At 42.7% G+C, this 114,500-nt stretch carries 121 protein-coding genes, 1 tRNA gene, 1 pseudogene and 2 riboswitches; of the genes and pseudogenes, 29 read left to right on the top strand and 94 right to left on the bottom strand.

From position 1 onward, the window contains the following. Positions 1-158 precede the first annotated feature (158 nt). Positions 159-1,022 carry a helix-turn-helix domain-containing protein gene (locus C1G49_RS04075; protein ID WP_105124708.1) on the top strand — a complete coding sequence of 288 codons (864 nt, stop codon included), beginning with the start codon at positions 159-161 and terminating at the stop codon, positions 1,020-1,022. 180 nt (positions 1,023-1,202) lie between these two features. Here the strand turns inward: C1G49_RS04075 and C1G49_RS04070 are convergent, their stop codons facing one another. From C1G49_RS04070 to ybeY, 12 genes are all read right to left on the bottom strand, one after another. Continuing rightward, the gene (locus tag C1G49_RS04070) at positions 1,203-3,653 is read right to left on the bottom strand and encodes a heavy metal translocating P-type ATPase (RefSeq protein WP_105124707.1); all 2,451 of its coding nucleotides are present in this window, start codon (positions 3,651-3,653) and stop codon (positions 1,203-1,205) included. Positions 3,654-3,745: 92 nt separating this feature from the next. Next, positions 3,746-4,603, bottom strand: a complete 858-nt coding sequence (tehB, locus tag C1G49_RS04065; RefSeq protein ID WP_105124706.1) for an SAM-dependent methyltransferase TehB — start codon at positions 4,601-4,603, stop codon at positions 3,746-3,748. An 81-nt stretch (positions 4,604-4,684) separates the two neighbouring features. Further along, positions 4,685-5,152 carry an SsrA-binding protein SmpB gene (gene smpB, locus C1G49_RS04060; RefSeq protein ID WP_002935771.1) on the bottom strand — a complete coding sequence of 156 codons (468 nt, stop codon included), beginning with the start codon at positions 5,150-5,152 and terminating at the stop codon, positions 4,685-4,687. Positions 5,153-5,154: 2 nt separating this feature from the next. Continuing rightward, positions 5,155-7,524: a ribonuclease R gene (gene rnr, locus C1G49_RS04055; protein ID WP_105124705.1), complete on the bottom strand. Its 2,370-nt coding sequence runs from the start codon at positions 7,522-7,524 to the stop codon at positions 5,155-5,157. A gap of 269 nt (positions 7,525-7,793) precedes the next feature. Continuing rightward, entirely contained in the window at positions 7,794-8,027 is a 234-nt protein-coding gene (gene secG / locus C1G49_RS04050) for a preprotein translocase subunit SecG (protein ID WP_105114571.1), read from the bottom strand. Between the two features lie 46 nt (positions 8,028-8,073). Next, a complete protein-coding gene (rpmG, locus tag C1G49_RS04045; RefSeq protein WP_012775228.1) occupies positions 8,074-8,223 on the bottom strand; it encodes a 50S ribosomal protein L33 in 150 nt (49 codons plus the stop codon). Next, complete coding sequence (locus tag C1G49_RS04040; RefSeq protein WP_105124704.1) at positions 8,220-9,428, bottom strand: multidrug efflux MFS transporter; 1,209 nt, start codon at positions 9,426-9,428, stop codon at positions 8,220-8,222. The genes rpmG and C1G49_RS04040 overlap by 4 nt, the downstream gene beginning before the upstream one ends. After that, positions 9,415-10,017, bottom strand: a complete 603-nt coding sequence (coaE, locus tag C1G49_RS04035) for a dephospho-CoA kinase (RefSeq protein ID WP_105124703.1) — start codon at positions 10,015-10,017, stop codon at positions 9,415-9,417. The genes C1G49_RS04040 and coaE overlap by 14 nt, the downstream gene beginning before the upstream one ends. Beyond that, positions 10,010-10,837 carry a DNA-formamidopyrimidine glycosylase gene (mutM, locus tag C1G49_RS04030; protein WP_105124702.1) on the bottom strand — a complete coding sequence of 276 codons (828 nt, stop codon included), beginning with the start codon at positions 10,835-10,837 and terminating at the stop codon, positions 10,010-10,012. Before mutM ends, coaE begins: the two co-directional genes overlap by 8 nt. A gap of 56 nt (positions 10,838-10,893) precedes the next feature. Next, positions 10,894-11,793 (bottom strand): GTPase Era, encoded by a 900-nt coding sequence (gene era, locus C1G49_RS04025; protein ID WP_002935752.1) that lies wholly within the window; start codon positions 11,791-11,793, stop codon positions 10,894-10,896. 16 nt (positions 11,794-11,809) lie between these two features. Beyond that, positions 11,810-12,211 carry a diacylglycerol kinase family protein gene (locus C1G49_RS04020; RefSeq protein WP_105124701.1) on the bottom strand — a complete coding sequence of 134 codons (402 nt, stop codon included), beginning with the start codon at positions 12,209-12,211 and terminating at the stop codon, positions 11,810-11,812. Then, positions 12,192-12,689, bottom strand: coding sequence for an rRNA maturation RNase YbeY (gene ybeY / locus C1G49_RS04015; protein ID WP_105124700.1), 498 nt, complete (start codon positions 12,687-12,689; stop codon positions 12,192-12,194). The genes C1G49_RS04020 and ybeY overlap by 20 nt, the downstream gene beginning before the upstream one ends. A gap of 99 nt (positions 12,690-12,788) precedes the next feature. Here ybeY and C1G49_RS04010 point away from each other — a divergent pair, with 99 nt between their 5' ends. After that, positions 12,789-13,601 (top strand): MurR/RpiR family transcriptional regulator, encoded by an 813-nt coding sequence (locus C1G49_RS04010; protein WP_105118735.1) that lies wholly within the window; start codon positions 12,789-12,791, stop codon positions 13,599-13,601. A 39-nt stretch (positions 13,602-13,640) separates the two neighbouring features. On the opposite strand, the gene C1G49_RS04005 is transcribed toward C1G49_RS04010, so the two are convergent. The 22 genes from C1G49_RS04005 to C1G49_RS03905 all read right to left on the bottom strand — a co-directional run bounded on the left by C1G49_RS04005 (position 13,641) and on the right by C1G49_RS03905 (position 33,888). Further along, positions 13,641-14,609, bottom strand: coding sequence for an alpha/beta fold hydrolase (locus C1G49_RS04005; RefSeq protein WP_105124715.1), 969 nt, complete (start codon positions 14,607-14,609; stop codon positions 13,641-13,643). A gap of 196 nt (positions 14,610-14,805) precedes the next feature. After that, entirely contained in the window at positions 14,806-15,696 is an 891-nt protein-coding gene (locus tag C1G49_RS04000) for an ROK family protein (RefSeq protein WP_105124699.1), read from the bottom strand. 9 nt (positions 15,697-15,705) lie between these two features. Then, a complete protein-coding gene (locus C1G49_RS03995; protein ID WP_044774636.1) occupies positions 15,706-16,626 on the bottom strand; it encodes a dihydrodipicolinate synthase family protein in 921 nt (306 codons plus the stop codon). Beyond that, positions 16,623-17,282 carry a YesL family protein gene (locus C1G49_RS03990; RefSeq protein WP_105124698.1) on the bottom strand — a complete coding sequence of 220 codons (660 nt, stop codon included), beginning with the start codon at positions 17,280-17,282 and terminating at the stop codon, positions 16,623-16,625. Before C1G49_RS03990 ends, C1G49_RS03995 begins: the two co-directional genes overlap by 4 nt. 32 nt (positions 17,283-17,314) lie before the next feature. Beyond that, positions 17,315-17,770: a YhcH/YjgK/YiaL family protein gene (locus C1G49_RS03985; RefSeq protein ID WP_105124697.1), complete on the bottom strand. Its 456-nt coding sequence runs from the start codon at positions 17,768-17,770 to the stop codon at positions 17,315-17,317. Between the two features lie 29 nt (positions 17,771-17,799). Beyond that, complete coding sequence (locus C1G49_RS03980; protein ID WP_105114583.1) at positions 17,800-18,630, bottom strand: carbohydrate ABC transporter permease; 831 nt, start codon at positions 18,628-18,630, stop codon at positions 17,800-17,802. 13 nt (positions 18,631-18,643) lie between these two features. Beyond that, positions 18,644-19,531, bottom strand: a complete 888-nt coding sequence (locus C1G49_RS03975; protein WP_105114584.1) for a carbohydrate ABC transporter permease — start codon at positions 19,529-19,531, stop codon at positions 18,644-18,646. 155 nt (positions 19,532-19,686) lie between these two features. Next, positions 19,687-21,000: an ABC transporter substrate-binding protein gene (locus C1G49_RS03970; RefSeq protein WP_105124696.1), complete on the bottom strand. Its 1,314-nt coding sequence runs from the start codon at positions 20,998-21,000 to the stop codon at positions 19,687-19,689. Between the two features lie 54 nt (positions 21,001-21,054). Next, positions 21,055-21,756 (bottom strand): N-acetylmannosamine-6-phosphate 2-epimerase, encoded by a 702-nt coding sequence (locus C1G49_RS03965; protein WP_105124695.1) that lies wholly within the window; start codon positions 21,754-21,756, stop codon positions 21,055-21,057. A 224-nt stretch (positions 21,757-21,980) separates the two neighbouring features. Further along, positions 21,981-22,562 (bottom strand): carboxymuconolactone decarboxylase family protein, encoded by a 582-nt coding sequence (locus tag C1G49_RS03960; protein WP_161942078.1) that lies wholly within the window; start codon positions 22,560-22,562, stop codon positions 21,981-21,983. A 115-nt stretch (positions 22,563-22,677) separates the two neighbouring features. Next, a complete protein-coding gene (locus C1G49_RS03955; RefSeq protein WP_105124693.1) occupies positions 22,678-23,376 on the bottom strand; it encodes an HAD family hydrolase in 699 nt (232 codons plus the stop codon). A gap of 76 nt (positions 23,377-23,452) precedes the next feature. Then, on the bottom strand, positions 23,453-24,163 hold the full coding sequence (locus C1G49_RS03950; protein WP_193433991.1) for an ethanolamine utilization protein EutJ: 711 nt from the start codon (positions 24,161-24,163) through the stop codon (positions 23,453-23,455). Continuing rightward, complete coding sequence (locus tag C1G49_RS11145) at positions 24,108-24,542, bottom strand: hypothetical protein (RefSeq protein ID WP_193433992.1); 435 nt, start codon at positions 24,540-24,542, stop codon at positions 24,108-24,110. The genes C1G49_RS03950 and C1G49_RS11145 overlap by 56 nt, the downstream gene beginning before the upstream one ends. A 137-nt stretch (positions 24,543-24,679) precedes the next feature. Beyond that, a complete protein-coding gene (locus C1G49_RS03945; protein WP_105118727.1) occupies positions 24,680-26,419 on the bottom strand; it encodes an ABC transporter ATP-binding protein in 1,740 nt (579 codons plus the stop codon). Continuing rightward, complete coding sequence (locus C1G49_RS03940; RefSeq protein ID WP_105118726.1) at positions 26,419-28,146, bottom strand: ABC transporter ATP-binding protein; 1,728 nt, start codon at positions 28,144-28,146, stop codon at positions 26,419-26,421. The genes C1G49_RS03945 and C1G49_RS03940 overlap by 1 nt, the downstream gene beginning before the upstream one ends. A 412-nt stretch (positions 28,147-28,558) precedes the next feature. Beyond that, a tRNA-Thr gene (locus C1G49_RS03935) sits at positions 28,559-28,631 on the bottom strand. A gap of 249 nt (positions 28,632-28,880) precedes the next feature. Then, positions 28,881-29,810, bottom strand: a complete 930-nt coding sequence (gene ftsX, locus C1G49_RS03930) for a permease-like cell division protein FtsX (RefSeq protein ID WP_161942077.1) — start codon at positions 29,808-29,810, stop codon at positions 28,881-28,883. Further along, positions 29,803-30,495: a cell division ATP-binding protein FtsE gene (gene ftsE, locus C1G49_RS03925; protein ID WP_105114296.1), complete on the bottom strand. Its 693-nt coding sequence runs from the start codon at positions 30,493-30,495 to the stop codon at positions 29,803-29,805. The genes ftsX and ftsE overlap by 8 nt, the downstream gene beginning before the upstream one ends. A 36-nt stretch (positions 30,496-30,531) precedes the next feature. After that, positions 30,532-31,627, bottom strand: a protein-coding gene (gene prfB / locus C1G49_RS03920) for a peptide chain release factor 2 (protein WP_105107351.1) whose coding sequence is annotated in 2 segments (ribosomal slippage) — positions 30,532-31,554 and positions 31,556-31,627 — 1,095 coding nt in all. Because the reading frame shifts where the segments join, the coding sequence is not laid out codon by codon here. A 34-nt stretch (positions 31,628-31,661) separates the two neighbouring features. Next, positions 31,662-32,789, bottom strand: coding sequence for a tRNA epoxyqueuosine(34) reductase QueG (gene queG / locus C1G49_RS03915; RefSeq protein ID WP_105124691.1), 1,128 nt, complete (start codon positions 32,787-32,789; stop codon positions 31,662-31,664). Positions 32,790-32,829: 40 nt separating this feature from the next. After that, positions 32,830-33,318, bottom strand: a complete 489-nt coding sequence (locus tag C1G49_RS03910) for a VanZ family protein (protein WP_105124690.1) — start codon at positions 33,316-33,318, stop codon at positions 32,830-32,832. Positions 33,319-33,468: 150 nt separating this feature from the next. Then, positions 33,469-33,888, bottom strand: a complete 420-nt coding sequence (locus C1G49_RS03905) for a TM2 domain-containing protein (protein ID WP_105124689.1) — start codon at positions 33,886-33,888, stop codon at positions 33,469-33,471. Positions 33,889-34,021: 133 nt separating this feature from the next. On the opposite strand from C1G49_RS03905, the gene C1G49_RS03900 reads away from it, so the two are divergent. Continuing rightward, positions 34,022-34,411 carry a hypothetical protein gene (locus C1G49_RS03900; RefSeq protein ID WP_105124688.1) on the top strand — a complete coding sequence of 130 codons (390 nt, stop codon included), beginning with the start codon at positions 34,022-34,024 and terminating at the stop codon, positions 34,409-34,411. Between the two features lie 125 nt (positions 34,412-34,536). On the opposite strand, the gene C1G49_RS03895 is transcribed toward C1G49_RS03900, so the two are convergent. The 3 genes from C1G49_RS03895 to C1G49_RS03885 form a co-directional block, all read right to left on the bottom strand. Continuing rightward, a complete protein-coding gene (locus tag C1G49_RS03895) occupies positions 34,537-37,224 on the bottom strand; it encodes a cation-translocating P-type ATPase (protein WP_105124687.1) in 2,688 nt (895 codons plus the stop codon). A gap of 213 nt (positions 37,225-37,437) precedes the next feature. Then, positions 37,438-37,824: a DUF1934 domain-containing protein gene (locus tag C1G49_RS03890; RefSeq protein WP_105124686.1), complete on the bottom strand. Its 387-nt coding sequence runs from the start codon at positions 37,822-37,824 to the stop codon at positions 37,438-37,440. Between the two features lie 8 nt (positions 37,825-37,832). Further along, positions 37,833-38,723, bottom strand: a complete 891-nt coding sequence (locus C1G49_RS03885) for a sulfite exporter TauE/SafE family protein (protein ID WP_105124685.1) — start codon at positions 38,721-38,723, stop codon at positions 37,833-37,835. Between the two features lie 100 nt (positions 38,724-38,823). Here C1G49_RS03885 and C1G49_RS03880 point away from each other — a divergent pair, with 100 nt between their 5' ends. Next, a complete protein-coding gene (locus C1G49_RS03880) occupies positions 38,824-40,137 on the top strand; it encodes an HD domain-containing protein (protein ID WP_105124684.1) in 1,314 nt (437 codons plus the stop codon). Then, on the top strand, positions 40,127-40,936 hold the full coding sequence (gene yidA / locus C1G49_RS03875; protein ID WP_105124683.1) for a sugar-phosphatase: 810 nt from the start codon (positions 40,127-40,129) through the stop codon (positions 40,934-40,936). The genes C1G49_RS03880 and yidA overlap by 11 nt, the downstream gene beginning before the upstream one ends. Before the next feature lie 61 nt (positions 40,937-40,997). Here yidA and tpiA read toward each other — a convergent pair whose 3' ends face one another. From tpiA to C1G49_RS03830, 9 genes are all read right to left on the bottom strand, one after another. Further along, entirely contained in the window at positions 40,998-41,750 is a 753-nt protein-coding gene (tpiA, locus tag C1G49_RS03870) for a triose-phosphate isomerase (protein ID WP_105124682.1), read from the bottom strand. A gap of 174 nt (positions 41,751-41,924) precedes the next feature. Further along, complete coding sequence (gene tuf / locus C1G49_RS03865) at positions 41,925-43,121, bottom strand: elongation factor Tu (protein WP_024531546.1); 1,197 nt, start codon at positions 43,119-43,121, stop codon at positions 41,925-41,927. A gap of 221 nt (positions 43,122-43,342) precedes the next feature. Continuing rightward, positions 43,343-45,679 (bottom strand): SH3 domain-containing protein, encoded by a 2,337-nt coding sequence (locus tag C1G49_RS03860; RefSeq protein ID WP_105124681.1) that lies wholly within the window; start codon positions 45,677-45,679, stop codon positions 43,343-43,345. Positions 45,680-45,929: 250 nt separating this feature from the next. Continuing rightward, positions 45,930-46,916: an anti sigma factor C-terminal domain-containing protein gene (locus C1G49_RS03855; protein ID WP_238595843.1), complete on the bottom strand. Its 987-nt coding sequence runs from the start codon at positions 46,914-46,916 to the stop codon at positions 45,930-45,932. Continuing rightward, on the bottom strand, positions 46,897-47,400 hold the full coding sequence (locus C1G49_RS03850; RefSeq protein ID WP_105124680.1) for an RNA polymerase sigma factor: 504 nt from the start codon (positions 47,398-47,400) through the stop codon (positions 46,897-46,899). Before C1G49_RS03850 ends, C1G49_RS03855 begins: the two co-directional genes overlap by 20 nt. A gap of 112 nt (positions 47,401-47,512) precedes the next feature. Then, a complete protein-coding gene (gene ppc, locus C1G49_RS03845; RefSeq protein ID WP_105124679.1) occupies positions 47,513-50,209 on the bottom strand; it encodes a phosphoenolpyruvate carboxylase in 2,697 nt (898 codons plus the stop codon). A 20-nt stretch (positions 50,210-50,229) separates the two neighbouring features. Then, entirely contained in the window at positions 50,230-51,444 is a 1,215-nt protein-coding gene (gene ftsW / locus C1G49_RS03840) for a cell division peptidoglycan polymerase FtsW (RefSeq protein ID WP_105124678.1), read from the bottom strand. Positions 51,445-51,583: 139 nt separating this feature from the next. After that, on the bottom strand, positions 51,584-51,949 hold the full coding sequence (locus C1G49_RS03835; protein WP_105124677.1) for a DUF4430 domain-containing protein: 366 nt from the start codon (positions 51,947-51,949) through the stop codon (positions 51,584-51,586). Then, entirely contained in the window at positions 51,946-52,449 is a 504-nt protein-coding gene (locus C1G49_RS03830) for a hypothetical protein (protein ID WP_105124676.1), read from the bottom strand. Before C1G49_RS03830 ends, C1G49_RS03835 begins: the two co-directional genes overlap by 4 nt. Positions 52,450-52,560: 111 nt before the next feature. Here C1G49_RS03830 and C1G49_RS03825 point away from each other — a divergent pair, with 111 nt between their 5' ends. The 6 genes from C1G49_RS03825 (at position 52,561) to lysS (ending at position 57,763) form a co-directional block, all read left to right on the top strand. Further along, complete coding sequence (locus tag C1G49_RS03825) at positions 52,561-53,406, top strand: glycoside hydrolase family 25 protein (protein WP_105124675.1); 846 nt, start codon at positions 52,561-52,563, stop codon at positions 53,404-53,406. Between the two features lie 26 nt (positions 53,407-53,432). Continuing rightward, a riboswitch (TPP riboswitch) is annotated at positions 53,433-53,528 on the top strand. Positions 53,529-53,583: 55 nt separating this feature from the next. Beyond that, positions 53,584-54,132, top strand: coding sequence for an energy-coupled thiamine transporter ThiT (thiT, locus tag C1G49_RS03820; RefSeq protein WP_105124674.1), 549 nt, complete (start codon positions 53,584-53,586; stop codon positions 54,130-54,132). A gap of 101 nt (positions 54,133-54,233) precedes the next feature. Next, positions 54,234-55,076, top strand: coding sequence for a DUF368 domain-containing protein (locus tag C1G49_RS03815; protein ID WP_105124673.1), 843 nt, complete (start codon positions 54,234-54,236; stop codon positions 55,074-55,076). Beyond that, positions 55,076-55,558 carry a YbaK/EbsC family protein gene (locus C1G49_RS03810; RefSeq protein ID WP_105124672.1) on the top strand — a complete coding sequence of 161 codons (483 nt, stop codon included), beginning with the start codon at positions 55,076-55,078 and terminating at the stop codon, positions 55,556-55,558. The genes C1G49_RS03815 and C1G49_RS03810 overlap by 1 nt, the downstream gene beginning before the upstream one ends. Before the next feature lie 2 nt (positions 55,559-55,560). Then, complete coding sequence (locus C1G49_RS03805; RefSeq protein ID WP_105124671.1) at positions 55,561-56,184, top strand: histidine phosphatase family protein; 624 nt, start codon at positions 55,561-55,563, stop codon at positions 56,182-56,184. 88 nt (positions 56,185-56,272) lie between these two features. Continuing rightward, positions 56,273-57,763, top strand: a complete 1,491-nt coding sequence (gene lysS / locus C1G49_RS03800; RefSeq protein ID WP_029186324.1) for a lysine--tRNA ligase — start codon at positions 56,273-56,275, stop codon at positions 57,761-57,763. A 482-nt stretch (positions 57,764-58,245) separates the two neighbouring features. Here the strand turns inward: lysS and C1G49_RS11060 are convergent, their stop codons facing one another. From C1G49_RS11060 to C1G49_RS03770, 7 genes are all read right to left on the bottom strand, one after another. Then, the gene (locus tag C1G49_RS11060; protein ID WP_161942076.1) at positions 58,246-58,410 is read right to left on the bottom strand and encodes a hypothetical protein; all 165 of its coding nucleotides are present in this window, start codon (positions 58,408-58,410) and stop codon (positions 58,246-58,248) included. Between the two features lie 23 nt (positions 58,411-58,433). Next, entirely contained in the window at positions 58,434-59,099 is a 666-nt protein-coding gene (locus tag C1G49_RS03795) for a hypothetical protein (protein ID WP_105124670.1), read from the bottom strand. Positions 59,100-59,185: 86 nt separating this feature from the next. Continuing rightward, entirely contained in the window at positions 59,186-60,772 is a 1,587-nt protein-coding gene (locus C1G49_RS03790) for a hypothetical protein (RefSeq protein ID WP_105124669.1), read from the bottom strand. 373 nt (positions 60,773-61,145) lie between these two features. Next, complete coding sequence (locus tag C1G49_RS03785; RefSeq protein WP_105124668.1) at positions 61,146-62,210, bottom strand: LLM class flavin-dependent oxidoreductase; 1,065 nt, start codon at positions 62,208-62,210, stop codon at positions 61,146-61,148. A 127-nt stretch (positions 62,211-62,337) separates the two neighbouring features. Next, positions 62,338-63,588 (bottom strand): ABC transporter permease, encoded by a 1,251-nt coding sequence (locus tag C1G49_RS03780; RefSeq protein ID WP_105124667.1) that lies wholly within the window; start codon positions 63,586-63,588, stop codon positions 62,338-62,340. Continuing rightward, positions 63,589-64,284 carry an ABC transporter ATP-binding protein gene (locus C1G49_RS03775; RefSeq protein WP_105124666.1) on the bottom strand — a complete coding sequence of 232 codons (696 nt, stop codon included), beginning with the start codon at positions 64,282-64,284 and terminating at the stop codon, positions 63,589-63,591. It lies immediately after the preceding gene. Beyond that, entirely contained in the window at positions 64,265-65,431 is a 1,167-nt protein-coding gene (locus tag C1G49_RS03770; protein WP_105124665.1) for an efflux RND transporter periplasmic adaptor subunit, read from the bottom strand. The genes C1G49_RS03775 and C1G49_RS03770 overlap by 20 nt, the downstream gene beginning before the upstream one ends. A gap of 213 nt (positions 65,432-65,644) precedes the next feature. Between C1G49_RS03770 and gorA the strand changes: the two genes are divergently transcribed. After that, positions 65,645-66,994: a glutathione-disulfide reductase gene (gene gorA, locus C1G49_RS03765; RefSeq protein ID WP_105124664.1), complete on the top strand. Its 1,350-nt coding sequence runs from the start codon at positions 65,645-65,647 to the stop codon at positions 66,992-66,994. 152 nt (positions 66,995-67,146) lie between these two features. Here gorA and C1G49_RS03755 read toward each other — a convergent pair whose 3' ends face one another. Beyond that, positions 67,147-67,884: a cyclase family protein gene (locus C1G49_RS03755; protein ID WP_105124663.1), complete on the bottom strand. Its 738-nt coding sequence runs from the start codon at positions 67,882-67,884 to the stop codon at positions 67,147-67,149. A 184-nt stretch (positions 67,885-68,068) separates the two neighbouring features. On the opposite strand from C1G49_RS03755, the gene C1G49_RS03750 reads away from it, so the two are divergent. Next, positions 68,069-68,608, top strand: a complete 540-nt coding sequence (locus tag C1G49_RS03750) for a biotin transporter BioY (protein ID WP_105124662.1) — start codon at positions 68,069-68,071, stop codon at positions 68,606-68,608. A 7-nt stretch (positions 68,609-68,615) separates the two neighbouring features. Here C1G49_RS03750 and C1G49_RS03745 read toward each other — a convergent pair whose 3' ends face one another. Next, entirely contained in the window at positions 68,616-68,831 is a 216-nt protein-coding gene (locus C1G49_RS03745; RefSeq protein ID WP_004194749.1) for a YdbC family protein, read from the bottom strand. A 92-nt stretch (positions 68,832-68,923) separates the two neighbouring features. On the opposite strand from C1G49_RS03745, the gene C1G49_RS03740 reads away from it, so the two are divergent. Continuing rightward, positions 68,924-69,247 (top strand): hypothetical protein, encoded by a 324-nt coding sequence (locus C1G49_RS03740; RefSeq protein WP_105108835.1) that lies wholly within the window; start codon positions 68,924-68,926, stop codon positions 69,245-69,247. Between the two features lie 16 nt (positions 69,248-69,263). Here the strand turns inward: C1G49_RS03740 and C1G49_RS03735 are convergent, their stop codons facing one another. After that, on the bottom strand, positions 69,264-70,550 hold the full coding sequence (locus C1G49_RS03735) for a peptidase U32 family protein (RefSeq protein WP_044667518.1): 1,287 nt from the start codon (positions 70,548-70,550) through the stop codon (positions 69,264-69,266). Between the two features lie 151 nt (positions 70,551-70,701). Continuing rightward, the gene (locus tag C1G49_RS03730; protein ID WP_105113555.1) at positions 70,702-71,631 is read right to left on the bottom strand and encodes a peptidase U32 family protein; all 930 of its coding nucleotides are present in this window, start codon (positions 71,629-71,631) and stop codon (positions 70,702-70,704) included. 158 nt (positions 71,632-71,789) lie between these two features. On the opposite strand from C1G49_RS03730, the gene C1G49_RS03725 reads away from it, so the two are divergent. Further along, positions 71,790-72,092: a DUF3270 domain-containing protein gene (locus tag C1G49_RS03725; protein ID WP_105124661.1), complete on the top strand. Its 303-nt coding sequence runs from the start codon at positions 71,790-71,792 to the stop codon at positions 72,090-72,092. Between the two features lie 256 nt (positions 72,093-72,348). Here the strand turns inward: C1G49_RS03725 and C1G49_RS03715 are convergent, their stop codons facing one another. Further along, on the bottom strand, positions 72,349-73,284 hold the full coding sequence (locus C1G49_RS03715) for a manganese-dependent inorganic pyrophosphatase (RefSeq protein WP_105124660.1): 936 nt from the start codon (positions 73,282-73,284) through the stop codon (positions 72,349-72,351). Between the two features lie 137 nt (positions 73,285-73,421). Here C1G49_RS03715 and C1G49_RS03710 point away from each other — a divergent pair, with 137 nt between their 5' ends. Further along, the gene (locus C1G49_RS03710; protein ID WP_105124659.1) at positions 73,422-75,119 is read left to right on the top strand and encodes a M3 family oligoendopeptidase; all 1,698 of its coding nucleotides are present in this window, start codon (positions 73,422-73,424) and stop codon (positions 75,117-75,119) included. 28 nt (positions 75,120-75,147) lie between these two features. On the opposite strand, the gene C1G49_RS03705 is transcribed toward C1G49_RS03710, so the two are convergent. Continuing rightward, on the bottom strand, positions 75,148-75,495 hold the full coding sequence (locus C1G49_RS03705; protein ID WP_105124658.1) for a winged helix-turn-helix transcriptional regulator: 348 nt from the start codon (positions 75,493-75,495) through the stop codon (positions 75,148-75,150). A gap of 247 nt (positions 75,496-75,742) precedes the next feature. Here C1G49_RS03705 and C1G49_RS03700 point away from each other — a divergent pair, with 247 nt between their 5' ends. From C1G49_RS03700 to C1G49_RS03680, 5 genes and pseudogenes are all read left to right on the top strand, one after another. Next, positions 75,743-76,282: an NADPH-dependent FMN reductase gene (locus C1G49_RS03700; RefSeq protein ID WP_105124713.1), complete on the top strand. Its 540-nt coding sequence runs from the start codon at positions 75,743-75,745 to the stop codon at positions 76,280-76,282. Between the two features lie 166 nt (positions 76,283-76,448). Then, positions 76,449-77,069: a thioredoxin gene (locus tag C1G49_RS03695; RefSeq protein ID WP_105124657.1), complete on the top strand. Its 621-nt coding sequence runs from the start codon at positions 76,449-76,451 to the stop codon at positions 77,067-77,069. Between the two features lie 15 nt (positions 77,070-77,084). Beyond that, a complete protein-coding gene (locus tag C1G49_RS03690) occupies positions 77,085-77,903 on the top strand; it encodes a cytoplasmic protein (protein WP_105124656.1) in 819 nt (272 codons plus the stop codon). Positions 77,904-77,906: 3 nt separating this feature from the next. Beyond that, complete coding sequence (locus C1G49_RS03685) at positions 77,907-78,308, top strand: nuclear transport factor 2 family protein (RefSeq protein ID WP_024380343.1); 402 nt, start codon at positions 77,907-77,909, stop codon at positions 78,306-78,308. A gap of 101 nt (positions 78,309-78,409) precedes the next feature. Beyond that, positions 78,410-79,109: pseudogene (locus C1G49_RS03680) on the top strand (VOC family protein). Between the two features lie 188 nt (positions 79,110-79,297). Here C1G49_RS03680 and C1G49_RS03675 read toward each other — a convergent pair. The 3 genes from C1G49_RS03675 to C1G49_RS03665 form a co-directional block, all read right to left on the bottom strand. Further along, positions 79,298-80,317, bottom strand: coding sequence for a glycoside hydrolase family 3 protein (locus C1G49_RS03675; RefSeq protein ID WP_238595844.1), 1,020 nt, complete (start codon positions 80,315-80,317; stop codon positions 79,298-79,300). A gap of 143 nt (positions 80,318-80,460) precedes the next feature. Beyond that, positions 80,461-81,252, bottom strand: coding sequence for a pyruvate formate-lyase-activating protein (pflA, locus tag C1G49_RS03670; protein WP_024380338.1), 792 nt, complete (start codon positions 81,250-81,252; stop codon positions 80,461-80,463). Between the two features lie 133 nt (positions 81,253-81,385). Next, entirely contained in the window at positions 81,386-82,720 is a 1,335-nt protein-coding gene (locus tag C1G49_RS03665; protein WP_105118685.1) for a hemolysin family protein, read from the bottom strand. 143 nt (positions 82,721-82,863) lie between these two features. Here C1G49_RS03665 and C1G49_RS03660 point away from each other — a divergent pair, with 143 nt between their 5' ends. Continuing rightward, positions 82,864-83,643, top strand: coding sequence for an ABC transporter ATP-binding protein (locus C1G49_RS03660; RefSeq protein WP_105124655.1), 780 nt, complete (start codon positions 82,864-82,866; stop codon positions 83,641-83,643). A 15-nt stretch (positions 83,644-83,658) separates the two neighbouring features. On the opposite strand, the gene C1G49_RS03655 is transcribed toward C1G49_RS03660, so the two are convergent. After that, on the bottom strand, positions 83,659-84,213 hold the full coding sequence (locus C1G49_RS03655; protein WP_105118683.1) for a tRNA (mnm(5)s(2)U34)-methyltransferase: 555 nt from the start codon (positions 84,211-84,213) through the stop codon (positions 83,659-83,661). A 9-nt stretch (positions 84,214-84,222) separates the two neighbouring features. Further along, positions 84,223-84,741: a TetR/AcrR family transcriptional regulator gene (locus C1G49_RS03650; RefSeq protein ID WP_024419426.1), complete on the bottom strand. Its 519-nt coding sequence runs from the start codon at positions 84,739-84,741 to the stop codon at positions 84,223-84,225. Positions 84,742-84,862: 121 nt separating this feature from the next. On the opposite strand from C1G49_RS03650, the gene C1G49_RS03645 reads away from it, so the two are divergent. From C1G49_RS03645 to nadE, 4 genes are read left to right on the top strand one after another with little or no spacing between them, the layout of a single operon-like run. Further along, positions 84,863-85,681, top strand: a complete 819-nt coding sequence (locus tag C1G49_RS03645; RefSeq protein WP_105124654.1) for a cation diffusion facilitator family transporter — start codon at positions 84,863-84,865, stop codon at positions 85,679-85,681. 52 nt (positions 85,682-85,733) lie between these two features. Then, positions 85,734-86,378 carry a prepilin peptidase gene (locus C1G49_RS03640; RefSeq protein ID WP_105124653.1) on the top strand — a complete coding sequence of 215 codons (645 nt, stop codon included), beginning with the start codon at positions 85,734-85,736 and terminating at the stop codon, positions 86,376-86,378. A gap of 53 nt (positions 86,379-86,431) precedes the next feature. Continuing rightward, the gene (locus C1G49_RS03635) at positions 86,432-87,892 is read left to right on the top strand and encodes a nicotinate phosphoribosyltransferase (RefSeq protein ID WP_105124652.1); all 1,461 of its coding nucleotides are present in this window, start codon (positions 86,432-86,434) and stop codon (positions 87,890-87,892) included. Positions 87,893-87,904: 12 nt separating this feature from the next. Then, positions 87,905-88,729: an ammonia-dependent NAD(+) synthetase gene (gene nadE, locus C1G49_RS03630; protein ID WP_105124651.1), complete on the top strand. Its 825-nt coding sequence runs from the start codon at positions 87,905-87,907 to the stop codon at positions 88,727-88,729. A gap of 412 nt (positions 88,730-89,141) precedes the next feature. On the opposite strand, the gene C1G49_RS03625 is transcribed toward nadE, so the two are convergent. From C1G49_RS03625 to C1G49_RS03555, 15 genes are all read right to left on the bottom strand, one after another. Continuing rightward, positions 89,142-89,660 carry a VanZ family protein gene (locus C1G49_RS03625; RefSeq protein WP_105124650.1) on the bottom strand — a complete coding sequence of 173 codons (519 nt, stop codon included), beginning with the start codon at positions 89,658-89,660 and terminating at the stop codon, positions 89,142-89,144. After that, positions 89,657-90,769, bottom strand: coding sequence for a 23S rRNA (adenine(2503)-C(2))-methyltransferase RlmN (gene rlmN / locus C1G49_RS03620; protein WP_105118431.1), 1,113 nt, complete (start codon positions 90,767-90,769; stop codon positions 89,657-89,659). Before rlmN ends, C1G49_RS03625 begins: the two co-directional genes overlap by 4 nt. A gap of 8 nt (positions 90,770-90,777) precedes the next feature. Beyond that, the gene (locus tag C1G49_RS03615; RefSeq protein WP_105118432.1) at positions 90,778-91,419 is read right to left on the bottom strand and encodes a YutD family protein; all 642 of its coding nucleotides are present in this window, start codon (positions 91,417-91,419) and stop codon (positions 90,778-90,780) included. 142 nt (positions 91,420-91,561) lie between these two features. Next, positions 91,562-92,611, bottom strand: a complete 1,050-nt coding sequence (locus tag C1G49_RS03610) for a SepM family pheromone-processing serine protease (RefSeq protein ID WP_105124649.1) — start codon at positions 92,609-92,611, stop codon at positions 91,562-91,564. Next, positions 92,598-93,086, bottom strand: a complete 489-nt coding sequence (coaD, locus tag C1G49_RS03605; protein ID WP_105124648.1) for a pantetheine-phosphate adenylyltransferase — start codon at positions 93,084-93,086, stop codon at positions 92,598-92,600. Before coaD ends, C1G49_RS03610 begins: the two co-directional genes overlap by 14 nt. Then, complete coding sequence (gene rsmD, locus C1G49_RS03600) at positions 93,076-93,615, bottom strand: 16S rRNA (guanine(966)-N(2))-methyltransferase RsmD (protein WP_105124711.1); 540 nt, start codon at positions 93,613-93,615, stop codon at positions 93,076-93,078. Before rsmD ends, coaD begins: the two co-directional genes overlap by 11 nt. 72 nt (positions 93,616-93,687) lie before the next feature. Continuing rightward, complete coding sequence (locus tag C1G49_RS03595) at positions 93,688-94,449, bottom strand: serine protease (protein WP_105124647.1); 762 nt, start codon at positions 94,447-94,449, stop codon at positions 93,688-93,690. Between the two features lie 72 nt (positions 94,450-94,521). Continuing rightward, positions 94,522-94,908: a rhodanese-like domain-containing protein gene (locus C1G49_RS03590; RefSeq protein WP_105124646.1), complete on the bottom strand. Its 387-nt coding sequence runs from the start codon at positions 94,906-94,908 to the stop codon at positions 94,522-94,524. Further along, positions 94,908-95,126 carry a YqgQ family protein gene (locus tag C1G49_RS03585; protein ID WP_105124645.1) on the bottom strand — a complete coding sequence of 73 codons (219 nt, stop codon included), beginning with the start codon at positions 95,124-95,126 and terminating at the stop codon, positions 94,908-94,910. The genes C1G49_RS03590 and C1G49_RS03585 overlap by 1 nt, the downstream gene beginning before the upstream one ends. 108 nt (positions 95,127-95,234) lie before the next feature. Further along, entirely contained in the window at positions 95,235-95,834 is a 600-nt protein-coding gene (locus C1G49_RS03580; RefSeq protein WP_105124644.1) for a response regulator transcription factor, read from the bottom strand. After that, positions 95,831-96,925, bottom strand: coding sequence for a sensor histidine kinase (locus tag C1G49_RS03575; RefSeq protein ID WP_161942075.1), 1,095 nt, complete (start codon positions 96,923-96,925; stop codon positions 95,831-95,833). The genes C1G49_RS03580 and C1G49_RS03575 overlap by 4 nt, the downstream gene beginning before the upstream one ends. An 8-nt stretch (positions 96,926-96,933) precedes the next feature. Beyond that, complete coding sequence (locus C1G49_RS03570) at positions 96,934-97,665, bottom strand: ABC transporter permease (protein WP_105124643.1); 732 nt, start codon at positions 97,663-97,665, stop codon at positions 96,934-96,936. Then, positions 97,662-98,540: an ABC transporter ATP-binding protein gene (locus tag C1G49_RS03565; RefSeq protein ID WP_105124642.1), complete on the bottom strand. Its 879-nt coding sequence runs from the start codon at positions 98,538-98,540 to the stop codon at positions 97,662-97,664. Before C1G49_RS03565 ends, C1G49_RS03570 begins: the two co-directional genes overlap by 4 nt. Next, positions 98,537-98,719 carry a hypothetical protein gene (locus C1G49_RS03560; protein WP_105124641.1) on the bottom strand — a complete coding sequence of 61 codons (183 nt, stop codon included), beginning with the start codon at positions 98,717-98,719 and terminating at the stop codon, positions 98,537-98,539. The genes C1G49_RS03565 and C1G49_RS03560 overlap by 4 nt, the downstream gene beginning before the upstream one ends. Positions 98,720-99,017: 298 nt before the next feature. Beyond that, positions 99,018-99,533, bottom strand: coding sequence for a Dps family protein (locus tag C1G49_RS03555; protein WP_105124640.1), 516 nt, complete (start codon positions 99,531-99,533; stop codon positions 99,018-99,020). A 156-nt stretch (positions 99,534-99,689) separates the two neighbouring features. Between C1G49_RS03555 and C1G49_RS03550 the strand changes: the two genes are divergently transcribed. The 3 genes from C1G49_RS03550 to C1G49_RS03540 all read left to right on the top strand — a co-directional run bounded on the left by C1G49_RS03550 (position 99,690) and on the right by C1G49_RS03540 (position 102,452). Beyond that, positions 99,690-100,106: a low molecular weight protein-tyrosine-phosphatase gene (locus C1G49_RS03550; protein ID WP_105124639.1), complete on the top strand. Its 417-nt coding sequence runs from the start codon at positions 99,690-99,692 to the stop codon at positions 100,104-100,106. A 134-nt stretch (positions 100,107-100,240) separates the two neighbouring features. Continuing rightward, a complete protein-coding gene (locus C1G49_RS03545) occupies positions 100,241-100,663 on the top strand; it encodes a hypothetical protein (protein ID WP_105124638.1) in 423 nt (140 codons plus the stop codon). Then, complete coding sequence (locus C1G49_RS03540; protein WP_105124637.1) at positions 100,653-102,452, top strand: acyltransferase family protein; 1,800 nt, start codon at positions 100,653-100,655, stop codon at positions 102,450-102,452. Before C1G49_RS03545 ends, C1G49_RS03540 begins: the two co-directional genes overlap by 11 nt. 195 nt (positions 102,453-102,647) lie before the next feature. Here the strand turns inward: C1G49_RS03540 and C1G49_RS03535 are convergent, their stop codons facing one another. The 15 genes from C1G49_RS03535 to C1G49_RS03465 form a co-directional block, all read right to left on the bottom strand. Further along, entirely contained in the window at positions 102,648-103,301 is a 654-nt protein-coding gene (locus C1G49_RS03535) for a phosphatase PAP2 family protein (protein ID WP_105124636.1), read from the bottom strand. Positions 103,302-103,324: 23 nt separating this feature from the next. Continuing rightward, positions 103,325-103,882: an ECF transporter S component gene (locus C1G49_RS03530; RefSeq protein WP_105124635.1), complete on the bottom strand. Its 558-nt coding sequence runs from the start codon at positions 103,880-103,882 to the stop codon at positions 103,325-103,327. A 56-nt stretch (positions 103,883-103,938) separates the two neighbouring features. Further along, positions 103,939-104,154: riboswitch (FMN riboswitch) on the bottom strand. Between the two features lie 53 nt (positions 104,155-104,207). Beyond that, positions 104,208-104,750: a tRNA (cytidine(34)-2'-O)-methyltransferase gene (locus tag C1G49_RS03525; RefSeq protein WP_105124634.1), complete on the bottom strand. Its 543-nt coding sequence runs from the start codon at positions 104,748-104,750 to the stop codon at positions 104,208-104,210. 235 nt (positions 104,751-104,985) lie between these two features. Further along, entirely contained in the window at positions 104,986-106,761 is a 1,776-nt protein-coding gene (locus C1G49_RS03520) for an oligopeptide ABC transporter substrate-binding protein (RefSeq protein WP_105124633.1), read from the bottom strand. Between the two features lie 177 nt (positions 106,762-106,938). Next, positions 106,939-107,178 (bottom strand): membrane protein insertion efficiency factor YidD, encoded by a 240-nt coding sequence (gene yidD, locus C1G49_RS03515; protein WP_105124632.1) that lies wholly within the window; start codon positions 107,176-107,178, stop codon positions 106,939-106,941. Continuing rightward, entirely contained in the window at positions 107,175-107,909 is a 735-nt protein-coding gene (locus C1G49_RS03510) for a pseudouridine synthase (protein ID WP_105124631.1), read from the bottom strand. Before C1G49_RS03510 ends, yidD begins: the two co-directional genes overlap by 4 nt. After that, a complete protein-coding gene (scpB, locus tag C1G49_RS03505) occupies positions 107,899-108,468 on the bottom strand; it encodes an SMC-Scp complex subunit ScpB (protein ID WP_105124630.1) in 570 nt (189 codons plus the stop codon). Before scpB ends, C1G49_RS03510 begins: the two co-directional genes overlap by 11 nt. Beyond that, a complete protein-coding gene (locus C1G49_RS03500) occupies positions 108,452-109,171 on the bottom strand; it encodes a segregation/condensation protein A (RefSeq protein ID WP_105124629.1) in 720 nt (239 codons plus the stop codon). The genes scpB and C1G49_RS03500 overlap by 17 nt, the downstream gene beginning before the upstream one ends. Further along, entirely contained in the window at positions 109,171-109,902 is a 732-nt protein-coding gene (xerD, locus tag C1G49_RS03495) for a site-specific tyrosine recombinase XerD (protein WP_105124628.1), read from the bottom strand. Before xerD ends, C1G49_RS03500 begins: the two co-directional genes overlap by 1 nt. Further along, on the bottom strand, positions 109,899-110,357 hold the full coding sequence (gene cbpB / locus C1G49_RS03490; RefSeq protein ID WP_029173902.1) for a cyclic-di-AMP-binding protein CbpB: 459 nt from the start codon (positions 110,355-110,357) through the stop codon (positions 109,899-109,901). Before cbpB ends, xerD begins: the two co-directional genes overlap by 4 nt. Further along, positions 110,354-110,881, bottom strand: coding sequence for a metallophosphoesterase (locus C1G49_RS03485; RefSeq protein WP_105124627.1), 528 nt, complete (start codon positions 110,879-110,881; stop codon positions 110,354-110,356). Before C1G49_RS03485 ends, cbpB begins: the two co-directional genes overlap by 4 nt. After that, a complete protein-coding gene (locus C1G49_RS03480; protein WP_105124626.1) occupies positions 110,854-111,864 on the bottom strand; it encodes a nucleoside-triphosphate diphosphatase in 1,011 nt (336 codons plus the stop codon). The genes C1G49_RS03485 and C1G49_RS03480 overlap by 28 nt, the downstream gene beginning before the upstream one ends. Further along, positions 111,861-112,655 (bottom strand): glutamate racemase, encoded by a 795-nt coding sequence (gene racE, locus C1G49_RS03475; RefSeq protein ID WP_105124709.1) that lies wholly within the window; start codon positions 112,653-112,655, stop codon positions 111,861-111,863. The genes C1G49_RS03480 and racE overlap by 4 nt, the downstream gene beginning before the upstream one ends. Before the next feature lie 87 nt (positions 112,656-112,742). Continuing rightward, entirely contained in the window at positions 112,743-112,985 is a 243-nt protein-coding gene (locus C1G49_RS03470) for a YneF family protein (RefSeq protein ID WP_105114558.1), read from the bottom strand. A gap of 99 nt (positions 112,986-113,084) precedes the next feature. After that, complete coding sequence (locus C1G49_RS03465; RefSeq protein ID WP_105124625.1) at positions 113,085-114,332, bottom strand: diaminopimelate decarboxylase; 1,248 nt, start codon at positions 114,330-114,332, stop codon at positions 113,085-113,087. Positions 114,333-114,500: the final 168 nt, after the last annotated feature.

Below are 114,500 nucleotides of genomic sequence, written 5' to 3'. Positions count from 1 at the left end.
AAACTAAAATATATATTTTATTTAGTCAAGTATTTTTATTGTTTTTTGAACTTTTTTTTTTTTTTTCACAATATGTAATTTTTTATTCTTGTAACTTGCCATTTTGAACTAAAAGAAATATAATTAAGTTGAATAAATAGAAAGGACTGTTATCTTTTATGAATATACTCTCCGAGAAATTCAGATTAAAAAGAAAAGAACTAGGACTATCCCAGCAAACTCTTGCTGAAGGAATTTGTGAACAAAGTCAGATTAGTAAAATTGAAAGGGGGCATTTCATCCCTTCCGCAGACCTTTTGTTCAAACTCTCTCAACGACTTGAAGTCCCACTAGATTACTTTTTCAATGAACAAATTGAAGTTAAATCTAACCTGTCCAACTTCAAGCACCTATCTTCTCGTCTACTAGACGATAGAAATTATGACGATTTAGAATATCTTTATAAAATAGAGGTTGACCGAAGTACTTTTCTAACACTAGAAGATCGAACTTACCTTGAATGGATTAAAGCTATTATTGACTTCTATCAATATAACCTTCAGTTTGAGGCTATCTCCTACTTGGAAAATATATTATCAAAAGTATCCTCAACTACTTTAATTTACTTAAAGGTATTGAATACACTATCTAATTTCTACTCCCTTGTTGGCCGTGAACAAGAATATGAAGCAAACTACTCTCATTTAATGGAGTTGTATCAGACAAAAAATCTAGATCATCAAGAGTTTTTATTTGGTTACATCAGAGTCCGCCACAACTACGCTCACTATTTAGTATCAAAGAAAAAATATAACGAAGCCATCCAAGAAGCTCTTGAAACAATTGAACTCTGTAAAGAAAAACAAACAAGCTACCAACTGGCTCCCCTTCTTATTCTCGTCGGAAATGCTGGGGCACAATTTCTAGACAAGGAACAGGTTAAAAATTATTACATAGAAGCGAAAGAACTATGCAAGATTTATAACAATCCTTTGATGTTAATGAAGATAGAAAATTATTTGAAGGAATTGGATAATACTTGATTTGTACTCAAAAATTAAAACTGTCAGACCAAAGAAAAAGTCCATAGAATTAGGTTTCTAAGGACTTTTATTTTTAGTATTATAATATTAAGGAAATATTCTATGAGGATTGTCCCATGTTACACAAATAACTAACAGACTATCCATTTTTTTGTCAGATATTTCTCTTAAATCTTTTTTCTACATTTTCACCCTTTTCAATCGCAGAGCGTTCAAGACGACGGACACTGAGCTGAGGGCCATGGCTGCACCTGCAAACATAGGATTGAGCAGAGGTCCACCAAATACATGTAAGAGACCCATGGCGATTGGAATGCCAATCACATTATAAGCAAAGGCCCAGAAGAGATTTTGTTTGATGGTTCGCATGGTTGCCTGGCTGAGTTTGACAGCCTTGACCACATCCAAAATGTCACTATGCATGAGAACAATATCGGCAGACTCAATGGCAATATCAGTCCCAGAACCAATAGCCAGCCCCACATGGGCTTGAGCTAGGGCTGGGGCATCGTTGATGCCATCCCCCACCATAGCGACTGTTTTGCCCTGTTCTTGTAAGAGCTTGACTTGGTTGGCCTTGTCATCTGGCAGGACCTGACTGACCACCTTCTCAATGCCGACTTCCTTGGCAATGGCCTGGGCAGTTTTTTCATTGTCCCCTGTCAGCATGACCACTTCTAATCCCATAGCTTGCAGAGCCTGGACAGCCTGACGGCTGGTCTCTTTTACTTTATCAGCAATGGCAATAACTGCTAGTAATTCTTGCTGGGTTGCTAGGAAAACAGGCGTCTTGGCTTGCTGGGCAAATGCCTCCGCAACTGCAGGTCCTTGGGAAACATCAATTCCCTGTTCCCGCATCAACCGTTCATTTCCCAGATAGATGGTCTGCTCTGCTATTGTCACCGAAAGACCACGACCTGAAAGAGCCTGAAAATCGGTGGCGGGCAAGAGATCAATCTTGTCTGTCTGAGCAGCTTGCAGGAGAGCCTGAGCCAAGGGATGCTCGGAAAATTGCTCACTACTTGCTGCCAGCTGGAGGACCTGCTCACGATTTTTAGTAGACAAGAGATGAATGTCTGTCACCTGAGGTTTGCCCTCTGTAATGGTCCCTGTCTTGTCGAAGACAAGGGTGTTCACACCTTGCAGGGTTTCAATAGCTTGACCAGACTTGAACAAAAGTCCGTTTTCTGCCCCTTTTCCAGTCCCAACCATGATAGCCGTCGGAGTTGCTAGACCCAGAGCACAAGGGCAGGCGATGACCAAGACGGCGATGATAATACTTAGTGAAAAAATCCATGATTCTTGCCCCAAGAAGTACCAGGCCAGCCCAGACAAGAATGCCAAGCCCATGACAACTGGCACAAAGACGGCAGATACTTGGTCAGCCAATTTGGCGATAGGTGCCTTAGACCCTTGGGCCTCTTCTACCAAGCGAATAATCTGTGCCAGAGTCGTATCACGGCCAACCTTGGTAGCCTGCATGGTAATGGCGCCTTGCTGGTTAAGGGTACCGCCAAAAACAGTATCGCCTAGAGCCTTCTTCACTGGCAGGCTCTCACCTGTCAACATGGATTCATCGACACGTGTCTGACCTTCTAGTACTTGACCGTCAACAGGAATCTGCTGACCTGGGCGAACAATGACCTGGTCACCGACTACCACTTCTTCAATCGGCACTTGCATTTCCTGCCCATTTCGTAGGACCTGGGCTGTCTTGGGAGCCAGATTCATCAACTTCTTAATGGCCTCAGAAGTCTGACCTTTGGACCTTGCTTCAAAATATTTTCCTAGGGTAATCAAGGTCAAGATAACGGCGGCTGATTCAAAATACAGTTCTGGATGGTGACCGTGCATGGCTACTTCTTTCCCTATCAGAAGAAAAGCAATCATCAAAAGACCTTGAACCAAGGCTGCCCCAGTCCCAACGGCAATCAAGGAATCCATATTGGGATGGCCTTGCACGAGAGTTTTAAAGCCTTTTTGGAAAAAACTGCGTCCCAAATAAAGGACAGGGATGAGCAAGATGACTTGGCTGACCGGATAAACTAGCGGTTGATGGAGCAAGGCTGGTAATGGAAGCCCACCCCAGGGCAACATAGGCCCCATAGCAATATAGAGCAAAGGAAGAGTAAAGACTGCTGACCAGACAAATCGTTCCCAAAGAATGTCTTCCTTGCTTGGTCCCTTGTCCACCGTCTCTTCTACATCTTCTGGTCTGATTAGCTGATAGCCTGCCTGCTCAACTGCCTTTTCAAGACTAGCTGGATTTTGCCTATCACGGCTATAACGGATGGTTGCCTTTTCTGTTGCCAGATTAACACTGACTTCTTCTACGCCCTCTAGTTTGCCCAGAGCCTTTTCAACCGTCATGGCACAGGAGGCACAGGTCATGCCTGAAATGTCATAAGACTCGGTCACCAAGTTATCGACTAACTGATAACCCGCCTTTTCAACTGCCTGACGAATATCCTCTAGTCCCAACAGCTTTTCATCGTAGTTAACACTCAATTTTTCAGTTGCTAGGTTGACACTGACTTCTTCTACTCCTGCTAATTTACCAACAGCCTTTTCAACTGTCCTGGCACAAGAGGCACAGGTCATGCCTGAAATGGGATAGGTTGCATGTTTCATATCCTTCTCCTTTGACTACATTTGTAATCACATTATACACAAAACGACTACATTTGTAAACGAATTTGTTTCAAAAAAAGAGAGGTTGCCCTCTACTTCTTCCTAGCCAACATGGTCGCAAATCGCATTTTGAGGAAATTACCATCTTCATCACGCTTATGGAGCTGACCAAAATCTTCATTGTACTTGACCAATTCCCAGTCACGGTAGTATTCCTTCAACTCTCCCGCTCCGAAGGTAAAGGAGAAATTCATCGGACAGGGTGCATCCTCCGTATCCATGGCCGCCACGATCAAGTTATAGCCACCCGGCCGTGTCTGCTCCTGCATATTGCGGATAATGGCGGGTACACGGTCACGCTCCAAAAACATGAAAACCACAGTTGAGATTATCCAGTCGTAGTCCTGCTCCAAACTAGCTGAGTTAATATCATAAGTCCCCGCCTGTAAGTCCAAGTCCTCCACTTCCTTGACCTGCAAAAGTGTCTGAATGCTCGGCACATGCTTATCAACTGCCGTCACCTCAAAACCCTGCTGAGCCAAGTAAAGACTGTTACGACCATGACCGCAACCCAAGTCCAAGACCTTACAAGGTTTGATAGTATTCAAGGCCTCCAAGACCTCCGAATGCGTCCGCGTGTAGCCGTACTTTTTAGCAAAATAATCCTCTGGCTGACAGAAAAATTCCAAGAAAAACTCTGTATCCTCTGTCAACAAGGTCACCCGATGCCAAGCCTGTGGCTCGACAAAAGGAACATCATCTGTCGGACCATAGACATATTCTCCCAAGATCTCATTATCATCTGAAATCGGCTCAAATTTGAGCTGCCCCTTCAAAACCTTGATTTTAGCCCAGGTACCCACTTTAGTATTGTGCTTGGTCAAAAAATGCTGGGGAACCGTATCCTGATTCCAAATGGGCATGCGTTTGTAAGGAACTAAAACTGTCATTATCTCTCCTTTTCCATGCTAATATTGTAGAAAAACTTCATGAAGTTTGCAAGCAACAAAAGACCAGGATTTTTCCCAGTCTTAGCGACTATTGATAGCCTTCATGGTTCGCTTGATATCACGGTCTTGCTCACGGCGTTTGATGGACTCCCGCTTGTCATAATCGTGTTTCCCTTTAGCAAGCCCTATCAGGACCTTGGCAAAGCCGTCCTTGATATAGACCTTGAGGGGAACCAGGGTCATCCCTGTTCCCTTGACCTCATTGCCCAAGGACTCAATCTGCTTCTTCCGCAAGAGCAACTTGCGGGTCCGCGTTGGCTCCTGGTTCCAGATATTGCCCTCATCATAGGGAGCGATATGAACATTAACCAACCAAGCCTCGCCCTGCTTAATCTGGGCAAAGCCGTCCTTGAGGTTAATCCGCCCCGCACGAATAGACTTAATCTCCGTCCCCGTCAGAACCATCCCCGCCTCCACTGTATCGACAATGGTATAGTCGTGGCGGGCTTTTTTATTCTGTGCAATCACATTGCCCTCACCCTTGGCCATGCCTATCTCCTTTTCTTCTTGTTCTTTTTAGCCACTTCTTTGTAAAATGGTTTCTTTTTCTTGTCTTTTTTCCCACTTTTTGACCTGTGGTCTTTCCCAGACTTGTGACGTTTGCTGTCGCGACCAGCGGCTTCTTGTTTGTGGTGCTTGCCCCGTCCTCGCCCTGACCGATCATCACGGTCACGGTTGGAGTGACTGGCCGTTCTCCGTTTGGCTTTCAGAGCTTTTTCCACAATATCCAGCTCGGACGGCACGTGGGCAAAATCAATTTCCCCTGTCATCTTGTCTGCCCGCGTTAATTTGATACGGATTGGCTGACCGACACGGAAGACCCGACCTGATTTCTCACCCTGCAAGGTCAGAGTCCGCTCGTGGAACTGGTAGTATTCGTTGAGGTTGGTGATATGAATCAGACCTTCAACCGTGTTTGGTAACTCGACAAAAAGACCAAACTTGACTACGCTAGACACGACACCATCAAACTCTTGCCCAACAAATTCTTGCATGAACTCTGCCTTCTTCATGGCTTCGACTTCCCGCTCTGCCTCAATGGCACGGCGTTCTAAACTGGACGAAGACTTGGCAAGCTCAGGGATGACCTGCTCAAAATGCTCTGCTTTTTCCGCAGGATTGTGACCATATTCCCGTACCATACGGTGAACCAGCAGGTCGGGATAACGGCGGATAGGACTGGTGAAGTGGGTGTAGAACTCCGCACCCAGTCCGTAGTGACCGTGGTTGTGCTCCGAGTAGCGTGCCTGCTGCATAGAACGCAGCAGCATCATGTTGAGGACATCAGCGTAAGGCTGGTCCTTGACCCGCTCCATGAGGTCCTGAAGGGCGTCCTGGCTGATAGAGCTAGCCGTTCCATAGACGGTCAGACCAAAGCTAGTCGCATAGTCGATGAACTTCTGCAATTTGTCTGACTTAGGCTCCTCGTGGATCCGATAGATGAAAGGCAGGTCCAGCTTGGCAAAATGCTCGGCAACGCACTCATTGGCCGCCAACATGAAGGACTCAATCATCCGCTCGGCAATGCCCCGCTGACGCAGTTGAATATCGACTGGCAGACCGTCCTTGTTGACGATGATTTTAGCTTCAGCTGTATCAAAGTTGAGAGCCCCACGCTTGTACCGCATTGTTTCCAGGGTTTCATGGAGTTTGACCATGAGGTCTACACTCGGTACGATTGCCTTGTATTTGTCCAACTTTTCCTGATTGCCCGCAATCATATCATTGACATCGGAATAGGTCATACGGAAGGTGGTTTTGATGACCGTCTGGCCAATCCAGTGCTTGACTACCTTGCCCTTACGGTCAATTTCCATAATAGCCGACTGGGTCAGACGATCCACATTTGGATTAAGGGAACAGATGCCATTTGACAGGCGTTCTGGCAGCATCGGCACCACACGGTCGGTCACATAGACAGAAGTCCCACGCTTGACAGCTTCCTGGTCCAAGGCAGAGCCTTCGGTCACATAGTAGCTGACATCAGCGATATGGACACCTAGCTCCAGATTACCGTTCTTGAGCTGCTTGATATGGACCGCATCGTCCAAGTCTTTGGCATCCGCACCGTCGATGGTGAAGATGATTTCATCTCGCAGGTCCAAGCGTCCTTCAAAATCCTTCTCAGACGGACTTTCTGGTACTCGATTGGCCTCCGCCAAGACTTCATCAGGGAATTCCGACACGATGTCCATGGATTCCAAAACTTCCAAGACATCGATTCCCACATCGTCCTTGTGGCCCACCACGTCCCGAATGGTCGCAACAAAGTGGTCCCGCTTCTTATTTGGATAGGCTTCAATATCGACTTTGAGGATTTCCGTTCCGGTCAATACCAGAGGTGACTTCTTGATGTAAATCTTCTGAGCGATTTTCTGGTTTTTAGACTTGATGTAACCTGCATATTCAGGCTTGTCTTCGTCAAAAACAATCAAGCCCACCGCAGTTTTCAGACTATGTTCTAAAATATCAATGACTTCCGCTTCCGCAGCCGTCCCCTTGAGCCTGTCCGCCACTTTCTTGATCGCCACTTCCACTCGGTCGCCCTCAATAGCGAAGTTGACATCGTCACGACTGACAAAGAGATCATCTTCCTCCTCATCAATGGTCACAAAGCCAAACCCTGACTTATGGGCACGGAAAATACCCTGCAAGGTCACCTTGTTTTTGGAGATTTTTGGAGCAGGAAGAGCGATTCGCCCTGCTTGGTCAAAGACAAGTTGACGGCTTCCTTCCATGCTGGAAACCAGCTTGACCAAGTCTGTGAAGCTCTTAGCAGAACTGGCTCCAAACTGATCTGCCAGCTGGTCCATGGTCACAGGACCAACTTCTTTAATATAGTTAATAATTTCGTTTTTCATGTTGTAATTACCAGAGTGCAGGATAAAAACCTAGCACTATTTCTCTTAGTGTGCGTTATATCCAGACGCAGTGGTTGATTGCTCCAACAATCAAATGATTGTTGGAGGTGGGAGATAGGATTTGCAAAGCAAATCTCAATAGTTCGCGTAACGCTCCGAACCATACCTATTCAACTTATGCGGGGGTGGGCAGACGAACTCTTTATACTTGTCGAGTTCTGGCCCACTCCCAAAAAAATAGACCAAGAACAAGTCCCAGTCTGATTTATCTATTTACTTGAAATGATAACAAGTGCGAGTGCATCCAACATCCATAAGAAAATAAGGATAGCTGTAATACGTTGCATAACCGCTTCAAAACCACGCGCCTTTGTACGCTCAAACAAGGCACCGCTCGTTGAGTCAAAAACGTTGCTAGATTGGTTCTTGGCTGGTTGGATAAAAATCACTGCAATCAAAATAACAGATAAAATCAACAGAACAGTTAACAATAGTTGATACATATTTTTTTCACTTTCTACAATAACTTTTATCATTGTACCATAAAACCTACTTGGTTTCAAGATGAAGGGTCACTTTTCTCTCTTTTGGACAGTATTTTAGGACCTCTATCTTATCTGGATGGGTCTTGGCATTCTTACTCGTCAGATAATTCTTACTGCCACATTCTGAACATTGCAAATTGATTTTTACTCTCACGAAACATCCCTTACTTTCAAGTAATTTCTAAAATTGGTCAAGGACCACAATAAATTGAACAATACTAAGCCACTGGACAAGTAAAAGACCCAGTCATAGCCCAGTTGAGCTGCTACACTTGACCCCAACATGGGCCCGATAACAGACCCCATATTGTTGAAAATCTGGTTATAGGAAAATATCCTTGAAATCCCTTCTTTAGGCGTCAGCTTTGTCAAAAGAGAATTGACCGAAGGCAATAGGGCACCTGTTCCAAATCCATAAAGGAACCGCAAAAGACCAAGTTGGAAAGGATTTTGAGCAAAGACGCAGAGAACATTGATCAACAGACTATAAAACAAGGCCAGCAACAACAGTCGATGATTACCAATCTTATCACCTAATTTTCCAAGATAACCCGATGTTACCAATGAAGCCATGCCAGGCAGGGAGATGATAAAACCAGCCACAAAGAGCAGGTTATCCGACTGACCCAAATGGCGCACATAGAGGGTCAGAATTGGCACCACAGCCTGAGCCGCTGCGATGATGACCATAGAAGTCACAAAAAGCCCCACCAACATCTGCCTATCTTTGACCTGGGCAAAGACCTCTGAAATGGTCAGTTGGTCTTCTTTCTTCAAAGGTTTAAAGTCCTCTCGAATTTGGAAAATGGTCAGCACTACAACCAAGGCATAGAGAAGTCCAACAAGGAGAAAAACAGCATGAACCCCAACCAACTCGGCTAGAAAGCCACCAAGGGTTGGTCCAATCAAGTTTCCAGCAACAGCTCCCGTTGACAAGGTCCCCAGAGCATAACCTGTCTTGTCCTTGGGTACCTGACTGGCAATCAAGGCCGTGGCATTAGGAATATAGCCTGTAAACATCCCGTTCAAGACCCGTAGGACAATCAGCCAAAAAACATTAGGCACAAAGGCCATACCACCCATAGTAAAAATCATCGCAAAAGCAGCCCGCACCATCATGGGCTTGCGACCGTAACGGTCCGCCAAACTCCCCCATATTGGTGCCATGACCGCTGCTGCAAAGGCATTTGCCGACACCGCCAGCCCTGCATAGTATTCCACCTGCCCCGCTCCCACTCCCAACTCCTCTACGAAGACCGAGATAAAGGGCATGACCAAGGTAAAGCTGACACCCGTTAAGAAGTTGCCCAACCAAGCTACCTTCAAATTTCGCTGCCAATAATGACTAGCCTCGTCCATCTTTCATTTCCTCCAAAAGTTGCGCAACCTGTGCTAAGGTCGCCTCAACCGCTCCCCTATTGTCAATCACCACCTGGGCTTGCAACCGTTTTTCCTCTAAAGAAAGCTGAGCTGCCAGCCGATTTTCCGCATCTTGAACAGCTAAGCCATTGCGTTTCATAAGCCGTTCCAACTGCTGCGCTCTATCGACATAGACCAGCCAGACTTCATCTACCTCCCCGCTATAATCCGCCTCGTAGAGCAGGGGAATATCCATGAAAATCACTGGTTCGGTCTGCTTGAGGGCATCCCTTCTAGCCAACAGCTCCTGCCTGATAATCTGGTCCTGCAAGACAGATAAACGAGCCCGCAATTTGCTATCCGCAAAAACAGCCTGACCCAGCTTAGCCCTATCTAGACTGCCATCAGCTGACAGGATTGCTTCCCCAAACTCAGCCAGTAAGACCTGATAGAGTTTGCCGCCCTTGACCTGTAATTCGTGAACAACCGCATCCGCATCGATGACTGGATAACCTTGTTCTCTCAGAAAAGCTGTAACGGTTGATTTTCCAGAGGCGATACCGCCTGTTAGACCGATAACTTTAGCCATCTTTCACCTGACACTGAGGACAGAAATGTGTCCCACGACCGCCCAACTGGATTTTGACAATCTCTGTCTGGCAACGGGGACAGACCCGCCCTGTCTTTCCATAAACTTGTAAATAATCCTGCATGGTCCCGTCCATGCCCAAGGCATTCTTATAGGTCCGAATGGTTGAGCCACCTTTTTCGATACCTAATTGCAGAACTTCTATGGTGGCTTGACGGAGGTCCGCCACCTGCTCTGCCGACAACAGATTACTCGTCTGTGCAGGATGAACTTGGGCCTTAAACAAGACCTCATCGACATAGATATTGCCCAAACCAGCCACCAAAGACTGGTCCAAAAGATACGACTTAATGGGCTTTCTCGACTTAGCTAACTTGAGTGCAAATTCTTCTAAGTCAAAATCTTCCTCCGTCGGCTCAGGACCAATTTTTCGACTGATAAAATAGGTATCCACATCTGCCTTGCCCAGCAGTTCCATGGTCCCAAACTTGCGGACATCCTGATAAACCAAGGTTGAACCGTCTGTGAAGGTAAAAAAGGCATGGAAGTGCTTGTTGGCAGGCACCTGGTCAGGAAAGAAATTGTACTTGCCCTCCATTCGCAAGTGGGAAATGAGGACATGGTCCGTCAGGTAAATCAAGAGATACTTGCCACGACGGTCCACATCTAAAATCTCCTGACCAAGCAATTCCTGACAGAAGACATCCACACCAGTCTTAATCATAGGGGCATAGGTCACCTCCACCTTGGCGATGACCTTTCCCCTGACAAGCCTATTCAAACCACGACGAACCGTCTCAACCTCGGGTAATTCGGGCATACTTATCCTCCTCACAGAAATTGCTGAGCTCAGCTCAGCAATCTACTTTAACCTTCTTAATATTCCTTCTCATTATAACCAAAATCGGCGAGGTCTAGTTTTTTGTCACGCCAGTTTTTCTTGACCTTGACCCAGGTTTCGAGGAAGACTTTGTCGCCTAACATGAGTTCGATATCGCGGCGGGCCATGGAACCAATTTTCTTGAGCATGGCTCCTTGCTTGCCGATGATGATGCCTTTCTGGCTATCACGCTCTACCATAATGGTCGCACGAATGTGAACCTTGTCGGTAAATTCATCACGTTTCATGGACTCGATGACAACGGCGACAGAGTGCGGAATTTCCTCACGGGTCAGGTGCAAAACCTTCTCCCGAATCATCTCAGACACCAAGAAACGTTCTGGGTGGTCAGTGATTTGGTCCGCAGGAAAATATTGGAAACCTTCGTCCAGGTTTTCCTTGAGAATTTCCATCAAGCGATTGACATTGTTCCCTTGGGTAGCAGAAATGGGCACAATTTCCTTGAAGTCCATCTGTTGACGGAAATCATCAATCTGCTCAAGTAACTGGTCTGGATGAACCTTATCAATCTTGTTAACAACGAGGATAACTGGAACTTTTGCCTGCTTGAGCCGCTCCATAATCATGTCGTCACCCTTGCCTCTTTTTTCATCAGCTGGCACCATAAAGAGGACCGTGTCCACTTCACGCAGGGTGCTGTAGGCAGATTCCACCATAAAATCTCCTAAAGCCGTCTTGGGTTTGTGAATTCCTGGTGTGTCAATGAAGACAATCTGCTCTTCCTCTGTCGTATAAATGCCCATAATCTTATTACGGGTTGTTTGAGCCTTATCGCTCATGATAGCAATTTTTTGCCCCATTACATAGTTGAGAAAGGTTGATTTCCCAACGTTTGGACGACCTAAAATCGCCACAAAACCTGACTTAAATGTCATGAATTCTCCTTAACTTCTAAAAAATAAAGTCCCAAATTTTCGGCACAAAGATAATAAGACCGGTCACCAGGGCAAAGCCTGACACAAACAAGACTGCCCCTGCTGCCATGTCTTTTGCATTCTTAGCTAATAGGTGGAAATGATAGTCAGAAGCCAAATCCACTACACTCTCGATAGCTGAGTTCATGATTTCAAAAGCAATGACCAAACTGATACTAAGCAAGAGGAAAAGCCATTCTGTAACAGATACCTGAAAAATCAATCCCGCAAGCACAACTAGGACAGCTGAAGCTAGATGCTTCTTCATGTTGCGCTCTTCCTTGAAAGCCGTCAAAAGACCTGACATAGCAAAGTCCAAACTGGCCATCAACTCCCTATTTTTCCAACGATTTTTTGAATTATTTTCTTGTAAGTCCATAAGCTGTCAAAATTTCTTCTTGTAAACCAAACATTTCTGCCTCATCTTCTGGTCTATAATGATCATAGCCATTGATATGCAGAAAACCGTGTACAGCTAAAAAGCCCATTTCGCGCTCGTAGCTATGACCATAATCTTCAGCTTGCTCACGCGCCTTATCGATAGAAATATACAACTCACCAATATAGGCATCAAAATCTTCCATCATTTCAGCCAATTCAGGATTGTCCTGCAAGTCTTCCTCGTCGAAGAAAATCTCGTTTTCTGGCTTATACTCTAGGCTGACTACATCTGTAGGACGGTCAATCCCACGGTACTCCAAGTTCACTTCATGGACACGCTTATTATCCACAAAGGTCACAGCCATTTCCTTATTCTGCTTGCCAATTTTTTCGGCAGCAAACTGGAGCAAATCCGTAATCTGCTCCTGCATCTGAGCAGAAACCTGCCCTGTTTCATCAATCATTTCAATATACATAACACTACGTTCCCTTTACAGTTCCATTATAACACAAAACCTATCAATGAGGAGTTTTTAGTGGTATAATATCCTCAGAAGCTATCAAAGGAATGGAAAATGTTACAAACACCGAAACATATTACTGCAATTATCGAAGCTCATTTGGACCAAATGACAAGGCTTGAAAAGCAAATAGCCAGCTACTTTACCCAGTTGGACCCTGCCAGTGCTGATCTCAGCCTTGAAAACACCACCCAAACCCTGCATATTTCCCCATCTGCTCTGACCAGGTTTGCTAAAAAATGTGGATTTTCTGGCTACAGGGAATTTGTTTTCGCATTTCAAAATAACCAGCAGTATTTGGATAAGCATTTTGAGAAATTGCAGCGCAGCCTGACGAAAAAAGTCTTGATCGACTACGAAGAAATCTTGACTGCCACCAACAATTTAGTGGATGAAGAAAAATTGGAAGAAATTGCCAAGCTCATTGACAGTAGTAAACGTGTCTACTTCTATGGTATAGGTAGTTCTGGCTTAGTGGCCATGGAAATCAAATCCCGTTTTATGCGACTGGGGGTCGTTTGTGATGCCATTACAGATAAAAACAACCTCATTTGGACAACCAATATCCTAGATCAGACCTGCTTGGTCATTGGACTCTCCTTGTCCGGTCAGACAGAAGAAGTCATCGAACACTTACACTTGGCTGCTCAGAAAGGGAGCACAACTGCCCTTCTAACCACCAAGACACCTTCTCAGTCCCCCTTTGACCAAGTCATTCCAGTCGCCTCTGTCCGCCATCTCAACTATGGCAACCGTATTTCCCCTCAAATTCCCCTCCTCATCATGCTTGATGTTATCTACGCCTATTTTTTATCCATCGACAAGGACAGAAAAGAAAGTATTTTCAAACAAACCATCAAGGAATAAGCACAAAAGGCACTACTGTATTTCAAGTAGTGCCTTTAATTAGTTAGCCGAAAAACGTGTCCCGATTAAATAATCATAGACATAGTCATTAACCTTTACATGCATGGCATCGTGGGCATATTCTGGTAAGATTTTCATTTCTTTTTCAACTTCCAGTCGATTGTAGATAGCAAATTGGGTTGATGGAGGACAAACTCCATCTTCTAAGCCCGTCACCATAGCTACTGGGCATGAAATCAAGTGAGCCAGATTTTTTACATCAATATAGGATAGGGTTCGAAGAACTTCCTCTTCCCTTTCATAAAACGGATCTGAAAATTTGAAATATCGAAACAATTCGTCGTAGGCTTCACTATTATTGCCAAGTTCCAAGACCCGTTTAAAGTCAGATAAGAAAGGATAGATGGCTACCGTTTTACTGATGTGGGGACTGAGAGCAGCAGCCACCAAGGCCAAGGCCCCTCCCTGTGAGGCACCGTAAGACACCAGGCGCTTCTGGTCAACAAAGTCCAAGCTGGCAATAATCTCAATCAGCTGATAGACATCCAGATAGACATCCTTATAAAACAAGTGGTCTGGTCCTTGAAGCATCCCTCGAATAACCTGCCCCTTAACAGTGAGACCATCAAATTGCCCCAAGTCTTGAGAACGACCAGCCTGCCCACGGACGTCCATAGCTACTACCCCATAACCAGCTGCTAAAAATTTCAAGTTCTCAGACCAGTCGGGTCCTTGACCCTGGTAACCATGGAAATAAAAGAGAACGGGAACAGCTTGCTCACTCTTTGGAAAGAGGCACTTGGCAAAAACCTTGGAACCATTTGTACCCGTAAAGGTCAGTTCGTAGCAAGCTACATGAGGCAAGCCACATTCTTTTTCAAGTAATACATGGTCTGCTAGACCTGTCAACTGATTTTTTTCATTTTGCCAGAAAGCATCGAAATCTGCAGGTATTTCCTGCCGACCACGATAGGTCAGCATATCCTGCAAGGTCATATTATCAATCATCATTCAACCTCTCTACAACTAGAAAAAAGACGGAAAGCTTCCAAATCTAAAGGAGAAGAGAAAGGGAAGGAAGCTCTCCATCTTATTGTATGTAGTCTTTTAGTTTGCTTTTAGTACTAGGCAACGAGCTGCAGGCTGTACTGAAGTACGGCAAAGCGAGTTAACGAAGTAATAAAAGATAAACTAAAATACTATATTATAGTAGCCCCTGCTTTTGTTGGAAATGATAAAACGCACCCAGCATACCAGCTGCATTCTCATGCTCTGCAAAGGCTAGCTTGGTCTTGTCTGCTAGACTTGAAACCAGGTTTGCCTTAAGAGCTGCTTGGATTTTCTCATAAAGATACTCTTTTTGCGCCATAATACCACCGCCAAGAATGACCACTTCTGGATTGGCTACATAGCAGATATTGGCAATACCTTGACCAAGATAGTTGACCATTCGGTCAATGGCAGCAATACAGTGAGCATCTCCTGCCTTGGCTTCCTGGAAAATCTTATAGCCGTTCCAGTCTGCTGGATCCTGATCATGTAAACGAGCCACTTCTTGGACAAGAGCCGTCGTTGAAGCCAGGTCTTGGAAAGCCCCATCTGAAAGGTGGAGATAGCCGACCTCACAGGCTGAATTACTAAAGCCATGGAAGATTTGACCGTCCACTAGCAAGCAACCTCCAATGCCCGTTCCAATGGTCAAGCAAATGGAAATCCGACTACCTTGACCAGCACCTGAAATACCTTCTGCTAGTCCTGCACAGTTGACATCATTTTCAATCTCACAAGGAAGTCCGAAACTTGTTTCAATTTCAGACTTAAACTGGGTACCAGCATAGTTTGGAATTTGTGGCCCTGAATAGAAAATCTCTCCCTTGTCAGGGTCAACCATCCCAGCTGATGAAATAGCTACACCTGAAAGGGCATCTTGGGCATGAAAATCTTCCACAAGTTTTTTGACTGTCGCTAGGATATGGGGGCCGCCCTTGTGGGCTTCCGTGTCTATCTTATAACTTTCTAGGACCTGACCCGCTTCATCCAGACGACCATATTTAATCTGAGTTCCGCCAATATCAATAGCAAGATAGGTTTTCATAGACACCTCCTAGGCACCAAATCTTTCCTTAGCATCGCGAATGACCTGAGCTGCTTCTTGGGCAATGATCAAGTCTTCTTCCGTCAAGGCTGTCAGAGGTTCACGAACAGAACCAATATCCAAGCCATCATTGATACGGATGACTTCCTTGATGACAGCGTACATATGACCATGACCGGAAACCAGTTTACCAATAATAGTATTGATAGTCGCCTGCAATTGACGGGCTGTTTCCAAGTCCTTGTCCGCAATCAATTGGTTCAAACGCAGGAAGAGTTCTGGCATAGCACCATAGGTGCCCCCAATTCCACCCTTAGCGCCCATGAGGCGACCACCTAAGAATTGCTCATCTGGACCATTGAATACCACATAGTCTTCGCCACCAAGGGTTACAAAGGTATCAATATCCTGCACCGGCATAGAGGAATTTTTCACACCGACCACGCGTGGATTTTTCAGCATTTCCTTATAAAGACTTGGTGTCAAGGACACACCTGCCAGTTGCGGAATATTGTAGATGATGAAATCTGTATTTGGTGCGGCTGCACTAATACCGTTCCAGTAAGCAGCAATGCTGTACTCTGGCAAACGGAAGTAAATCGGTGGGATGGCTGCAATAGCATCAACACCCAATTCTTCCGAATGACGAGCTAGCTCCACACTGTCCTTCAAATTGTTACAAGCCACATGGTTGATGATGGTCAATTTACCCTTGGCAACTTCCATGACCGCTTCAAGAATTTGCTTGCGGTCTGCCACACTTTGGTAAATGCATTCGCCAGACGAACCGTTGACATAAAGCCCTTGAACACCCTTGTCAATGAAATACTGAACCAGAGCTTTTACACGTTCTGAACTAATCTCACCAGCCTCGTCATAACAGGCATAGAAGGCTGGGATAATTCCATGATATTTCGATAAATCTTTCATTCTAATTCCTTTTTAACTGTTTTTATTCTTGACCCAAATTCTCTAATGAATAGAAAGGATAGGCCCGCATAGGCAAAAAATAGTAGACAAACCAGACCGATTAAAAATGTCAGGTCTGAATAAAAGAGGATAGTAGCTACAAGTAGAAAGACCAGACCAACCATAGCGGTCAAGGACAGCATATTCCCCAGGCATAAAATTCCTTTTAGGAATAAGTCTTTCAACTGCAAATCAAATCGACTGGCTAACGGGTAGAGATAGACCCAAAGTAGCTGACTAAAGAGTAGGATGGCAATACAGCTTGCACGAAAACTGTCAAATACCAGACCAGCCTGACCCCAAATCAGATATAGATCCAAGAGGCAAAATGTCGTTAGCCCAATTTCTACCAGTGACAAGACCAAGCCCTGTTTCCACTGGCGACCAAAATGACCCCAGTAGGTCGACCAGACCTTGATTTTCCCTTCTTCATTCATGTCCCATAAACTCGCTTGGAGAGCTAGTTTGGCAATTCCCAAGGTAAAAAGAGGAAGACTTGCCAAAACAGTTAAGCCATTTAAGAGCATGAGATCAAAGAGTTTTTCTACCAGTTGCCATGCTGGATGATTAACATCAAACAAGGACTGAACCAGTGTTCTACCACCCTTTCCTTTCATTTACATCTTCCCCTTTCTATTGTAGTTGAGAACTAATCGTCTAGTAAGACTTTAATGACAAACTTGCGGACAGTCTTTTGTCCACCTGCCCATTGGTTTGGCTGATGAACCTCACCAGGTAGGAAAATGGCAAAGTAATTCCCATCAAGTAGGCAATCCACCCATTTTTCACTCGGAACAAAACCGATATCACTTGCTGGATCAAAACCAGTATCTTCTCTAACCAGACGACAACCGTAAGAAATTTGTTCCTGTCCGCTGATAACAAAATGGATATCCGCGTAGGAACGATGGTATTCAAATTCCTCCTTGAACTCTTCTGAAAGAGTATTTTCCTGGAGGAAATAATAGACGGCCTGACCAGCGATTTCATACCTGCCTAGATCCTGCTCGCGAAAATCACCCTTTTCCAAAACAGCCAAGGCAAGATCCAAATTGGGATGTAGTCCCTTATATTGTGAACAATTGTCAATATGATCATAAATCATGTATCTTTCTCCACCAACTATCCGAATTCTTAGCCTTTAACCGCTCCCATGGTGATACCTTGAGTAAAGGATTTTTGGAAGACAAGGAAGACAGTAACGATTGGCACTGCAGCCATAGCAGCTCCCGCCATAATAACACCATAGTTGGTTGCCATTTCAGCCTGCATGGTTGCAACACCTAGCGAAATAGTCAAATTCTGACGAGAAGTCAACATAACCAACTGCATGAAGTAGTCATTCCAAGAGTTGATAAAGGTAAAGATAGCCAAGGCCGCAAAACCTGGTTTGACAATTGGAAAGGCAACATTCCAGAAGGTAGACACTTCTCCACAACCATCAATCTTAGCAGATTCCAAGAGTTCTGTCGGAATATTTTCTGAGAATTGCTTCATCAAGAAAACACCGAATGGCCAGCCAACTAAGGGTAGAATAACTGCCGCTAAGGTATCATGAATACCCATAAAGTTGATAATCCGTACCAGAGGCACAAGTACAACCTGTTTAGGAAGAGCCATGGCAGCGATGAAGATTGAGAACAAAATCCGCTGTCCGTAGAAACGTTTCTTAGCCAAGACATAACCTGCTAGGGAGGAAGTCATACAAACCAAAATCATGGTCGCCAAGGAAATGAAGACAGAGTTCCATAGCCATTGTAAGGCTGGGTTCTGTACTGTCAACTTGGTAAAGTTTTCCAAGGTTGGCTGGGTTGGCCACCACTGAGGTGGAATGACAATGGTATGAGGCTGTGACTTAAAGGCCCCTGTCATAATCCAGTAGAAAGGAAAGATGAAAAGGATAGTCAACAAGAGCAAAATAATGGTTGAAATGACACCAAAAGGCGTAATGTTTTTCTTTTTCATGGTCTCCTCCTTTCTAGTACTCCACATCATTACCCAAAATCTTAAATTGGGCAAAGGAAATCAAGGCAATCATGACTGCTAGGAAAACACCCATGGTATTTGCATAACCATATTCAGACAACTTAAAGGCCTTTTCGTACAAGTAGTACATGAGGGTCGAAGTCGAATAGTTTGGACCACCCGAAGTTAAGAGCTGAATAAGGGCAAAACATTGGAAGGAGTTAATGGTTGTAATAACTGCAATATAAAGAGTTGTTGGCAAGAGGCTTGGCCATTTGATTTGCCAGAAAACCTGATGCTCATTGGCACCATCCACACGCGCAGCCTCTACCAAGGAATTATCAATATTTCCCAGAGCTGCAATGTAGAGGATAATAGGCTGACCAACTGAAGTTGTCAAAAGGATAATGATAATGGCTAACAAGGCCCATTGCTTATCTCCCAGCCAACTGATGTTTTGCTCGATGATTCCACCAGATTTCAAGACAAAGTTCAAAATACCTGATAGTGGATCGTAAATCCATTTCCAAACAACCGTTACAGCAACGGAACCCGTTACAACAGGCAGGAAGAAAACTGCACGGTAGAAGGAACGAGCGATGACATTCTTTTCATAGGTCTGCGAAGCGACAAAGACTGAAAAGAAGACAACTACTGGCACTGAACCAACCACGATAATCAACGTGTTAATCAGAGATTTGATAAAGATCGGATCATTAAACATCCGTACATAGTTATCCAGTCCAACAAAGGTGAAATCTGTCATGGTATAGTTAAAGAAACTGGTGACAAATCCCATGATCATTGGAGCTAGTACAAAAATGGTGAAGAAAATGAGAATAGGAGCCAAGAAGGTATAGGATACAATGGTTTCCCGCATTCTAATCTTATTTATCTGCACTTAGAACACCTCAATTCTATTCGTAATCATTCTTTATGAAAATCAAAATACCTACTGAAAAAATAATTCTTGATTTTCACAAAGCATGAAAGGAATGGCTCCTTTTCCATATCTATTGAATAGCTAACAGAGAAAAGGAGCCTCATTCAATTCATTTATTTAATGGTTGCGTTTGCTTGCTCAGTGAATTCTTTCAAAGCAGCCTCTGCTTCTTTTTCGCCATTTGATACAGCTTGAAGCATTGGGAACCAAAGAGTTCTCATTTCAGCAAATCCATCAATTGTGTTGTAGTATGGTGAGTAGTAACCAGTCCACTTGTCAATAGTAGCCATGCGTTCGTCATCATAGAGAGCACCAAATGATGTACGAACTGGGAAGGCACCTGTACGAACAACGTTCTTAGGACCCCATTCTTTGTCATCTGCGATGAACTGGATGAATTTCTTAGACGCTGCTACACGAGCTTCGTCGCCATTGTTGAAGACTGCAAAGCCGTTTACAAGGTATTCGAGAGCTGCTTTACCATCTTCAGATGGGAATGGTACTTCAAGAACTTCTACTTTAGATGCTTCTAACAATTGTCCTTGGATACCATTTTGAGCAGGACCCCAAAGGATAGTGTAAGAAGTTTGACCGTTTGCAAAGTTTTGGATGTCATCGCCACCTGCGTATTGAGAGCCGTTCATCATGTAGCCGTCTTTAATCCAGCCAGCTGCCTTATCCAAGGCTTTGATCATTTGCTCTGAATCAGTAGTATACTTAGTTACGCCTTCGTCTGTGATGCTACCACTGTAAAGGTTTGCCAAGAAGGCACGAGTACCTTGGTCACCACCTTGACCGTTAGAGAAGAGGGAACCAGGGTTGTAACCCTTGTCTTTCAAAGCCTTGATGACTTTTTCAAAGTCGTCTGTTGTCCAGCCATCTTTTACAAGGTCAAGAACACCAGCATCTTTCAACATCGCTTTGTTGAAGGCCATATAGAATGGAGCAGAGCTGAGTGGGTACATGTAGGCAGTATCACCAGCCTTAGATGCTTGAATGATGTTATCGTTGTTCACATCTTTGACAAATTCATCTGTGAAGAGGTCGTTCAATTCAGCCAATTTACCATTTTTTCCGTAGGTGATGATACGGCCTGGTGCATCGAAGAGAACGTCTGGAGCAGTACCTGCTTCAATAGCAGTCGTGATTTTTTCTGGACCAGATGTAAAGTCAATGGTTTCCAGTTTTACAGTAATGTCTGGGTTAGCTTCCTCAAAAGCAGCAATAATTTTTTGCTCATAGGTACCAACACCGTCTTCTGTATTCTCCTGTGTGAATACTGGGAAGACCCACCAAGTGATTTCTGTCTTACCAGAAGCACTTGATTCAGCTGTTTTTTCAGCAGTTGTATTACTGCTACCACCACTACATGCTGCGAGTGACAAAACTGCCACACCAGCTAACAATGAATGTATGATTTTTTTCATCATTCTTCTCCTTTATTTTTTTGCTTCCCCATATGGGGTTATTAGACTATGTAACTATTTTTTCAGAGCCTGGATAAACCGCTCTGCTATTTCCTTAGGACGAGTAATGGCTCCGCCAACGACGATACCTGCCACACCTAAATCGTGAATGGTTCTAGCTTGATCTGGATAGTGGATTTTTCCTTCTGCGATGACATCAATCCCAGCACGGCAAAGTCGGTCAACCAGCTCAATATCCGGTCCATCTTCTTGTCGGCTATAGGATGTGTAGCCTGATAGGGTCGTGCCAACAAAATCAATACCTGCCTCGTAGGCTGCCACCCCTTCTTCATAGGTGGAAATATCTGCCATGAAGAGTTGATGTGGATATTTTTCTTTGATTTGTTTGATAAAATCGACAATGTCCAGACCATCATAACGCTCACGTTTGGTGCAATCCAGGGCAATAACTGCAATGTCTAGCTCAGCTAGCTCGTCCACCTCTCTCATCGTTGCCGTAATGAAAGGCTCCTGAGGAGGGTAATCTCTCTTGATAATTCCGATAATAGGTAAATCGGTTACTTCCTTGATTTCTTTAATATCTCGAACACTGTTTGCTCGAATACCTACAGCACCCGCTTCCTGGGCTGCCTTGACCAATAGAGGAATAACTCCGCCTTCTTCACTATATAAAGGCTCACCTGGTAAAGCTTGACAGGAAATAATAATGCCATCTTTAATTTGTTCTTTTAAGGCTTCTTTGCTGATGGTAGCCATTCATTTCTCCTTTCTATTACCGGATCCGAGTTAGCGCTTACATTATTATTATACAATATATTGACATCTTTTCAACAGACTTTTACATTTAAATTTTAATTTCTGTCTGAAGAAAGAAAAGGGGATTTTTTGAAACTACTTTCTATTTTCTAACTTTTTTATAAAAATAGTTTCACTTGCTAAAATTGAAAAACCAGCCGGCTAGTTCGACTGGTTTTCAAATTCTATTCTTCATCTTTCAAAGCATAGGGCTGCAGTTCGGGATTGATTGGGGTGTTAATCAGGTTATTTGCGTAGTTACAGAGGGTTGCAAGGCTAACACCTAGCACAACATCCAAGGCATTCTCAGCTGTATAGCCGGCTTGGAAGAGTTCTTCTAGTAACTGGTCGCCGACCTTACCTTTTTCATGAATTACCGCTAGGGTAAAACGAGCCAGTGTATCCAATTTCGCATCTGCCTCAATAGGCGTCCCCTGACGAAGAGCCTGCAAAATCTCATATGGCATCTTGATTTGCTTGATCGATATAGCAGTATGACCTGCTACACAGAAGCCACACCCATTAGCAACCGCTGCTGTGATTTGCACGACTTCACGTTCAGTCGGTGTCAGGCTGTTGCGGCGATTGATACCTCCTACTGTCTGATAGGTTTCCAAGGCAGTTGGAGAATTGGCTAAAAGTCCAATCAGGTTGGGGATGTAGCCGCCATTATTTTTCTTGACCGTTTCCAAATTTTCTTTCAAATCAGGTCTAACAGTGTCCAAGGTATGAATAGGGAAAATTGCTTGTGTCATAGGATACTCCATTTCATGATTTTTTTACATCAAGTCATCAATCCTGACTTCCATGATATAGCACTATCCTATCATAAAAATAGGCAACCTACTAATATATTTTATCTATCACACCCATAAAAAAAGGCTAATCCATCTGGACAATCGCCTCTTTTAAGTCCTCCCACTTGTCCACTATCTTGTCTGGGCTGACACTGGTTTCAGGGGCTGGACGTAACCTATGATTAAACCAAATAGCCTTCCAACCACAAGCCTTGGCCCCTATGACATCATTCTCAAAGGAATCACCTACATAGCAAATCTCATCAGAGGTAAATCCTAAACGTTGCTCCATAACCTTAAAAATATGAGGATTCGGTTTTGCTACACCCAACTGACCTGAAATAAGAATTAAGTCTTGCTCAAACCAATTCAAGAGACCCAAGGTACGTACCTTACGCAATTGGTGGCGATGAGGACCGTTTGTTATAATCCCAAGTGCAAGTCCCCTTTCTTTACAATAGGAAAAAATCGCCGGAAATATGGGACTAAGCTCCAACTGCCCTTGGAAATAATCATAATCAATCTGAATGGTCAAAGCTAGAGCATCCGATACCTGAAATCCAAAGTCAGCTAGAGCTGCTTTCATCCGATAGATATGACTGTCCTTTAAACTCATCTTGCCAGTCGCTGCTGCTTCAAATACCTGATCCGCATGATGACGAAAGGCTAGATAAAGGGGACCGACTAGCTCATCATCCACCTGCAAATGCCTATCCAAAGCCTTTTTGAAGGGCTGGATTTGGTCATACAAGGTGTCATCTAAATCAAAAATCACTGCTTTCATGCTTTGATTATAACAAAAAACCTAGCCTCTTGACTAGATTTTCTGCTTTGAATCATTGCCAGATCCCTTCACAGACCTACACACTCTCCTCAGCCGAGGACCAAACACTGACTAACTCTCTTGACAGGTGATTGATATACAGAAAAGCTACTCCCGCAATCACAAGCGTCGCCAGGATGATCTCCACTTGCAAGACAAAGAACAGCAAAGATTGAAGTCCCACCAACTTCCCTAGGGTCAGTTTTAGGGAAATAGCAGAGCTGACAAGTGGAAAAGTAAAGGCTGCAAAGAGAGGACTAAAACCATTTTTGGTCAATCGTCTGAGCGAGAGAACCACTGTTAGATAGAAGGATTGTGACAGGACTAACAAAAACACAAGCAAGCGCAAATCTACCTGCTCTGCCAATTGAAGATAGGCAGTTAAGAGCAGGGCAGTCGGAGCTGCAAAGATAGCTAACAGGGGAAATTGAGCCTGAACCAATTTAACACGCAGCAAACGATACACAACAACTGGCAACAAGATAGCAAAGGAAATTCCCGCAAAAATCAGAGAAAACCATCCTAGTCTAAAGGCCTGATAGACTGGCGCAGTCACCCCGACCATGGCAAAACCTACATAGACGATAAACCAGCTTGGAAAAACTAACTCCAACTTCCTTTGACTGATAAAACGAATTGAGAAATAGACAATATAGATTCCATACAGGGCGACCAGAGTCAGCCAAATTCCTTTACCAATTCCCAAAGGTAGAGGAGGAAGACTGGCTATCAGCAATAACAAGCCCATAAAAAGCGTAGCAAAACAAGAAGCAACAATGGGAGTGGGAAAGAACTCGACTGGACAAAAAAAGAGTTCGTCTTCCCACCCCCGCACAGTTGATTAGGTCAGATTTGGAGTGTGAAACACGAACAAATCTGCCAATCAACCACTGCGCTGAGATGTTGATGCGAACCCTGAGAAGAGAGGCTGGACTTTTTGCCCAGCCTCTTGTTTTTGACCAGACAGCAAAAATTCTGGTAAACAAGAGACTAAAGCCCAGCAGGGCAAGGGCTTGCAAACTTGGCTTGATAAGGGAATGAACCGGATCTAATAGATTGGCCAAAGCTACCAGAGCCAGTAGCAGACCTGAAAGGGCTAGGGGGACTTGGACTAAACTTCTTTTCATATTGGACCTCCGTGATAGATATGATGACTGATTATAACAAGTTTAAACGAGTTACCCCTATCCTATCAGAAAAAGAAGATCCTTACTAATATATATTATTTATCCATCCTATAAAAAATGACTATACTCCCCTTCTCCTACACCCTAGCCTGTATCTCATGCATCTGCGCATAAACACCGCCCAAGGCAAGCAGCTCCTCATGTTTGCCACGTTCAATAATACGACCTTGGTCCAAGACCAAAATCTGGTCTGCATTTTGAATAGTGGACAGACGATGGGCGATGATAAAGGTGGTCCGCCCTTCCTTGACCACTTCCATAGCGTGCTGGATAATTTCTTCTGTTTCCGTATCGATATGAGAAGTCGCCTCATCCAAAATCAAGATTTTGGGATTGGAGTAAAGGGTGCGGGCAAAAGCAATTAGCTGGCGTTCCCCACTAGAGAAGGTTGACCCCTTTTCAAATACTGGTTCATCGATACCTTGTTCCAAGCGAGCAAGCATTGGACCTGCTCCAACTTTTTCCAGGGCCTCTATGACTGCCTGTCTATCCATCTTCTCCTTATCCATAGCCACGTTGCTAGCGATGGTTCCAGTGAAGAGATAGGGATCCTGAAGGACAATCCCCATGTGACTGCGCAGGCTCTCACGGGAATAATCACGGATATTTTTCCCATCAATCAAAACCTGCCCCTCCTGAGGATCATAGAAACGGTAGAGGAGGTTCATAATGGAGGACTTGCCTGAGCCTGTGTGACCCACCAGTGCAATGGTTTCTCCCTTTTCTGCCTGAATGGAGATGTCCTTGAGAATAGGCTTGCCAACTTCGTAGGCAAAGGTCACTTGGTCAAAGACCACCTGACCGTCTGTCACCATCAATTCAGCACTACTATCGGGCTCCGTTTCTTCTTCCAGCAAGCCCATCAACCTCTTACCTGTTTCAATCGACCGAAGGAGATTTGGAAACTGCTTGACCAAGGCACCAAGGGACACAAAAATCCCTTCAATATAATCAATATACACAAATAATTTACCCGGTGACAAGCTCGATTGACCTTGTAGGAATTGATAGCCAATAATGGTTAAAATCCCTGTCACAACCAGAAATTTCAGAAACTCCGTCAAGGTCCATGTCGAGCAGGATTGGGCCCAGATAATCTGGTTATCTGCAAGGCGCATCTTATCTGCTGTCGCTTCAAACTCAGCTAGCACTCTCTCTTCCTGACCATAGAGCTGGATCAAACTAGCACCATTCATGGTTTCATTGACCTGAGTATTGACCTCACTTCGAGCATCGTAAAAATCCTTCATAGGCTTATCGGTCAACTTTTTATAGATAAATTGAATACCGATAAAGACTGGAATTAGTAGCAAGAGAGCAAAACCTAGACTAGGATTGATGTAGAAAACAATCCCGTAGGTAAGAAGCAAGCGAATAAAACTATTAAAGACATTAACAAGAGTACCGTAAAACTGATTGCGCAAGGTTTCAGTATCGTTAACAATACGAGTGGCAATCTTACCGGCAGGTTTATCATCAAAATAGGAAATGGGCAGGTGCTGCATAACATCATAGGCCTGGTTGCGCAAATACTCTGCGATCCTATTGGCCGAGTGCATCAAGATCCGCATGGAAAGGTAATAGCCAAGTGCACCCAAGAAAATCATGGCCACATATTGACTTGCCATCTGCAAGAAAAGGGCTTCTTGGAAGGGTCTGCCTTCACTCAAGGCCCTTAAAGGTCCATCAATGGCTTTTTGAATAATGAGAGGGGCAAATCGCAAAAGACTAGAAGCTGCTAAGTAACAGATAACAGCAAACGTAAAGAGCCACTTAACGCGACCAATTTGCTTCAATAAAAATCCTAAAACCTTCATTATTCTCCTCCTTCCTGACTTTGTTGGCGCTGGTATTGTTCATAGTACCAGCCTTCTTGGGCTAGCAGGTCTGCCGGTCGTCCTTCTTCTACAATGCGACCTTCATCCAAGACCAGTACCCAGTCCGCATGGTTGACAGCAGACAGGCGGTGGGTCACAATGACATTGGTCTTGCCTGCACGTTCTTTCTGGATATTTTGGATAATCTGGCCTTCTGTTCGAGCATCAACTGCTGACAGGGAATCATCTAAAATGAGCAAGTCTGGCTCTCGTAAAAAGGCACGCGCAATAGAAATCCGTTGTTTCTGACCGCCAGAAATAGACACACCCCGCTCGCCAATCATGGTGTCCAGTCCATGACTCATCCGCTCCAAGTCCTGGCTAAAGGCTGCGGTTGCGATAGCCGCTTCAATTTCTTCCAAACTACTGTCACGCTTACCAAAGGCAATATTTTCCCCAACAGATTTTGAAAAGAGAATGTGTTCTTGGGGAACATAGCCAATTTTTTGCTCCAGGCTTGAGCGTTTGAAGTCAAGGACAGACTGATGATTAACAAGAAACTCACCCTGCCCAACTGGATACTGACGTAACAATTGTCTAACCAGACTGGTCTTGCCGGAACCCGTTTTCCCAACAATCCCGACTGTCTGACCGGCTTTCAAGGTCCAGTTAATCTCCTGCAAACTCGGACGGTCCGACTGAGGATAGCTAAAGCTGTAGTTCTTGAAAGAAATACTATCTAGCTCGGCTATTTCTACCGAGCCATCCACTTCCAAGTCATCTCCTGTTTCAATCAGCTCCTGCAGTTTTTCAAATGAAGTCTTACCTGTCTGATAAACTAGTATGAAATCCGCCAGGGTCCAGAAAGGCTCTAGGAGGGAACTGACATAGAGTTGCAGGGCGATGACCTGCCCCAGACTAAGCTGACCAGACTTGACTGCCCCTGCTCCAAGCACCAAGACAAAGATAGTCGACAAACCCAGACCGACCGTAGCCAAGGGGTTATAAAGAGATTGCAGGGTAGTAATCCGGTCCCCACCATCCGCCAATTCCTTGGTTCGAGCCTGAAACTGCCCCTTTTGAGTTGCCTTTTTGCTATAGGCACGGGTTACACGAATACCCTCGACAACTTCCAAGACCTCATTATTGAGCTGTGCAACTGCCTCACGGTTGGCATCAATAGCCAAATCCTGCTTGCGACCAATGAAAAAGAAAGCAACTGCCATAAAAATCATCGGTAAGATAGCCAGGAAGGAAATCTTCCAGTCAATCAAAAGCATGGTAGGAATGATAAATGCCAACATACCACCGGAATAGACCACAATCATGAGCCCATAGCCGACCATCTCCATCAGCCCATCGACATCCGTAGAAAATCGGGTCATGACATCCCCAGACCGAAATTTTTCATAAAAAGGTGTCCGCATTGTCACCATCTTTTTAAAGGCTCGTTGTTGCATATCAAATTTGAAATTAACCGAAGCCTGAAAAAGCTTAAGATGCCAGATAAAACCCATCCCATAATTGAGAAAGGTCACCAAAAGCAAGAGGCCCATCTCTTGGACTAAAATCCGCTCAGTCAAGCCATTCTTGGTCAGCGTATCCACCATCCTCTGAATAATCTGCGTTGGTATCAAGAGGGTTATATCGTAAATAATCAAGGTCACAACAACCAGCAAGTAGAGCCACTTGTGTTGTTTGACGTAATCAAATATCAATTTAAACATATTTCTCCTTTAAGTTAAAACTATTCCTTTCTAAGCACAAAAAAGCCTAGGTGTCTATCACTCCACCTAGGCATGGCTCAGTCCACAAAAATAGACCAACTCTCGAATAGCCCTGAAAAGCCCACCTGACCATGATAAGACATGCCTGACTTTCCCACTATTCCAGAGTAGGCCCACGAAAACTTCAAAAGTCTTTCAATGAGCCCTGTTTTCCTGCTTAGAAAGGAGTGTATGATAAAAAATAGCTTGCTGAAGGACAAGTTGTGTGTTCATTTGTTTTACTCCTTTCTTTTTTCTAAGCCCTATTCTAACATAATAAACTGACAAGTCAAGATTTTTTTGATATCAGAGGAGAATTTGGGGCAGACATAACAAAAACCCTTGTGTTTCAAGGGTTTTTCAGCTTATTTTATGCTAGTTGCCGGGATTGAACCGGCGACCTCATCCTTACCATGGATGCGCTCTACCGACTGAGCTAAACCAGCAGTACTTTATTAGTTTACCATATTTTATCTATTTGTCAACACTTATTTAAAAAAGCACCCCCTCAATCCTGAAAGTTCTTCCTAGCTTTTAGTTAACAACACTACAGATGACCCGCGCCAACTAATACAATAAAATATTCCTATAACTGCACAAGCAAAGAAGAAATGGATTCCCCTTCTCACCACTCGTATGCATAATTTAAAAAAATATGGTCCGTCACTAGCATCAGTGCGGACCTTTTATTGTCATTAAATTTTCAAGTAACGGTTCATGGAAATAACGGAACCAAGCGAACCGATGAGGATACCAATTACAAATAGGGAACCAACCATACTTGGAATGAAAATATCCATGCTAATCAAGGACAGGTCTTGGCTGGCAAGACTGGCATTGACTGAATTGTAAAACATCTGATAGAGGAAATAAACCAAGGCAGATGGTAAAATCGCACCAAGTAGACCCACCCAGGCACCTTCCCAAAGGAAAGGACCACGGATATAACTATTCTTGGCACCCACCAAACGCATAATCTGAATTTCACGACTACGAGAAATAATGGTAATCCGAATGGTGTTGGAAATCAAGAAGATGGCTGTGAACAAGAGCAAGCCTGTCGCCGCAAGACCCCATGTACGAACCATTGAAGCCAATTTGAAAATACGCTCGGTCTCCACCTCACCATCACGGACCTCTGTCACCCCATCAATTTTTGCAACTTCTGCCGCAACCGATTTTACATACTGGGGATCTGTCGTATCAATAATATAGGCATCGTAAAGCGGGTTAGCATCTCCTTGGAAGAGATTCCAGGTTTCACCAAGAGTGTCGGTCAGCTTTTTCAACTGTTCATCCTTACTTGAGTAAGTAACGGTTTGCACATTTGGAAGGGCTGTGATTTGGTTGTAAACCTTATTAAAATCAGGGTTGGCTACTGTTTCACCAGCCTCATTGACAATCGTTTCAGCCTGATCTGTTGAATTGGCCCGTAAGTAAACATTGATACGAACATTGTGCTCCAAATCAGAAGCCAATTTTGCCGTATTTAAAATAACTGAAGCAAATAAACCAACCATAGCCAATGTGATGGTTACTGAAGAAATAGCCGCAACGGTCATCCAGCCATTTCGCTTCAAACTCTTGAGCGACTCAATAAAGTGTCTAAAAAATCGTCTAATCATCGTATCCATACTCTCCTTGTTCTTCATCCCGTACCACTCGACCGTCTTCGATCGCGATAACGCGGTGGCGGAGGGTATTTACAATCTGACTATTGTGGGTCGCCATCAGAACGGTCGTCCCCTGCAAATTGATCCGCTCCAAAAGGTTCATAATTTCCCAGGAATTTTCTGGGTCCAAGTTACCAGTCGGCTCATCAGCAATCAATACCTTAGGATTGTTGACAATAGCACGGGCAATGGCGATACGCTGCTGCTCACCACCAGATAATTCATTTGGGAAGGAACGGATTTTATGCTTCAAACCAACCAAGTCCAAGACTTCCATAACACGTTTTTTAATATTGCGCGGTTTTTCGCCAATAACTTCCATAGCATAGGCAATATTTTCAAACACAGTCTTTTTCGGTAAGAGTTTATAGTCCTGGAAAACGACTCCGACACTACGACGGAGCAAAGGGACATCTCTCTTCTTGATTTTAGCCAGGTCAAACTTCCCAACTGTCAAACTACCCTTATCAAGCTTTTCTTCACGATACAAAAGTTTGATAAAGGTTGACTTACCTGCACCTGAAGGACCTACAATATAGGCAAACTCTCCAGCCTCAACATTGACGGACACTCCTCGAAGGGCCGTCGTTCCGTTTCCATATTTCTTGGAAACGTTCTTCATTTCAATAATTCTCATAGGATATTCTGTCTAAGACAGTCCTTTCTTTAGATTTTAGCTAATTCGCCATTTTAAGTAAGCATCGATAAAGCCATCCAAATCACCGTCCATCACCTTATCGACCTGAGCTACCTCAAAGCCTGTCCGGTGGTCTTTAACCATTGTGTACGGCGTAAAGACATAGGAACGTATCTGACTGCCCCAAGTAATCTCTTTTTTATCTCCCTTGAGTGAGTCCACTTCTGCCGCCTTCTTCTCCTGCTCTAATTGATATAATTTAGCCTGCAAAAGTTTCATGGCACGGTCTCGGTTGCCATACTGAGTACGGTCAACTGTGGATTGAGTCACAATCCCTGTCGGAATGTGCGTCAAACGCACACCTGTCGATACCTTGTTAACGTTCTGTCCACCAGCACCACCTGAACGGAAGGTGTCCATCTTGACCTCATCATCCCTGATTTCAATTTCAATAGTATCATCCAATTCTGGCATGACTTCTACCGATGTAAAGGAAGTATGGCGACGTTTTGCTGAGTCAAATGGTGAGATACGCACCAAGCGATGAACACCCATTTCAGACTTGAGCAAACCATAAGCATTTGGACCTGTAAAGCTAAGGGTTACTGACTTAATGCCTGCCTCATCTCCAGCTTGATAATCCAAAGTTTCTACTGTAAAACCTTTGGCATTACCAAAACGCTGATACATTCGAAGCAACATTTCTCCCCAGTCCTGAGCCTCGGTACCACCCGAACCTGGATGAATTTCCAAGATGGCATTATTGTGGTCATAGGGTTCTGACAAGAGCAAGGTCATTTCATAGGCAGTCATGGACTTATCCAATTCCGCCAACTTCTCTACCAACTCATCCCGTACCGACTCGTCTTCTGCGAGGAAATCCAAAAGAATTTCAGATTCATCATATAAATCCAACATCTGATGGAAATTTCCGTAGGTGTTTTTTAATTCATTTAATTCTTGGGAAGTCTTTTGTGCCGCCAAATTATCATTCCAAAAATCTGGCTCCGTCATCTTATTCTCAAGAATGGCAATCTCTTCTTCCAGACCTTCTAAGTCAAAGAGACCCCCTAAAAGACGTTAATTTCTTGCCAAGTTCTTCAATCTTTTGGCGAATTTCTGCTGTATCCATATACACCTCATTTTTTATTTATCTTTGTATTATATCACATTTGTAGTCTATTTACCAAGTTGAGAAATGCTGTCTGCTCCGCTATGACATCTGCGTTATCTGATTGAATGCCTGCGATAAAATCTATCATCTCATCATTAGGCTCTTTCACCAACTGTCCCAAAGCCCAGATAGCCGTCGCCATGTGGACAGGATTTTGTTTCTTATCGATGATTTCTAAGAGTTTGGGAATGGCAGAGCGATCATTGCTATTGGCCAAGGCTATGATGGCATTGCGCTGAAGAATATTTTTTCCCCTCCAAGAACCAGCAATCAGGCCGAATTTTTCCTTGAACTGTCCATTCGACAAATCCAAAAAGGGAATTAACTCTGGTTCTGCCAAATCTGGATCGATCTCTACCACAGGAGGACTGGAAATTCCCTTGTTGTAAGGACAACAAATCTGACAAATATCACAACCATAGATGACCGTCTTGATTTTCTTGCGAAATTCTAAGTCCATCATGCCCTTATCTTGGGTCTGAAAAGACAGACAACGACGGGCATTCATTGTCGTATCCCCTAATAGACAAGACGTAGGACAGGCTGCAACACAACGATTACAGTCCCCACAGTCATAGTCAACTGGCTGATCTGGTTCAATTTCTAGATTGGTCACCAGTTCCCCTAAAAACATATAGGAGCCAAATTCCTTAGAGATAACCAATCCATTCTTGCCGATAAAGCCAATTCCTGCTCTTCTAGCAACGGCAGTATCCACCAAGGCCCCCGTGTCTACCATAGCCTTATATTCCAGACCGTCCGTCAATTGCTCGATCCCACGAGCCAAACGTTCCATCTTATCTTGTAAGATGTAGTGGTAATCCAAGCCCCAAGAACTGGGTGTGATTTTTCCACGTTTGAACTGAGTCTTTTGAGGTTTGACAGGCAAGTGTCGTGGATAGGCTACTGCTATAGAAATAATGGTTTTAGCTGACTGCAAAGACAGCTTAGGACGAATACGTTCTTCAATATTCTTATGTTCAAATCCAGACGAACGCCCCTCTTCCTGGCTAGCTCGGAGGGATTTTTCCAGATAATCAAAATCATCTGCCGTGGTAAAACCAATCTTAGAAATCCCTATTTCCTGAGAGAGCTTAATAATCTCTTCTTTGATATTCATTTTCTTCATTTTAACAAAACATTCCCATCTTTGGCAAGGATTACACAAGAAAATAAGTTGTTAATATAACAAAAATCGTAAGAACCAAAGAAAAGACATTCATGCGAGCGTAAGTTTTCTCATGCCAAATGCTCGTCAATACATACATGATATTGATGCCGATGGCACCGCCCAAACCATTTGCCAGCAAATCCGTTATATCTGCAATCCCTAACAAAAGCAAATATTGGGTCACTTCAAATAGAAGACTGACCAACAAAATCAGCATAAGATTGGAAACCCAAGATGCCTTACGAAACAAGATTTCCATGTAAATTCCAAAAGGAATGAAACTAATAATATTAAAGAAAATTTCTGGAAAATTCAAAATCCCATTATAAACGGCTGTCCCTGCCAGAGGGATGAGATTGAACTGGGCTAAATCATACCGACCGTACAGGATGGACAAGTCCATCTTAAAGACAATCATCCAGGTCAGTAAAAGGAGGTAGGTTAGAAATAAAAGGATACTCATTTTTCTAGTCTGCATAAAAACTCCCCCTTTCCAGCATATTTTACCATTATAGCACAAATACGGACATGAAAAATGTCACTTTTGTGACAATACACAGGTCTTGTTACAAGTAGTTTACAAGAAATGAAGAAAAGAAGGTTTTGAAAAACCTCCCTCCCCATTCTATTAGGAAAATGTCCGATTGCCATACTGAAAGGCTTTGAACTGTTGAATTTGAGCCATGAGCCGTTGGTAGTTAGCCTCCTTACAGGCCTTCATAATCAAAAAACAGTCAATGAATTTCCACACATATAAGCCCATAAACAAGAGCATACCAATGAGAATAAAAAGAGTCACAAAAGACACACCAAAGGTAATCAACTTGGCCGAGCCCATCCGCTTGTCCCCAATATAAAAACGGTCTATGCCAAACTCACCAAAAAAGATGGCTAAGATAAGGGCAATCACTGGCTGTCGCAATTCAACCATCATCAGCGCATTCAAAGCTCCCTCGTCCAAATCCTCTAGTTCTTTCTGAAGCAGAATTAACTTATCAGATGGTAAATAACTACTCTTACTAAACACATAATTTTGTAAATAATTCATATAGATCCCTCACTCACAGAAATTATAGCAGTTTCTTATTCTTCAAGCAAGCCTGAAGGGGAAAACAGCGACAGAAATCGTTTACATTTTTTCTTTTTTTGCTATAATGAAACTAGATTACAAGGAGGTTCTTATGAGAGTTATTATTCATTATCCAAAACCTATCAAGCAACTATCCTCCCAAAGACTTCCACTCCTGGTAGATGGAAAAATTGCTGGGACAGTTACTCAAGGAAAAATTTTAAGCTTACCAATTACACAACCATCTGTTACACTAAGCGTTCGAGGGGATAAAAAATCAGCCATTCAAGTTAAGGAGGGCGATAGGGTCCAAATAGTAGAAAACAGCAAATACTTCATTCTCTACTACTTCAGCTTGGCTATCCTACCAATCGTCTTACTGTTTAACTTACCAACTCTTGTAAAAACCATCCTCTCCATACTAGCACTAGCCATCACTTTGTTGGGACAAGCAATCTTCCCAAAATACCTTATCAGTACAGAAAAAAGCTCAGACCACTAAATCTGAGCTTTTTCAAATGATATAGTCTTCAGTTTGCTTTTAGTACAAGGCAACGGGGCACAGGCTGTACTGAAGTACGGCAAGGCGAGTTAACGAAGTAATAAAAGATAAACTGAATAACTATATTAGATAGCCTTTTCATCCAAGCCCAACTTACGTTGAACAAATTTAACAATTTCAACAACGACAACCATGAGGCCAGAACCGATAACAGCTACCAACCATTGAGTTGGAGTCAAGATAGATACCTTGAAGAAGGTATTGAAGCCTGGAATAACCAAGGTTGCCATCAAGAGTAAGAAGGCAGCCACGATAGACCAGTTAAAGAGTTTATTCTTGAACGGACCAACTGTGAAGATTGATTGGTAAACAGACTTGACGTTAAAAGCATGTACCAGCTGGATTAAACCAAGCGTCAAGTAAGCCATTGTAAGAGCATCTGCGTGGATGGCATGGTCGTCACCAGCATGCTCTGGATAAAGAAGAGCAAAACCATAAACACCCAACACAAGAATTGTTTGAAGGATACCCTGGTAGACGATAGAGCTCAAGACACCACCTGAGAAGAAGCTTGAGTTACGTCCACGAGGTTTGTGGTGCATGACACCTGGTTCTGCAGGCTCAACACCAAGAGCGATAGCTGGAAGAGTATCTGTTACCAAGTTGATCCATAGGAGATGAACTGGTTCCAATACATCCCATCCAAAGAGGGTTGCAAGGAAGATACACAATACCTCAGCCGTGTTAGCTGACAAGAGATATTGGATTGTTTTTTGAATGTTAGAGAAGACCTTCCGTCCTTCTTCAACCGCTACGATAATGGTTGCGAAGTTATCATCAGCAAGGACCATATCAGATGCACCTTTAGAAACTTCCGTACCTGTAATACCCATACCGATTCCGATGTCGGCTGTCTTAAGTGATGGTGCATCGTTCACACCGTCACCAGTCATGGCAACAACCTTACCATCATTTTGCCAAGCCTTGACGATACGAACCTTGTGTTCTGGAGATACACGCGCATAAACTGAGTATTGTTTGAAGACTTTTTGGAACTCTTCATCTGTCAACTCATTAAGCTCCGCACCAGTAAATACATGGTCTTCTGTATCATTCGGATCAATGATACCAAGACGTTTTGCAATCGCCTCAGCTGTATCTTGGTGGTCACCTGTAATCATGATTGGACGGATACCCGCTTCCTTAGCGACACGAACAGCTTCTGCTGCTTCTGGACGTTCAGGGTCAATCATACCAACCAAACCTGAGAAGACAAGATTATTTTCAACAATCTCAGACTCCAACTCAGGAATAGCATCCACATATTTGTAAGCCATCATCAAGACACGAAGGGCTTGTTTTGCCAACTCTTTGTTAGTTGCAAGAATGGCTTGTTTATCCGCATCGGTAATCGGACGAACAGTACCATTTTCTTCAATTTGTGTCACACGTTTGAGCAACTGGTCTGGTGCACCTTTAACTGCTACAAAGAAGTTGCCAGCAGCTTGTTGGTGAACAGTAGACATCAACTTACGTGTTGAATCAAATGGCAACTCTGCTACACGAGGCTCAGAAACCAAGACTTGACGAACGTCAAAGTTTTGATCCAAACCAAATTGAACAAGTGCCGTTTCAGTTGGGTCACCGATCAATTTACCAGTTGGGTCAACTTTTGTATCGTTGGCAAAGTTCATAACACGAAGCGTTGTATTGCTTGCATCCAAGGCTTCTTTTGCATCGACCAATTGACCGTTTGTATAAACCTTCTCAACCGTCATTTGGTTCATAGTCAAGGTACCAGTCTTATCTGATGCGATGATTTCTGTCGAACCAAGTGTTTCAACCGCTGGCAACTTACGAATGATAGAGTTACGCTTAGCCAAGACCTGAGTACCAAGTGAAAGGACAACCGTTACGATAGCAGGCAATCCTTCTGGGATAGCTGCAACCGCAAGAGCTACAGAGGTCATAAGGGCTGGTAAGATACCTTCACCACGTACGAATACAGATACCAACATGGTAATCACTGCGATAACCAATACTGCATAGGTCAAGACCTTAGACAATTGGTGCAGGTTCTGTTTCAATGGAGTGTCTGTTTCATCTGCATTGGCAAGCATGCCTGCGATATGCCCCACCTCAGTGTACATACCAGTGTTGGTAACCACACCAAGACCACGTCCGTAGGTAACGTTAGAGTTTTGGTAGGCCATGTTGACACGGTCACCGATTGGAGCATCTTCAGCCAAGACTGCTGACAAATCCTTATCAACAGGTACAGACTCACCTGTAAGAGCAGCTTCTTCGATTTTGAGGGAGTTAGCTTCTAATAAACGCATATCAGCTGGAACAACGTCACCTGCCTCAAGTAAGACGATGTCACCTGGCACCAAGTCCTTAGAATCAACCTCGACTACATGACTGTCACGAAGGGCACGCGCAACAGGGCTTGACATGTTCTTTAGAGCTTCGATAGCCGCTTCTGCTTGACCTTCCTGATAAACACCAAATGCAGCGTTCAAGATAACTACAGCCAAGATGATAATAGCATCTGTCAAACCATGAGAACCCTCAGTAATCACCGTCAAGAGTGCTGCTGCAATCAAGATGATAATCATCAAGTCCTTGAACTGATCCAAGAATTTAGCCAAGAGTGTGCGTTTCTCACCCTCATCCAATTCATTACGACCATAGTCTGCCAGACGTTTGCTAGCTTCGCTGCTAGACAAACCGTCTAAAGAAGACTCCATGCTTGACAATACTTGCTCTTCGCTTTGTGTGTAAAACAAATCGCGTTTTTGTTCTTTTGACAATTTCCTTCTCCTTTTCGGCCTCTTCTCTACCTTGTACAATAAAAAAGAGACCTGTTTTATTAAAACAAGTCTCGCTATTTAAGATAGTGCCGGAAACGATTTTCGGAATGACGACACTACCACGGAAAATTCCGTTAGCTACTCCCTCGATTTGCTAACTATTATAACAAATTTCTAGGGAATTTCAAAGAATATTTTCTATGAAAACGTTTTTCATTTCCATTCAATATGCATCTTATAGCTAGCAAATTTCTGCTGATTTTCTAACCCATTTAAATCATAATGAAGGATTAGTTCTTGCTGTTCAACACTCAACTGATACAGGCTGGTTTGTGTTGTAAAATGCTGGATCCCCATCGGCGTTGGAATAGTCACTATTGCTTCTTGTTTCTTCACAAATCGCATGATAGATTTGGGATTGGAAAAACGTGTCATAACCAGTTCGTTTTCATCACACTTAATGACAACTTTTTCTTCCTCATCATTCTGATAGATGAGGTAAAGCTTCTCATCTTTTTCCTTTACCTCTACTGAGAAAGTCTGATCTATCACTTCCAATTGGCCATCTAAATCAATTTCATTCCGTAGACGAATGTTCATGTTACCTCCTATGATGTTTTAATATTGGTAATGAATGATGAACGAAGCAAGGTCAGACCTGTAAAGGCTGCGATAAAGACAACTAAGATTTTCAAATTATTGATGTCCAAATTAGATAGGAAGAAGGCCGCTGTCAAGACACCCAAAACTCCTCCTACAATAATTCCAGGAACTCCTGGCCAATTGACCCGGCCCGATTGGATAAATTGCTTGGCCCCAGCAGACAACATCATAGCTGCATTCAGCATCATGACAGGAAGGGCCACCGCTGGACTAATGCCCATCAAGGAGAAGAAAATCAATTCTGGTGCGTAGTTGCCCAAGCCCATACTCAAAAGCATACCGATAAAAAAGTCAAAGATAATCCCAACAAGCAGCTTCCAACCTGTCAGACCACGAACATCATTGGCCAAGTCAGCACCAGGGTTGGTCACCATCCGATAGACCATAATCCCTGCTGCGACAATAAGCAAAATCCCCAAGACCCGCTGTACTTTCTTGGTATCCCAATGTTGCGTCACACGGGCACCAACTGAGGCACCTGTAAATGCAGCAATAGCCAAAGAAATCAAGGTAGTCATTTCTACTTCTACAATGGTGATAAAGAGCAAGGCCTCCAACAAGATAGGAATGATGTGAGCCGTCGTCATAGTTGCTGGAATCCGTCGGTCATCCTCTATCAATTTTGTCGCCTTCAGCAAACTTGTCGTTGTTGCGAAGGTCCCAATCCCCAAGGTATCCAACAAGTCTGTTACATAACCAATGGCAAAGCCCGTCCAAAATCTGTCTTTCAAAGAAATCTTATTTTTCCGAGCATAGCTAACAATCAAGTAAAGCATCCAGGCAATCATCCCCACAAGGATAAACTGGATAGCATGTAAAATAAGTGTATTTGTCATTCCTCCATTATACTCAAAAGATAGTATTTGGTACATAGCAATATCCTTGTTTTATGAGAAAAAAAGCCGAAATTCTAACGATTTTTGGTATAATAAATCTATGATAGAAAAAGTTTTTCGTGACCCTGTCCATAACTATGTTCATGTTGACCATGAATTGATTTACAAACTCATCAATACAAAGGAATTCCAGCGACTACGCCGCATCAAGCAACTAGGGACCACTTCCTATACCTTCCACGGTGGCGAGCATAGCCGCTTTTCGCACTGCCTTGGTGTCTATGAAATAGCACGAAGGATTACAGAAAAATTTGAAGAGAAATATCCACAAGTCTGGAACCCCTCGGAAAGTCTGATTACCATGGTTGCTGCTCTTTTACATGATATTGGACACGGAGCCTATTCCCATACCTTTGAGCGCCTCTTCGATACCGACCATGAAGAAATGACCTGTGCCATTATCACCAGTCCTGAAACGGAGGTCAATCAAATATTAAAACAGGTAGCTCCCGATTTTCCTGATAAAATTGCTTCCGTCATCAACCATACCTATCCCAATAAACAGGTTGTCCAGCTGATTTCCAGCCAAATTGATGTCGACCGCATGGACTATCTACTCCGTGATTCCTACTTTACAGGTACCAACTATGGTGAATTTGACCTAACCAGAATATTACGAGTTATCCGTCCTACAGAAAATGGCATCGCCTTCAAAGAATCAGGTATGCACGCAGTTGAAGACTATGTCCTCAGTCGCTACCAAATGTACATGCAGGTTTACTTCCATCCAGCCAGTCGCTCCATGGAAGTTCTCTTACAAAATTTGCTCAATCGAGCAAAATTACTCTATAAGAGCGAACAAGATTTTTTTGCTCGAACCTCTCCACGCCTGGTTCCTTTTTTTGAACACCGTGTTAGCCTTTCTGACTACCTAGCCCTGGATGATGGTGTCATGAATACCTATTTCCAGTCTTGGATTGACGGACCTGACCACATCTTATCTGACCTGGCCCAACGCTACATGAACCGCAAGGTCTTCAAATCCATCACCTTCAAGGCAGAGAATGAAGAAGACCTCAACCAACTGCGGAGTTTGGTAGCCGATGTCGGCTTTGATCCAGAATACTATACAGCTATTCATCATAATTTTGATCTGCCTTACGATATTTACCGTCCCAATGCCGAGAAGAAACGGACACAGATTGAAATCTATCGCAAGGATGATACCAAGGTCGAGCTTTCCACCCTATCACCAATTGTCCACTCTCTTTCTGGAACCATCCATGGTGATAGCCGTTTCTATTTCCCAAAAGAAATGCTGGAAGATACTGGTATTTTTAGCCAGCACACTACTGATTTTATCAGCCATATTCATAACGATCATTTTACGACTGGAGAAGAACATGTCCATTAAACTTGTTGCCATCGACATCGATGGCACCCTCTTAAATAGCCAACACCAAATCACACCCCAAGTATTTTCAGCCATTCAGGATGCCAAAAAAGCAGGTGTAAAAATTGTTATTGCCACAGGCCGCCCCATCTCAGGAGTTCGTGCCATTTTAGAAGAACTCAATCTCACCGAAGTTGGCGACTATGTCATCACCTTTAACGGTGGTTTGGTGCAGGATGCAGCAACTGGTGAAGATATTGTCAAAGATACCTTGACCTATGACGATTATCTGGACATCGAACTCGCTGCCCGCAAACTCAAGCTTCCTATGCATGCCAGTACCAAAGAAGGTATGTACACTGCCAACCGCGATATTGGAAAATATACCATTTATGAATCCATGTTAGTCAGCTCCCCTGTCTTCTACCGAACTCCAGAGGAGATGGCTGACAAGGAAATCATTAAGGTCATGATGGTAGACGAGGCAGACATTCTTGACGCTGCCATCCCACAACTGCCTGCTAGCCTGACTGCCAAATACAATGTTGCCAAATCTGCACCATTCTACTTAGAAATCACACCAAAAACAGTTAATAAGGGGCAAGCTATCATCCAATTGGCTGAAAAATTGGGACTGACAATGGATCAAACCATGGCTATCGGCGACCAGGAAAATGACCGTCCCATGCTTGAAGTCGTCGGTAATCCAGTTGTCATGGAAAATGGCAATCCAGAACTCAAGAAAATTGCCAAGTACATCACCAAATCAAATGACGAGAGCGGTGTTGCTCATGCTTTGCGAGAATGGGTGCTGCAATAACATATTAAAGTCAAAAAAAGACATCAGATTTAAAAATCCGATGTCTTTTTCTATACTTTTATTAGAAGTTCAACAATGCCAAGAAGCTTTCAGCTTCAAGTGAAGCACCACCAACAAGGGCACCGTCAACGTCTGGACAAGCCATGTATTCAGCAACGTTTGATGGGTTTACAGAACCACCGTATTGAACACGAACCTTGTCTGCCACTTCTTGACCAAAGTCAGCAGCAACAACGTCACGAACAGCTTTACACATGTTTTGTGCATCATCTTTAGTAGCTGATTTACCAGTACCGATTGCCCAGATTGGCTCATAAGCAATAACAAGTGATGCAACTTGCTCAGCAGTCAAGTCTTTCAAAGCTGCAGAAACTTGAGCACCTACGAATTCAACCGCTTTACCAGCTTCGTAAGTTTCAAGTGACTCACCACAACAGATGATTGGTGTCAAACCGTTACGGAAGATAGCGTGTGCTTTTTTGTTAATGTCTTCATCTGTTTCGTGGAAGTAATCACGACGTTCTGAGTGACCAATAACCACATAGTTCACGCCCATTTCAGCCAATACTTTTGGAGAAGTTTCACCAGTGAAGGCACCAGCATCTTCAAAGTAGCAGTTTTGAGCAGCAACTTTCAATTCAGAATCTTTAGCGAACCACAAAAGAGCGTTCAAATCTACAGCTGGAGCTGCGATTGCTGCTTCAATCTTGTCGCCTGAAGGTAATTTACCTGCAATAGCCTCAACGAAAGCTTGTGCTTCTTGAGGATTTTTGTTCATTTTCCAGTTTCCTGCAATGATTGGTTTACGTGACATTTCACATACCTCTTCTTAAAAATTTTTACAGTCCCTATTATAGCATAAAATCAGGCAAGGATAAAGCATTTCCGTGCATTTTATGAATACTTACAGAAAAACTCTCTACCCGAAAGTAGAGAGTTACAATTTAGTTGTCTGACTATAATTGTTATTTCTGGGAACTCAATCGAATTAAGCTTCGATTTCTGTAACCATACCTGAACCAACAGTACGTCCACCTTCACGGATAGAGAAAGTAGTACCTTGTTCAACGGCGATTGGGTGGATCAATTCAACGTCGATAGTAACGTTATCACCAGGCATTACCATTTCAGTACCTTCTGGCAATTTGATTGAACCAGTTACGTCAGTTGTACGGAAGTAGAACTGTGGACGGTAGTTGTCGAAGAATGGAGTGTGACGTCCACCTTCTTCTTTAGTAAGGATGTAAACTTCACCTTTGAATTTAGTGTGTGGGTTGATAGAACCTGGTTTAGAGATAACTTGACCACGTTCGATTTCATCACGTTGAACACCACGAAGAAGCACACCAACGTTATCGCCGGCAAGACCTTCGTCAAGTTGTTTACGGAACATTTCAACACCAGTTACAACTGCTTTAGATTTTTCTTCTTGAAGACCAACGATTTCGATTTCGTCGTTGACACGAACTGTACCACGGTCGATACGTCCTGAAGCTACAGTACCACGACCAGTGATTGAGAATACGTCCTCGACTGGAAGAAGCAATGGCTTGTCAGTATCGCGTTCTGGTTCTGGAATGTACTCATCAACTGTGTTCATCAATTCCATAACGATGTCTTCGTACTTAGCGTCACCTTCAAGGGCTTTAAGAGCTGAACCTTGGATAACTGGAAGATCGTCACCTGGGAAATCGTATTCTGAAAGAAGGTCACGGATTTCCATTTCAACCAACTCAAGCAATTCTTCGTCGTCTACCAAGTCAACTTTGTTCATGAAGACGATAAGGTGTTTAACACCAACCTGACGTGAAAGAAGGATGTGCTCACGAGTTTGTGGCATTGGACCGTCAGTAGAAGCTACTACAAGGATCGCACCGTCCATCTGAGCGGCACCAGTGATCATGTTTTTAACGTAGTCCGCGTGTCCTGGAGCGTCGATGTGAGCGTAGTGACGTTTTTCAGTTTCGTACTCAACGTGTGCAGTGTTGATTGTGATACCGCGCTCGCGCTCTTCTGGAGCAGCATCGATAGACGCATAGTCTTTAGGTTGGTTAACTGATGAAGGCAAGCGACGTGCCAATACAGTTGTGATAGCTGCAGTCAAAGTAGTTTTACCGTGGTCAACGTGTCCAATTGTACCAATGTTAACGTGTGGTTTACTACGATCGTATTTTTCTTTTGCCATTTTGGTAAAAGCCTCCAATAAAATATATTTTATAGATAGACAGTAGGCAATACGGTCTAACTTTACCTTACTATTCTATCAAATTGTAGCAGAAATGCAAGCATTTTCTATCGTTTTTGTTATTTATTGCCAGAAAGTCTTGTTTTATCGCCTTCGTTGAGCATTAAAAACTCGCCAACAAGTCCTGCTGACGAGTACGGAATAATTTGGCCTATTTGGTTCTAATTATCAATTTTGACATAACGACGATGTCCAGAATAAGAAAGGTAGGAAATCCACTGATGCCCTTCCGCTTGAATAAGTTTATCATAGGTAATTGAACTACCACTTGTATAGTAGGTAATTTCAGCTGCCTGGATACTTGGTTGTGCTGTAATTGATACTCTCTTGGTCACTTGATAAACTCCTTGAGCTGCCAATCTTTGCTGTTCTGTCGCTGAGGAACCTAGATGTTGCTGAGTGTGTGTAGAACGCAATGCTTCTGTTCGGACATAGCGACGAGTACCACTGTAAGAAGGATAGGACAACCAACGGTAGCCATCTGCCTCAACAACTTGGTCGTAGTTGATTTTTTCACCTTTTGTAAACTCAAATTGAGTTGGAGCTTGATTTTCTGCCTTGTTTTTTACTGGGACAGTTTTCATAACGGTGTAGCTACCACTCTGGGAAAGAACTGTTTTCTGCTCATTCTTATTCTCGATTGGACCGGAAGCTGGTAGATTGGTTGTTGGGGCGGTCGCAGGTGAACTTGCGACCTGACCCAAATCTACATAGCGACGGGTACCACTATAGGATAGATAAGAAATCCATTGATGTCCGTCTGCTTCTAGCGTCTTGTCGTAATTGACCTTGTCACCTTTTTCAAATGTAAATTGAGTTGGGGCACCTGCCTTGGCTTCATTTTTCACCGCGACCTGTTTGTTAAAGAGATAACTACCACGGCTGGCTAGAGTTTCTGACTGCGGAGATGGATTTGACTGACTAGTCACGGGAGTAGAGCTTGGCGCTGGTTGACTAGGGGCGATCGCAGGTGAACTTGCGACCTGACCCAAATCTACATAGCGACGGGTGCCACTATAGGATAGATAAGAAATCCATTGATGTCCGTCTGCTACTAGCGTCTTGTCGTAATTGACCTTGTCGCCCTTTTCAAATGTAAATTGAGTTGGGGCAATTGCCTTGGCTTCATTTTTCACCGCAACCTGTTTGCTAAAGTGATAGCTACCACGGCTGGCTAGTTTTTCTACCTGCGGAGATGGATTTGACTGACTAGTCACTGGAGGGGTGCTTGGGGCTGGTTGACTAGGGGCGGTCGCAGGTGAACTTGCGACCTGACCCAAATCTACATAGCGACGGGTGCCACTATAGGATAGATAAGAAATCCATTGATGTCCATCTGCTACTAGCGTCTTGTCGTAATTGACCTTGTCGCCCTTTTCAAATGTAAATTGGGTTGGCGCGGTTACCTTGGCTTCATTTTTCACCGCGACCTGTTTGTTAAAGTGATAGCTACCACGGCTGGCTAGTTTTTCTACCTGCGGAGATGGATTTGACTGACTAGCCACGGGAGTAGAGCTTGGGGCTGGTTGACTAGGGGCGGTCGCAGGTGAACTTGCTACCTGACCTAAATCTACATAGCGACGGGTGCCACTATAGGATAGATAAGAAATCCATTGATGTCCGTCTGCTACTAGTGTCTTGTCGTAATTGACCTTGTCACCTTTTTCAAATGTAAATTGAGTTGGGGCACCTGCCTTGGCTTCATTTTTCACCGCGACCTGTTTGCTAAAGAGATAACTACCACGGCTGGCTAGTTTTTCTACCTGCGGAGATGGATTTGACTGACTAGTCACTGGAGGGGTGCTTGGGGCTGGTTGACTAGGGGCGGTCGCAGGTGAACTTGCGACCTGACCCAAATCTACATAGCGACGGGTGCCACTATAGGATAGATAAGAAATCCATTGATGTCCGTCTACCTCTAGTTTTTTATCATAATTAACTTTGTCACCCACCTGTGCATAAAAGACTGCTAGAGCAGTTTTACTTGGTTGATTTCTGACAGCTGTTTCTTTTTCGTAGACGTATTGTCCTTGAGGTGCTAAATTGACAGCTGGTTCTTCTACAACTACTACTGTAGTTTGCGGAAGCTCCACTGCAGGACTTGACTGAACAGCTACTTCCTGGTTAGTAGGAGTTACTGCTTGTTCTGTACGTGCTTCTTCTGAAGATGATTGACTGTTTGAAGCTGGTTCTTCACCTGTCTGACTTGTGAGAACCTCCGGAACCTGCTCGCCCTCCACCTTACTTGTCTGAGCGATCACTTCCTGTGTTTCTGCGGCAACTTGATTTGAAAGAGAGTTTGTCTTATCAACCTGACTACTCTCTTGGACTTGTACCAATGGTAGGCTACTTGAAGCAACCGCCCCTGCCTGTTCTTCCGCTTTTACTTCCTGTAAACCAAAGACCAAACTGGTTCCAATCAGTACTGAAGCAGCACCTAGAGAATACTTACGAATAGAAAAATTTTGTTTTTCTTGACCAAATCTTGTGCGACGCATAAATCATATCCTACCTTTCTGTTATCCTTTTCACTTATATTATATACTTATCTATGTCATAAAACAAGTAAAAATTGTAACATTTGTAATATTTTTGTAATATTTGTATCGAGAAAGAAATATTTATCTCCCCTATCTATACTATTCGCAAAAAATACAAAAAAATGATGAAAATAAGATATTTTTTTAATTTTCTTCAAAATATAAAAACCTTGTCTGAATACACTTCAAACAAGGTACTAGCCATCTGCTATTCAAAATCTAATCGATAGTAGGGTTGATTTGGAGTTGAAGCACCGATACTTGACGCATAAATCCAGTCCTTACCCTCCAACTGTGCAAAGTCTTCTGCTCTGCCTGTTAGGATAATGCCTGCAAATTCTAGCTTATCAATCTCTTCTTGTTTAGAGAAGTCCGTTTTACCAAATTTGTCCAAGAAAGTTTTGACATCTGTGACGAGTGCGTATTCCCCTAAATAATGATTATACTGTTCAGCCATTTTTTTCATAGGTGTTAAAGGATTCCATGCAGCTACTTCTGTTGGTAATTCAGCATCTGATTCATAAACCTTTAGAGCCTCTCCTTGAAAACCAAACAACTGGTCAATGCGAAAATCAGCTGTGTTCTCCTTAGAAGCTGTTCCAATCCAGTACCAATTCTTTTTCAAATTTTGAGGAAGCATGGTCTGCAAGTCTGCAAAACTATATTTTTTGTCAAAGGTGATGGCTACTTCTACTAGCTGATTGGACATGTCTTTCACTAAAGAAAGTTCTTGACTTGGAACAGTTGCAAAGTCATCTGTGTCAACTTTCTCCGTATTATAGAAGAGAGGGAGTTTTGACCAGGTTTGACGATCATAGGCAATTTCTCCCTTATAAGAAGGTCCATCCTGAGAAAAATTCAAATACGTTCCCAACCAATCATAGTGGTATTCATAGTCACCAAAGGCAACTGGAACCCCTGCTAAGTCTTTGTGGCGATCTGCATGGACAGCTCCAGCAAATAGAGAGGTCGCTTTATAATAGTAGGTTGAGTATTCAATGTTTGGATAGGCAACTTGTGACAATAATTCGTGTTCTTGATAGATTTTTTCACCATTATTGGCAGTCAAAATCTGCAAGGTCTTCAAGGTCGCTCCCGTTATCAGCAAGAGCCCTAATATAGATAGACCAACCGTTTTCCATAAGTGTTTTTTCTTACTTTTCTTTGTTGCAATTTCAAAAGTTTTCATATTCATACCCTTTCTCTTTTAAGTTTTTTGCTAGAATTTTTCGACCGCGGTAAAGATTGATTTTCACCAAACTCTGACTATATCCTAAGATATGGGCAATCTCTTTGACACTCATATCCTGAAAATAATAAAGGTCAATGACATGCTGATACTTGGCTGGCAAGTCTGCAACCGCCTGATAGAGCTCTTCATAGTTTTCTATGTCATAAGTTAATACATTCTCACTGGTAAAAAACTCTCTTTGTAAGATTTCGTGATAATGCTTGTCCCTCCTGTATTTATCGATGTAGGCTCTAACTGCCGAACGATAAAGCCAGGCTCGTAATTTGTCGAAAGGAAGGACAAGTTCTGCTTCTAAGATTTTCACTAGTATATCCTGGGCTATATCCTGACTATCAGCAAATGTGGCGCCAGATTTTTGCAGGTAGTAGGAAATTTCCTCGGCAATACCGATGACTTCTTTTTCATATTCATCTAATTTGATGCTCATCTCCTCCTTTCACAAATAAAACGAACGAGAACTTATTTGGTTACATTTTTTTAAATATTATATCCTTTACCGTATTAAAAAAGCAACCTCCGAAGAAGTTGCTGAGTTATTATTAACCAGAATTTCGTAAACCAGTCGCCACACCGTTGATGGTGATGTGGATGAGGTTTTCTTGTTCCTTACTGAGTTCACCACGACGAAGACGGTTAATCAGTTCAATTTGAATATAGTTGAGGACATTAAAGTATGGCATACGGTAGTCCAGACTGGCTTTGAGGAAAGGAAGTTCTGCAAGTAGCTCCTCATTTTGCTCAATAGCCAAGATAATATCCTTGGTCAACTGCCATTCATCCAAGATAATATGGAAGATATTTCGTACTTCTTCACTCTCACACATTTTCGCATACTCAAAGGCAATGTTCATGTTGGATTTGGACAAGACCATATCCACATTCGATAGAAGAGAACGGAAGAATGGCCAGCTTTCATACATTTTCTGTAATTTTGCCAAGTTTCCTGGCTCCTTATCGATAAAGCGTTTAAAGCTAGAACCAACACCATACCAACCTGGCAACATGACACGGTTTTGCGACCAGGAGAATACCCAAGGAATAGCACGGAGCCCACCGATTTCCGTGATGGTTTTACGAGCAGCTGGACGTGAACCGATATTGAGGCTAGACACCTCACGAATTGGACTAGCTGCAAAGAAGTAATCGTAGAAATGCGGATTATTGAAGACCAAGTCACGATAGATAGAGTAACTGTCTGCCACAATGGCATCCATGGTTTCTCGGTAGCCGTCAATTTCATTCGGATCGGTGATCATCTGGGTAATCATGCGGTCAAGGGTTGCCGATACCAGCATTTCCAAATTGTAATAGGCAGCGTCTTTGTTACCATACTTGTTACCAATCACTTCCCCCTGTTCTGTTAGACGAAGGCGATCTTTGATGGAACCAAATGGTTGGGAAGTGATGGCATCATAGGATGGACCTCCACCTCGGCCAACTGTCCCTCCACGACCGTGGAAGAAGGTAATATGAACACCAAATTCTCGACCAATTTCAGTTAACTCGTTCTGGGCCTTATAGAGTGTCCAACCAGATGAAAGATAGCCTCCATCCTTATTGGAATCCGAGTAGCCCAACATGATTTCTTGGTAGTATTTGTTGCCTGCAATCCAGCGTTTTGCCAAATCAAGTTGTAGATACTGGCGCATGGTAGCAGCTGCATTATCCAAGTCCTCAATGGTTTCAAAAAGTGGAACAATCTGCACACGCGCCTTGTCCATATCGACCAGCCCAACTTCTTTCAAGAGCACGGCCAGTTCTAACAAGTCAGAAACACTTTCAGAATGCGAGATAATGTGCTGTTTGATAATTTCCTCACCCAGCTTATCTTTCAATTCCCGCGCTGCAGCAAAGATAGCCAATTCTTTTTGTAACTGCTCTGATTTGGGAACATGGGTAGCAGATAAAATACGGGGATCTGTTTCCAACTGTTTCAAAAGAACATGACATTTGGCTTCTTCAGACAGACTAGAATAATTTTCTACAATGCGGGCCGACGCCAAAAGTTCTGCAACACTAGCCTCGTGAATAGAAGAATCCTGGCGCATGTCAATACTTGCCAGATAGAAACCAAAGGCTTCTACTGCTTCCAGCAATTCTGTAAAATCACCCTTGATCAAGGCGCTTGCCTTATTGTCAATCAAGGACTGTTTAATGGCAAGCAAATCTTCTTTAAATTCAGTGACATTGGCGTAGCGAACATCCGACGGCTTATTATCCACCAAATAATCGCGCGTATTGGCCAATTTCATTTGAATATAATGGAAGGCACGGCGATATGGTTCATTTTCGCGGTAAACTGAACTATCTTCTGATTTTTCAGCCAAGATTTTTACAGCTGTCGAAACCTTCACAATAGAAGTCGAGAGAGAGAAATTACGGTAGAGTTTATGGAGTTGCTCATCATAGTAATTCATGATGACTTGACACTGGGTCAAGGCTGACAATTTCAGAGTTTCTGCTGTTACGAAGGGATTGCCATCTCGGTCACCACCAATCCACATGCCCATGGTAATGGGACGAGGATTGTTGAGCACAATACCTTTTTCAGCTGCCAATCGCTTATACTCACCTTGCAACTTGGTCACGGCCTTGATAAAGGAAGAGTTGTAGTATTCCATAACGTTGGTGATTTCGTTGGTTACCTTCAACTTCTTCTCACGAATCATATCTGTCTGCATGATAATTTCGATGTAGCAACGAAGTTGGTCTTCCCACTTGGTCTTGTTAAGCAAGCCCATTTTCACATCACGGTAACGGCGAAGCAATTCATGAATATGTTTGGTCAAATCCAACATGGATTGACGTTGAACCTGGGTCGGATGGGCTGTCAAGACGGGAACAACATTGAGCTTCTCCAAGATTTCTGCTGCATTTTCCTGCTTGGCCACCATATCAATCGTCGTTGAAATTTTCCCCAGGTAATCTTGGTCAACGTTGTTTTGGTGGTTGATTTCATAGGCCAAATCCACATCTTCTGAAATATTGATTAGGAGAGGAAGAACAGCAAAGTAACGAGAAATAACTGCTAATTCTTCGTTATTTAATTGACCAATAATCTCAATCAAGGCCTGGTAATCATCCTCACGAGAGAGCTGGGACAATTCAAGGATTTTCTTGAAGGTTTCCTGAGGCATCATCTGGGCCGCTACTTCTTCAAGGATAGTGGTTAAAATCGCAATTTCTTCTTGAATGGTTTCTTTGTTATTATAGTTTTCTAATTTTTGGATAGACATATTTACTCTCTTTCCTTTATTTAGCCGATTGTGCGCTCAAGCTCTTCTTCAATCAATTTATTCTTCTCATTAGCATCAATATTAAGGACAAATGCAATACCAATCGAAATAATGAGTAGGCTAGACCCTCCTTGTGATAAGAAGGGGAAAGTAACTCCCGTCGCAGGAATAATACCAGCAATCCCACCAATATTGATAAATGTCTGAATCAGAAGCATTCCTGCAACCCCCAAGGCCATCATCGAGTTAAAGGGACTGCGAGCCCGTACACCAACAATGATGATGCGAATGATGAGGAAGAAAAGCAGGGCCAATATCAAGCTGGCTCCAACAAAGCCAAGTTCTTCTATAACGATTGAAAACACAAAGTCTGTCTGGGCTTCTGGTAGATAACCCTTTTTCTCAATAGAGTTACCCAAACCACGACCCAACCAGCCACCATTGCTCATGGCATAGAAGGAATGGGTCAACTGCAGGCCTGCACCTGTGGCATTTCCAAAGGGGTCAAAAAAGGCTGCAAAACGACGGGCGATGTAGCCAAACAGAGGAATTTTCTCAACTGTTTCGACACCCAAAATAAATATAGTTCCTAAAACAAAGCCAGATACAGCGATGATACTCAAGACCGCCGTCACAAACCATCGATAAGCGATACCGCTGACACTAATCATGACAACCATAATCAGAGCGACAATGGTAGCATTTCCCAAGTCAGGCAAGGTCGCTACCATGGCTAACAAGAGGAGGCTGACCACACGCCAATCAGTGAATTCTCTAGGAATCCAGCTCCCCTGTATTAAAGCCTGGTAGTCATAGGTCCGAATATCAGCCTGCTGTTTGGCAAATTCGTGAGCCAAATACCAGATGATAATCAACTTGAGGTATTCGGCAGGCTGCAAATTACCAGCTCCAGGCAAGGGAATCCAACCGTGGGCCCCATTGATAGGCGGAAACAATCGAGAAATGGCTAAGAGAAACACCTCGAATAAAATAACTGAGTAAATGACAGCCTTCCTTCTCAAAAAGCTTAATTTCATACGGTAAATCGTGTAAATTGCAAAGAGGCTGACACCCCAGAAAAGCGACTGGTTAATGACTGTTCTAAAAGGGTTCCCTCCATTGATAATTTGCGTGGCACTGGTTGTTGAATAAACAATAATCAAGCCTATCACTGATAAGATGAGATAGGGTATGAGAATGGAATAGTTCAATAACTGCCGTTTGTCAATCTTCATTTCTAATCCAACCTTCTTTCGAGTACTGGGTTCTATTATAGCATACTTTACTATAAATTACCCAGTAGGGTCTATAAAGTAAAGACATCTTTCGGAAATCTACCTTAGCACAAAAAAGAGGGGACCTCCCCTCCTTCCGTTATTCAAATGTTTCAAGATAAAATTCAATCTTATCGCCAGCAGCTAGTTTCAGCTCTTCTGCCCCCTTGTCTGCCATTTGATTATTGATTTTATACATCCAGTAGGTATTGGTACTTGGATTTTGACTAACACCATCAATAGCTGTTACCATGCCATTATCTTCTTCTACTTGATGGTAGTCCTCTAAAACATCCATGACACTATCGCCCTGCTCAGCCACTACTTCCTGACTAGCTGTTTTACCGTCTTTGGTAATTTGCAAAGTGACTGTTATCTTGGTTTCAGCTTGTTCTACAGGATTTGCCTGACAAGCAGCTAGAACCATTGTCATAAGAAATGTAACAATAAGAAGTATTCGTTTCATTTATAAAATCTCCTAAAAATGTAGTCAATAATGGGATAGAACAAGAAAGTCGAAATCGCATGAAGGCTATCAAAGAATAAACCATTGAACCAGAAGATAAGAGGTGACAGACCAAATTGCCAAGCAGACAAGATACTAATAATCAGGCCATAAACATAGACCAATAGAGCAGCTAGCAAGGACTGTAGCCAGATAGACAATCGCTCCTTGTTCACCAAAGGCCTCACCAAGCACCACCAAAGCAGTTGGACTAGACCGAAGCTAAGCACTTGCCACAGGACTACTGGACCAAACCCAAATAAGAAACCACTAACAACCATAGTCAGAGCCATGACTAGCCAAGCATCCATCAAACCCATAAAAGAAAGACTGACAAGGAATATTGCTGTCAAGGGTTTAATATTTGGAAAAGCACCAAAAACAATCCGTAACACGATGGTTAAGGAAGTTAATAGTACTATTCTACTCAAGCGTTTCACTGTATCATGATTTTTACCCATATAACTTTAGATTACCCTATTATAGCTCATTTGTCAATAGTATCTACCTCACATCCTCTTTTCAATATTATTTTTTTGATTTTTTTTGCTATTTAAGATAAAATAATAGGGATGAGAAAGAAAATAAATCCAATGGTTGTTATTGGTTTTTTCCTATCTTTTTTTATTCTGATTTCCATAACTGGTGTTCTGGGAAATACTGCCAATAAGAAAGAAACCGTAACAGCCCAATCAAGTACAACTGCTAGCTCCAGCTCGAAAAAATCAGGAACAAAGCCTAGCTATCATATCACCAATGCCCTTGAAATGAAACCAATCATTGACGTTTCAGCCTGGCAAAGACCATCCGAGATTGATTACGACACACTAAGCCAGAATATTTCTGGTGCTATCGTCCGTATTCAGAGTGGTTCACATACCAAGAGTGAAAATACAGCCACTGACAAGAATGGACTAGATAAGTCTTTTGCAACCCATATCAAAGAGTTTCAAGCTCGCAATATCCCAGTTGCAGTCTATGCCTATGTAACAGGTAACAGCATTGAAAATATGAAGGAAGAGGCTCGTAGTTTCTATAAGGCTGCCAACCAATACAACCCTACTTTTTATTGGTTAGACGTAGAAGAATACACCATGAATGATATGAATGCTGGGGTAGAAGCCTTCCGCAAGGAGTTGGAAACCCTAGGTGCTAAGAATATCGGTATCTATATCGGGACCTATTTCATGGAGGACCACAGTATCAATGTGGACAAGTTTGATGCCATCTGGATACCAACTTACGGGGACGACTCTGGCTACTACAATGCTGCTCCAAATACTGATCTCGACTACGACTTACACCAATATACATCTCGAGGTTATGTCAATGGCTTTGCCCATCATTTAGACCTCAATCTTATCACAACCCTAAAAGATCCTAATGAAGTTTATCAAAAACTATTTACAACCCCATAATAAAATGATAGACTGTTAGTAATTTCATATACACAAAGGAGTGCTTCGGCTGAGATCGCTTTTGCGAAATCCTCGAACCTGATCTAGTTAGAACTAGCGTAGGGATTGTGTGCTTTATAGACGGTTACTCTGTCCACTATAAACACTCCTTTGTCCACTAAACAAAGGAGTATTTTTATGTTTCCATCCAAAATGCGTGTGTTAGCTGAAGTAGCTATTTTCTCTGCCATTGCCCTGGTCTTTGACAAGTTCCCACTCTTTACCATGCCCCAAGGTGGTTCAGTTTCTCTGGTCATGTTACCCATCCTACTCCTTTCTCTTCGCCACGGTTGGCAAATTGGCTTGGTAACCGGTGGAATTGTAGGAACCATTCAACTCTTCTATGGCGGTTACTTTTTGAATATCTTCCAAGTCTTCCTGGACTATGCGCTCTCCTACGCTGGAATTGGTTTAGCAGGATTAGTGGCACCGCTTCTTACTAAACATAAGGACCTCAGACAAGCTGCCCTCATCATCAGCCTTTCTGGTTTACTTGGTGGTAGCATTCGCTTACTTGCTACCTTCCTATCTGGTATCATCTTCTATGCTGACTATGCTCCTGCTGGTACACCTGTCTGGCTCTATTCCTTTACCTATAATATCAGCTATATTCTCCCTTCAACTATCATCGCTTGTGTCTTACTCATTCTACTCTATAAAGCAAGACCAAATTTTTACACTCTTTAATCGAAACAGCCTGTCAATTTTTCCTGACAGGCTTTCTTTTTAAACTTTTTACTGGTCTTTATGCTATAATGGGAACGTTATAAATAGATATGGAGGATATTATGACTGCTTGGATTTCAAGAATAATCAAAGGGATGATTATCGCCCTTGGTTTTATCTTACCTGGTGTTTCTGGGGGAGTACTGGCTGCTATCTTGGGAATATATGAACGACTGATTGGATTTTTGGCAAATATTCGCAAGGATTTTAAGGAAAACTTTCTTTTCTTTGTACCTGTTGGTATTGGTGGAATTTTAGGGATTGCTCTCTTTTCTTTCCCTGTTGAATTTTTATTGCAACATTTTCAAGCTCCTGTTTTGTGGGCATTTGCCGGAGCAATCATCGGAACCATTCCTAGCTTGGTCAAAGAATCGACACTAAAAAGCCAACGTGATGCGATTGACTGGGCTTGGTTGATTGGAACCTTTATCATTTCTGGAATTTTCCTTTATAATCTCAATAGTCTAGTTGGAACCCTTCCAGCAAACTTTGCTAGTTTTATTTTGGCAGGCGCCCTGATTGCTTTGGGTATTCTCGTCCCTGGTCTTAGCCCTTCAAACTTACTCTTGATTTTAGGTATCTACACGCCAATGCTCAATGGTTTCAAGTCACTTGATTTGTTGGGGACCTTCTTGCCAATCGCTATTGGTGGAGCCTTAGCAATGGTCGCATTCTCAAAAGCTATGGATCATGCTTTAAAGGTTTACCATTCACGTGTTTACCACTTCATCATCGGAATTGTTTTATCATCTACCCTCTTGATTTTAATTCCGCAAGCTGGCAATGAAGAAGCTATTTCCTATGCTGGTGCAGGATTTGGTACATGGATTTCCGCTGTAGTTCTCTTCATTTTGGGAACATGGCTAGGACTTTGGATGAGCAAATTAGAGGAAAAGTATAAATAATGGCTAAAAAGGTTAAAATCAAAAAAACCTTGGTGGACCAAATGTTAGACAAGGCTAAGATCGATCATGATAGCCTTGTTTTAAATGCTCTTGAAGGCCAATTGCCACCAGGAATTGAAGAAAAAGATATATACAAAACGCTGGCGTTAACTGGAGATAAAACTGGACCAATTATCGGCATTATCCCAATCACAGAACACCTGTCTGAAAAAAAATTAGCCAAGATTTCTGGCAATAAAAAAGTCAGCATGATTCCACAAAAAGACTTGGAAAAGACAACTGGCTATATTCATGGTGCCAACAATCCTGTCGGTATTCGTCAGAAGCATAATTTCCCTATCTACATTGACCAGTCTGCACTCGAAAAAGGCCAGATGATTGTGTCTGCTGGTGAAATTGGGCGTTCTATCCGCATTGACAGTCAAGTTTTGGCTGATTTTGTAAAAGCTGACTTTGCCGATTTGATTGAAGGGAGGGATTAGACTTGAAAATCTATTTTGTCCGTCATGGAAAAACCGAGTGGAACTTGGAAGGGCGTTTCCAAGGTTATTCTGGAGATTCTGCCCTCTTGCCACAAGCCTTTGAAGAGCTTGAATTGCTAGGAAAACACTTATCAGACCTGCCTTTTGATGCTATCTACTCTAGTGATTTGCAACGTGCAAAAATTACTGCTGAACAGATTGCCAGAGCCAATCAGCATTGTCAAACTGTCCAGACCACCCCTCAGCTACGGGAATGGAGTTTTGGAAAATTAGAGGGAAGCAAGATGGCGATTTTTCGTTCTATCTATCCCAAGCAAGCACGCGCTCTCAAACATAATCTAGCCCTTTTTGACAATGACCTATTTGAAGCAGAAAGTGTCCATCAAGTTACTCAACGAATGGTGAACTTTGTTCAATCGCTGAAAGGGCAAGACATGGATAGGGTCCTAATTGTCAGCCACGGAGCTATCCTAACCGCCTCCATCCACCGACTGCTCGGATTTACACCCGCCCAGCTCCGTCACCGCGGTGGCTTGGATAATGCTTCCATAAGCATTTTGGAAACAACTGACTTTGAACACTTTACCGAGCTGGCTTGGAATGATACTCGCTATAAATCTCACTAAGAAAGCAGTTACCTGCTTTCTTTTTGCTGATTTTTTCTCTTTTCTATGATAAAATAGAAGGAACAGACTTTGGAGGAATGAAAATTTTATGTCAACTGAACATTTTGAAGAATTAAATGACCAACAGATTGTCCGTCGTGAAAAAATGACGGCCCTTGCTGAACAGGGAATTGACCCATTTGGGAAACGCTTTGAGCGTTCTGCTAACTCAGCTGAATTGAAGGCCCAGTACGAAGACAAATCGAAAGAAGACTTAGAAGAATTGGGACAAACAGCTATCATCGCTGGCCGTATCATGACCAAGCGTGGTAAGGGTAAGGCAGGTTTCGCTCACATTCAAGACCGTGAAGGCCAGATTCAAATCTACGTTCGTAAGGATGATGTTGGCGAAGAAAACTATGAAATCTTCAAAAAAGCAGACCTTGGTGACTTTATCGGTGTCGAGGGGGATGTCTTCAAGACAAACGTTGGTGAGCTGTCTATCCATGCTCGCAAGTTGACTCACTTGTCTAAAGCGCTCCGCCCATTGCCAGAAAAATTCCACGGTTTGACAGACATCGAAACCCGCTACCGCAAGCGTTATTTGGACTTGATTACCAACCGTGAAAGCTTTGACCGCTTTGTAACCCGCTCAAAAATCATCTCAGAAATCCGCCGTTACCTTGACGGACTTGGTTTCTTAGAGGTGGAAACACCTGTCCTTCACAACGAAGCTGGTGGTGCGGCAGCCCGTCCATTCATCACCCATCACAATGCCCAAAACATTGACATGGTGCTTCGTATCGCGACCGAACTCCACCTCAAACGCCTCATTGTCGGCGGTATGGAACGCGTTTATGAAATCGGCCGTATCTTCCGTAACGAAGGCATGGATGCGACCCACAACCCTGAGTTCACGTCAATCGAGGTCTACCAAGCTTATGCGGATTACTTGGACATCATGGACTTGACAGAAGGCATTATCCAGCACACTGCCAAGGCAGTTGTCGGTGATGGTCCTGTGACTTACCAAGATACTGTTATTAACATCCACGAGCCATTCAAGCGTATCCACATGGTCGATGCTATTAAGGAACAAACTGGCGTGGACTTCTGGCAAGAGATGAGTTTCGAGGAAGCCAAAGCCCTTGCAGCTGAGCATAAGGTTCCTGTGGAAAAACACCATACAGAAGTTGGTCAAATCATCAACAGCTTCTTTGAAGAATATGTTGAAGCAACTCTTATCCAACCAACCTTTGTCTATGGTCACCCAGTAGCCGTATCTCCACTGGCTAAGAAAAACGATGAAGACCCACGCTTCACAGACCGCTTCGAGCTCTTCATCATGACCAAGGAATATGGAAACGCCTTTACAGAATTGAACGACCCAATCGACCAATTAGAACGCTTCGAAGCCCAAGCCAAGGCTAAAGAACTCGGTGACGACGAAGCGACAGGCGTTGACTACGACTACATCGAAGCCCTCGAATACGGTATGCCACCAACAGGTGGACTTGGAATCGGTATTGACCGCCTCTGCATGCTACTGACAGATACCACTACTATTCGGGATGTGCTCCTATTTCCGACGATGAAATAAGAAACAGTAGCTTGCTAGGATTGTTTTCACTAGGATGTTCCAATCGCTTTCAAGTTTCTTGGCGATTGGCTGAAAAGGTCTGCTAGACCTTGTCACTCCCGAAGATGATAGTTACTAGTGGCTTGCTAATCCAAATTCTATAAAGCAAACTGCTCTCGGTTCATTCCAAGAGCAGTTTTAGTTTGCTTGTACACATTCAAGAAAAATTCATATATTATTTTTGAAATTTTACAAGTTTCATCAATGAAAACGATTATATTTCACTTTAGATAGGACATGTGAAATTACATAAAATTTATTATTTGCGAATTCATTATACCCTAATTAAACCTAACAAATGAAAAATCCTTTTGTTCATTATAGTAAATAGTATTAATCATTTGATGCAAGTGAGCAAAATAAAGTATACCAAATAAATATCTAGTGTACCCGGTAAATTCTTGCTTTAAAGATATAATAAATGGATAAACGATAGTTATAAATTAAATACATGCTTGATTGGAAGTATTTGACCCAAACTCTACTTTAACTCCTTCATATTCGACTACTAATCCTCTGTAGCCATAGAAAATTGTTATTCCTGCTAGTAAAATAGCATAAAATTTAGCATCATTTGTTTTTAAGAAATCAATAAGTTCAGTATTCATAGCATACTCCTTTTTTGTAAACCTTATTTAGAAATCTTTCCTAGACCATATCCAGTTAAAAGCAGACAAAAGCCATAGAAAAAATATTTCAATCCCTTTGCCCTCTCCTCGGGTGCTAATTCTTTCTTTTCTTCAGTGCTTACTTCCATATGTACTTCAGACATGTTCTTTTCATTAGATAATTGCTCTATATTTCCAGTATCACCTTTATTTAACTTGCCATTTTTATTGATATAGCAAACCATAATTCTTTGTCCCTTGCATGAATTTAATGAGTTTAAGTTATATGCATCGATACTTAAATTTTTGTCATTTGTAATAAGTAACTGGCGAAAATTGGACCTATCTCTAGTCATTCTTGACAGTAACTCTGAGTCAGCAAAAGCAATATTAGCTTCAACATCATTTAAATTCTCATCTTCAAAAATAAATATATTTTCATACTCTTTAAATATTGCAATAACTCTCTTAGCTATATCTTGTTTTCCCACATTTTGTGAACTTAAGTGTTTCACAATCTCAAGACACACCTCACGAGTGACTATGATTTGTTTGGAATGCTCCATAAACATTTCAAGATAATTCTCTATAAAATTTTCAAATGCTGTAACATTCATCAAGGATGAAGTATCAATGTAAATAATATCATTTGTGGTTAATAAAGTCTGTACATATTCTTTGTTAGTCATCGTAATCACCTTCCTGTATTTTGTAAACTCATTTTACAACTTTGAAAAGTACTAGACAATTTAAAACGGGACTTTTTAGTCCCGTTTTAAATTGTCTCATAATTTTTTTCAAAGAACTTTGTTAGATTAGGATATTTCATTTTTAAATTCAAAATCTCCTCCACTTTATCAATCCCTAATTCAAAGGAAAACTTCAAATCATCGTATGTTAGATTTATATTTTGCCCATTAAAATCAAATTCTGCTGATTTCTTTTGGGGTTCAATCCTTTTCTCACCATCATAACACAATAAATCACCAACTGCTTTACCATCATCAATTCCATATTTTTCATCCAATGGACTATATTCTTTATAAACTGGCCAAATTTCTTCTTTTTCAACACAATCAAATTTTTCAAGCAGATTGTAATGTTCGTATATTTTCCACTTTTCATCTGACTCAAAATAATCATCAAATTTACGGATAAAGTTGTTCCTATTTTTCAAACCTTCCCAAAGTTTAATTAAAGATCGTTTGAGTGATTGAAAGCAATTAATGTAAGGGAACTTTTCGTAAGGGTTATTGTCATACTTTTCTCTGCAGTACTCTTTAATTTCTTCAACAGTTTTTATAGAATGGATTTCAAAATCTTTTTTCAACTTCTTGTGCGGAAAATATTCTTTAAAGTCTTCAGATGATAAGTAGTCTTTCATAAATTGACTTTTTTTAGATATAGCAAAATTAAATTCACCATCAATAATCGTCGCATAGAAGTATTCATTTTTTTCTGGTTGACAATAATTGAAAGTTTCTGCAAAAAGTATTATTTTTCCATCTCTATAAACAGCACTTTCCCTCATGTAAAAATTTCTCGTATCATATATAGTCTCATAACAGTTTCTAAGTGCTCTTAAATTAGCGTCTGTTAAGCCATTCAAAAGAGCTACAAATTTATCATCTGCTTCATCTAATTTTTCAAAATATGGTTTTGCTTTACTTCTAATTTGAAAACCATTTCTTAAATTATCCACTCTAAGAATATACTTCTCATTATTTATATCTTGAATGTACATATCTGTTCTAGCTTGATATTGATCTGGATGATAGGTATCACAAAGTGAAGAAAAGTAATCGTATCTTATTGAGCTAATATCTGTACTTGTCTCAATAATGTTTACTGTTTTTTGATTGCTAGTGTCAATAATTTTCTCTTTGGTCTTGTCTTTATTCGAAAGTCTCAACTGATCAAATCCATAGTTAGTTAAAATATTATTTATTTCATCAACTCCTTTATCAATGTAATCAGCATCATATTCTCTTCCGATATTCCCCTCAAGAGTACGAATAATGTAGTAATCTCGGCAGCCCATAGTATCATCAAGCCTGGGTAAATCATCATAATAAAATAAAGCTTTATTTGTTTCAGATTCCGACAAAAATAGTGCTGCACAAATAGCAATAACACAATCTCTAGGTTGATTAGGCTTAGTTTTATTTAGAATTTTTCTGAACATCTCATAATTTATGCCAACTCGTTCTGCTAATTCTTTTGTTTTTACTCCTTCATCACCATTTCTGTTCAATTTAGATTTAGACATCAGTCTAATATAATCAAAAAATGTTTGATCATGTACCATTCTTTTTTCAAGGGTAGTTGCTACTATATTTTTTTCTTTAAAAATAGAATCCATCTTGTGTTACTCCTGTATAATTTATATTTAAATTATACCGTTTTCATAAAAAAATCAAAAGAAAAATGGGACTTATGAGTTCCATTTTGATCAAAATTATCAATTATAAGTTAGTACCTTCGGATCAATAAACCTTATTCAAATAATATCAGGTCTGTATTCTCCCCTACCAAAAATATTCATCTGAAGACAGATAGCAATCGTCACAATACACTTTACTATATATTTTCACTATAAAATATTGTTTTTGTTTAATATAACTCTTTTGTATCGAACTCTACAAAAAAGCCTGGCCCACTGACCAAGCTTTTAAGGAGATTATGAAAAATATTTAGGATTGACTATAGTATAGCTCATCTTATCAACTATCTCATCAGTCTTGGGACTGATTTTCTTCTTTCTTAGCAAAATAATCTCGGACAATTGGCGCGACTTCTTTTCCGTAGAGTTCGATGGCACGGAGGACATCTTCATGTGGCATGGAGCCGATTGGGAGATGGAGGAAGAAGCGGTCCAAGTCAAGCGTTTCAATGGTCTTAATAATTTTTTCAGCGACTCGTTTTGGATCTCCGACGATGGTTGCCCCTTCGTCTGTTAGGGAGTAGAGATATTGCGCCTTGGTCATCTCGCTCCAATGTGGACGGTCTTTAGCAATATTATCTGTAATTACCTTGGTCGGATGGTAATACTCTTCCACAGCCTTATCATGGTCGTCTGCAATCCAACCCCAAGAATGAGCTGCAACCTTTGTTTTCTTCGGATCGTGACCTGAGTTACGAGCAACCTTACGATAGGCATCGACTAAAGGTTTAAAGCGATGGGCACCAGCACCAATGACTGCATACACGATAGGTAACCCCTTTTGAGCAATCTTGATGGTGGACTCTACATTGCCCCCAGTTGCCACCCAAATGGGAAAATCTTCTTGTACAGGACGCGGATAAACAGGCTTGTTATCGACAGACTGAGTAAAATGTCCATCCCACTTGAGATTGATTTCCTTGTCGATTTCCAGAAGCATATCCAACTTTTCATCGAAGAGTTCTTCATAGTCATGGAGATCATAACCAAACAAGGGGAATGACTCCGTAAAGGAACCACGACCCGCCATGATTTCCGCTCTGCCATTTGACAAAGCATCAATGGTGGTATACTGCTGATAGAGCCTTACAGGGTCCATGGAGGAAAGGATGGAAACTGCTGATGTTAACTTAATATGCTTGGTATTGACGGCACCAGCTGCCAGCACAATCTCAGGTGCAGAAACCGCAAAATCTTCGCGGTGATGTTCACCAATCCCATAGACATCCAAACCCACCGCATCAGCTAGCTCGATCTCTTTAACCAGTTGACGGATCCGCTCGTCGTGACTATATGTTTCCTCTGTTTTTTCTAGTGGAGTTGTTTCGCCAAATGTTGAAATACCTAATTCTACCATGATGTATTCTCCTTTGAAATCACTATTTCTTAATTGATGCGTTTATTTTATCTCTAATTAGTGATAAAGTCAAGACCTTTGCTCACAAAAAATAAAACGACTAGGAGAACCTAATCGTTTCATCAAATTATTCGTAACGTAAGGCCTCAATCGGATCCAACTTAGAAGCCTTGCTGGCTGGTAGAACACCAAAGACAATACCAATTACTGCTGAGAAGGCTAAACTTCCTAGAACAGCCGGAAGGGAAATTTCAGCCGTCATATTTGGTCCCATGGCTTTGGTGGTATTGAGAATAAATACAATTGTTTGAGCAATCATCAATCCAATAGCACCACCCAAGGTAGTCAATACCATGGCTTCAATCAAGAACTGCATAAGGATATTCCCACGAGTTGCTCCTAGAGCTTTACGAAGACCGATTTCACGGGTTCGCTCAGTAACAGATACCAGCATAATGTTCATAACACCGATACCACCAACAAAAAGTGAAATTCCTGCAACGGAACCGATAAACGTGGTAACCCCTGCCATTTCAGTCCTATAGGTATCCAACATAGCAGACATGTCATAAATGTCATAACGGGCTTCCTTTAGACCTGTTATGTTGGTCAAGTATGCTGCGGCAGCCTGACCAACCTCAGCAGCTCTACTCACATCTTCTACATGGACATAGAGGCCACTATTTTCCTTGGTACCCATTTCAGCAGCCAGCTGTGTATTGGTCATAATGGCATTTCCGCCTGAGTTGAAACCATAGAGGGAAGTACCTGCTTTGGGATCTTTGTAAACACCAACTACAAGATAAGAATTGGCATTGACACTCACTACTTGGTTGAGTGCCGTTTCTTGTGAACCGAAGAGTTTCTCTGCCAGAGCTACATCCAACATGATAATGCGGGAAAAGCGGCTGTAATCGTTAGCCGTGAAGCGACGGCCACCCAAAATCTCCAACTCTTTAATACCAAAATAGGATTGACTAACACCAGTAATAAAGACATTATCAGCTTGCGCATTGCCCGCTGCTACAGTAGAGGTACTTGAAGCACTAATGTAGTAGCCACTGAGCCCATCGATTTCCAAAAGCCCCTTTAACATTGTGTCGGTTACATCTGGCTCCTGTTCTTCAGAAACCTCGCCAGGAACTGTGTAGGTAAATGCACCTTGGGTTCGTTCTTCTGTTCCAACAAAAGGAGTAAAGTAGACTTGAACATTATTCTGATCACCAGCCAAGGCCTTTTCGATACTCTTAGATACCCCAGTCCCTAAGGCTACAATGATAACAACTGAAGCCACACCGATGATAATACCTAACATAGTTAAAAGAGAACGCATTTTGTGGGCTAGGATAGACTTGAGGGCAAATTTCCAGTTTTCCATCTACACATCCTCCCTTCTACTATCTTCGGTAATGATACCGTCACGCAAAACGATTTTACGTTTGGCATAGGCAGCAATTTCAGGTTCATGGGTGACCATGATAATAGTCTTGCCTTCATTATTCAACTCTGTTAAGAGTTCCATAATTTGTTGGCCTGTCTTGGTATCCAAGGCACCTGTTGGCTCATCCGCCAAGATAATAGCTGGTGTATTGACCAAGGCGCGCGCAATAGCCACCCTTTGTTTCTGACCACCTGACAATTCTGACGGTAGGTGGGTCATCCGCTCAGCCAATTCCACTTTTTCCAAATAACGTTTGGCTAATTTTTTCCGTTGATTGGCTGGAACCCCTGCATAAATCAAAGGTAACTCGACATTTTGAAGAGCATTGAGTTTAGAGAGTAAGAAGAATTGTTGGAAGACGAAACCAATTTGGTCATTGCGGACGGAGGCTAATTTCTTCTCAGACAGTTGACTGACTTCTTCTCCCTCCAACCAATAGTTTCCTGTTGTAGACCGATCCAAAAGCCCGATAATATTCATCAGGGTGGATTTCCCTGAACCAGATGGTCCCATTATAGCAAGAAACTCACCTTCTTCCACCTCTAAATCGATATCTTTGAGGACACGAAGTTCTTGGTCACCATTTTTATAGGATTTATTTATATTGGTTAATCTAATTAGCTGGTTCTTCATAGGCTTCAACCTCTTTTCCTTCTTCAAGGTCTGGAGTTGGAATGGTGATGACCTGATCTCCTACTGCAATACCTGCTGTCACCTCTTGATTAAGAGCATCCGCATTTCCAAGAGTAACCTCTACTTTTTTAGCCTTCCCTTCCACAATTGTCCACACAAAGTTTTTATCTCCTTCTGGAACAACTGCTGTTACAGGAATTAAAATATGGTTGGTAGTATTAACAACTTCAATATTAACAGTAAAACCTTGCTTCAATTCCCCCAATTCACTGGTTAAGGCAGCCTTGAATGGATACTTGGCACCTGAACCACCACCTGCACCTGCTACTGCACTTGTAGCTTGTTCTGTCGATGGATAGTTAGAAATGTAGGTAATCTTACCAGTCCATGTCTTATCTGGATAAACTTTACTGGTCAATTTTACTTCTTGGTCAACTGCAATGTTAGCCAAATCATATTCTGTTAAATTACCTGTAACCTGCAAGCTACCTTGGTTGACGATATGAACAACGGTCTGGCTGGTCGCCGAACTCTTGGCAACCGATTTATTGACCTCAACCACTGTACCTGCGACAGTGCTGTAAATAGTTGCTTCTGTCAATGCTGTATAGGCCTTGTCCACAGCTGCTTGGGCATCAGCATAGGAATCATTCAAATCTGCTAATTGAGAATCTACGGAGCGTTGCGCTGCTGCAGTAGCTGCTTCATCTGCCGCCGCATCACCTGTTGCTTGAACAGTTTGACCATTATTTTTTAAATCATAAATCTGACGCCCAATCTTATCCCGACCACGCACAGCTGTATCTAGGGCTGCTTGTAATTCTGTCGCATCATAACTAACCAAAGGAGTTCCGACTTCTACTTGAGTGCCTGGCTCAACCAAGACCTCACTCAAATCACCCTTGGACGCATCATAGTAAACATACTGTTCTTCCGCAGCTGAGATGGTTCCTGTCAATAAGGTCGATGAAGCAATCGATCCCTCTTTAGCTACTGTATAGGTCAAACTGGTCGCAACTTGCTCTGTAGAAGTTGGTGAGGAACCACCTAATACACCTCCAAATACCAAGGCACCACCAATTAAGGCAACAGCCGCAACACCAAGACCACTAAACAAAGCAATTTTAGCCTTCTTTGTCTTTAACATATGATACTCCTTTTCTAAATCAAAACATATTTATTTTGTATTGTCTTTATAATACACAAATACACGTTTTTTTGCAAGTGTTTTCTTAATCATTTTACAAAAAGTTCGGTATTTTTCCTACTTACAATTTTGTAAGAGAACGTAGCGGATTTTTGATTGATAACTAAAAAAACGATAGAATGAAGATAATTATCATTTAGAGGAGAAAAACTCATGAAAGAATTTGATATTATTGCCATTGGTGGAGGCAGCGGCGGTATTGCTACTATGAACCGTGCTGCTATCTATGGGGCTAAGGCTGCTGTGATCGAAGGAAGCCACCTTGGCGGAACCTGTGTTAACCTGGGCTGTGTTCCTAAAAAAATCATGTGGTACGGTTCTCAAGTGGCTGAAGCTATTCATCACTATGGACCTGAGTATGGTTTTACCAGCCAGGATGTGACATTTGATTTTGCTACCTTGCGAAAAAACCGTGAGGCCTATATCGAACGTTCTCGTACTTCTTATGGAAATACTTTTAACAATAATGGTGTACAAGTAATCAACGGTTTTGCCCAGTTTGTCGATGCTCAAACGGTGGAAGTCAATGGTGAACTCATTCGTGCCAAACACATCGTCATTGCAACCGGTGCTCAGCCTGCTGTGCCAACTATTCCTGGAAGTGAACTTGGTGTTGTATCTGATGATGTCTTTGCCTGGGAAGAATTACCTACTTCTGTGGCAGTTATCGGAGCTGGCTATATCGCTGTGGAAATGGCTGGACTTCTCCACGGACTGGGTGTCCAAACTGACCTCTTTGTTCGTGGCAATCGACCTCTTCGCAACTTCGATAGCTATATCATCCAAGCTCTTATGGAAGAAATGGAGCGCACTAACCTCCCTCTCCATACTGGGAAAACCCCTGTCAGCTTAGAAAAAACGGAGGATGACCTCATTCAAATTAACTTTGAAGACGGAAGTAGCCATCTTGCCCAAAAAGTTCTCTGGGCAATTGGTCGTAAACCAAATGTGGAGCAGCTCAATCTTGAAGCAGCAGGTGTTCAGTTGACACCCTCTGGGCATATCGCTGTGGATGAATACCAAGAAACTGGCGTCCCTGGCATCTATGCTCTTGGTGATGTGACAGGTGAAAAAGAGTTGACACCCGTAGCCATCAAGGCTGGTCGCTTATTGGCAGAACGCCTCTTCAACAATAAACCGACTGCTAAAATGGATTATACAAACATTCCTACTGTTGTTTTTTCTCATCCTGCTATCGGAACAGTTGGCTTAACCGAAGAAGAAGCCATCGCCCAATACGGTCAAGAACAGGTAAAAGTCTATACTTCGGCCTTTACTTCCATGTACACAGCCCTAGCAAACAATCGCCAAATGGCTAAGTTTAAGTTAGTCACAGTTGGCGAGAATGAACAGGTCGTCGGTTTACACGGAATTGGCTATGGTGTCGATGAAATGATCCAAGGTTTCTCCGTTGCCATTAAGATGGGAGCAACCAAGGAAGAATTTGATGCCGTTGTGGCCATCCATCCAACAGGGGCGGAAGAATTTGTCACCATGCGTTAATACTCTTCGAAAATCAAAAGCAAACGTTGTTGACTTGATTTGATGAACTTCAATTCTATCCGCATCTGCGTCGCCTAGTCTGCTTTTGATTTTCATTAAGTATAAGAAAAAAGGCCAGACAAGTGTAGGTAAGTAGACTGTCCGGCTTTTTCTTATGGTAAAATAGCTATGGCACGCGCTGGCGATCCCGAAGCCTTTTCCCAATGTGGAAAGGCAATAGAAATCAAGGCTCCTCTTGCTGGTACTTGGTCCAAATTATTCAAGACTTCCAACTGATAAATGTCTTTAGACAAGAGATAGTATTCTTCTGGCAAGCTACCACCATGCTTAGCTGCAGACAGACCAGAATCCGTATCCAAGGTTTCATGTCCAACCGCTTTTACCTTACGCTCTTCAATCAAGTATTGCAAGGCCTCGTGGCTCCAACCTGGTGTATGTTGTACCCCTTGGTCATCCAAGTTTCGCACAGCATCCTGACTTGGCCAACGTTTTGACCAATCTGAACGAAAAGCAACAAAAGATTCAGGTGCAATTGGACCATGCTCAACCTCAAAATCCAGAATATCTTGCTTGGTAATCTCGTAGTCATTATTGGCTGCAACTGCCTCCGACTTATCAATCACATAGAGAGGTAAGAGCAAGTCTTTCAAGTCAATTTCATCTAGATAGCGAGCTCCTTCTACAAAGTGAATAGGCGGATCGATATGGGTACCGTACTGACCGACAACCGTAAATTGTTCAACAAAAAATCCGTCTTTGTGAGTAAACAAGGCCTTTTTCTCCAAGGCTGGAAGAGCTGGAAAATGCGGGCTATTCTCATTGATTTGATGGGTCAAGTCCACCCAGGTTTTAGATTTAAGGGTACGGTAAATTTCAAGTAGTTCTGACATGGCAATTCTCGCTTTCTTTTTTTATTATTCTAACATGAAAGAAGTAACTCTACTAATATATATTTTCTATCTACTCCCATAAATAAAAACTATAACCCTGTTACATCCGATGACCCTAGCATTGACTTTCACGACTAGAATGTCTATAATTTTGTTAACCTAGAAAAATAAAAAGGATAACAAAATGACAAACCATTCTACGAAATCTCTTGTTTACATCGCTATCGGAACAGCTATCATTGCTGCCCTGTCACAAGTCAGCCTGTCTATCGGGCCTGTTCCCTTTACTCTACAGACCTTGGCTATTGGCTTAGTAGCTTGTTTGTACACGCCTAAAGAGGCCCTTGCAAGTGTAGCCCTCTACTTGACTTTGGGAGCTATCGGCCTTCCTGTCTTTGCTGGTTTTTCAGGCGGATTCGCTGCTCTTTTCGGACCAACAGCCGGCTTTTTATGGGGCTTCCTAGTCTATGCTGCTATTACTTCTGTCCTCACCAAGTCAACTTCCTCACCTATGACTGTTTTCTCAGCTTGCCTTCTCGGAACAGCAAGTTGCTTCCTTTTAGGCTGTTTGGTCTTTAAGTTTGTTTCAGGAGCGAGCTGGTCAGATACATTGGCATGGACGGTTCTACCCTTTATCCTTCCAGATTTAGCAAAAATTACCTTGGTGACTGTCTGCCACAGCCTTCTCCAGCCCATTACAAAAAAAGAAGCCTTTTTCGCTTAGGCTTCTTTTATTTATTAGCAAATGCATCCAAAAGCACTTGGAATTCTTCATTGCTGAGCGTGATTCCCTTGCCCATCTTAGTGTGGTCAGGGCTCCAGGTACGGATATCATACTTGGCTGGTGCACCATTGAATGATACACGATTAAGTTCCTTGGTCCAGCCCTTATCATTTTCAGATAGGACCAAGAGTTTTTCTTCGATTTCAAATGTAAATTCTGCCATTTGTTACCTCCTTCACTTATTTGTTCGAAAAAACTTGTCATTTTTGCGAAAATTGGATACTATAATTATAGCAAGTTTGAAAGGATAATGCCATGAAGAGATTTTTGGAAGTTATTTTAGAGCAGGTCAATATCTTTTTGGGCAATAGCAAAGCTCCTAAGACCATTGAGCCTGACAGCAAGGAAGAGATTAAGAACAATTTAGAACTAGCACTCTACAAGAAAGCCGCCATTCATGTTATCTACAACGACCGCAGTTTTACAGGCGATATTGTCAAATACGATAAGGAACGCCAACGGATTATCATGAAAAATTTCAAACGTCGGGTAACCAGCATTATCAATATCCAAGATATTAAGAAAATCACTCTGGTTCCAGAAAGTGTGAAAAACTCCCAGAAACAAACAAAAGGCTGACATTCAGCCTTTTATTTTATGCTCTAATAGTCAATGATTGCCCATCTTCTTGGTAAAGGTTGATAAGACCTGACTTGCAGGCACGAATCATATCACCAGGATAGATTTCACGGTCCAGCTTAATAGTTAAGAGTTCCATCGGCTTGTTGGCGCGGTCAATTTTCTCACCTGTCGAATCGCGAAGGTCTTGAATAGTGGTTTCAAAGTGACGGAAACCTGGTCCGTAGAACTCAACTTGGTCGCCTTCGTTGATGACATTGCGTTGGCGAATGGTTGCAGTCATAGTGTCCTTGTCGAAGGCCACTACTTCGGCGATGAATTTGTACTCTGGAATTTTACGGCGGGCACCGAAGAGCTGTTCGTTTTCGCTCGGTGGGCTATAGTAGAAACCTGTTGCCAATTCCCGTTGGGCAACCTTCCACATTTCGTCAATCAAGTCTTGTTTAATCGCTTCAAACTTTTCTGGACTTTCTAGATAGGCATCGACCGCAGCCTTATAGCAGTTGGTCACGGTTGACACGTAGTGGACTGATTTCATCCGACCTTCGATTTTCAGGCTATCGACCCCATTTTCAATCATGTCTGGGATATGGTCAATCATACACATATCCACCGCAGACATAGAGAACTCCTCTGGTATTTCCCCCTTAATGGAACGACGTTCTTCGCCGAAAGGTAGGTCGTAGAGATTGTACTTCCAACGGCAAGACTGGGAGCAACCGCCGCGGTTGGCATCGCGCTTGCTCATGTGGTTGGAGAGAACGCAGCGCCCTGAGTAGGAGATACACATGGCACCGTGAACAAAGGCTTCGATTTCAACGTCTGTCCGTTTGCGGATTTCAGCCACTTCTTCCATGGTCACTTCGCGGGCCAAGACGACACGGGTCAAGCCCAATTCCTTCCAGAATTCGAAGGTTTCATAGTTGGTCGATGAAGCCTGGGTGGACAGGTGGATTTCAAGACCTGGTGCTTCAGTGGCACAGATGACGATGAGAGCCGGGTCAGATACGATAACGGCATCCAAGCCCATATCCCGCAATTCACGGAACCAGGCTCCTGCCCCTTCTTCATTTCCTTCATGGGTGACCATGTTGGCCGCTACATAGACCTTGGCGCCACGGGCGTGGGCATATTCAATCCCTTCCCGCATCTCGTCCATGGTAAAGTTACCAGCTCGGCTACGCAAACCATAGGCCTGACCACCGACAAAGACCGCATCAGCACCATAGTCAATGGCAACCTTTAATTTCTCCAAAGTCCCAGCAGGTGACAAGACCTCGGGACGCTTTAATGTTTTTGACATAATGTACAATCTCCTCTATTTGCAATATAGATGATTTATAAAAATGATAGGCAAATTTTCCAAGTGAGTTGAAAATCAAGCATATTCGCTCACACCAGTCAGATGGGGAATTTAGTGTGAAAAGACACGAATCAATAAAGTACAGTAAACTCTATTTAACCTTATTGCGGTCAAACTCATAGAAACCTGTATCCAAACCACGTTCAGCTGGGTGGAGTTTGCGTACCTGTTCATCCAAAAGGAAGGCCTGATCATAAGTAAATTCGCCTTTTTCAATCAAATCTCTTGCTTGAACAAAAAGCTTAGCAATTTCAACAAAGTTTTGACCTGGGCAATAGATACCATCCAACTTCCAGTTACGATAGCCATGCTCATCTAATTCTGCCAATTTGGTCATCATATCAATGTCATTGTTAATAAAGATATGGGTACCATGCTTGTCCTCAAAAATTGAATAATGGCTATCTGGATCGCTCGGCTCAGCCAAGAAAAGACCACGTCCACGTGACAAGTCAGTTTCATCAGCCTTGGTAAAATTATAGTAATTCCGTAACAGGGTTCGCTTGGAATGGTGAATAACCGAAGCACCATAAACCAAGATTTCCGCAGGGATTTCCAAGTTTTTAGCAATGTCAAAGAGTTCCTCCGACGGAATTTCCCGTGCTAAAACGGCCTCAACAGCCCCATGGTCCTTCCAGAAGTTAATCTGGCGACTAGAAGTCACAAAGACAGAGGTATCGTAAATCAGCTTAAAATTGTAACCATCTCGCTTGTTGACATAAAAAATACCTGTATCGCCTACAACCAGATAATCCACCTTGATTTCCTTCATCAAGTCCATAAATGGCTTGATGTTGTCCATCATGTCTTGGTGCATAAGGGCGTTTGCGGCAACAGTCAGTTCCTTGCCTGCACCATGGACCAGCTCTGCTATTTCCCGTAACTCATCATAAGTAAAGTTTGTCGGAATACGAAGAGCATGGTCAGCTTCACCAACATAAATGCGGTCAACCCCTGCCGCAAGCAGTTCCTTGACCTGTTCAATACTTTCAGCTGTTGCTGTAATGATAATTTTTCCCATAAAGATAATTATATCAAAAAGAGATATGTCTGGTAAGTCACCACCAGCATTTTAATGTTCAGACTTTTCTCATTTTTTCTTGTAACCATATTGTAATATTGCTGACATAAAATTTTATAAATGTTATGATATGCTTAAGAAGCAGAAAAGGAGACGATATGGCATTAAGACACTATCAGTCCCAAGAATACCAGTACGAAGAGTCTATCCCGAAAGAGAAAAACACAACTGTTCAAGCCTATCAGGTAAAAAATGCAAAAAAAGAACGCATCAATGAACTCTTGTTCTTTGTGAATATTGTTCTATTTAGCCTAATTACAGTTATTGCTAGCTATATCTATCTAGCTTTAGATATCCCTGTTTTTCCTGCCCTCGCACTAGCAAGTGCTACAGGCCTCATCGGTTTTCGTTTGGTTCAAGTTGGACTTAAAAAAAGAATATCGAACAAAGTAAAAAAATAGGCAGAGAAGTTATTCTCAGCCTTTTTTATTTTCCTAAACTTTCCATGACCACCTTATAGATAGTTACCCTTGACCACAAAGAAGGTTCCACGGATTTCGCCTGCCAGTTTGGAGCGTTTGTAGGCACACCTGTCCTTTCAACTTCTTTAAAATTAACAGAATAAGGCATTCTTATCCTTTTTTTAAAAAAAGCACCCGAAGGTGCTAGGTTAGGTTTCCCTACCAACGTCACGTTCGAGGTCGGTAGAAAAATTCATTATGCGTTAAATGCTTCTGTCAATTGTGGTACAACCTGTTTCTTACGTGAAACAGCACCTGCTAGGAAGGCATGGTTGTTTTCCAACTTGAAATTGAAGGCCGCTTCCACCTTGTCCATGTTGCTACCGAGCGCAAGGATTTCAGAGTTTGAGTTAACGATGTCTGTAATCATGAGGACAAAGTCAGAGTAGCCATTGGCTGCGGATGCTGCTGTCATAGCCGCTTCGATTTCTGCTTGACGTTCCAAGACTTCTGCAATGTCCACTGTGTTGACTTGGGCTACACGCACGTCATTGCCATTCAAGCCAAATGTTTTTGCGTCAATATCAATCAATTCTTCTGCTGACTTGCTAGCAAGGTTGGTTCCTGCTTTCAAAAGAGCCAAGCCGTATTCTTCCAAGTTCACACCAGCAATTTCAGCCAATTCAGCTGCTACTTGTGGATCTGTTGCGTGAGTGGTTGGTGATTTGAGCAAGAGGGTGTCTGAAATCAAACCTGATAGGAGAAGTCCAGCTACTTCTTTTGGAGGTGTTACTCCGTTTTCTTTGAAGGCACGATAAATGATAGACGATGCTGAACCAACTGGCTCCAAACGCATGTACAATGGGTTTGCAGTTTCAAAGTTTGCAACACGGTGGTGGTCAATAACAGCTGCCACTTCCACTTCCTTGATGTCTGCGATTGATTGTTGGAATTCATTGTGGTCTGTCAAGATGACTTGGCTAACGCCTTCTGCCTTAGCAGACTCAACCACGCGCGGTGCAGTAACACCAAAATAGTCAAGTGCAAAAGCTGTTTCTTCATTTGGCGTTCCAAGTGCAACTGCTTCCGCATCACGACCAAACACTTCGCGTTCCAAGTGAGCCCAGCCGTATGATGATGCAATGGCATCTGTATCAGGATTTTGGTGACCAAAAACTAAAAATTTAGACATGTCTACAACCTCATTTTTCTAATAATCTCCTACATTTTACCACAAAACTGATGACTTGTGAACATAGATAGGTCAGGATTTGCCAAACGTTTTCAAAAAGAGTAAGATAGTAGATAACAATGCAAAAGGAGAACCATATGAAATTTTCAGACTATACCTACGTTCGTCCAGATTATGCAGCGATTAAAGCACAATTTTCTGACCTGACAGACCAGTTGGCTGCGGCTAGCGATTTGGAAACAACCCGCACACTTGTGACAGACATCACCAAACTACTCAGTTTGGTCGACACCCAGTACAACCTCTGGATGATTCGCCATTCTATTGATATGAACGATGAGTTCTACAATGAAGAAACCAAGTTTTGGAACCAACATTCTCCACTTTTTGAAGAATTGACCACCAACTACTACCGTGTCATTGTGCAGACGCCTTACAAGGAAGAGTTGTCAGACATCTTGCCTGAAACCTTCTTCATGCTAGCAGAAAACAAGCTCAAGACCTTCTCATCTGATGTCATTCCATTGATGCAAAAAGAAAATGAATTGACTGATGAGTACAGCAAACTGATCGCAGGTGCGGAGATTGATTTCCAAGGACAGACTTACAACTTGGCACAAATGGGGCCATTCGGTCAATCAACTGACCGTGAAGTCCGCAAGGCTGCTTCTGCTGCTACAACTGCCTTCTTTGAAAGCAAGGAAGCTGATTTCGACCGCGTTTACGATGAATTGGTCAAAGTCCGCACGGAAATCGCCCACAAACTTGGCTTCAAGGACTATGTAGAATACGGCTACCTTAAGATGAACCGTTTCGATTACAATCGCGATATGGTCAAGGTTTACCGTGAGGAAATCCTCAAGCATATCGTACCGATTGTACAAAATCTTCGTGAACGCCAAGCCAACCGTTTGCAGGTGCCAAGCCTCAAACACTACGACCTCAACCTCGAGTTCTTGGACGGAAATGCCGTTCCTCAGGGCGATCCAGACTTTATCGTCAGCCAAGCCCAGGACATGTACCGTGAATTGTCCGCAGAAACAGGCGAGTTCTTCGACTTCATGGTGGAACACGAATTGCTTGATCTAGTTGCCAAAACTGGCAAGGATAGCGGTGGCTACTGCACCTACATCCCTGATTTCAAGAGCCCATTCATCTTCTCCAACTTCAACGGAACTAGCGGTGATATTGATGTCTTGACCCACGAAGCAGGTCACGCCTTCCAAGTCTATCGTTCGCGTTGGATTCAAAGTCCAGAAGTTGTCTGGCCAACCTACGAAACCTGTGAAATCCATTCCATGTCTATGGAATTTATGACCTGGCCTTGGATGGACCGTTTCTTCAAGGAACAAGTTGATAAATATAAATTCAGCCACTTGGCTGGCACTCTACTCTTCTTGCCTTACGGTGTCTTGGTAGACCATTTCCAGCACGAAGTCTATGAACACCCAGAGATGACACCAGCAGAACGCAAGGCGACTTGGAAGAAACTCCAAGACCTCTACTTGCCAGACCGTGATTATTCTGAGTCAGAAGCCCTCAACCGTGGTATCTTCTGGTACCGTCAAGGTCATATCTTTGCTAGCCCATTCTACTACATCGACTATACCTTGGCCCAAGTCTGTGCCCTCCAATTCTGGAAACGCACGCAGGTGGACCACGATGAAACAGCTTGGGCAGACTACATCCGCATCTGTGATTTGGGTGGCACCAAGTCCTTCTTGCAAGTGGTTGAAGCCGCAAACCTCCAATCACCATTCAAGGAAGGTGCCCTTGAAAGCACAGCCAAGGCTGCTGCCGATTGGTTAAATGCAGTTAAGGATGACGAACTATAAAAGACAAAAATCTGAATGAGATTCAAACTCATTCAGATTTTTTTGATTTGACGAAGTTGATGTATTTATCGCCGAAAACTTCAATTTGCTCCAAAACCAACTTAAATTCCTGACCAATCTCACTCAGTTCATACTCCACTTTTGGCGGAACCTGTGCATAAACCTTCCGAGTGATTAAACCATCATCTTCTAGCTGACGCAACTGCTTGGTCAAGGTTGCTTGGGAAATCCCTGTCAATCGACGGTGCATTTCATTAAACCGAATGGGACCTTCTTCGATATGATGTAGTAATAAGATACTCCATTTCCCAGATAAAACACTCTGAGTGGTCACGTAAGGACACTCCGGAACTGTATGGTGTGTGAAAGTTGCCATAATTTCTCCTTTATTTTTCCTTGATATTACACATTACTTCACAAAAAGATAGCGACTATTCAAAAAAATCGTACTTGTTTTATTTTTAGTACCTGTTACAATAATACCATAAACTGCGAAAGCAGGAAAGTATTTTCTCAAAAGGAGCGATACAATGAACATCAATTGCACTATATAATATAAAGGAGTACCTATGTCACTAATCTCAGTTTTCAAAAATATATTTACAAAAAAGGAAGAAAATAACATGAAAAACATTCTATTTATCGTTGGTTCACTACGTGAAGGTTCATTCAACCACCAAATGGCTAAACAGGCTGAAAGCATCTTATCAGGACAAGCAACTGTAACTTACCTTGATTATAAGGATATTCCGCTTATGAACCAAGATCTTGAAACACCAGTCTTGCCAGCTGTCCAAGCTGCACGCGATGCGATTATGGCTGCAGATGCTATCTGGATTTTCTCACCAGTTTACAACTTTGCTATTCCAAGCACAGTGAAAAACTTGATTAACTGGCTCAGCCGTGCCCTAGACTTGTCAGAAACACGTGGCCCATCTGCACTACAAGATAAAATTGTTACTGTATCATCTGTTGCCAATGCTGGACATGAGCCAATGTTCGCTAGCTACCATGCACTCCTACCGTTTGTTCGTATGCAAGTGGTTGGTGAATTTACAGGTACAACTGTCAATCCAGAAGCATGGGGAAATGGACAGTTGGTATTGTCAGAGGAAGCTATCGCTGGTCTGCAAGCGCAAGCTCAAGCTTTGTTAGAAGCTTAGATTCTACAGGTCAATATACATCCTTCTATGACCTTTATCGAGTTGAAGATGATAAAATTGCAGAACTCTGGGATGTTGTTGTACCAATCGAGGAAGATTCCAAAGCTGCCAATAGCAATGGTAAATTCTAATCAAAACCAAGAAATCGAAAAGAAAGAAATTTAATATGAAACTATATTACATCATCGATGCTTATTGTGGTTGGACCTACGGCTTTAACCACATTTTCACAAAATTCATGCAAGACCATCCTGACATAGAAATAGAGGTCATTAACGGAGGCTTGTTTGTCGGAGATAACAAAAAGAAAATGGTTGATTTCCAGCAGGCACAGACCATCAACAAACAAATCGAAAGCTATTACCAAATGTCTTTTGGCGATAACTACAATCAATTGTTTAAGGATAAGGACTTTACCATGGACTCCCTTGGTCCTGCTAGAGCCTACTCAGTCTTGAAAAACTATGTTGAGACACCTAACCATGCTCAGCTAACATTAGACATTCAAGCCTTATTTTTTGAAGATGGGTTAGACCTCAGTCAAGCAGACAGTTACACCAGCCTAATCGGTACCTATCAGCTACCTACAAAGGCTATGGAAGAACTATCAAGCATCTTGAATCAACCAGAAAATCTACACCCAGACTTTATCAAGGCTTATGAAATGGGGGTAACCTCTTTCCCAACCTTGTTACTTGAAAAAGACGGAAACTTCTTTAATCTTATCAATAAAGTTCGCACAGTAGACGATTTGGAAAAAAATTTCCAAACAGCTATTACGCAATAGAAAGGGCAACTATTTATGGAAAAACATTATAAGCTACAAAATGGAACAGAATTACACATCTTTACAAATGACGAATCAAGTTTTATGGTTACGGCGACCTTAATCATTAAAAATGGCAAGGCTCTCCTTGTAGGTTCAGGGTTTAAACAATCAGAAGGAGAGCGAATTGTTCGCTATCTACAAGACGCGCAACTGACATTAGAAAAAATCTTTATCATTCAAGGGGATCCAGACTATTATTTTGCTCTTGAGCCTATCAAAAAATCATTCCCAGAAGTCATTGTCTATGCAACGTCTTATGTTATCGACCATATTTTAAAAACAGTATCGAAAAAATTACAGGTATGGGGAGGCTCTTTAGGTGACCAAGCTCCTAAAAATATTATTTTACCAGCGCTCATTCAAGAATCTACATTAGAATTTGAAGGTGATAAATGGGAGTTTTTCGGTAGTGAACCAAGTCAAATCAATCTTTGGAATGCAGAAACCAAAACCATTATTGGCGGTATCAATACCTTTAATCAAATTCACCTCTTCTTAGCAGATTCACAAACTACCGAGAAATTGAAAGCCTGGCAAGATCGATTAAAAGATATGAAGGCACTGGATGCCTCTCTCATTATTCCAGGTCATGCAGATAGTGAAGGTTCATTTGATTCTCAAGCACTTGATTTTTCAATTGCCTATATTGAAGTAGCAATCAAATTAAAAAAAGAAGTCAAAGACTCAGCTACTTTTGTCGCTAAAATGAAAGAAAAATTCCCTAATCTTCGTAACGAGGCAGTCTTGGAATTAAGTGCTAAAGTCTTAACAGGTGAAATACCATGGGGGTAATGTATGTCAAAAAATCAATTATATAAAAATATTTTAGAAGAAACTTATCTAGCTACTGCTCAAGGTCGAATAGAAGATTTCAAGAGCCATTTGGCTGCTGATGTCTCTTGGACAGAAGCTGCAGGCTTTCCCTATGCTGGTACCTATATCGGTCCAGATGCAGTGATTGAAAACGTCCATGCAAGACTAGGTTCTGAATGGACCAATTATAGTGCCACACCTGTTGATTACGCCTTTTCAGGAAACCGTGTCATGGTTTATGGCTACTACAAGGGAACCTACAACCTTACTCAGAAATCCTTTCAAGCAGACTTTGTCCATATTTACGATTTTAATGCTGAAAATAGAATTACACACTTTATCCAAATCGTAGACAGCGCACTTGTTGAGAAAGCTATGAGATAAAAATCAATTTTCAAAAGTCTATTCGTTACATATTAGTTCACCAAAAGATACTAAGTAACTCGAAAATTCCTATAAATTGTATCAGAAAGCTAGGTATTCCCATGTACAATTCCAAATTTGAGCTGGGTCATGTTGCCCTCAATGTCCGCAATTTAGAACTACAAAGCCTATTTTACCAGCAGGTATTGGGGCTCCAAGTTCTGACTGAAAACTCTAAACAGATTGACCTTGGTGTCGGACAGACCACCCTTGTCCGCCTGATTCAAACAGAGCAGAAAGACGAAGTCCACAGCAGCTACGGACTCTACCACTTGGCCATTGTCCTACCTAGCCGTGAGGACCTGGGGACCATTTTCCGCCACTTTATCGACAATAAGATTCCCCTCCAAGGCGCCAGCGACCACGGTTACAGCGAAGCCATTTACCTAGCCGACACCGAAGGCAACGGAATCGAGATTTACCGCGACCTACCTCAAGACACTTGGGATGTCCGCCCAGATGGACGAATTGTTGGCATCACTGAGCCTATGGATGCAGAAGCGATCTATGCTTTAGGAAAAAAAGCTGACGCAGCCTATCAGATGCCAGCTGGCTGTCAATGAATGGGGTGGAAAACATCTCCAAACACGAACAGAAGGCATGCCAGGACTTTCCTACTATACGGTCATCTATTCCAATCAAGAAGCTTTTGAAGCAACCTTGGAACGCGCCACAGCTGCAAACTTAAAGGTAGAAAGAACGAATAGTTCTGCAGCCTTTGTCGATATAGACGGCATCAGAACTAAGCTTGTTTTAGAATAATACGAAAAGAGGCTGGGTAAAAAGACCAACCTCGCTTCTCAGGGTTCGTGTCAACATCTCAGCGCAGTGGTTGATTGGCAGATTTGTTCGTGTTTTACACTCCAAATCTGACCTAATCAACTGTGCGGGGGCGGGAAGACGAACTCTTTTTTTGACCAGTCGAGTTCTTTCCCGCTCCCTTTCTTTGTTTATTTGATTAAGCCAAGATCATATTTCATTCCCAAAATACGTTTGACAGATTGGTCAAGCCGCTCCTCTGTAATAGTTCCAGCTTTCACTTGTTCCACAATATAAGGAATTTGACTAGCATAGCTCGAAGATAAGATCATATCTGTCCCAGCTTGAATAGTCTGCAAGGCACCCGAATTTTGATCAACGAATTGCGATAGACCCAGCATATCAAAGTCATCGGTCATAATGACCCCCTCAAAACCAAGCTCGGACCGTAATATTTTATTGATTTCAGGTGAAATGGAAGACGGGACATCATCAATGGCAGGGACGATATTGTGACTGACCATGATGGAGTCTGCCCCCGCTTCAATTCCAGCCTTAAAGGGAAGAAAATCATTTGCTCGTAATTCTTCTAAACTACGATTGTCATATACCAAATCTGTATGTGAATCAGCATTGTTCCCATAGCCTGGGAAATGTTTCAAAGTCGAAGCAAATTGCTCTTGTTTCAGTAGCTGGACCTCTTGGCTGATATAAGTGGATGTTGTAGCAGCATCTTGACCAATAGTCCGATCATAGATAAATGACCATGGATCTGTAGATAAGTCCGCAACTGGAAAGAAACCGGCATGAATACCTATCCCTTTCAAAAGACTGGTTTTATGCTTAGTATCTTCTAAAACAGCCTCCAGCCCCCCTGACTGATACAATTCCAAGGGGGAGGCAAAGGGAGTTTCTAATAACTGACTAACCCGCGTTACCGTTCCACCTTCTTCATCAGAAGCCATTAAAAGTGGTAGTTTGGAATTAGCTTGATAAGCCGCAACTTCTTCCTTGACTTGTTCTAAGGTCCTTCCTTCAAAGTCCCGTGAAAATAAGATATAACCACCAAAGTGATAGGAAGCAAGATCCTCTAATTGATTTTCAGCAGGTATACGTGCAAAAATCATCTGACCAACTTTTTCTTCTAGGGTCATTTGTTGTAGGTAATCAGAGATTAGTTTCTCTTTGACAGAAATCTCTTGAACAGCCACAAAAGAAGGACTGTTGCTGAACTGTCCTTCTCTTTTATTAAACACATAATATGCTAGGGATGCACAGACTGCAATCAACAAACATGCCAAAAGCGGTCCGACTACACCTAGACTTTTATTTACTCTAGCTTTACGCACTACTACTATCCCTTTATTCGATTCATATAGTCTTGATAGGATTCGGTTTCCATCAAGGTCTTAGCGTTTAAAACGCGTTCCTTACTTGGTGGCTTGGTCCCTTCAAGTGGATAAGGTCTACCCAGCTCACGCCACTTAAATTCTCCAAGATTATGATAAGGCAAAACTTCAAAACGCTCGACATTATTCAAGGTCTTGACAAACTTTCCTAGCTCAATTAGGTCATCATCACGGTCTGTCAGTCCTGGTACCAAGACATGACGAATCCAAACTGGCTTACCGATATCCGATAGGTAACGGGCACACTCTAAAATAGTCTTATTGCTATGCCCCGTTACAATGCGGTGCTGGTCTGGATTGATTTCCTTAATATCCAAGAGCACCAAATCTGTCACTTCCATCAAACGATTGTATTTTTCCAGATAACGCTCTGTCGAACGGAAGGTCAGAGCACAGGTGTCCAAGGTCGTGTGGATGCCTTTTTCTTTTGCCAAGGTAAAAAGGGCAATCAAAAAGTCAATCTGAATAGTAGCTTCACCACCAGATACCGTTATCCCACCTTCTTTCCCCCAGAACATACGAAAACGCAAGGCTTCATTGAGAACATCCTCTGCAGTTCGTTCTTTGGCCGCAGGATTGACCAATTCCCAAGTATCAGGGTTATGGCAATACTGGCAACGCATATGACAACCTTGCATAAAGACCACAAAACGTACACCTGGTCCATCCACAGAGCCAAAACTCTCAGTCGAATGAACAAGCCCTGTTACTTTTCGGTAATCTACTTCTTCCATCATCTCATCCTCGTTTTCTTAATATAGTTATTATACCATAAAAATGAAAACGCTTCTATACTTGTATTTGATTGTTTTTAACTAACTATTTAAAATGCTATGAAAAACCAGCTACCTTAAAGCAACTGGTCTTATCTTATTCTTTTTCAACTTCCTCTTCCAGAGTAGTCATCATCATTTTAAGCTTGGTCACCCGACCATTTTTCACCTTATCATTGATAAAGACTAAATGATGGTCCTTACTGTCCACTTCAAAGGTCACCTTTTCTTCCTGGCTTGGAATAGTGCCAACTCCGGTCAAATAATAACCTGCAATGGTATCCACATCATCACTTTCTAGCTCCGTATCAAAATGCTCATTGAAGTCATTCAGAGTCATATTCCCTTGGACAATATAGGTATTCTCTGCAATTTCACGGACAAAAATCTCTGTCTTGTCCGTTTCATCATCGATTTCCCCGACAATTTCTTCCAACAAATCTTCCAAAGTCACCAGCCCAGCAACTCCACCATACTCATCCAGCAAGATAGCCATCTGATTTTGGGTATTCCGCAAGGATTTGAGCAAATCATCTACAAAAATCGTTTCTGGAACAAAGAGAGGTTCCTGCATAATACGTCGGATATTAAGATTGTCGAAACCATTGCTAAAAGCTGCAGATAAAATTTTCTTGGTATGAATAAGGCCGATGATGTTATCCTTATCCCCATCATAGACGGGAACGCGAGAAAAATTCTGTTTGAGAATGGCCGCCATAATGGTTTCCGTATCGTCTTCAATATCAACCATGAAGGCATCCGTACGGGGAACCATGACTTCACGCGCCATCAGCTCATCCAAGGAGAATACACCTTGCAACATCTCGATTTCTTCCGCATCCAAAGTCTGCTCGCTCTTGGTCAAGATATATTCAATCTCATCCCGGGTCATCTGCTCGTCCGCATCATCAAAATTCATAGGCGTAATGCGGCTGATGAGATTGGTCGCGGCTGATAAGAGCCAAACGAAAGGACTAACAATCTTCCCTAGGAAAATAATCACTGGCGCCGTAACAACTGCCAGATTTTCCTTCATATTCATGGCAATCCGCTTGGGATATAGTTCACCCAGTACGATGGATACAAAGGTCAACATCGCTAAAGCCAACCAGTAACCAGCAGTTTGAGCTGTTGTTGAATTACCCATCCACTTGGCAAAAACAGCACCTAAATCATTGGCCAAGCTGGCACCCGAAAGGATAGAAATAAAGGTAATTCCAACCTGAATAGTAGAAAGGAAATTATTGGGATTTTCTAAAACTTGCAGTAAGCGAATATACTTCTTCTCACCCTCAGCTGCCTTTTGCTCCACCCGTGAACGATTGAGGGAAACAAGGGCCATTTCTGAAGCTGAAAAGAAGGCATTGAGCAAGGTCAACAATAAAAGTAATAATAATTGTAAATGAATGGTCTGACTACCAGGGTCTTCCATGATATTCTCCTATAATAAAATCTATAACATTCCCATTATACCATATTCTTTTCATTTTGGTATAATCGAGGTGACATTCGGCAAAAATATCTGTAAATCTACACTTCTGTGATAAAATAGTCAAAAAGAAAAGTGAGGTCCATATGATTTTATCCATGAAAGAACTGTCCTACAAAAGACAGGGGAAGTATCTATTAAAAGACATCAACTGGGAATTTAAAAAAGGGGAGCGTTGGGCTATTTTAGGCCTTAACGGTGCTGGAAAATCAACACTGCTACGCATATTGATGGCAGAGTTTTGGAAGACTTCTGGCGAGTTGACTGTTCTGGGAGTGGAGTTTGGCAAGGGTGATATTCCCGGCCTACGCACTAAGATTGGGGTGGTTGGCTCCTTTTTAGCAGAACGATTTCCCATTGATTTGACAGCTGAGCAGATTGTCTTGACTGGAAAATACAAATCCTCCATCCTCTACCGTGAGTATGGACAAGCTGAGCTAGACCAGGCTATTGAAATGCTGAAAACAATCAAGGCTGACCACTTGATTGGCAGGGCCTATGCCAGTTTGTCACAAGGCGAACGCCAATTGCTACTCATCGCCCGCAGTTTGATGGAAGAACCTGCTATTTTGATTTTAGACGAAGCAACAGTCGGCTTGGATTTACTAGCAAGAGAACGCCTGCTCCATCATATTGACCACATCTGCCAACTCCCAACAGCTCCTGCCATTATCTACGTCACCCATCACGCAGAGGAAATCACTGACAATTTTACCCATGTCCTCCTGCTCAAAGATGGCAAGGTCTTGGCCCAGGGACCAAAACAAGACATTTTAACCCCTGAACTCCTCAGCGATTTTTATGGTAATCAGGTGGAATTGATTGACTTGGGGGAGGGAAGATTGTTCATTAAGCCCATATTATAAAAAACAAATCCAGCCCTAGTTTGAGCTGGATTTTAATCGTTCCACCATGACCAAAAACGGTGGGGTATTGACTTGGTTAAGCGGTTTGTAGAGCATGGCTGTAAAGACGGTCTGGTCTAGCTGGCTGACAAAGTCTAAGACAGCATCCTTCTCAACCGCCCCACCCTCATGTCCATAATAAATCATGATGGCTAGGCGACCACCAACCACCAGTCGGTCAAGAACTTTTTCAACAGCTTGAAGGGTGGTTGCAGGCAAGGTAATAACTGACTTATCCGCCGAAGGAAGATAGCCCAGATTGAAAATGGCTGCCTTGCATTCCTCTACATATTGGTCGAGGTTTTCGTGTCCTGTCAAAACCAATTGGGCATTGGTCAAGCCAGCTTTTTCTAGTTTTTCAGCCGTTGTGGTCAGGGCTTGTTCCTGAATATCAAAGGCCACCACTTTTCCTGCTCGCTGGGCTAAAAATAGTGTGTCATGGCCATTTCCCATCGTCGCATCAACCGCTAGGTCTTGGTCGGTTAAAATTTCATCTAAAAAGGCATGAGCCATGTGTAAAGGTCTAAGCATTTTCACTCCTTAAGCTAATAATCTTACATAATATTCGGTCAAGGTGGCTTCGTCCACCTTTTTGCGTTGCTGCAACCACCAGCTGACCGTCTCCACAAAAGTGGTCACAACAAAATGTACCAGCAAATCCTCTGGAAGATTCCCCTTGCCCTGCATGTAGTCTTCAACCACTTTTGGAAAAATGTCGTGTTTCAGCTCCGCTTCCAGTTCTCTTAGAAAATAGGCATTGCGGGACAATAAAAGGCTGGCAACTCGGTCTTGATTGGTCCGAAAGTGTTTGAAAATATGGGCCAACAAAGTCTTCACATCCGCATCTTCACGACCTGTAAATAAGTGGTGAAAGAGGTCATGACAAAGTTCTTCCAAAAGAGCCTCTTTACTGGCATAGTGGGCATAGAAAGTGGAACGCCCCACATCTGCCAGGTCAATAACATCCTGCACGCGCATGTCATCATAACCTTTATCATTTAATAAGGTCAAAAAAGCCTGAAAAATAGCTCTTTTTGTTTTTGCAATTCGTCTATCCATTTTTCGTACATTTCAAACAATTTGTTCAGAAAAAGACAAACCGTTTCTCTTGTTTCTAGTTTTTCGGCCCATTACAGTATATAATAAACCTATAAACAGTATAACACAGAAAGGGAATCTCATGTCATCTTCTAAAAATACATTTATCGCTTTTCTCCTCAATCTCAGCTTTTCTATCATCGAGTTTATCTTTGGCTGGCTCTTTGGTTCCAGCGCTATCTTAGCAGATGCTGTTCATGATTTGGGTGACGCCCTCGCCATCGGAAGCTCTGCCATCATGCAAACCTATGCCAATAAACCTGCTGACAAGAACTATCCTTTTGGCTACAAGAGATGGAATATTTTGGCCGCTCTATTGACTTCTAGTATTCTGATTATCGGCTCCAGCTTGATCCTTGTAGAAAACATTCCCAATCTTTTCCATCCCAACCCTGTCAATCAAGATGGGATGTTGGTCCTCGGCATTATCGCTATCATCATCAATTTCTTTGCTTCCCGTATTGTAAAAAATGGCCATAGCCATAATGAATCCATTCTCAGTTTGCACTTTTTAGAGGATATTTTGGGATGGCTGGCGGTCATCCTTGTTTCCATCATTCTTCAATTCACTGATTGGTACTTTCTAGACCCATTACTCTCACTGGGTATTGCTATCTTCATCCTCGCCAAAGCCCTGCCAAAAGCCTGGAACAATGTCAAGATTCTACTTGAAACCAGTCCGCAAGGAGTAAATCTTGAAGAAGTGAAAGGAGTCCTCCTGACTCTTGAAAATGTTCACGAAATCACTCAGCTAAATGTCTGGACCATGGATGGATATGAACATTGCGCGACGGTGACGGTGACACTAACAAATCCTGCTGTAGCAGACAAGACCAAAGCAAAAATACGAAATTCTCTTATCACCTTTGGTATTGTCCAGAGTACCATCGAAATTTTGTAAAAAAAAATAAAAAAATATCACATTTTCCTCACCCATTTGCGAATAAATAGGTATGAAGACAATTATCCTATTTTTCCTTGGAGCTTCTATCGGCTCCTTCTTGGGATTGGTCATCGACCGTTTCCCTGAACAGTCCATTATCGCACCCTCTAGTCACTGCAATGCCTGCAAGCGACGGCTCAAAGCCTGGGACCTAGTTCCAATCCTTTCCCAGCTTTCAACAAAATCCAAATGCCGTTACTGCAAGGCGAAGATCCCTTATTGGTATCTGGGACTAGAATTTTTAGCTGGTCTATTGGTCCTGCTCTGCCATTTTCAAGTCCTAAACCTAACCGAAACCATTCTTATCTTGGCAGGGCTTGTTTTGACCATTTATGACATCAAGCATCAGGAATATCCTTTTGCTGTCTGGCTCGTTTTTACTTTTATAGCTCTGCTACTCTCCCAGCTCAACTGGCTCTTCTGCGGCCTTTTGGTCCTGGCCTATCTGACTGAAAAATGGCAACTCAATATTGGTTCTGGCGATTTTCTCTATCTGGCAAGTCTCTCTCTTTTATTTGGTTTTACCGAAATTCTCTGGATTATCCAAATTAGTTCCATCTTGGGTCTGGCTATCTTTTTCATCTTCAAACCAAAATCCCTTCCTTATGTACCTTTTCTATTTTTGGCCAGTCTCATTATCAATATCACTCTCTAAATCGAGCCTAGCTCGATTTTTTTGGTATAATAGGAAGAATAAAGGAGAAAGCTATGACAGTTTTTACAGATGACAGTTTAACCCTGCATACCGATCTTTATCAGATCAATATGATGCAGGTCTATTTTAATCAAAAGATCCACAACAAACATGCCGTGTTTGAAGTCTATTTCCGTTCTCAGCCCTTTAAAAATGGCTATGCCGTCTTTGCTGGTTTGGAGCGTGTAGTAGAATACCTCAACAATCTCAGCTTCAGCCAGACAGATATTGACTATTTGACTGAATTAGGCTATCCAAAGAATTTCCTTGACTATTTGGCAAATCTAGAAATGAACTTGACCGTTCGTTCTGCCAAGGAAGGTGACCTGGTCTATGCCAACGAACCTATTATGCAGATTGAAGGTCCTCTTGCCCAGTGCCAGTTGATTGAAACGGCTATTCTCAATATCGTCAACTACCAAACCCTGATTGCTACCAAGGCCCGTCGTATCAAGGCAGTCATTGAAGAAGAGGCGCTTATGGAATTTGGTACCCGTCGTGCCCAAGAAATGGATGCTGCCATTTGGGGCACCCGCGCAGCCTTTATCGGCGGCGCTTCTGCCACTTCCAATGTTCGAGCAGGTAAAATCTTCGGCATTCCTGTTGCTGGTACCCATGCCCATGCCCTAGTCCAAACCTACGGCGATGATTACAAGGCTTTCAAGGCCTACGCTGAAACCCATCACGATTGTGTTTTCTTGGTAGATACCTATGATACCCTTCGTATCGGTGTTCCAGCTGCCATAAAAGTCGCCAAGGAAATGGGCGATAAAATCAATTTCAAAGGGGTGCGGATTGATTCTGGTGATATGGCCTATATTTCCAAAAAGGTCCGTCAACAGTTGGATGAGGCAGGCTTTACAGAAGCCAAAATCTACGCATCCAACGACTTGGATGAAAATACCATCCTCAACCTCAAAATGCAAAAGGCAAAAATTGATGTCTGGGGAGTGGGCACTAAGTTGATCACGGCCTATGACCAACCAGCCTTGGGAGCTGTCTATAAGATTGTTTCCATTGAAGAGGAAAATGGAAAGATGCGAGACACCATCAAATTGTCTTCCAACGTGGAAAAAGTATCGACACCTGGCAAAAAACAAGTCTGGCGCATCACCTCAAAAGAAAAGGGCAAGTCAGAAGGCGACTATATTACCTTTGCGGATACGGATGTCAGCCAAATGGACAGCATTTATATGTTCCATCCAACCTATACCTACATCAACAAGACCGTTGAAAACTTCGACGCCCGTCCTCTCCTAATCCCAATTTTTGAAGAGGGCAAGCAAGTCTATGAATTACCAAGTCTAGCAGAAATTCAAGCCTATGCCAACCAAGAATTTGACAAGCTCTGGGACGAATACAAACGTGTACTCAACCCACAACTCTATCCAGTTGACCTGGCCCAAGATGTCTGGGATAACAAGATGAACATCATCAATCGCATCCGCAAACAAAGCCAAGCCAAATCCATCTAAGAAAGGTAGCCAATGACCCTACAAGAAACCATTATCAAGGAACTAGGTGTCAAGCCAAGCATTGACCCAAATGAAGAAATCCGTCGCTCCATCGACTTTCTCAAAGATTACCTTAAAAAACATCCCTTTTTGAAAACCTACGTTTTGGGAATTTCGGGTGGACAAGACTCGACCTTGGCTGGTCGTTTGGCCCAGTTGACTATGGAAGAAATGCGGGCGGAAACAGGTGACGACTCCTACCAATTTATCGCTATCCGCCTCCCTTATGGTGTGCAAGCTGACGAGTCCGATGCCCAAGCAGCCCTAGCCTTTATTCAACCAGATGTCAGCCTAACCATCAACATCAAGGAATCTACAGATGCTATGGCAGCGGCTGTCAATGCAAACGGGCTGTCTATGTCTGATTTTAATAAGGGAAATGCTAAAGCTCGCATGCGTATGATTGCCCAGTATGCAGTTGCCGGCGAACGCAAGGGAGCTGTGATTGGAACCGACCATGCCGCCGAGAATATTACCGGCTTCTTCACCAAGCACGGTGATGGTGGTGCAGATATCCTGCCCCTCTTCCGCCTTAACAAGCGTCAAGGTAAGCAACTTCTAGCTGCTTTGGGAGCAGATGAAAAACTCTACCTCAAAGTCCCTACCGCTGACTTGGAAGAGGACAAACCAGGCCTGGCGGATGAAGTCGCTCTTGGTGTTACCTATAACCAAATTGACGACTATCTAGAAGGCAAAATCATCGACCCTCAAGCCCAAACCATTATCGAAGGATGGTGGAATAAAACAGCCCACAAACGCCACCTGCCAATCACGATTTTTGATGACTTTTGGAAATAACAATCAACCCCTGACCATATTCAATCGTCAGGGGTTTTGATTATGACTTTAACTTACAGAAAATCCTCTCGAAGATAACCCGAGAGGATACATGCGAATACGGATAGAAAAGTCCTAAGTTTAGGAATTGCACGATATAAGGGGATCCGTATTCTATTTTGCCTAGCTTGAACAAAATTTTCTTTATTCAAAAGGACTTCTTAAAAAAGTGAACAATTTGAAACCAAGTACTGCTAAGTAGGCATAGATAAATTGAACTCTTCTTAAACTACATACGATTATAAGTCATACCTTACATAATGTCAAGTGTTTTCAAATAATTTCCACTATTCTTTCAAAATAAAATCGACCACACCATTTAAACACGAACAACTGTCAGAAATATAGGGTTTTTCAAAGTAAAAAACGAGCATTATTTGAAAGAGGCGACTAATTTCTTCGTTAGTTTATAAATGAGATAAGCCAAGACACCGCCTAAGGTATTTGTCCAGAGGTCATCCACTTCAAATACTCGCTGGGCATCTATGAGCAGGTCTAGCAAGAGTTGGGTACATTCGATAAACAAGCTCATACAAAAACTATACCGAATAACAGCTCCAAGGCTCCGCCATTTTTCAAAAAGGAAAAGGAGAAGAAAAACCAGAGGGAAGAGTAGAAAAATATTGGTGAAGTTCTGCAAGAATATCCAGCCCAAATCTGCTAGGCTATCTACCTTATCACCGTTGACAATACTATTAAAGGGAGTGGGGAGTAGATAGAGCCGCCCAATCTGAATAATGCCTGGTGTGGAAAAGTCTTTGTATTGAGGGTACCAGGTCTGAGGAAGAAAACAGAGTAAAACAATAGCCAGAGCATAGGCCCCAGCTAAGCTTTTACAAATTTGTCTTCCTAGCTTGGTCAAGTCTCCATCTGCTTGGAAGAATGTTCTCATGCTCCAATACCTGCCTTGGCTTTTGCTGCTGCAATACGAGCACGCGCTTTTTCGCGGTCTTTCTTGAGCGTATTGGAACGCAACTGACCACAAGCCGCATCAATATCTGTACCGTGTTCCTGGCGAACAACGCAGTTGACCCCATTTTTCTTCAAAACATCAAAGAAAGCCAAGGTCCGTTCTCTAGTTGAACGGCTGTATTGGTCATGCTCACTTACAGGGTTGTATGGAATCAAGTTGATATAAGACAATTTACGGATGTTCTTGGTCAAATCAGCCAATTCCTGAGCCTGCTCCACTCCATCATTGACCTCGTTGAGCATGATGTATTCAAAAGTCACACGGCGGTTGGTCACCTTGATATAGTCCTCAATCGCTTCAAACAAGACTTCGATTGGATAGCGACGGTTGATGCGCATGATGCTGGAACGAAGGTCGTTATTTGGCGCATGAAGGGATACTGCCAAGTTAACCTGAACTCCCTCACGGGCAAAATCACGGATTTTTGGCGCCAAACCAGAAGTGGAAACGGTGATGTGACGGGCTCCGATTGCCAAGCCCTTATCATCATTGACTACACGCAAGAAGGTCATAACATTGTCGTAGTTATCCAATGGCTCACCAATCCCCATGACAACGATATGGCTGACACGCTCATTCTGGTTACGCTCATCCAGGTATTTCTGCACCAACATAATCTGAGCCACAATTTCACCACTGGTCAAATCCCGTTGCTTAGGAATCAAACCAGAAGCACAGAAGGTACAACCAATATTGCAACCTACCTGAGTGGTTACACAGACTGACAGACCATAATGCTGGTGCATGAGAACTGTTTCAATCAGCATGCCATCTGGCAATTCAAATAGGTATTTGATAGTACCGTCCTTAGACTCCTGTACAATCCGTTGTTTGAGTGGGTTGACCACAAAGTTTTCTTCCAATTTTTCAATCAAAGACTTAGGCAAGTTGGTCATTTCCGCAAAGGACTGGACACGGGAACGATAGAGCCATTCCCAAATCTGTGTCGCACGGAATTTCTTTTCCCCATTTTCTAAAATCCAATCCACAAGATTGGCTTGACTAAAGGCATAAATTGATGGTTTCATCTTTCTCCCTACTTCTGACGGATAACAAAGCTACGCTTGGCTTCATTCATCTCCCGATTATTTTCTTTACGGTCACGCTTCTGACTACGCTCCGTCTGACTAGCCTTGGCACCCGCATTTTTCATAGTAAAATGACGCTGTTCCGACTGCTTGTTCTGCTGCTTCCCTTTTTTCTGACGGTCATTACGACTATTCTTACTTTCCTTTGGCGCAATCGGCTCCGTCCGCTGCTGATTTCTGTTGCGATTACGAGAACGACTCCGCTTGCGACGGGGTCTGTCCTCCTCCTCAACAGGCAAGTCCTGAGGATTTGGATTGGCTAAGACGAAATAAGCACAACCAAAATTACAGAATTCCGTCAAATAATCATCCAAACGACTGATTTTTGAATCAGACTTAACAGTTTTATCGTCCTTATAAAAGCCCTTCAAACGCAGTTGCTCATTGCCCCAATCGCCGACAATATAGTCAAACTTGAGCATCAACTGTGAAAAACGCTGACCGAAAATAGTCTGGTCAAAAGCCTCTTTATAGTCTTCCACAAGGTCTAGTTCAATATTTTCAGATACAACCTTATCCCCCACACGAGCAAAACTTGGTCCAGGATACTTGTTGTAGTTATACATTTCTGGTGAAATATCTTTTTTCATGAATCCTCCAATCTTGTAAAATATTCATACAAATCAATTCTATCTAACCCTACTATTATACCACGATTTGAACTGAAATTCTTCTAGTTTAGGTTATCAAAGAAAATTCAGACAATTTTAATGAAATAGCAAAAAGGACGATTTACTCGCCCTCGGTTTGCTTCAAATAGTCAATGGCATCCTGAGCTGTCTTGACAGGCACAACTTCAATGTCCAGACCTGCTTTCTCAGCCGCTTCTTTAGCCTCTTCATAGTTGGTTTTAGCTGTTGGATCCTCTTTCAAGATCTCCTCATCAACTGGATTGTTGGGAACAAAGAAGATACTTGCTCCAGCCTTGGCTGCAGATAAAACCTTCTTATCTGCTCCACCAATATCACCGACACTACCATCCTGCTCAATGGTTCCGGTACCCGCAATCACGCGCCCATCACGCAAGGTTGGATCAGCCAGTTGCGTATAAATGGCAAGGGTAAACATCAGTCCGGCACTTGGGCCACCAATATTGCCAGTTTGGAATTCAATCGGTACTGAACTCTTCACTTCCGTATGGTCTACAAGAGTAATCCCGATCCCGTTTTTACCATTTGAAAGCTTGATAATGTGACCATCAGCTGATTTTTCCTGACCACCGCTTACGTAACCAACGGTCACATCACTGCCCAATTCCAAACTGCTGACATATTTAATGAGGTCTGGTGAGGATTCAAAGGTTTTTCCATTGATGCTGACAACAGTGTCCGCAATATTGAGAATTTCCTTAAAAGTTGAATCTTCGGCTAAAGCTAGAACGTACACTCCGAAGAAATCCATGCTGACCTCTTTACCAGCCAAGGTCAAACCTTGGTACTTAGCCATATTTTGCGAAGTTTCCATGTAGAACTGGGCAATGCGGAAGTATTCCTCGCTATCTGCCCCACCTGTCATCTCCTCTGCTGAACTAACACTTGTGTAAGGGTCAAACTGGGCCGCCAAGAGTTGCAAGGCCGTTGCCTGCTGGACTGAAACGTAGGTAAAATTGTAAGAACCAGTTTCCTTGTCTTCTTGGTCATTAACCGTCAAAACCTGACGAATATCCGAAGCCCCTCCCGGCTTTTCCAGATAGTATGGCAGGGGGACAAAGACCGTAAACCAAATCAATAAAGTACCTAAGACAATGGAGCTAATCAGTAGTAATTTCTTATTTTTCTTCATTCTTTTTTATCTCCTCACTGACAACTGGGGGAACATAGGGACTAATATCTTGCTGATAATGAATCAATTCTCTGATTTGACTAGAAGATATATTCCGATACTCTGGTTTAGACATGAGATAAACCGTTTCAAGTTCCGGAGCTAGTTGGCGATTAAAATAGTCAAAATTAGCTTCATATTCAAGGTCAATTCCATTACGCAGACCTCGAACGATATGACTAACCCGTCGCTCACGGGCCACATCAACCACCAATTCCTGACCAGCTAAAAAGACCTCAATCTTCTCATTTCCCTCAAAAACTTTTTGTAGGAGGGCTAGACGCTCCTGCCCTGTAAACAAACCAATTTTATTAGGATTGAAAAAAATACCTACATAAAGCTTATCAAACAGGCCACTTGCCCTCTCAATAATATCAAAATGCCCATTGGTAATGGGGTCAAAGGATCCTGTAAACATTCCTATCTTATCTGACATAGACTGTTACCTTACTAATTCCATATATTTTTTCCTTCCAAATGCCCAGCTCTGCTATTTCCTCGGGAAGAGAAACTGCCTTATCCGTTTCACAGACCACCATGACCTCTTGGGACAAAAGCTGGCGCTGACACAGCTCAGTGATATCTGCTACGATGTCCTCGGCTGCATAGGGAGGGTCCAGAAAGACCAGGTCGAAGGATCCGCTCAAGTGAACCAAAGCCTGTTTGGCCTCCATGGCCAAAAGCTGAAACTTGCTGTCTTCCTTGGTCATACGGATATTATCGCGGATAATAGCTTGCGCTCTCCGATCACGCTCGACCAGAACTGCAGCCTCCATGCCGCGAGAAACAGCCTCGATAGACAAACCGCCACTTCCTGCATAGAGGTCCAAGACTCGACCACCCTCAAAATAAGGACCAATCATATTGAACATGGCTCCACGGACCTTGTCCGATGTAGGCCTAGTTGTCTTACCCTCTAAAGTTTTTAGCGGTCGTCCGCCATAAATTCCTGATACAATTCTCATAAAGAATATTATAACAAAAAAACGACTGGACGGCTCAATCAAACTAAAAAAAGGAGATTGCTCTCCTTTTATCTATGGATTATCTGTAGATGATGTTGCTGGCGTTTCACTTGCAACTGGACTTTCTGCGCTAGTTTCAGTAGCAGTTGACGCTTCCGTCACTGGTGTTTCCACAACGGGCGCTTCACTGACCTCAGACACAGGAGTTGTGCTTGTTTCTGTTTGGCTAGCAGGTGGAGTGTAAGTCGTCGTAGCATTTGGGCTACTATAGGTATTTTGTGCCGGAGCTATGTAGGTATTGGTTTCTGCCTGATAAGTCGTTTCTTCCTGGTAGGCAGTTTCTTCTTGATAAACTTCCTCTTCAGATACCGTGCTTGTTGCTGTTACAACCTCTTCTGTCACTTCACTGCTAGTCGAACTTGCTGAGGAACCGTTCCTTTCAGCTTCTAATTTCTTAGCTGCCTCAGCCCTAATCAATTCAGCCTGTAATCTAGCTTTAGTCTGGGCATCCGTCAAATTATCTGCTGCAACCTTTACCTTATCAATTCTGGTCTGTAGCTCTTGCTTTTTAATAGCCGATTTCAATTTATCAACTGCAGCTTGAGCTGCTTCTAATTTCTCCTTGCTAGGATTTCCTTCAAGCGCAATCACAGCATTCTCTGCCGCCTTATAGGCAGGATCTTCGCTAACAAGTTCTTGTCTAGCTACCGAAGTTTCCGTTTTTGTCTGAGTTCCTTTATACCAGCTTGCAACTAAACTAATCAGCAAGACAAGTACCATAAAGGCAATAATACCCATTTCTGCTGGTGACAATTTTTCAAATTTTCTATTCATCATTCGTTCCTTATGCTATCTGGTAGGTCAAAAAGGTTTGCCTCCCCTACCACTCACTCTAGACCTGCTATTCTATTTAGCAGTCTTTACTTTCCCATTCCAGCCATTCAAACCGTAACTTAGAATGTAGATTTCATTAAAACCTTGTTTCTTCAAATGAAGGGCTGCTGGTGTCACTAATTGCCCACGATCATTTTCATACATCAAAACAGGCTTGTCCTTGCGTAAAGCTGCTGTTGATTGGCGTAATTGCTGGTAGGGAATATTTCTGGCACCCAGAATATGCTTGCGACCGAACTCACTTGGATCTCGTAGGTCAATCAGCTGACCTCCATGAATTTTCTCTGCAAAGGCAGCATTGTCAATAACTGTCGCTGCTTGACGCAATCTCCAATAATTAAAGCCCATCCACGAACCTAAAATGACGACAAAAACAATAAATACCCACAAGGTTTCCACTATCTACTCTCCTTCAACTGCTGATACTCTAATTCCAAACGATGTTCCCGTCGCAAAACCAACTCAGCCTCCATATAGTCCAACCTATCCAGAAGACCTGCCTGATAGACACGATTTAGCTCTATCTGCATCATCTCAATGTCATACAAACGATTGCCCATATAGATGATTATACCAAAACGTTTTAGCAACTGCTGTACATCGTATAGTCGTTTCATATATAAAATTTTAGCAGAATATCCGAAGATTTTCAATACAAAAACATAATAGACCTTGTTATTTTAAAAGCCAAAAAAGATTGGGTTCTTCCCAATCTCATTCCAGTATCATAACCAACCCTTTTCCTGTGCCACCTTAACAGCAGCCGTGCGGTTTTCTGCACCTAGCTTGGACAGGATTGAAGTCATATAGTTGCGGACCGTCCCGTCAGACAGGTAGAGCTGGCTGGCGATTTCCTTATTGGACAGACCTTCTGCCACCAGCTTGAGTAGTTGACTTTCCAAGTTCGTCAAGGGACTACGTTGGGTCAGGAGAATATCCATTAACTCTGGCGAGTATTCCTTCCGCCCCGCCAAGACCGTTTCAATGGTCCGCATAAGGTCCGAAATGGAGCGTTCCTTGAGTACATAGGCATCCACATCTGCCTTGACCGCCCGCTCAAAATAGCCTGGTCGCTTGAAGGTAGTCATGATGACAACCTTGACAGGCAGGGATTTTTCTCGTACCCATTCCAAGACATCCAGCCCCGTCTTCTCAGGCATTTCAATGTCTAGCAGTACCACATCTACGGGCTCTTTTTCCAAAAGAGCAAGGGCCTGGCTGCCGTTTTCTGCCTGTAAAACAGCCTCAACCGCATCTTGAAAGCCCAAGAGCTGACAGAGGGCGTCCCGCAGCATTGCTTGATCTTCTGCGACTAAGATTCTCATTCTACCACCTCCTCAAACGGAATTCGGATGGACAGGCGGGTGGGCTTGGCTAAAGAGAGAAATTCCAAGCTCCCTTTCACCGTTACCAACCTGTCTTTTATGGTATGCAATTCCTGACCAGTCAACTGGGCAAAGCCCACACCGTTGTCTTCGTAGTATACAACCAATTCTTGCTGGTCTTTTTCAAAAACCAAACGACATTTGCTAGCCTGGCTGTGTTTGAGTAGGTTATTGGCCAACTCTCTCAGCACCATAGCCAGTTTGTTCTGGACAGGTAAGCTGAGCTGCTCTGCTATTTCCCCGCCCAAGACAACTAAGTCCACTCCTGCCAAGTCCAACATCTGCTGCAAAATCTGGAGTTCCTCTGCCACGGTGTGCTGCTTGAGGGACTGGACAATCTGGCGGACCTCCTGCATGGAGTCCTTAGCCAAGGTCTGAAGGGCTGCCACCTCCTTCTTGGCCTGGTCAATCTGATCGTGGTCTAAAAGTATCTGGACCAGCTCGGCCTTGACAGACAGCATGGCAAAGACATGACCCAGTGTGTCGTGCAAGTCCTGACCGATACGGTTGCGTTCATTCTCAGCCAGCAGGAGATTGATAGACGCATTCTGCTCCTGTAGGCGTTGCTGAAGGGCTTCCCGCTTGATCTCAATCCAGCTGAAAATCAGCAAGGCCAAGCCGAAAAAATGAATGATGAGTGCAAAAGCTCTCATCTCAAAAGGAACTGGACCAAAGAGAGCCCATAGGATAATAGCCAGCAACAAAAGCCCGTAGGACACCGTCCGATAGGTCGGTCGATTCTCTTTATAATACCAGCCCAGCATAGTGGACAGATTAAAGATAAAGAGGGAGAATTGCAGATTGCCCCAAAAACTCATGACGGCGATATAGCCAATCAGGTAAAACCAAGCCAGCAGGGAATAGAGCTTGTGGTCGGTATAAAAGAGGGAGCAATAGACCAGGGCAAAGAGAATGGTCGCTAGGACAACTGCCGTCGGATTAGGACTATACTGGGCGTAATAAAAGGGAAAATAGAGAAAGACCATGCCCACGAAGAACATGAGTGGTACCTTTCTTTTTTCAAATATCATCTGTCACCTCACTGCTTCTCGGATTTTCTATTCAGAACTAGAGCAATTCCTAAGAAAATTATCGCATAGCCTAGGACAATTAGCAAGGATTTCCAGAGAAAATCTCCCTCTTGGGCATAGGTGGTCACCAGCTGGTTGACATGGTAGCTGGGCATGAGTTTACAAATCCGCTGCACCCAGTCTGGAAAGAGGGAAACAGGCATCCAAGAGCCACCCATGATAGCCAGAACAAAGTAGAGCAAGTTTGCCACCACCGACATGGTTTGTTCCGACTGAATTTGCACCAAGAGCAAGCCAATAGCTAGAAATACGATAGAGGTTACTAAAAGTAAGAGAGCCGAAATTACCCATTCTTGAGCTGTCATCTCTACACCCTTAACCAAGCCACCGACCGCAAAGACAATGACATTGGAAGATACAAAGCAGAGCAAGACCCGAACCAGTTTGGACAGGTAATAGTGCCAGATTGGCAGGGGCGAATGCTGGATAAAGGTCAACCAGCTATTTTTTCTGTCCTCTGCCAGCATCGTGGGAAAGGTGAAAAGGGCAAAGCCCGACATGGAAAAACCTGTCATGGTCAGCATATAGGACTGGATAAAGGCCTTTTGCATGGTCGCATCATCAAACTGGATCGTTGATGAGAAAATCAGGAAAAAGATGACGGGCATGCCGATAGATAGGAGAAAAACTCCCAAACTTCTGGATAATTTTACCGCCTCTACTTGAACTAATGCTTTCATGATTCTTCCTCCCTTGTCTTGTCAAATAGGCTATTAAGCAGGGTTTTGTTTTGAACCTCTAGGTCTGAAATCCGACAACCTGCCTCCTGCAAACTAGCCCAAACCTGCTCAATAGCTCGGGTCTTGAAGCTGACCGTGTCTTGTTTGTAGCTAATCTCATTGATTTCAGCCAAGCTCTCCACCACCTCCGCAAAAGCAATCGGCAAAGTCACTTCTTTTTCTTGCTCCTCACTCCGCATGGCAAATGGCGTGGTATCTCTTAGTAGCCGCCCCTGGTGCAAGACCAAAATCCGCTCCGCCGTATGCTCCACTTCCTCGATATAGTGGCTGGTATAAAAAATAGTCACACCATGATCCTTGAGTTCATGGACAATCTCCCAAAAACGCTGACGGGTCGAAGTATCCATGCCCGCCGTCGGCTCGTCCAAGAAGAGCAACTTGGGCTTGCCAATCAGGCATATGACGAAGGCCAAGAGCCGCTTCTGACCACCCGATAGCTTACCTGCCAGTTGATTTTTTTGCTCTGGGGAAAAGCAGAGCAGGCTGTCGATTTCCACATCTGTCAGACTATCCTTGTAGATGGCTTGGAAAAAGCGGAGCAATTCCTTGACCTTCAGGTCTGTCGGAATGGCATTTTCTTGAGGTAAGACTGCCACCTTTTCCTTATTAGACTGAGCCTGTGGAGCCAGACCGTCCAACAAAACCTGCCCTTTCGTCGCCTTCCTATCGCCCAACAAACAAGACATAAGGGTCGTCTTTCCAGCCCCGTTTGGACCGATTAAAGCCACACATTCCCCAGACTTGATTTCAAAGGAAATATTGGACAAAATCGTCCGTCCTTTGATGATTTTTTCTAATTGATTAACTTGAATCATTCTTGGTCTCCTTTCTGGCACATTACCGCTCCGACAATCCCAATCATCATACTTGCTGGCAAGGACCAAGCCAAGTAGGTCAGCGGTCGCAATCCTTGCCCAAACAAAATGCAGGAAGCATAGACAAGCACAAAGGCTCTAGTGAAATAGGATGTACCTATTTGAACAACTGCTTTCATAATCCTCTCCTAACTGATGATGGACTGAAGTTCTTTTACACACTTAGTATAACCTATCATAAACAACCCCACTAGAAGCCTTTGTCATTGACTCATGTGACAAATGTCATATTATCGTCATTTAGTTTATCTTTGATTATTTTCATTTAAATTTGCTTAGATACATCGATACTTTCGACTTGCTGCACTCTTCGTAAGTGACTTGCTTGCAAGTTTCATCCACAATCCAGTCTAAAATCTAATTCATTCGACTATCGTCTATGCAGCAAAAAAGAGTCCTACTGGACCCTTCATCTATTTATAATTTCGGAGCTTGTCCTAGTTCTGCCTGCAACATCCAAATATGTTTTTCAATACTAGCCTTAGCCACATTGAAAATGTCGTTGGTTACGCTGTCACCTTCTTCGTCACTGACATCAAATCCCTTTTGGAAAAGAGCAGCCAGATAGCGGAATACCTCTACCACACGCGCCAATTGCTCTTCAATCGTTACAGTGTAATCACCAGGAACTTCCTTGAGCTGACTATTTTCACTAAACTCTTTAAGGGTAGAAAATGGTGCCCCACCTAAGGTGATTAAACGTTCACTCATCTCATCCAAATAGCCATCAATTTCTTCCATATATTCATCCATCTTTGGATGCCAAATCATAAAGCCACGACCACGCATATACCAATGGACTTGATGGAGAATAGAATGGGCTACTGATAGATCTGCTACAGCCTGATTCAATACTGCCTTGGTATCAGCCAATGATTGACGTGGGCTGAAGGAAGCAATTTCTGCTGGTGTTTGGAAATACTTTTGTTTCATAGTGTTCACCTTTTTGTTTTTATTTATAACTATTATAAATAAAAATATCATAAAAATCAAGAAATATACCTTATATTAGAAAAGTTCTAATTTTGTAACATATCTAAGAGAGTTACACCACATAAATGATATAATAAAAGAAAAAAGGAGTTCTATATGAAAAAAATCGTTTTTGTTTGCTTGGGTAATATCTGCCGTAGCCCCATGGCAGAATTTGTCATGAAAGATTTAACTGATAGCCTGCAGATTGAAAGTCGGGCAACATCCAGTTGGGAACACGGCAATCCCATCTACCCAGGTACACAAAAGATTTTCAAGCAACACAATATTCCCTACGACCAAACCAAAACTTCTCAACAAATCTCGCAAACAGATTTTGAAGAATTTGATGTCATCATTGGAATGGATAGCAACAATGTCCGTGATTTACGAAAAATGGCCCCTGCCCATGCCCAAGATAAGATTTTCCAGTTCGCCGAAAAATCAGTCCCAGACCCTTGGTACACAGGTGATTTTGACGAAACCTATCGTCTAGTCAAACAGGGTTGTCAGGATTGGTTAGAAAAATTATAATATCTTCTGTGTAATATTTTTGTAATATTTGTAAGAAAATGGTAAACTATTTCTGACTGGATTGATACGCTTTTGTTTTATGCTAGAAAGAAGGGTTTTAAAAATCCAGTAGATTATATCGAAAGGGTTTATCTATGAAAGAGTTAACAAACAAACGATTAACATTGAAAGATGTTTCCCGTTTCTTCACACGTAGAAAAGTAGAAGTACTTTCTCTTCTACTGATTCTGATTTGTGCCTTATCTGTTTTTACAGGTCGGATTGGAAACAAGCAGGCCTTGACCTTAGACAATGGTAAATTACAATACAATGGCTATGTGGTCGCCTCCAAAATGAATGGTCAGGGTCAACTGACCTTCGAAAATGGGGATAGCTACCAGGGACAATTCAAAAATGGCATTTTTCACGGTCAAGGAACCTATAAGTCTGCTAGTGGCTGGGTTTACACCGGAGAATTTAAAAATGGGTATGCCGATGGCAAAGGTAAATTAACAACCGAAGGACAGGCTATCTACGAAGGAAGATTTAAACAGGGGATTTATCAAAATGAAAATTAAATGGTTATCTACAATTCGTGTCATCGGTCTATCCTTTGTTCTCCTCTACCATTTCTTCATCAAGATTTTTCCAGGTGGATTTGTTGGGGTGGACCTTTTCTTCACCCTATCTGGCTATCTAACGACAGCCCTCTTGATTGATGAGTTTTCAAAGCATAAAAAAATTGATCTTATCTCCTTTTTCCGAAGAAGATTGTATCGGATCCTACCACCTTTGGTTTTGACTGTTCTGTTGGTGCTACCTTTGGCCCTCCTTATTCGGAATGATTTCCTTGCCAACATTGGTGGTCAGGTCACTGCTGCTCTGGGCTTTATGACCAATTTCTTTGAAATCCTGTCTGGTGGTAGCTACGAAAATCAATTTACGCCACATCTATTTGTTCACACCTGGACACTGGCTATTGAAGTCCAATTCTACATCTTCTGGGCCGGCTTGGTTTGGCTTCTAGCTCGGATCTCCAAAAGTGTTGGACAACTGCGTGGAACGATTTTCTTAACCTCCCTCAGCCTATTTGTCCTCACTTTCCTTGGAATGTTTATATCCAGTTTCTTCGTGGACAACTTCTCATCTATCTATTATTCGACTTTTACCCATACCTTCCCCTTCTTTTTGGGTGCTATCCTAGCAACTATTGCTGGTATCGGATATACAACCACTACCTTCCAGAAAAGTATTCAAGCACTTAGTTTACAGAAGGTCCTCGGCCTGTTTGTAGGTGGATTGGCAGTCGAACTGATCCTACTGTTTACCTTACAATTTAGTTCCATTTGGACCTACCTGATTGGTTTCCTCTTATCTAGCCTGGCAACTGTTGCCATGATTTTCGCGGCGCGTGTTCTTCATGAAAAAACAGAAAGCATTAAAGAACCTGGCTTCATTCAATTCTTAGCAGCAATTTCCTACGGTATTTATCTCTTCCATTGGCCACTATTGATTATCTTTACTCAACTAAGCAACGCTACGACTGCTGCTCTCTTGTCTTTTATCTTCTCCGTCATTCTAGCAACTATTTCAACCTATCTCCTCGAACCCTTTGTCGCAGGAAGAGTTGGGAAATTGTTTGGGCTTGCAATTGACCTCAAACCCTATAAAAAATGGTTGGCTGGTAGTTTCGGCTTCCTCACTGTACTTAGTCTAGCAATCTGCCTCTTTGCCCCACGACTTGGAAGCTTTGAGCAAGAGAATATGATTAGTAGCCTCTATCAAGCCCAGACCCAGCTGTCAACCACTCGATCAGCCGCTGAAAACTCAAAGGTATCTAGCTTCGATATTCAAAAGGGTGTAACCATGTTTGGAGATTCTGTTACTGTTCGAGCAAGTACGGCACTTCAGGAAGCTATCCCAGGAATCCAAATTGATGGAACTGTCAGTCGAAACCTCTCAGAAATTGAAAGTTTGATTAAGCTCTACCAGCAGAACAATAGCTTGAAAGAAACAGTTATCGTTGCTCTCGGTACCAATACAAGCGATAATTACCAAGAGATTTTGGACAAATTAGTCAAGGACTTTCCTAAAGGACGTCGCCTCATTTTCGTGACACCTTATGATGGTAACTTTAGTCCAAGTAATTCTATTTCTTACCAAACAGGTCAATATGAAAAAGAGCTGGCTGAGAAATACGATTATATTTCAATTGCAGATTGGTACCAGGCCTCTCTGGACAATCCACCCATTTGGTATAACTCCGACTTGGTTCATTTCAACATCGATAATAACGGTGCAGAAATTTTTGCCCAAACTATCAGTCAAGCTATCAAAGCTGTAGAAAATGGACCCATTAAAAACTAAAATAAAAAATTCTTCTGTAACTTTAGATTACAGGAGAATTTTTTTTATTGGTCGAGATAATCTAATACTCTACTCAATATCTTTGACTTTAAGGCACTATACAAACCATGCTAGACTTTTCCTACACCACTTCACAGAATAAAGGCCAATAAAGCAAAAATCCCCCATCCATCGGATAGGGGACACAAAATACAACTATTTCTGTTTACTCTGAAAACGCCATTCAAAGCGTTTCTGGTCATAAAAAGGATACATGACCTGCAAGAGAGTAAGAGCTAAAAGCCAACCTCCAATAATATCCGTCGGATAATGGACACCGATATAGATACGAGAGATGGCAACTAACATGGCTAGAACGATTAAGCCAGCTTGTAGGACTCGCTTGGCCAAGCCCTGCTTCATACGTTGTTGGATAACAATCACTACTGCTCCTGCAATCATCATGGTTGAGGCAGTATGCCAGCTTGGGAATGAATAACCGATGGTATCGATGAGCCATTCGATGCTAGGTCGCGGGCGTTGGTAGACATATTTCAGGGCTGTTGATGCCACCCCCATTGCCGCAAAACTAGCAAGTAGGAAAAAGGCTTCTATCTTCCACCTTTTGTAATAATAGAAGATAGCAGACAAGATAAGGGTAATCGCTAAAATAATAACGGTATTCCCTATGACAGTAATAGAAGTCCAAAACTGGGTCGCTCCACTAGGAAGATTTCCGCGAATGGCGGATTGGATAGTTGAGTCAAAACCAGTCAAGCTACTTGGGTAAAACTTGGCTACATAGCCTAAAAATACAAAGGCCAGAGCAAAGAAAGACGCGTTTCGTAAATGGATTTGTTTATTTTTCATAGGTCTAGTTTACTTTAAAAAAGTTAAACTTTCTTTAAAATAGGTCGAGCTGCTGTGTAACAGATGTAAAACACAATGGATAGGACAATACCTTGCAAGAGATTAAATGGCAAGACCATGAAAAGCAGGTAATTAGTCAATCCCAAGATTTCTTTAATATCAAAGTTTGCAAAGGCAGCATAAACAGGTACAGCATAGACATAGTTCAAGACAAGCATGGCAAGGGTTGAACCAAGTGTTGCTACGACTGCTGTTTTTAAATAATGTTTGACAGTCTGGTCATTTTTCCAGAAATATGAAACGGATAGAATAAAGATTGCCATGACTGCAATATTCATCGGTAACCCAATGATGGTTGATGCCCCTTGATTATTTAAGATCAATTTGAGAAGTGTCCGAATCAAGAGAATAGCAAAACTAGATTTTACATCTAGTATAAGAAGACCAAATAAGATTGGTACCAATGAAAAATCTACTTCCAAGAAACTTGCCGTTGGTATCAAGGGAAATTTCAAGTACATGAGTAGAAATGAAAGTGCTGAAAGAATGGCGATAATCGTCATTTTCCGTGTGTTTGTCATAAAGGTTCCTCCAATTTTGAAAATTGAAGAAGCTTAGAAGGGCAGCAGAAACTGCACTTCGTCTTCTCCCATCCAGACTTTACTGTCGGTTGTGGAATCAAACCACATCAGCTTTCGCTCGCAGACTTCCAACGGTCTATTTTGTTCTAATACTGCGTTAGCTCATCTCGACATACACTCAGTATGGTCTCCGATTCGCTGCCTAGTCTTAAAACAAAATAGCCTCGTTTTACACTGCCGGTCGGGAATTACACCCTGCCCTGAAGACTATTTCATCATACCAAAAAAGCCCTGCAAGTGCAAGGCATTGAGTTGTTTTCAAGTCTTATTTTAGCTTATCCTCTTCATAAGTATGGACCAAATCCAAACCTGCAAAATTCTGCTGACGAAGGGCTTCGTAGACAATCATACAGACAGTATTGGAGACATTGAGGCTACGGACATGCTCATCATTCATGGGAATGCGAATAGCTTTTTCAGGATGAATTCGCATAAATTCTTCCGGTAATCCCTTATCTTCACGACCAAAGAGGAAAAAGTGGATACCGTCCTGGTAACTTTCTTCCGAATAAATTTTATCCGCAAATTTTGACACCAAATGAACTCGACCATGCTTACTTGCATAGTCCATAAATTCTGTCAGATTTTCATAGAAACGAACATCTAACTTATCCCAGTAGTCCAAGCCCGCACGCTTCATCTTGCGGTCATCAATGGGAAAGCCCATGGGTTTGATGATATGGAGGGGGCTATTGGTCGCGGCACAAGTTCGAGCTATATTCCCTGTATTCTGGGGAATTTGTGGCTCAAACAGAACAATGTGGTTTTTTGCGGTTTCTTCAGTGTACTGTAATTCTTCAATATTCATACTTTTTATTTCCTCAAACTAGGGCAGTGATTATTCGGACAAAAAAATAGCCACACTGCCCGGAGTCAAGCTCAGCAAACAGCATGGTGAATGATGATTCATTCACTTAACTCACAACAGGTTTGAGTTAAATCAATGAAATCGTGTTTCTATTGTAGCTTAAAAAAGGCTGAAAATCAAGAGTTTTGATTTATTTTTTTCAAAAAACAGAGCCCACTTGGACTCTGTCATAGAATTATTTTGCAGCAACACCTTTTTCAGCTGTCAATTCAATCTTTTCAGGACTTGACTTGCTGTCCGAACCGATGAAAACGTCATAGTATTTAACCCGTTTGTTTACGGCAGTAATACTTTCACGTTCGAGGGTTGGAATAGCAAATGCTTGCTCAAAGGCATGTTCTTGCCAGGCCTTGTAATTCGCAATGTTCTTCGCTTCATCAAATGATTCTGCAGAAGCAATCTTGTTTAAGAGAGCTGTATTCTCATCAGAAACAAATCGAGTATAGTTGTACATAGCTTCAGGTCCCCACAAAGAAGTTGGATCTGGATCAAGACCAGCAATCCAAGCTGCGAGGTAAACATCAATTCCCTCGTCATTGGCCGCAATGGATTCATAGAAGGTGTTGTATTCGATGGTTCTTCCAGTGTAAAGCTCCACATTCAGACCAATTTCCTTCCACCAGGTCAGGTATTGTTGCACCATGGTTTCCTGCGTTTCAGTTGATTTCTGAGCAGCAACACTGATCTTCAGTGGTTTGCCATTGGCATCTTCACGGATTCCATCACCGTCGACATCCTTGTAACCAGCTTCATCTAGCAATTGTTTAGCTTTTTCAGGGTCATAGCTATAACCTGCTAAATCAGCATCATGTACATCGCCAAAGAAGGAAATGATGAGTGAGTTGGTTGGGTGATACAAGCCATTGTATAATTTTTCGCCGATAGCAGCATTATCCAAGGCATAGCCCATAGCCTGACGCAATTTGGCATTGTTCATCTTGGCATCTGGATTGGTCACGTTCTTACCACTTGCTTCATCATATTTACCAAGATTGAAGCCGATATAGTTGTAGATACCTTCTAAGCTACCTAGCAAGGTAATATTTGTAAGGTCTTTGTAGGCTTCGTATTGGTCGGTTGGCATTTCAGCCAAGTCATAGTTTCCGGCTTTCATCTCAGAAACAATGGTGTCTGGTGAAACGATATCAATCTTGTAACTGTCTAGCTTGACTTTGCCTTTGAAGTAATATTCATTTGGTACATAGGTAACTGATTCGCCGCTGACAATTTCCTTGACCTTGTAAGGTCCCATCCCAACAACTTTGGCAGTACGAGCATATTCACTTGATTCCCAATCTTTGACCGCAATATCCTTGAAAATATGCTTGGGCATAACCAATTCAGGAACTCCACCACCTGCATACATCATAGAAGGCGACATCTCTTTGACAGTCAGTACAATTGTGTAGTCATCTACTTTCTTCACACCGGAAATCTCGCTGGCTGTCCCTGCTTGGAATTCTTCAAAGCCAACGATATTGGTGTAGGTTGTATCAGCACGGACGCCAGTATAATCAGGACTAGCCAATTGTTCAATAGTAAAAATATAGTCATCGATAGTAAATGGCTGACCATCTGACCACTTGTAATCCTTGCCTGTCAAACTAACAGTGACAGTCTTGGCATCCACATCGAATTCAGCCTTGGCAAGTCCTGAATCATCCAATTTACGGTCTGCATTATAGCCAAACATAGAAATGTCAACCATAGAGGCAAACGGAGCATCCACCCCCGTCTGAGCAAGCTCATCTAACAAAATACCTGTGGATGGTGCAGAAGCAACTAAGGCATACTTAAACTGCCCGCCACTAATTGCCTGACCCTCATGGGTCACTTCAGACTCAAAAGATAAATCAATTGAGCTCGTGCTTTCTTTACTTTGACAAGCTGCTAAGATTGCTAGGGAAAGCAAGCTAACCCCTGCAAGAGCAAACTTCTTCATTTTTTTCATATTCTAACTCCTTTTATTTTTTTATAGTATAACACAACTAAGAATAATTATGCAACAAATTTTACAAAAATATTCGTTATTTCTTATCTTTTTGCTTGAATAGTTTTAAAAATTGATAGTTATAAAACAAACTTCAATTGATTTTGTATAAATATTCAAAAGAAAAAGTAGGTTGCCCTACTTCTGTTTGTTTCGTTTCAAACTAAACCTGTCTGGAACAGGGTCTTCTCCACCCTCCACAAAGGGATGACAACGCCCAATGCGAGCCAAGCCCATCAAAAAGCCCTTGAGACCATGTTTTTGTAAGGCCTCGATCATATAAGCCGAACAAGTGGGCCGGTAGCGACAGGAGGGCGGAAATAGGGGAGAAATATATTTCTGGTAAAACCTGACTAAGCCGATAAGGAGCTTGGTCATTTTTTCTTCACCGGTTTTGTAACTGCTAGCGTATGCAGTTTGCTGATGTCTTTCTTATTAAGTTTGCGGTATTCTCCTGGACGCAAACCAGTCAGCTCCAAATTCCCAAAGCGGGTACGAGAAAGTTTGTCCACCTGCAAACCAACCGCTTCAAACATCTTCTTAACCTGATGATTACGCCCTTCATGAATGGTCAACTCGACCACAGAGCGATTTTTAACAGGGTCAACCTTGATGATCTCATAAACAGCTGGCTTGGTTTTCTTGCCATCAATGACGACACCTCGGGTCAAGGGCCGGAGTACTTCCTTATTGGCAACTCCTTTGACACGCGCCAAATAGACCTTGTCAATCTCATTTCGAGGGTGAATCATCTCATCCGTAAAATCACCATCATTGGTCAAAATCAAGACCCCTGACGTATCCCAGTCCAAACGACCAACAGGATAAATCCGTTCTTTGACGGTCGGCAACAAGTCCACAACTGTCTTTCTACCCTTGTCATCTGACACACTGGAAATAACTCCATGTGGTTTATTGAGGAGGTAGTAAACCTTCTCTTCATTGTAGATTGGTTGCCCTTCTACTTCTACAATATCTCCAGATTTAATGGTCGTTGCCAATTCACGAACCACTTGACCATTGACGGTAACACGACCTTGCTTAATCAATTCTTCTGCCTTACGACGACTGGCTACACCAGCGTGGGCAATGTATTTGTTAATTCTCATCTTCTAACTCATTTCTTTCTAGGAATAGCTCGGTTTCTTGCTCCACCAAGTCAAGTTCTGATACATCAGGCAATTCTTCTAGACTGTTAATCCCCATGTAATCCAGAAAATAATCCGTTGTCACATAGAGATTGGGCCTGCCAAGTACCTCTTTCTTCCCATTCTCACGAATGAGGTCAAAAGCCTGCAATTTACTGATGGCTCCGCTGGAATTAACTCCGCGAATATCATCGACTTCAATCCGTGTGATTGGTTGCTTGTAGGCTACGATTGACAAGGTTTCTAAAAGGGCTCGTGACATGGTCTGGTTGATGGGGGTTTTAGCATAAATCCGCAACAAGTCGGCATACTCCTTTTTCGTCACCAACTTGTAGCGGTTGGAAGATTCTAAGAGAGCCAATCCTGATACCTGGTCGGCCATGTATTTTTCACTGAGTTTCTCTAATTGCTGGCTGACAGCTGTGGGTTGCAATTCCAACATTTCAGCCAAATTGCGCAAACTCAAGCCATCCTCACCTGCCACAAAAAGCAGGACTTCGATTTCAGCTAAGCGATTCATCTTCACTCCTTACTAGATAAATATCTCCAAAGGTTTCCTTTTGTTCCAAGATAATCTCATGAACCTTGACCAACTCCAAGGTGGCAAGAAAAATGGTAATCACTTCATTGATGTCCTGGCTCTCCTGAAAAAGCTGACGCAGTTCAATACGAGGGTTAGCCTCAAAACGACTACGGACAAGGTCCATCATGTCTTCGATCTTATACTCATCCCGAGCAATAGTTGCGTGGGACTGACGGAGACTGGCCTGTTTTTCAGCTATAACCTTAGAAAAGGCAAGGAAAATATCAATGACAGTCTTATCTTTGGCCAGCTGGACATCCTCATAAATCAAGTCCAGCTTGGGTTTTGAAAAATAATTGGCCCTTTCATCATGTTGCTCTCCCAGTTTTTCGCTGAGTAGCTTGAACTTGCGGTATTCTTCCAATTGATCCAGGAGATCCATTTCTGGGTCGTCCTCGGGATCTGTCTGTTCAACGACTTTTGGCAAGAGCCTCCGGCTTTTAATGACCATCAATTGACTGGCCATGACCATATACTCTCCCGCCACCTCCAAGCGCATGGCCTGCAAGGTCGCAATATAGGCCAGGTATTGTTCAATGACCTCTGTAATTGGAACCTCGTAAATATCCATTTGGTACTTGGACACCAGATGCAGTAAGAGATCCAAGGGTCCTTCAAAATCTTTTAATTTTATATCCATTATCTAAATTTTTCCAAACTCATGCTTGTTTTCAGTCCCAACTGCTTGGCGATCTGGTCAAGGGATTTTCCTTCTCTGATTTGAGCTAGAATGTACTGCTCTCGCAATTTTTGAGCGGTCCAATCCGACTTCCCAATGGACTGAACAAATTCGGTCAAGCGATTGAAAAACCATTGGCGAGAGTAGGTCTGGCCTTTCTTGTCAAAGACATAGTACCCTGTCAGATGCCCTTCAAGATAGCCAACTAATTCCTTGGGAATGGACAGAACACGCTTGGTCACACCTTTCTCTACTGTCAAGACTTGAAAATCCAAATTGATCTGCTGGCTGGTCAGCTCTGCTATTTCACTTGGCGTCAAGCCTAAATATGCTATCAAAAGTGCGATAAGCTGACCTTCTAGCCAAGGACTTTCTTGAAAGAGTAAAGACAGGTCTTCACTTTCCAACTTCTTTTTGACACGAGTCGGTCCTGCCATAGCCTGTAGCTTGTAAAACCTGTCCAAGTGACCTCTTTCATAAAGAAAGAAGAGAAATTGATTGACCGCCGATAGCTTTCTTTTCTGAGCAGCAGGTTTCAAGTCTAGCAGGGACTGCTGATAGAGCAAGAGGGACTGCTGATCTATGTCGCCCTTGGTCAACTCCACAAATTGCTGTAGATCATAAGTATAGGATTTTTGACTGTTGACACTGACCTTTTTAGTCTGGATAAACTCTCCTATAGCCTGCTTCATTTCTTGCCTTCTTTTGATGCCAAGGGAAAATTATGCAAAAGCGCATTGATGGCTTTCAGAATGGATTTACGGGTAATAATCCCAAGGAATTCCCTGTTTTCTCCAAGAACTGGTAGGAAGGACTGATCAACTAGCTTGCGCATGACCTCTGTCAAATCGTAATCCAGACCTACCGTTTCTACATCCGTCTTTGCAATCAGGGAAATATCCGTGTTCAATTCATCGTCTGACAACTCATGCTCAGCCTGGTATTGAATGATTTCCGTCAAGCCAATGGTTCCAAAGAATCGCCCGTCTTCTGTTACCACAGGCACACGAGAATAGGTCATGTGACTGAGCAACAATTTAGCATGATCAATATTATGGGTATCGATAATAACAGCCAATTTATCCGCTGGTGTCAAGAAGGTTTCTTCTTGGTCCAACAAAAAGGCTTCAAATTCTCGTGCAATCATCTTGAAATATCCTTTGTCAATGCTGGGTAAAGTTGGTGCTGACGGTTGTAGTAGTCCACATGGAAATGGTCTTCAGTGATGGTCACAAGGGCATAGAGGCACTCTCTGACCAAGCCACGAGGTTGACTGACTGAACCAGGATTAAGAAAGAGGGTCTTGCCACGCACTTCCGCATCAGGTACATGCAAATGCCCGTACAAACAAATATCCGCATCCACTTCCTGTGCCCAATAATCCAAGCGTTGCCAACCATAGTTAATGCCATAGAGGTGTCCATGGGTTTGGGCAATGGTCACATCACCCAATTGAGTAATGAGCTGATCTGGATAACCGCCAAAATAGTCGCAGTTGCCATTGACCACTTGGATGCCATCCCAAAGACTATCTTGACTGTCTAGCTCCGAATCACCATTGTGGAAAATAGCATGGACCTTGCCAAGATAGTGGTTTTTAATCTCTTCTACAATCTGTCTGTCCCCATGAGAGTCGCTCATGACTAGGATTGTTTTGCTTGCTCCTGCCATACTGGAAATGCCTCCACTAATTTTTCTAGTGCTTGTGCACGGTGGGAAATCTGATTTTTTTCTTCTAAGGTCAACTCTGCCGAGGTCTTGCCTGTTTCACCGACGAGGAAGAGCGGGTCATAGCCAAATCCATTTTCCCCACGGAGTTCCATACCGATAAAACCTTCCCAGTCAGCTTCGACAACCAAACTATCACGATTTGGAGCCGCCATGACTAGGGTACAGTGGAACTGAGCAGAACGATTTTTCAAGTCGAAAACCATAGCTAACTCATGCAAGAGCTTGGCATTATTGAGCTCATCTGTGGCATCTGGACCTGAAAAACGTGCAGACCAGACCCCTGGCAGTCCGCCAAGTGCATCAACCTTCAAGCCTGAATCATCTGCCAAGACCATCTTGCCTGTCAGCTCTGCTATGGTTTCAGCCTTAAGCCGTGCGTTTTCCTCAAAGGTCATCCCAGTTTCAGCCACATCTGGCAGGTCAGGGTAGTTGTTGAGGTTCTCAACTTGGTAGCCAAAGCGCTCAAAAAACTTACGGAATTCCTTGGTCTTACCTTCATTTTTAGTGGCAATCAAGATGGTATCTCCCACGCTTGCCAATCCCTTGTCTTGACCGAAGAAATCGGACATAACTACTCCATCTTTTGGCAAATGAATCAAGAGCAATTTGTCAGCTTCTGTTACCAGAATAGCACCTTGGTGTTGGAGGGCCTTGAACTGTCTATTATTTAACTCATTCAAAACACCACAGGCAAACTGGAAGAGGGCAAAGTCAGACTGAAGTTTAATCACCTCAATATTGACACACTGGTTGAAATTCTCATCTTCATAGTTACCAGCAATCAGTTTGTCAAATAATTGACCAATCTGGTAAATTTCTTGTTCTCGGCCAGTTTCTCCAAAGGAACTAAATAGGTTGGCAAAGCTAGCCTTTCCGATAAACCAGTTCTGCTCATCTCTATATTCGTAAATCTTGTCTGTCATAGTTCTACATGCTCCACATGAATATCAATGCCCATCCAGCTTTCAGCAATTTCCTTGAAAGCTGCTGGACTAGCTGTTGTGTAAAAACGGTGCTGAACATCCTTTTCTGTACGGCTACGGTTGATTTCGAAATAATTCAACAAGACCGAAATATCCCGTGCGCACTCTGCTCCACTGTCAATCAACTTGACATCCTTGCCCATGGCATTTTGAATGATGGGACGGAGAAGTGGATAATGGGTACAGCCCAAAACCAGCGTATCTACCTGACCGACCAAGGGACGCAGACTATCATAGACAACTTTCTTTGCCAAACTAGATTGATGTCCATTGGACTCTACCAAAGGGACAAACTTAGGACAAGCCAAGCTTTCTACCTGTATCCCAGGAGAGAGAGCCTGTATCTTTTGCCTATAAATATCCGATTGGATGGTCATAGCGGTTCCTAAAACCCCAATCTTCCCATTCCTTGTCGCCTTGATGGCTGCGGAGGCACCTGGCAAGATAACTCCCAAAACAGGAATATCTAGAGATTCTTTGATTTCGTCCAAGACAATTGCTGTAGCTGTATTACAGGCAAGGACAATCATTTTGACATTTTTTGTCAATAAGAAACGCACCAATTCCCAAGTATATTCTCTGATTTGTTCAGCTGGTCTAGGACCGTAAGGAGCTCGTGCAGAATCTCCTATATAAACGATTTCTTCATGGGGTAATTGACGCATGAGTTCACGCACAACCGTCAAACCACCCACACCTGAATCTAAAAATCCTATAGGTCTATTATCCATACTGCTCAGAATAGCCAGAAGTCTGACTAACCTTTCTTTCTTACTCAAAAAAAGGGAATGGGAAAGAATATCCCAGTCCCATGTCACTTATTTTTTCTTGCTTGCTGCTTTTTGCTGGCTCTTGATTTGGCGAAGTACTTGTTGTACTTTTGCTTCGCTTGGTTTTTGACCCATTTGGCTCATCATCAAGCGCAAGGCATTTTCATCCAAAACTGGCTTGTCAGCAATGTAGTTTTCCACTTGTTTGCGTGACAAGTAAATCCCCAAGGCTACACCACCTGCAAGTGCCACAAGCACCAAAACAATTACTAAACCGATACCTAATTGCATATCAATCTCCTGATTTTCTAAAAAATAATTCATCTGGTATTGCATCGCGCAATCTCATACTGACACTATTATACCAAATTCCCCAAGCTTTTCCAAGACTTACCTGTCAAATTCAAAACCATAAATGGTTGCGAAATAATCCTCAGGAGTTTCAGCACGGCGAATCATACGAGCTGTGCCATCTTCCTGTAAAAGAATTTCCGAGGAACGCAAACGACCGTTATAGTTGTAGCCCATAGAGAAGCCATGGGCACCACTGTCATGGATGACCAAGGTATCTCCTACTTCTGCCCGTGGCAATTCCCGATTAACCGCAAACTTGTCGTTGTTTTCACATAAAGAGCCTGCTACATCCACTACTTCAATCGGAGCGTCTGGTCGAGTGATGTTAGTGATATGGTGATAAGCGCCGTAGAAGGCTGGACGCATGAGGTTGGCAGCTGAGGCATCTACACCTACATAGGTCCGATAGGTTTCCTTACGATGAAGCACCTTGGTAATCAAGTGACCATGCGGCGCCAACATAAAGCGACCCAATTCTGTAAAAATTTTGACATGTCCCATACCAGCTGGCGTGAGAATTTCCTCATAAACCTTGCGAACTCCCTCACCAATGACAGCGATGTCGTTTGGTTCTTGATCTGGGCGATAGTTGACACCAATACCACCTGATAGGTTGATGAAGTCCAAGGTCACTCCTGTTTCTTCACGAATTTCCAAGGCCAATTCAAACAACTGACGCGCCAAAACAGGATAATAGTCATTGGTAACGGTGTTAGAAGCCAGAAAGGCATGGATACCAAATTCCTTGACACCAAGTTCTTTTAACTCCTTGTAGCCCTTCATCAGCTGGTCCTTGGTCATGCCAAACTTAGACTCTTCAGGATGGTCCATAATATCCGTTCCCAATGAGAAAACACCACCTGGATTGTAACGGAGGCAGACGGTCTCTGGAATTCCGGCTACATTTTTCAAAAACTCAATGTGTTCGTAGGCATCCAAGTTGATTGTTGCACCAACTTTACGAGCATAGACAAATTCTTGGGCTTGCGTATCATTTGATGTGAACATGATGTCCTTGAAGCCCATTTTTTCACTCATGAGCACCTCTACATCTGTCGCACAGTCCACTCCACAGCCTTCTTCTTGAAGAATTTTCAAAATGGCTGGCGTCGGTGTTGCTTTGACTGCAAAATATTCCTTAAAGCCCTTGTTCCATGCAAATGCTGCATTCAAGGCACGGGCCTTTTCACGAATACCTTTTTCATCATACAAATGGAAGGGAGTGGGAAATTGCTCCGTAATGGTTTCTAGAACTTCTTTACTAACAAATGGTGTCTTGGTCATCTCTCTACCTCATCAAATATTTTTCCTATTATACCACAGAACATCCTTTTCAGAAAGTCATAACCACCCGTGAAAACGGGTGGCTTGTACACCGGCTATAAGCCGTTTCTCTCCAGCGACGTCTAAAGACGTTCGCTGAACTTCGTTCAGGTTAGTGCTATAATTACT

It is taken from the genome of Streptococcus suis, assembly GCF_002960625.1.
Lineage (GTDB): Bacteria > Bacillota > Bacilli > Lactobacillales > Streptococcaceae > Streptococcus > Streptococcus suis_T.
This window is presented reverse-complemented; position numbering and strand designations above follow the sequence as displayed.

Excerpts from the sequence above, each read along its gene's own strand:
- C1G49_RS04075 (WP_105124708.1), top strand. The coding sequence starts at position 159 with ATGAATATACTCTCCGAGAAATTCAGATTAAAAAGAAAAGAACTAGGA.
- C1G49_RS04070 (WP_105124707.1), bottom strand. The coding sequence starts at position 3,653 with ATGAAACATGCAACCTATCCCATTTCAGGCATGACCTGTGCCTCTTGT.
- tehB (WP_105124706.1), bottom strand. The coding sequence starts at position 4,603 with ATGACAGTTTTAGTTCCTTACAAACGCATGCCCATTTGGAATCAGGAT.
- smpB (WP_002935771.1), bottom strand. The coding sequence starts at position 5,152 with ATGGCCAAGGGTGAGGGCAATGTGATTGCACAGAATAAAAAAGCCCGC.
- rnr (WP_105124705.1), bottom strand. The coding sequence starts at position 7,524 with ATGAAAAACGAAATTATTAACTATATTAAAGAAGTTGGTCCTGTGACC.
- secG (WP_105114571.1), bottom strand. The coding sequence starts at position 8,027 with ATGTATCAACTATTGTTAACTGTTCTGTTGATTTTATCTGTTATTTTG.
- C1G49_RS04040 (WP_105124704.1), bottom strand. The coding sequence starts at position 9,428 with ATGGACGAGGCTAGTCATTATTGGCAGCGAAATTTGAAGGTAGCTTGG.
- coaE (WP_105124703.1), bottom strand. The coding sequence starts at position 10,017 with ATGGCTAAAGTTATCGGTCTAACAGGCGGTATCGCCTCTGGAAAATCA.
- mutM (WP_105124702.1), bottom strand. The coding sequence starts at position 10,837 with ATGCCCGAATTACCCGAGGTTGAGACGGTTCGTCGTGGTTTGAATAGG.
- era (WP_002935752.1), bottom strand. The coding sequence starts at position 11,793 with ATGACATTTAAGTCAGGTTTTGTGGCGATTTTAGGTCGTCCAAACGTT.
- C1G49_RS04020 (WP_105124701.1), bottom strand. The coding sequence starts at position 12,211 with ATGGACTTACAAGAAAATAATTCAAAAAATCGTTGGAAAAATAGGGAG.
- ybeY (WP_105124700.1), bottom strand. The coding sequence starts at position 12,689 with ATGTATATTGAAATGATTGATGAAACAGGGCAGGTTTCTGCTCAGATG.
- C1G49_RS04010 (WP_105118735.1), top strand. The coding sequence starts at position 12,789 with ATGTTACAAACACCGAAACATATTACTGCAATTATCGAAGCTCATTTG.
- C1G49_RS04005 (WP_105124715.1), bottom strand. The coding sequence starts at position 14,609 with ATGATTGATAATATGACCTTGCAGGATATGCTGACCTATCGTGGTCGG.
- C1G49_RS04000 (WP_105124699.1), bottom strand. The coding sequence starts at position 15,696 with ATGAAAACCTATCTTGCTATTGATATTGGCGGAACTCAGATTAAATAT.
- C1G49_RS03995 (WP_044774636.1), bottom strand. The coding sequence starts at position 16,626 with ATGAAAGATTTATCGAAATATCATGGAATTATCCCAGCCTTCTATGCC.
- C1G49_RS03990 (WP_105124698.1), bottom strand. The coding sequence starts at position 17,282 with ATGAAAGGAAAGGGTGGTAGAACACTGGTTCAGTCCTTGTTTGATGTT.
- C1G49_RS03985 (WP_105124697.1), bottom strand. The coding sequence starts at position 17,770 with ATGATTTATGATCATATTGACAATTGTTCACAATATAAGGGACTACAT.
- C1G49_RS03980 (WP_105114583.1), bottom strand. The coding sequence starts at position 18,630 with ATGAAAAAGAAAAACATTACGCCTTTTGGTGTCATTTCAACCATTATT.
- C1G49_RS03970 (WP_105124696.1), bottom strand. The coding sequence starts at position 21,000 with ATGAAAAAAATCATACATTCATTGTTAGCTGGTGTGGCAGTTTTGTCA.
- C1G49_RS03965 (WP_105124695.1), bottom strand. The coding sequence starts at position 21,756 with ATGGCTACCATCAGCAAAGAAGCCTTAAAAGAACAAATTAAAGATGGC.
- C1G49_RS03960 (WP_161942078.1), bottom strand. The coding sequence starts at position 22,562 with ATGGAGTATCCTATGACACAAGCAATTTTCCCTATTCATACCTTGGAC.
- C1G49_RS03955 (WP_105124693.1), bottom strand. The coding sequence starts at position 23,376 with ATGAAAGCAGTGATTTTTGATTTAGATGACACCTTGTATGACCAAATC.
- C1G49_RS03950 (WP_193433991.1), bottom strand. The coding sequence starts at position 24,163 with ATGGGCTTGTTATTGCTGATAGCCAGTCTTCCTCCTCTACCTTTGGGA.
- C1G49_RS11145 (WP_193433992.1), bottom strand. The coding sequence starts at position 24,542 with ATGAAAAGAAGTTTAGTCCAAGTCCCCCTAGCCCTTTCAGGTCTGCTA.
- C1G49_RS03945 (WP_105118727.1), bottom strand. The coding sequence starts at position 26,419 with ATGAAGGTTTTAGGATTTTTATTGAAGCAAATTGGTCGCGTTAAGTGG.
- C1G49_RS03940 (WP_105118726.1), bottom strand. The coding sequence starts at position 28,146 with ATGTTTAAATTGATATTTGATTACGTCAAACAACACAAGTGGCTCTAC.
- ftsX (WP_161942077.1), bottom strand. The coding sequence starts at position 29,810 with ATGATTAGACGATTTTTTAGACACTTTATTGAGTCGCTCAAGAGTTTG.
- ftsE (WP_105114296.1), bottom strand. The coding sequence starts at position 30,495 with ATGAGAATTATTGAAATGAAGAACGTTTCCAAGAAATATGGAAACGGA.
- queG (WP_105124691.1), bottom strand. The coding sequence starts at position 32,789 with ATGAATATCAAAGAAGAGATTATTAAGCTCTCTCAGGAAATAGGGATT.
- C1G49_RS03910 (WP_105124690.1), bottom strand. The coding sequence starts at position 33,318 with ATGCAGACTAGAAAAATGAGTATCCTTTTATTTCTAACCTACCTCCTT.
- C1G49_RS03905 (WP_105124689.1), bottom strand. The coding sequence starts at position 33,888 with ATGAATTATTTACAAAATTATGTGTTTAGTAAGAGTAGTTATTTACCA.
- C1G49_RS03900 (WP_105124688.1), top strand. The coding sequence starts at position 34,022 with ATGAGAGTTATTATTCATTATCCAAAACCTATCAAGCAACTATCCTCC.
- C1G49_RS03890 (WP_105124686.1), bottom strand. The coding sequence starts at position 37,824 with ATGAACATTCGTCTACGGAATGAAATTGATTTAGATGGCCAATTGGAA.
- C1G49_RS03885 (WP_105124685.1), bottom strand. The coding sequence starts at position 38,723 with ATGACAAATACACTTATTTTACATGCTATCCAGTTTATCCTTGTGGGG.
- C1G49_RS03880 (WP_105124684.1), top strand. The coding sequence starts at position 38,824 with ATGATAGAAAAAGTTTTTCGTGACCCTGTCCATAACTATGTTCATGTT.
- yidA (WP_105124683.1), top strand. The coding sequence starts at position 40,127 with ATGTCCATTAAACTTGTTGCCATCGACATCGATGGCACCCTCTTAAAT.
- tpiA (WP_105124682.1), bottom strand. The coding sequence starts at position 41,750 with ATGTCACGTAAACCAATCATTGCAGGAAACTGGAAAATGAACAAAAAT.
- tuf (WP_024531546.1), bottom strand. The coding sequence starts at position 43,121 with ATGGCAAAAGAAAAATACGATCGTAGTAAACCACACGTTAACATTGGT.
- C1G49_RS03860 (WP_105124681.1), bottom strand. The coding sequence starts at position 45,679 with ATGCGTCGCACAAGATTTGGTCAAGAAAAACAAAATTTTTCTATTCGT.
- C1G49_RS03855 (WP_238595843.1), bottom strand. The coding sequence starts at position 46,916 with ATGAATATGAAAACTTTTGAAATTGCAACAAAGAAAAGTAAGAAAAAA.
- C1G49_RS03850 (WP_105124680.1), bottom strand. The coding sequence starts at position 47,400 with ATGAGCATCAAATTAGATGAATATGAAAAAGAAGTCATCGGTATTGCC.
- ppc (WP_105124679.1), bottom strand. The coding sequence starts at position 50,209 with ATGTCTATCCAAAAATTAGAAAACTATAATAACAAAGAAACCATTCAA.
- ftsW (WP_105124678.1), bottom strand. The coding sequence starts at position 51,444 with ATGAAGATTGACAAACGGCAGTTATTGAACTATTCCATTCTCATACCC.
- C1G49_RS03835 (WP_105124677.1), bottom strand. The coding sequence starts at position 51,949 with ATGAAACGAATACTTCTTATTGTTACATTTCTTATGACAATGGTTCTA.
- C1G49_RS03830 (WP_105124676.1), bottom strand. The coding sequence starts at position 52,449 with ATGGGTAAAAATCATGATACAGTGAAACGCTTGAGTAGAATAGTACTA.
- C1G49_RS03825 (WP_105124675.1), top strand. The coding sequence starts at position 52,561 with ATGAGAAAGAAAATAAATCCAATGGTTGTTATTGGTTTTTTCCTATCT.
- thiT (WP_105124674.1), top strand. The coding sequence starts at position 53,584 with ATGTTTCCATCCAAAATGCGTGTGTTAGCTGAAGTAGCTATTTTCTCT.
- C1G49_RS03815 (WP_105124673.1), top strand. The coding sequence starts at position 54,234 with ATGACTGCTTGGATTTCAAGAATAATCAAAGGGATGATTATCGCCCTT.
- C1G49_RS03810 (WP_105124672.1), top strand. The coding sequence starts at position 55,076 with ATGGCTAAAAAGGTTAAAATCAAAAAAACCTTGGTGGACCAAATGTTA.
- lysS (WP_029186324.1), top strand. The coding sequence starts at position 56,273 with ATGTCAACTGAACATTTTGAAGAATTAAATGACCAACAGATTGTCCGT.
- C1G49_RS11060 (WP_161942076.1), bottom strand. The coding sequence starts at position 58,410 with ATGAATACTGAACTTATTGATTTCTTAAAAACAAATGATGCTAAATTT.
- C1G49_RS03795 (WP_105124670.1), bottom strand. The coding sequence starts at position 59,099 with ATGACTAACAAAGAATATGTACAGACTTTATTAACCACAAATGATATT.
- C1G49_RS03790 (WP_105124669.1), bottom strand. The coding sequence starts at position 60,772 with ATGGATTCTATTTTTAAAGAAAAAAATATAGTAGCAACTACCCTTGAA.
- C1G49_RS03785 (WP_105124668.1), bottom strand. The coding sequence starts at position 62,210 with ATGGTAGAATTAGGTATTTCAACATTTGGCGAAACAACTCCACTAGAA.
- C1G49_RS03780 (WP_105124667.1), bottom strand. The coding sequence starts at position 63,588 with ATGGAAAACTGGAAATTTGCCCTCAAGTCTATCCTAGCCCACAAAATG.
- C1G49_RS03775 (WP_105124666.1), bottom strand. The coding sequence starts at position 64,284 with ATGAAGAACCAGCTAATTAGATTAACCAATATAAATAAATCCTATAAA.
- C1G49_RS03770 (WP_105124665.1), bottom strand. The coding sequence starts at position 65,431 with ATGTTAAAGACAAAGAAGGCTAAAATTGCTTTGTTTAGTGGTCTTGGT.
- gorA (WP_105124664.1), top strand. The coding sequence starts at position 65,645 with ATGAAAGAATTTGATATTATTGCCATTGGTGGAGGCAGCGGCGGTATT.
- C1G49_RS03755 (WP_105124663.1), bottom strand. The coding sequence starts at position 67,884 with ATGTCAGAACTACTTGAAATTTACCGTACCCTTAAATCTAAAACCTGG.
- C1G49_RS03750 (WP_105124662.1), top strand. The coding sequence starts at position 68,069 with ATGACAAACCATTCTACGAAATCTCTTGTTTACATCGCTATCGGAACA.
- C1G49_RS03745 (WP_004194749.1), bottom strand. The coding sequence starts at position 68,831 with ATGGCAGAATTTACATTTGAAATCGAAGAAAAACTCTTGGTCCTATCT.
- C1G49_RS03740 (WP_105108835.1), top strand. The coding sequence starts at position 68,924 with ATGAAGAGATTTTTGGAAGTTATTTTAGAGCAGGTCAATATCTTTTTG.
- C1G49_RS03735 (WP_044667518.1), bottom strand. The coding sequence starts at position 70,550 with ATGTCAAAAACATTAAAGCGTCCCGAGGTCTTGTCACCTGCTGGGACT.
- C1G49_RS03730 (WP_105113555.1), bottom strand. The coding sequence starts at position 71,631 with ATGGGAAAAATTATCATTACAGCAACAGCTGAAAGTATTGAACAGGTC.
- C1G49_RS03725 (WP_105124661.1), top strand. The coding sequence starts at position 71,790 with ATGGCATTAAGACACTATCAGTCCCAAGAATACCAGTACGAAGAGTCT.
- C1G49_RS03715 (WP_105124660.1), bottom strand. The coding sequence starts at position 73,284 with ATGTCTAAATTTTTAGTTTTTGGTCACCAAAATCCTGATACAGATGCC.
- C1G49_RS03710 (WP_105124659.1), top strand. The coding sequence starts at position 73,422 with ATGAAATTTTCAGACTATACCTACGTTCGTCCAGATTATGCAGCGATT.
- C1G49_RS03705 (WP_105124658.1), bottom strand. The coding sequence starts at position 75,495 with ATGGCAACTTTCACACACCATACAGTTCCGGAGTGTCCTTACGTGACC.
- C1G49_RS03700 (WP_105124713.1), top strand. The coding sequence starts at position 75,743 with ATGAAAAACATTCTATTTATCGTTGGTTCACTACGTGAAGGTTCATTC.
- C1G49_RS03695 (WP_105124657.1), top strand. The coding sequence starts at position 76,449 with ATGAAACTATATTACATCATCGATGCTTATTGTGGTTGGACCTACGGC.
- C1G49_RS03690 (WP_105124656.1), top strand. The coding sequence starts at position 77,085 with ATGGAAAAACATTATAAGCTACAAAATGGAACAGAATTACACATCTTT.
- C1G49_RS03685 (WP_024380343.1), top strand. The coding sequence starts at position 77,907 with ATGTCAAAAAATCAATTATATAAAAATATTTTAGAAGAAACTTATCTA.
- pflA (WP_024380338.1), bottom strand. The coding sequence starts at position 81,252 with ATGATGGAAGAAGTAGATTACCGAAAAGTAACAGGGCTTGTTCATTCG.
- C1G49_RS03665 (WP_105118685.1), bottom strand. The coding sequence starts at position 82,720 with ATGGAAGACCCTGGTAGTCAGACCATTCATTTACAATTATTATTACTT.
- C1G49_RS03660 (WP_105124655.1), top strand. The coding sequence starts at position 82,864 with ATGATTTTATCCATGAAAGAACTGTCCTACAAAAGACAGGGGAAGTAT.
- C1G49_RS03655 (WP_105118683.1), bottom strand. The coding sequence starts at position 84,213 with ATGCTTAGACCTTTACACATGGCTCATGCCTTTTTAGATGAAATTTTA.
- C1G49_RS03650 (WP_024419426.1), bottom strand. The coding sequence starts at position 84,741 with ATGGATAGACGAATTGCAAAAACAAAAAGAGCTATTTTTCAGGCTTTT.
- C1G49_RS03645 (WP_105124654.1), top strand. The coding sequence starts at position 84,863 with ATGTCATCTTCTAAAAATACATTTATCGCTTTTCTCCTCAATCTCAGC.
- C1G49_RS03640 (WP_105124653.1), top strand. The coding sequence starts at position 85,734 with ATGAAGACAATTATCCTATTTTTCCTTGGAGCTTCTATCGGCTCCTTC.
- C1G49_RS03635 (WP_105124652.1), top strand. The coding sequence starts at position 86,432 with ATGACAGTTTTTACAGATGACAGTTTAACCCTGCATACCGATCTTTAT.
- nadE (WP_105124651.1), top strand. The coding sequence starts at position 87,905 with ATGACCCTACAAGAAACCATTATCAAGGAACTAGGTGTCAAGCCAAGC.
- C1G49_RS03625 (WP_105124650.1), bottom strand. The coding sequence starts at position 89,660 with ATGAGAACATTCTTCCAAGCAGATGGAGACTTGACCAAGCTAGGAAGA.
- rlmN (WP_105118431.1), bottom strand. The coding sequence starts at position 90,769 with ATGAAACCATCAATTTATGCCTTTAGTCAAGCCAATCTTGTGGATTGG.
- C1G49_RS03615 (WP_105118432.1), bottom strand. The coding sequence starts at position 91,419 with ATGAAAAAAGATATTTCACCAGAAATGTATAACTACAACAAGTATCCT.
- C1G49_RS03610 (WP_105124649.1), bottom strand. The coding sequence starts at position 92,611 with ATGAAGAAAAATAAGAAATTACTACTGATTAGCTCCATTGTCTTAGGT.
- coaD (WP_105124648.1), bottom strand. The coding sequence starts at position 93,086 with ATGTCAGATAAGATAGGAATGTTTACAGGATCCTTTGACCCCATTACC.
- rsmD (WP_105124711.1), bottom strand. The coding sequence starts at position 93,615 with ATGAGAATTGTATCAGGAATTTATGGCGGACGACCGCTAAAAACTTTA.
- C1G49_RS03595 (WP_105124647.1), bottom strand. The coding sequence starts at position 94,449 with ATGAATAGAAAATTTGAAAAATTGTCACCAGCAGAAATGGGTATTATT.
- C1G49_RS03585 (WP_105124645.1), bottom strand. The coding sequence starts at position 95,126 with ATGAAACGACTATACGATGTACAGCAGTTGCTAAAACGTTTTGGTATA.
- C1G49_RS03580 (WP_105124644.1), bottom strand. The coding sequence starts at position 95,834 with ATGAGAATCTTAGTCGCAGAAGATCAAGCAATGCTGCGGGACGCCCTC.
- C1G49_RS03575 (WP_161942075.1), bottom strand. The coding sequence starts at position 96,925 with ATGATATTTGAAAAAAGAAAGGTACCACTCATGTTCTTCGTGGGCATG.
- C1G49_RS03570 (WP_105124643.1), bottom strand. The coding sequence starts at position 97,665 with ATGAAAGCATTAGTTCAAGTAGAGGCGGTAAAATTATCCAGAAGTTTG.
- C1G49_RS03565 (WP_105124642.1), bottom strand. The coding sequence starts at position 98,540 with ATGATTCAAGTTAATCAATTAGAAAAAATCATCAAAGGACGGACGATT.
- C1G49_RS03560 (WP_105124641.1), bottom strand. The coding sequence starts at position 98,719 with ATGAAAGCAGTTGTTCAAATAGGTACATCCTATTTCACTAGAGCCTTT.
- C1G49_RS03555 (WP_105124640.1), bottom strand. The coding sequence starts at position 99,533 with ATGAAACAAAAGTATTTCCAAACACCAGCAGAAATTGCTTCCTTCAGC.
- C1G49_RS03550 (WP_105124639.1), top strand. The coding sequence starts at position 99,690 with ATGAAAAAAATCGTTTTTGTTTGCTTGGGTAATATCTGCCGTAGCCCC.
- C1G49_RS03545 (WP_105124638.1), top strand. The coding sequence starts at position 100,241 with ATGAAAGAGTTAACAAACAAACGATTAACATTGAAAGATGTTTCCCGT.
- C1G49_RS03540 (WP_105124637.1), top strand. The coding sequence starts at position 100,653 with ATGAAAATTAAATGGTTATCTACAATTCGTGTCATCGGTCTATCCTTT.
- C1G49_RS03535 (WP_105124636.1), bottom strand. The coding sequence starts at position 103,301 with ATGAAAAATAAACAAATCCATTTACGAAACGCGTCTTTCTTTGCTCTG.
- C1G49_RS03530 (WP_105124635.1), bottom strand. The coding sequence starts at position 103,882 with ATGACAAACACACGGAAAATGACGATTATCGCCATTCTTTCAGCACTT.
- C1G49_RS03525 (WP_105124634.1), bottom strand. The coding sequence starts at position 104,750 with ATGAATATTGAAGAATTACAGTACACTGAAGAAACCGCAAAAAACCAC.
- C1G49_RS03520 (WP_105124633.1), bottom strand. The coding sequence starts at position 106,761 with ATGAAAAAAATGAAGAAGTTTGCTCTTGCAGGGGTTAGCTTGCTTTCC.
- yidD (WP_105124632.1), bottom strand. The coding sequence starts at position 107,178 with ATGACCAAGCTCCTTATCGGCTTAGTCAGGTTTTACCAGAAATATATT.
- C1G49_RS03510 (WP_105124631.1), bottom strand. The coding sequence starts at position 107,909 with ATGAGAATTAACAAATACATTGCCCACGCTGGTGTAGCCAGTCGTCGT.
- scpB (WP_105124630.1), bottom strand. The coding sequence starts at position 108,468 with ATGAATCGCTTAGCTGAAATCGAAGTCCTGCTTTTTGTGGCAGGTGAG.
- C1G49_RS03500 (WP_105124629.1), bottom strand. The coding sequence starts at position 109,171 with ATGGATATAAAATTAAAAGATTTTGAAGGACCCTTGGATCTCTTACTG.
- xerD (WP_105124628.1), bottom strand. The coding sequence starts at position 109,902 with ATGAAGCAGGCTATAGGAGAGTTTATCCAGACTAAAAAGGTCAGTGTC.
- cbpB (WP_029173902.1), bottom strand. The coding sequence starts at position 110,357 with ATGATTGCACGAGAATTTGAAGCCTTTTTGTTGGACCAAGAAGAAACC.
- C1G49_RS03485 (WP_105124627.1), bottom strand. The coding sequence starts at position 110,881 with ATGGCAGGAGCAAGCAAAACAATCCTAGTCATGAGCGACTCTCATGGG.
- C1G49_RS03480 (WP_105124626.1), bottom strand. The coding sequence starts at position 111,864 with ATGACAGACAAGATTTACGAATATAGAGATGAGCAGAACTGGTTTATC.
- racE (WP_105124709.1), bottom strand. The coding sequence starts at position 112,655 with ATGGATAATAGACCTATAGGATTTTTAGATTCAGGTGTGGGTGGTTTG.
- C1G49_RS03470 (WP_105114558.1), bottom strand. The coding sequence starts at position 112,985 with ATGCAATTAGGTATCGGTTTAGTAATTGTTTTGGTGCTTGTGGCACTT.
- C1G49_RS03465 (WP_105124625.1), bottom strand. The coding sequence starts at position 114,332 with ATGACCAAGACACCATTTGTTAGTAAAGAAGTTCTAGAAACCATTACG.